Source organism: Streptomyces sp. NPDC028991, assembly GCF_055564775.1.
Genome location: NZ_JBVHVP010000001.1, coordinates 1 through 115,343, shown reverse-complemented (window position 1 = coordinate 115,343; position 115,343 = coordinate 1). Strand labels below are relative to the sequence as shown.

Sequence of the window (115,343 nt, the reverse complement as noted above, 5' to 3'; positions counted from 1 at the left end):
GACGGTTGCCGTGCTGGGACGCGGCCGGGGCCCCCTCGACCGGGTCCTCGTCGAAGAAGTGCGGGCCGGTCTCCTCGACGGAGGGCCGCGCACCGGGCGGCGGCGCGAGCGACTCGCCGTCCTTGGGGGCGGGGCGGCTGGTGCCCGGCACCCAGGAGGCACCGTTCCAGTACCGGACGTATCCAGGAATGGACGGGTCCGGGTAATACCCTTCGCGGGGCCTGTCGTCGCCGGGGGCCGGGGTTGGGGCGCTCATGTCCGTCGTCCCGTATCTGCTCGGGGGTTGATATGGGGGCTCAACATCTATCAGACGGGCGCAATCCGCACCGCCGGTCCCGCCGGACCCACCCCTTTCCGGGCAACCTCGTGCATGGACCTTCACACCCGGGACAAGCGGAGGGAAAAAAGTTCCGCGAACCCGCGTAACGCTCGCGGCCCCCGCCGCTCTCACCCGTGCGGGCCCGTTCCAGGCGGCCCGCGCGGATTCGTGCGAGAGAGGACAACCCCGCCATGCACCCCAACCCCGCCGTCGTGGAACGTGAACTGGAGCTGAGGCTCATCCTGTCGCCCGAGCACGGCGTCCCGGTACCGGCCCTGCTCGGCTACCACACCGACGACCCGTACGCCGTCCACATCACCTTCCACATCGACTCCGGCCGCCCGGTGCACTGGACGTTCGCCCGCGAGCTGCTGGTGGAGGGGGTGTTCCGGCCGTGCGGGCACGGGGACGTGCGGGTGTGGCCGTCGAAGGCGGAGGGCCGCAGCGTCGTGCTGATGGCGCTGAGCAGCCCGGACGGGGACGCCCTCCTGGAGGCGCCGTCGGCGCAGGTGTCGGCCTGGCTGGAGCGGACCCTGCGGGCGGTGCCGCCGGGCACCGAGGGCGGGCAGCTGGGCATCGACGACGGGCTGGCCGAGCTGCTCGCCCGGTGAGGGGGCCCAAGCGTCAGAAGAGCTTGCCCGGATTCAGGAGGCCCAGCGGGTCGAACGCCTGCTTGATCGCCCGCTGCATCTCCAGGCCCACCGGACCGATCTCCCGCGCCAGCCACTCCTTCTTCAGCACGCCCACGCCGTGCTCGCCGGTGATGGTGCCGCCGAGTTCCAGGCCGAGGGCCATGATCTCGTCGAAGGACTCGCGGGCGCGCCGGGACTCGTCGGGGTCCTGGGCGTCGAAGCAGACCGTGGGGTGGGTGTTGCCGTCGCCCGCGTGGGCGCAGACCCCGATGGTGAGGCCGTACTTCGCCGCGACGCGCTCGATGCCCTCCAGCATGTCGCCGAGCCGGGACCGGGGCACGCACACGTCGTCGATCATCGTCGTGCCCTTGACGGCCTCCAGGGCGGTGAGGGACAGGCGGCGGGCCTGGAGGAGCAGTTCCGACTCGGCCGCGTCGTCGGCCGGGACCACCTGCGTGGCGCCCGCGGCCTCGCACAGCGCGCCCACGGCGGCGAGGTCGGCGGCCGGGTCGGCGGTGTCGAAGGCGGCGAGGAGAAGGGCCTCCGTGGACTCCGGCAGCCCCATGTGGGCGAGGTCGTTGACCGCCTTGACGGTCGTACGGTCCATCAGTTCGAGGAGGGACGGTACGTGCCCGCCCTCCATGATCCGGCAGATCGCGTCGCAGGCGGCGGTCGCGGAGGCGAACTCGGCGGCCAGCACCAACTGCTCGGGCGGCTTGGGGCGCAGGGCGAGGACGGCTCGTACGACGATGCCGAGGGACCCCTCGGAGCCGACGAAGAGCCGGGTGAGGTCGTACCCGGCGACGCCCTTGGCGGTGCGGCGGCCGGTGGACATCAGGCGGCCGTCGGCGAGGACGACGTCCAGGCCGAGGACGTACTCGGCGGTCACCCCGTACTTGACGCAGCACAGGCCGCCGGAGGCGGTGCCGATGTTGCCGCCGATGGTGCACATCTCCCAGCTGGAGGGGTCGGGCGGGTAGTACAGGCCGTGTTCGTTCACGGCGCGGGAGAGCGTGGCGTTGACGACGCCCGGTTCGACGACGGCGACGCGGTCGACCGGGTTGATCTCCAGGACGCGGTCCATCCTGGTCAGGGACAGCACGACGCAGCCGTCGGTGGCGTTGGCCGCGCCGGACAGGCCGGTGCGGGCGCCCTGCGGGACGACGGGAACGCGCAGCTCGGTGGCGGTGCGCATGACGTGCTGGACGTGCTCCACGGTGCGCGGCAGGACGACCACCGCGGGGGCGCCGGCCGGGCAGAAGCTCGCCATGTCGTTGGCGTAGGAGGCCGTGACGTCGGGATCGGTGAGGACGGACCCGGCGGGCAGGCCGGCCAGCAGCCGGTCGACGAGGGGGCCGGTGCCCGCCGTGGCCGAGTCGACGGCGGCGGCTGCGTCGTCTTCGTCGCGAGGCGCTTCGATACGGCTCATGATCACAGGTTCGCACCCGGGGCCATCGGTGTGAACCCCGTCGACGGCACCCGGCGCAAGCCCGGGTGTGCTCGTCATATTGGCGCACAGTGAGCGCCATGGAGGTCATGAAGAGGGAGACCGAGAACGGGTGGCGCTTCCCCCGCGGGCGCCGGGTGCTGATCGCCTCCGTCGCCGGGGCCGTCGTACTCGGCGGTGTCCTGGTGCTGCTGCCCTGGGACGGGGGTGACGCTCCCCCGCCCGCGCCGGGACCGGCGGCGCTGGCCCGTGGCGCCGTCACCACGGGCGTGCCGGCCGCGCTCGGGGACCTGGCGGTGCTGATCGGCGACCGGGAGACCCATCTGCGGGCGCACCCCCTGGACGGGGTGTCGTGGGCGGTGCTGGGGACGGCGTACGTCGAGCAGGGCCGCCGGACGGCCGACGCCGCGAACTGGCCGAAGGCCGAGAAGGCGCTGCGCACCTCGCTGAAGGTCGGGGCGGAGCGCAATCCGCAGGCCCTGGAGGGACTGGCGGCGCTGGCGGTGGCGCGGCGGGACTTCCCCGCGGCCAGGAAGTGGGGCGAGAGCGCGGTGAAGGCGGCGCCGAAGCGGTGGACGGCGCACGCGGTGCTGATCGACGCGTACACCGGGCTCGGTGACCAGGAGGGGGTGGGGCGGGCCCTGGACAAGGTGATGGAGCTGCGCCCGGGCGCGCCGGCCGTGGGGGCGCGCGCGGCGGCCGTCTACCGGGACCGGGGGTGGCGGGAGGACGCCGCGGCCCGGATCTCCGACGCGGCGGCGGCCGCCGAGGCGCCGGCCGAGCGGGCGGCGTACCTGGAGCAGGCCGGGCGGCTGGCGTTCGAGCGCGGGGACCGGCAGGAGGCCCTGCGGTTCTTCCAGGAGGCGCTGCGCACCGATCCCGACCAGCGGGCCGCGCAGGCCGGGCAGGGGCGGGTGCTGGCGGCACTGGGGCGGACGACGGACGCGCTGTCCGCGTACCAGGCGGCGCTGGCCAAGCGGCCGAGCCCGGAGCACGCGCTCGAGCTGGGCGAGTTGTACGAGTCGCTGGGGCTCGGCCAGGCCGCGCGGGTGCAGTACGACCTGCTGCGGGAGCGGGTGCGGGACGCCGAGGCGGCCGGGGCCGACGAGCAGTTGCTGCTCGGGCGGTTCGAGGCGGACCACGGGGATCCGGCGTCGGCGGTGCGGCGGCTGCGGGCCGAGTGGGGGCGGCAGCCGGGGACCGCGGTGGCCGACGCGCTGGGCTGGGCGCTGCACCGCAGCGGTGAGCACGAGGAGGCGCTGGAGTTCGCGACCCTCGCGACGGACGGCGACAAGGGCGGCGGGGTGCGCAGCGCGCTGTACGTGTTCCACCGGGGCGTGATCGAGAAGGAGCTGGAGCGGTACGGGCCCGCGCGGCGGCATCTGCGGGAGGCGCTGATGATCAACCCGTACTTCTCCCCGCTGCGGGCGCCGCGGGCCGAGCGGGCGCTGGCGGAGCTGGGCGAGCCCTCGGTGGAGGACCCGCCCGGCTAGCGCGGCGGCCGTCAGAGGTTGCCGCGCTTCTCCTGCTCGCGCTCGATCGCCTCGAACAGGGCCTTGAAGTTGCCCTTGCCGAAGCCCATCGAGCCGTGCCGTTCGATCAGCTCGAAGAAGACGGTCGGGCGGTCCTGGACCGGCTTGGTGAAGATCTGCAGCAGGTAGCCGTCCTCGTCCCGGTCGACGAGGATCTTCAGCTCGCGCAGCGTCTCCACGGGCACCCGGGTCTCGCCCGCCCACTCGCCGAGCGTGTCGTAGTACGAGTCGGGCGTGCTCAGGAACTGGACACCGGCCGCCCTCATCGTGCGCACGGTCTGCACGATGTCGTTGGTGTTCAGCGCGATGTGCTGGACGCCGGCGCCGCCGTAGAACTCCAGGTACTCGTCGATCTGGGACTTCTTCTTGGCGACCGCGGGCTCGTTGATCGGGAACTTGACCTTGAGGGTGCCGTCGGCGACGACCTTCGACATCAGCGCGCTGTACTCGGTGGCGATGTCGTCGCCCACGAACTCCTTCATGTTCGTGAAGCCCATGACCTTGTTGTAGAAGCCGACCCACTCGTTCATGCGGCCGAGTTCCACGTTGCCGACGCAGTGGTCGACGGCCTGGAAGGTGCGCTGCGCGGGCGGCTCGACCATCGGCTCGGCCGCGGCGTAGCCGGGCAGGTAGGGGCCGTCGTAGCCGGTGCGCTCGACGAGGGTGTGGCGGGTCTCGCCGTAGGTGGCGATGGCGGCGAGGACGACGGTGCCGTGCTCGTCCTTGACCTCGTACGGCTCGGCGACCGAGCGGGCGCCGTGCTCGACGGCGTAGGCGTGGGCGGCGCGCGCGTCCGGGACCTCGATGGCGAGGTCGACGACGCCGTCGCCGTGCTCGGCCACGTGCCGGGCGAGGAAGCGGCCCCACTCGGTGGCGGGCTTGATCACCGAGGTGAGGACGAAACGGGCGGAGCCGTTCTCCAGGACGTAGCTCGCGGTCTCCCGGCTGCCGTTCTCCGGTCCGGAGTAGGCGACCAGCTTCATGCCGAAGGCGGTGGAGTAGTAGTGCGCCGCCTGTTTGGCGTTGCCCACGGCGAAGACGACCGCGTCCATTCCCTTGACCGGGAAGGGGTCGGCCTGCCGGGCGGTGTCGGGAGTGTGGTGTGTGGTCTGCGTCATAGCCGCAGGGTCCCCCGCGCCTGCAAGGTGCGCAATAGTTCGCCTATTCACTGGGCAACCTGACCAGTGGAACAGCGGTGCGGGCGGGCGATCTGTACAGGATGACCAGCCGGGAGGGCGCGGGTATGGCGATAGACCGACTGGACGGGCGGATCATCGGGCTGCTGGCCCGGGAGCCGCGGATCGGGGTGCTGGAGATGTCCCGGCGCCTCGGTGTGGCGCGCGGCACGGTGCAGGCGCGGCTGGACCGGCTTCAGTCGAACGGAGTCATCCGCGGCTTCGGCCCCGAGGTGGACCCGGCGGCGCTCGGCTATCCGGTCACGGCGTTCGCCACGCTCCAGATCCGGCAGGGCCAAGGCGCCGACGTGCGGGCGCACTTGGCGACCGTGCCGGAGGTTCTGGAGCTGCACACCACGACCGGCACCGGGGACATGCTGTGCCGGCTGGTGGCCCGCTCGAACGCCGATCTCCAGCGTGTGATCGACCTGGTTGTCGGTTTTGATGGCATCGTCCGGGCCTCCACGGCGATCGTCATGGAGAACCCCGTTCCGCTGCGGGTCATCCCGCTGGTGGAGCAGGCGGCCGAGGACAGCGGCAGACCCGACTGAGACCGGCTCCCCGGCCGGCCCGACCCCGGAGGTGAGCGGCGGTGAACTTCTGGGAGTTCCTGGGCAGCCGCCACCAGCAGTTGCTCACCGACGCCTACCAGCACGCGAGCGCGGTCTTCCAGTGCATGGTCGTGGCCACGCTGCTCGGGGTCCTGATCGGCGTCGTCACCTACCGCAGCGAATGGGCGGGGAACCTGGCGACGCTGACCACGTCGACCATCCTGACCATCCCCTCGCTGGCCATGATCGGTCTGCTCATCCCGATCGTGGGGCTGGGGGTGCCGCCGACGGTGACCGCCCTGGTCCTGTACGGGCTGCTGCCGATCGTGCGCAACGCGATCGTCGGCCTGCGCGGGGTGGACCCGGCGCTGGTGGACGCCGCGACGGGGATCGGGATGTCGCGCGTGGCCCGGCTGCTGCGAGTGGAGCTGCCGCTGGCCTGGCCGCCGATCCTCACCGGCATCCGGGTCTCGACGCAGATGCTGATGGGCATCGCCGCGATCGCCGCCTACGCCTCCGGGCCGGGCCTCGGCAACGAGATCTTCCGCGGGATCGCCTCGCTGGGCAGCAAGAACGCGCTCAACCAGGTCCTCGCGGGCACGCTCGGCATCATCATCCTGGCGCTGCTGTTCGACGCCGCGTACGTGCTGCTCGGACGGCTGACCATTCCGAGGGGGATCCGTGTCTGAGACCAACGGGACGACGGGGACGGCCGGGACCGCCGGGGCCGCCGGGACGGCCGGTCGAGGTGCCGCCACCACCGGGGCGACCATCGAGCTGGAGTCCCTCACCAAGCACTACCCCGGCACCCCGCAGCCGGCCGTCGAGAACGTGTCGATGGAGATCAGGGCGGGCGAGACGGTCATCTTCGTCGGCCCCTCGGGCTGCGGGAAGTCCACCACCCTGAAGATGATCAACCGGCTGATCGAGCCCAGCGGCGGACGCATCCGCATCAACGGCGAGGACGTCACCGACATCGACCCGGTGAAGCTGCGCCGCAAGGTCGGCTACGCGATCCAGTCCTCCGGCCTCTTCCCGCACATGACCGTCGCCCAGAACATCGCGCTGGTACCGAAGATGATCGGCTGGTCGAAGGCGCGGATCCGGTCGCGGGTGGAGGAGATGCTCGACCTGGTCGGGCTGGACGCCGGGGAGTTCCACGGCCGCTATCCGCGTCAGCTGTCCGGCGGTCAGCAGCAGCGGGTGGGCGTGGCGCGGGCGCTGGCGGCCGATCCGCCGGTGCTCCTGATGGACGAGCCCTTCGGCGCGGTCGACCCGATCACCCGGGACCACCTCCAGGACGAGCTGATCCGGCTCCAGCACGAGCTGCACAAGACCATCGTCTTCGTCACTCACGACTTCGACGAGGCGATCAAGCTGGGCGACCGCATCGCCGTGCTGCGCGAACGCTCCCACATCGCCCAGTTCGACACCCCGGAGGCCATCCTCACCAACCCGGCGGACGACTTCGTCTCCGGTTTCGTGGGCGCCGGGGCGGCCCTGAAGCGGCTGAACCTGACCCGCGTACGGGACGTGGGGATCACCGACTACCCGACGGTGACCGTGGAGGACCCGCTCCAGCACATCTTCAACCAGCTGCGGGCGGCCGGCACCAACGAGATCCTGCTCCTCGACCGGCGCGGCCGGCCGTACAAGTGGCTCAGGCGCGGCGACCTGATGCGGGCCAAGGGCTCGCTGGCGCGGGCCGGGACGCTGGTGCACGACACGGTGACCCGGGACGCGACGCTGCGGGACGCGCTGGAGGCAGTGCTCACCGACAACACGGGGCGGGTCGCGGTAACCGGGCGGCGCGGCGAGTACGAGGGCGTCGTCGACATGGAGACGCTGATGAACTCCGTGCACGACCTGCTGGAGGCCGACCGGCTGGACGCGCTGGAGCACCAGCACGACCTGGCGGAGGCCCAGGCCGACCAGACCCATGCCGAGCAGGAGGGCTTCGGAGGAAACGGGGCCAAGGCGTGAGCACCTCTTCTTCCGGGCCCTCCTCGTCCGGCTCGTCTTCGTCCGGTCCCTCCGCGTCCGGTTCCTCTGCGTCCGGTTCCTCTGCGTCCGGTTCCTCTGCGTCCGGTTTCTCTGCGTCCAGCTCCTCTTCGTCCTCTCCGTCCGGTTCCTCCCGCGGCTCCTCCTCCGGCCGGCGGCCCGAGGGCGAGCACGAGGTCAGGGGGATCGCCTACCGGGACGAGGGCGAGGCGGAGCACGAGCCGCACCCGCCGCGTCCGCCGTCCCCCGAGGCGACGAAGCGGCGGGTCGGCTGGCGGAAGCTGACCTTCCTGCCCGCGGTCCTGGTCGCCCTGCTGCTGGCGACCTGGCTGTGGTTCCGGCAGGCCGACCTGGACTCGCTGAGCGAGAACGCCCTGTCGGACGGCCAGGTCACCAAGGCGCTGTGGCAGCACGTCCAGCTGACCGTGATCTCCACCTTCTTCGTGCTGATCATCGCGATCCCGCTGGGCATCCTGCTCACCCGCGGCATGTTCCGGAAGGCCACGCCGGTGGCGATGGCGTTCGCCAACATGGGCCAGGCGACCCCGGCCATCGGCCTGCTGGCGCTGCTGGTGATCTGGCTGGGCATCGGCCGCCGGGCCGCCCTGATCGGCATCATCACCTACGCCGTCCTGCCGGTGCTGTCCAACACCATCGCCGGGCTGAAGGCGAACGACCCGACCCTGCTGGAGGCGGCCCGCGGCATCGGCATGTCCCCGCTGGGCGTGCTCACGCGCGTGGAGCTGCCGCTGGCCGTGCCGCTGATCCTGGCCGGTGTGCGCACGGCCCTCGTACTGAACGTCGGTACGGCGACCCTGGCGACCTTCGGCGGAGGCGGCGGCCTCGGCGTCCTGATCACCACCGGCATCACCAGCCAGCGGATGCCGGTGCTGGTGCTCGGCTCCATCCTCACCGTGGCCCTCGCGCTCCTGGTGGACTGGCTGGCCTCGCTCGCCGAACTGCTGCTGCGCCCGCGCGGTCTGGAGGCGGGGACATGAGACGGCGTACGTGCGTGACGCTGGCCGCCGCGGCCCTGGTCGCTGCCGCGGGCTGCGGCCTGACCAGCGGTTCCCCCATGGTCGACGACGTCGAGCCCGGCACCGTCGGACGGGGGCGGCCGCTGGAGGGCGCGGATCTCACCGTCACGTCCAAGGAGTTCACCGAGCAGCTGATCCTCGGCGCGATCATGGGCATCGCCTTCGAGGCGGCCGGCGCGGAGGTGCTCGACCGCACCGGCATCCAGGGCTCCGTCGGCACCCGCGCGGCGGTCGAGAACGGCGACGCCGACGCCACCTACGAGTACACGGGCACCGCCTGGATCACGTACCTCGGCAACAGCAAACCGATTCCCGACCCGCGGCAGCAGTGGGAGGCGGTACGCGACGCCGACCGCAGGAACGACATCACGTGGCTGCCCCCGGCACCGATGAACAACACCTACGCGCTGGCGATGAACCAGGCCAACTACAGGAAGTACGGCACGAACACGATGTCGGAGGTCGCCGAGCTGTCGAAGTCCGACCCCGGCGCCGTGACGCTGTGCGTCGAGGGCGAGTTCGCCAACCGCGCGGACGGGCTGCCGGGGCTGGAGCGGGCGTACGGGATGGACATCCCGGCACGGAACATCACGCAGATGGACACCGGCATCATCTACACCCAGACCGCGAAGGGCGCCTGCACCTACGGCGAGGTGTTCACCACCGACGGGCGGATCAAGTCGATGAACCTGGTGGTGATGGAGGACGACGAGAAGTTCTTCCCGAACTACAACGCGGCACCGATGGTCAGGACCGCCACCCTGGAGAAGTGGCCGGCGATCGCCTCCGTGCTCGCCCCGGTCACGAAGGCGCTGACCAACGACGTCGCGCGGACCCTGAACGCGAAGGTCGACGTCGACGGCGAGGACCCGCACCAGGTGGCGCTGGACTGGATGAAGGAGAGGGGCTTCGTCAAGGAGAGCTGAACGGGCCCCGCGGGTGGGGCGCTCAGCAGGCGGGGACCTCGCCCCGGCCCGTCTCCAGGGCCTCGAGCGAGTCGACCGCGCCCTTCAGGGTGGTGACCGGGATCAGCCTGAGGCCCTCCGGCAGCTCCGCCCGCGCGTCCGAGCACTCCGCCTTCGGCACCAGGAAGACGGTGGCCCCGTCCCGCCGGGCGGCCTGCGTCTTCAACGGCACACCGCCGACCGCGCCGACCTTGCCGCCGGTGGTGATCGTGCCGGTACCGGCGACGACCCGGCCGCCGGTGAGGTCGCCGGCGGCCAGCTTGTCGACGATGCCGAGGGAGAAGAGCAGCCCGGCGCTGGGGCCGCCGACGTCCTCCAGGCGCAGTTGGACGTCGACGTCCGCCTTGTCCAGGTCCAGGTAGTCCAGGGCGGCGGTGGTCGCCGCGTCCTGGGACTCCTTCATCTGCTCCTCGTTGTACTCCTCGATCTCCCTGACGTCGTCGCCGCTCGGGTAGACGGCGTCGCGGGGCATCACCGCCCGGTCGGTGTCGAACCAGCCACCGAGCACGTCACCGAGGTGCACGCTCGCGTCGGGACCGGTCGCCTCGATGGTCGTCATCCGCAGCTGCCCGCGCGTCTCGTGCGTCGGCGCCCCCTTGATGGTGATCACCGGAGCTCCCTGGTTCCGCCCGAGCACATCGGCCGTCAGCCCCGGCTGCGCCACGGAGAACGGCAGGGGCGCGAACACGGCGGTGGCGAGCAGCGCCACGACGGGCAGAGCACAGACGGCGAGCACCTGGGGGCGCGTGAGGCGAGAGAGCACGGAGCCAATCTAACGCGACGCGGCTGCGGGCAGCCGCGTCGCCCATCCCCCGCAAGCGCCCACGCCGGTCCACCGGCCGGAGCGGCTAGCGCAACGCCTCCGCCACCTCTCGCGCCGCCTCCATCACCCGCGACCCGACCCGCTCGGGCACCACGTCGGCCAGCATCACCACCCCGACACTGCCCTCCACTCCCGTCACCCCGAGCAACGGCGCGGCCGCCCCGCAGGCGCCCGCCTCCAGTTCGCCGTGGGTGAGGGCGTACCCGGGCCAGCTCTCCTCGTCGGCGGGCTGCCCCTGCTGCCGCGCGGACAGGATCGCCTTCCCCGCGGCCCCCCGCTCCAGCGGGTGCCGGAAGCCCGCCCGGTAGGCCACGTGGTAGTCCGTCCAGGTCGGCTCGACGACGGCCACGGCCAGCGCCTCCGCCCCGTCCACCAGCGTCAGATGGGCCGTCGCCCCGATGTCCTCGGCGAGCGAGCGCAGTGCCGGCATCGCCGCCTCGCGCACCAGCGGATGCACCTGGCGGCCGAGCCCCAGCACCCCGAGTCCGACCCGGGCGCGTCCGCCCAGGTCACGGCGTACGAGTGCGTGCTGTTCCAGCGTGGCGAGCAACCGGTACACAACGGTCCGGTTCACGCCCAGTTTGTGGGATAGCTCGGTGACGGTCAGCCCGTGGTCCGTATCGGCCAGCAGTTTGAGGACCCGCAGTCCCCGGTCGAGCGTCTGAGAGGTCTCCGCGGTCACGACGCCCACTCCTTAGTGGTGAGGTCGGCGGCCCTCCTCGCGGGATTGCGTCACCGAGTCCCGTCAGTGACGCGCTTCAGAGGCCGCCGGTCGGCTGACGGCCCGGCCTTGTGCCCGGGCCCAGTCGCTTCACGGCTGCGCTCCGCGGCGGCGCTGCCACGGGGCGTGTGCGTAGCGGGACAGTAGCGAGCCGGTTCGCTCAGCGGAAGGCTCCGTCCAGAATCCGGGCGGTGGCCGGTGCGGACTACCTGTGTTTGTCCGGATACGTACAGCGCGTGCGGCCGACGTCCGGGTACCGCCCGTCACTTCATGCGGGTGGCCCACTCCTGCACCTTGGCGATGCGCTGGCGCAGCTGCCCGCCGGTGGCCTCGGCGCTGGGCGGGCCGCCGCACACGCGGCGCAGTTCGGTGTGGACCACGCCGTGCGGCTTGCCGCTCTGGTGGACGTAGGCGCCGACCATGGTGTTGAGCTGCTTGCGCAGCTCCATCAGCTCCTTGTGCGAGACGACCGGGCGCCGTTCGGCGGGCAGTTCGAGCAGGTCGGCCTCGTCGTCGGGCTTCTTGCGGCTGTGCGCGATCTGCCGGGCCTGCCGCTTCTGGAGCAGCAGCTGCACCTGGTCGGGCTCCAGGAGCCCGGGGATGCCGAGGTAGTCCTGCTCCTCCTCGCTCCCCGGGTGGGCCTGCATGCCGAACTCGGCGCCGTTGTACATGACCCGGTCGAAGGTGGCCTCGGACTCCAGTGCCTCGAAGGAGAACTGCTCCTGTTCGCCGGTGTCCTCGTCCTGCTCCCGGTTCGCCTCGTCCATCTCCTTCTCGGACTCGGCGTACGGGTCCTCCTCGCCCCCCTTCTTGGGCTTGTCGAGGACGTGGTCGCGCTCACGCTCCATCTCGTTGGCGAAGGTGAGCAGGTCGGGGACGGTCGGCAGGAAGACGGAGGCGGTCTCGCCGCGCCGCCTGGACCGCACGAAACGGCCGACGGCCTGGGCGAAGAACAGCGGCGTGGAGATGGTGGTGGCGTACACGCCGACCGCGAGCCGGGGCACGTCGACGCCCTCGGACACCATGCGGACGGCGACCATCCACCGGTCGGTGCTGCCGCTGAAGTCGTCGATGTTCTTGGAGGCGCCGGTGTCGTCGGACAGGACGACGGTGGCCTTGCTGCCGGTGATCTCGCGGATCAGCTTGGCGTAGGCGCGGGCGGAGTCCTGGTCGGCGGCGATGACGAGGGCGCCGGCGTCCGGGATGGCCTTGCGGACCTCGGTGAGCCGCTGGTCGGCGGCGCGCAGCACGGCTGGCATCCACTCGCCGCGCGGATCGAGGGCGGTGCGCCAGGCCTGGCTGACGGCGTCCTTGGTCATGGGCTCGCCCAGCCGCGCGGCGATCTCGTCGCCCGCCTTCGTCCGCCAGCGCATGTTGCCGCTGTAGCTCATGAAGATGACCGGGCGCACGACGCCGTCGGCGAGCGCGGAGCCGTACCCGTAGGTGTAGTCGGCGGCGGAGCGCCGGATGCCGTCGTTGCCCTCCTCGTACGCCACGAAGGGGATCGGGTTGGTGTCCGACCGGAACGGCGTGCCGGTCAGCGCGAGCCGCCGCGTGGCCGGCTCGAACGCCTCCAGGCAGGCCTCGCCCCAGGACTTGGAGTCACCGGCGTGGTGGATCTCGTCGAGGATGACGAGGGTCTTGCGCTGCTCGACGCGGTTGCGGTGCAGCATGGGACGGACGCCGACGCCCGCGTAGGTGATGGCGATGCCCTGGTACTCGCGGCTGAGCGGCCCGGCGCTGTACTCGGGGTCGAGCTTGATCCCTATCCGCGCGGCCGCCTCCGCCCACTGCTTCTTCAGGTGCTCGGTCGGCGCGACGACGGTCACCTGCTGCACGACGTGGTGGTGCAGGAGCCAGGACGCGAGCGTCAGGGCGAAGGTGGTCTTGCCGGCGCCGGGCGTGGCGACCGCCAGGAAGTCCCGGGGCTGCTCCTGGAGGTACTTCTCCATCGCCCCCTCCTGCCAGGCCCGCAGCTTGCTGGCGGTGCCCCACGGGGCACGGCCGGGAAAGGCCGGGGACAGGTGGTGCGAGGTGCTGGAGCTGGCGGTGGTAGTCACGGTCTCCGAGGGGGGTAGAGCGGTCGGCCACGTATGACAACCGGGCCACCCTACCGGCGCGCCGGCGCGATCAACGCGCGTACCGGGGTGGGTCACCCGCGGGTGGGACGGACGTCACAACCGCCGCATCGGCCTCGCGACCGGTCCTCGGGGCCGGTCCTCGGGGCCGGTCCTCGCGACCGGCCTCGCGACCGGTCCTCCCCACCGCTCGCGATTCACCGCTCCCGCACCCGCGTGGCCACCCACGCCCCCACCAGCGCCACTCCTGCCATCGGCAGGAACACCGCCGCGAAGGCCGCCGGGTGGGAGCCGGTCGCCTCCGTGGCCGCGTGGCTGACCGTGCCGCCGCCGAGGGCGGCGAAGGCCGCTCCGCCGACCGACAGCAGGATGACGTTGGACAGGCCGTCGGAGATCTGGAGGGCCGCGGAGTTGGTGCCGGCCTCCTCGGGGGCGGAGAGCTTGAGCAGCAGCACGCTGGTGGAGGAGATCACCAGGCCCATCCCGAAACAGCCGAAGGCCCAGGCGACGGCGACCGTCCAGGCGGGCACGGCGTCGATCAGCACGCTCGGCGCCGTCGCGATGGCCGCCGCCACCAGGGACATGCCGAGGGCCATCAGGCGCTCGCGGTGGGGTTCCAGGCGCGGCCGGGACTGCAGCCAGGAGCCCGCCGCCCAGGTCGCGCCGCCCGCCGCCAGCGAGAGACCCGCCAGCGTGGGGCTGAGCCCGCGCTGTGTGACCAGCATCAGCGGTACGAAGGACTCGGCGGCGACGAAGGCCCCCGCGGCGACACCGCGCAGCAGGACGACGGAGGGCAGGCCGCGCACCGCCCGGCAGGTGCCGCGCGGCAGCAGCCCGAGGACGGCCGGGACGAGCAGCGCCACGCCCACCGCGCCGGGCAGCAGGGAGGCCGGGCGCAGATCCTGGGCGGCGTACTGGAGCAGGCCCGCGCCGAGCGAGATGGCGAGCGCGAGACGGATGCGGCGGCCGTCGAAGGAGGCCGGCGCCTCGTCCCCTCCCGTGACGGCGCCGGAGGCGCGGCTGCGTATCTGCGGCAGCGCGAGTGCCAGCGGGAACACGACCAGCACCGGGATACCGACGAACACCCAGCGCCAGCCGAGGTGTTCGGTCACCGCGCCGGAGGCCAGCGGGCCGACGATCGACGGGACGACCCACCCCGCCGCGAACGCCGCCATGATCGCGGGCCGCAGCCGCTCGGGGTAGGCACGCCCGACGACGACGTACAGCGCGACGATCACCAGCCCGCCGCCGAGCCCCTGCACGGCCCGTCCGAGGATGAACAGCCACATCGCCCCGGCCGTCCCGGACAGCACCAGCCCGGCCGCGAAGGCGGCGATCCCGCCGGTCAGCGGCGCGAGAGGCCCCCGACGGTCGGACCACTGACCGGAGAGGACCATCCCGAACAGGCTGGTCGTGAAGTACCCCGAGAACGCGAACGCGTACAACGACACCCCGTCCAGCTCCCGCGCCGCCACCGGCATCGCCGTCCCCACCGCCGTCGCCTCGAAGGCGATCAGTACGACGACGGAGACGATGCCGATGCTCAGCGCCCGGTAGGCACGGCTCAGCACGGTCTCGGCGGGGGCGGCGGAGGCGGCGGAGGCGGCGGCGGTCACAGCCGGGACGGCGACGTCGGTGTCGCGTGGTTCAGGGGCGGTCATGGTCGCCAGAGTAAGGGCCGCAGTGCCCTTTGACCCCTGTCGGGAGGAGGTACAGGACCGGGACCTTGGTCGTACGACCGCCGGTCCGGGTCCACCGGTCCGGGTCCGCCTCCCCGGCGGGCTCCGCTCGCGGTCGCGGGATTTACGCGGGGTCGACGCCGCCGACGGTCTTCGGCGGCGCCGCGCGGCGCAGTGCCCACAGGACGAGGGCGAGGGCGGAGACGTCCGACGTCAGGGGGTGGAGGATGCCGTCGGACGCCCTCCAGGTCAGGACGGCCCCCGTCGTGCCGTCGACGACCACGTGATCGCCGTCCTCCAGCCGGCCCAGGCGTATGAGGTGATCCGCGCGATCGGGGATGCGGTTCCCGGGGAACTCGTCGCACCACTCGGCCACCGTCGGCAGCACCAGCGGCATGTCGGCCGGGTCCAGCCGGAAGGGGTGGGCGTTTTCGGGCAGGCCCGTCTCGCATAGGAAGCGGCGGGTGGGCCCGTGCTCAAGGGTCCCCGGGAAATCGATGTCCTCGAAGCGCGTCACCCGGCCCCGGCCGAACTCCCGGTCCAGGAGCCGGGCCGGCAGCCCCGGGGGCGGTTCCGGCGTCGTACGGCGGCCCGCCGTCAGGAGCAGGCCGCCCAGCAGCTCGGACGTCTTCCACAGGGACGGCCTCTCACATGCCCCCCGCGGCCACCAGGAGGCGCCGCGCGTCCACGACGGGTCCTCCACCGACGTCGCGAGGCGGACCCGGGTCACCAGCGACGGCACCGCCCGGGCGGCCGTCCCCGCCGGACACGCCATGGTCGTCGTCCCGCTCGTGGCCACGTGCATCGTCTCCCCCGAGAGTGTGTATCCGCCCGTGCGGGCGACTGCCGTTCGCACTCCTGCGGAGACTACGCGCCGCCACTGACAACGCCTCTGCGAGCGGAACCCGTTCGCCCGGTAGGACGCGCCGCACCCCCTCGCCCGTTGCCCCACACGCGCGGGAAGGATCAGTTGCCGGTCACCACCGCGGCCTGCGGGCGGATCGGGAGGCGGTTGACCGGGCGTCCCGTGGCCGCGCGCACGGCGGAGGCGACGGCCGCCGGGGAGGCCACCACCGGCGCCGCGCTGACCGCCTTCGCGCCGAAGGGGGCGACCACGTCGCGTTCCTCGACGAGCTTCACGATCCGGATGTCCGGGGCGTCGAGCGCGGTCGGCAGGGCGTAGCCGGTCAGGTCGGGGTGCCGGATCAGACCGCGCGGAGTGCGCAGGTTCTCCGTCAGCGCGATGCCGACGCCCTGGGTCACGCCCGCCTCGATCCGGGCGGTCAGCTGGGTCGGGTTCAGGACCCGGCCCACGTCCTGCGCGACGGCCAGTTCCACGACCCGTACCGAGCCGATCTCGATGTCGACGTCCACCACCGCGCGGATCGCGCAGAAGGCCATGCCGACGAAGGCGTCGCCCTGGCCGGCCTCGTCCAGCGGCTCGGTCGGGTGCGGGCGGCACTGGGCGGTGGCCCACAGTTCCTTGCCCTCCAGTGCCTCGGCGACCGTGGTCGACAGCACGCCGTCGTACGAGGTGATCTTGCCGTCGGCGATCTGGAGCAGCTCGGTCGACATCCCGAACTGGTGCGCCAGGGGCTGGAGGAGCTGGGTACGGACCATCTTGGCCGCCCGCTCCACCGCGCCGCCCGACACCCACGTGTGGCGGCCGCGGCAGCCCGCGCCGGCCGGAGGCTGGTCGGTGTCGACCGGCGCCACCTGCACCTCGTCGACGCCCAGGGTGTCCTGGACGATCTGCCGGGCCAGGGTGGTGAAGCCCTGGCCGGTCTCGACGGCCGCGCACAGCACCGTCGCCACGCCGTCCTGGACCTTCACGGTGGCCGTGGAGACCTCGTCGGCGCCCTCGGCGCCCAGCATGTGCACCATGCCGATGCCGTAGCCCACGCCCCGGCGCACCGCGCCCGGTTCGCCCGCGCCCTCGGGGCCTCCGGGCAGCAGCCACTCGTACTCGGGCGTGTCCTTGGGCAGGGCGGGGAGGGGGAAGTCGCGTACCGCCTGGAGGAGTTCGGCCACCGGCGCCGGGCAGGTGACCGTCTGGCCGGTGGGGAGCACGTCGCCGGTGGCCAGTACGTTGCGCAGCCGCACCTCGGCGGGGTCCAGGCCGAGCTTCTTGGCGACCTTGTCCATCTGCGCCTCGTAGGCGGCGCACACCTGCATGGCGCCCTCGCCGCGCACATGGCCGGAGGGCGGGTTGTTGGTGCGTACGGCCCAGCCCTCGATGAAGGCGTTGGGCACGACGTACGGGCCGCAGGCGAACGCCACGGCGGCGGCCAGGGCGTCCGAGGAGGTGTCGGCGTAGGCACCGGCGTCGAGCAGGATCTGCGCCTCGACCTTCACCACCCGGCCCTCGGCGTCCGCGTGGTGGCGGTAGCGCAGGAGGGTGGGGTGCCGGTGGACGTGGCCGAGGAAGGACTCCTCGCGCGTGGCGGTCAGTTTGACGGGGCAGCCGGTCTTCAGGGCCAGCAGGCCCAGCGGCAGCTGGAAGCCCTGGTCCTCGCGGTCCGCGGTGGCGCCGGGCACCCCGGTGACGACGATCTTCACCTGTTCGGGTGTCAGGCCGTAGCAGGACGCGGCCGTGTCGCGGTCGGCGTGCGGGTCGGTGGAGGCCAGGTAGAGCTCCACGCCGCCGTCCGGGCGCGGTACCGCCAGGCCCGCCTCGGCTCCTATCGGCGCGGGGTCCTGGCGGCCGATGCGGTACAGGCCCTCGACGACGACCTCGCCGGCCGCGTCGGGGTCGCCGTGCCGCAGCGGGATGTGCCGGATCAGGTTGCCGTCGGGATGCAGCGGCTCGGCCTCGAAGGCCTGCTCCGGGTCGGTGACCGGATCGAGCGCCTCGTACTCGACGATGACGGCCGCGGCGGCCATCCGCGCGGTGTCCGGGTGGTCGGCGGCGACGGCCGCGATGGGCTCGCCGTGGTGGCGTACGACCTCGGAGGCGAAGACCGGGCGGTCGGCCCGGCCGCCGCGTCCGTGCGACGGGGCACCGGGCACGTCCTCGTGCGTGACGACCGCCCGTACGCCGGGCATCTCGCGCGCGTGGGTGGTGTCGATGGACACGATGCGCGCGTGCGGGTGCGGCGAGCGCAGGACGGCCGCCCACAGCAGGCCCTCGGCCCACAGGTCGGCCGCGTACGGGAAGGTGCCCTCCGTCTTGGCGCGGGCGTCGGCCGGCGGCAGGGACGCGCCGAGGCCGTGTGGGATCGGCTCGGGGACGGGTGCCGCCTCGGTGGTTCCCGCGGCCTCCGCAGTCGCGGCGTCGTTGCTCACGCGTGGCCTCCGTCCTGGCCGTGGGGCTGGTCACCGTAGGGCTGGTCACCGTACGGCTGGTAGGGCTGTTCGTGCGGTGCCTGCGCGTCCGGTGCACCGGGGGGTGGGCCGGGTGGTCCCTGGGACTCGAACGCCGACGGGTTGACGCCGCCCGCGCCCGGACCCGCCTGGTGCGGGATACGGGGCTCGTCGGCGTCCGTCTCGGCCGTGTCGGGGGCGGCGTGCGCCTGGCGCTCGGCGACGACCTCCTTGACCGCCTCGAGGACGCCCCGGTAGCCGGAGCAGCGGCACAGGTTGCCGCACAGGGCCTGCCGGGCCTCCAGTTCGGTCGGCGCCGGGTTGCCCTCCAGGAGGTTGTGCACGGTCATCGCCATGCCGGGCACGCAGAAGCCGCACTGCACCGCGCCGCGCCGGGCGAGCGCCCGCTGCACGTCCGACGGCCGCCCGTCGGCGGCCAGGCCCTCGACCGTACGCACCTCGCTGCCGGCACTGGTCACGGCCGGGACCAGGCAGGAGGCGACCAGGCGGCCGTCGACCTGCACGTTGCACGCGCCGCACTCGCCCTGCGAGCAGCCGTCCTTGGCACCCGCGAGGCCGAGCCGCTCGCGCAGCACGTACAGCAGCGACTCACCGATCCAGGCGTCGGTGACGGGCCGGTCGGCGCCGTTGACGCGCAGCACGTACGAGGCGAGGGGGTGCTCCTCGTGCGCACCGGCGGGAGCACCTTCCCGAGGGGTGGCCGGGCCGGCCTGCGCGGCAGCGGCCGGGCCGGTCTCGGTTCGGGGCTCGTCCCGGGTGCCGGGGTGGGGCTCCGCCTCCGTGTCCTGCTCGCGCTCCTGCCCCGGCTCGGGTCCGGGTTCCGGCTCCTGGCCGGATTCCGGCTCCTGGCCGGGTGCCGGCTCCTGCGAGGTGGCCCGCGACGGGCCCGTCGCGGGCGCCTCGGCGGCCTCCGGGCCGGGCCCGGCCGCCACGTCCTCGTCGGTGCCCCCTGGCACCTCCAGGGGCCCCTCAGGGGCCTCCTCGGACTCCAGGGGCTCGTGGGTCACCGCGTCGTCGGTCACCGCATCGCCGGCCGAAGGCACCGGGGCCCCCGTCTCGGCGGCGGGTTCCGGGGGCACTTCGGCGTACGGGCCGGCGGCCGGTTCGGGCGCCCCGGGTGCGGACGGGTCCTCGGCCGGCCGTTCCCCGCCGGAACCTTCGGCCTCCGCCGTACGGTCGCCCCACGGCTGTCCGGCCTGCTGGGTCGCCCAGGGGGCGGGAGCGCCGCCGGGCAGGGTGGCCGGTGCGGTGCCGCCCCACTGCTCGGCCAGGGTGGACTGGGTGAACTCGCCCGACTCGTCCGGCAGGTCGCCGTCGGCGACCGGGATGGACCACTGGCCGGTCACGTCCTGGCCGGTCACGTCCTGGCCCGTCATGCCCCGCCCGGTCGCGTTGCGGCCGGACGCGTCATCGGGTTCGGCCGGCGCTCCGTGCGCGGCAGCGGCGGCATCCGCCCCGGCCCCGGCCCCGGAGAAGTCCCACTGGCCGGTGGCCCCGGGCCGGTAGGCGAACCGGTCGCCCTGTCCGGCGTTCGCGTCGTAGGACGCGCTCGTGCCGTACGGCGTGTTCGCGTCGTACGGCGTGTTCGCGTCGTACGGCACGCTCCCGCCGTACGTGTCCTGCTGCGGGTACTCGGCGTGCCCCTGGTGGGCGGCGGGCTCCTGCCCCGCGTCCGGGACGTGCCACTGCGTGCCGTCCACGGGCGCGGACGGCATCGCCCAGGTGCCGGTGACCGCCGGGTCGGTGCCGGCGGTGGTCGCGGGCGTGACCGTGATCTGCGGCGGCACATAGCCGTGCCCGGGGGCGGCGAGCGGGCTGTCGGCGGAGGCCAGGAGCGCGTCCACACCGCCCTCGGGGAGTTTCACGAAGGCGGTGGCGCCGTCGTCGTAGTCGCCCTGGGGCAGCGGGTCCCAGCGTCCGCCGCTCGGGGGCGTGCCCTCTCCGTGCTCGTCGCCGTGCTGGTCGTCGGTCACGACAGCGCCCTCCCCAGTGCTCGTCGGGCCAGCGCGGCGACGGTGCGCCGCAGGTGCAGTACGGCCGGCGGGAGCTGCGGTACGGAGCCGTCCTCGGCCGGGGCCGCGTCGGGGATGCAGGCGGCGGCGACGTACTCGCCGAAGGCGCTCAGCGCCTCCGGGACGATCGCGCGGCCGTTGTCCCAGTCGATGAGCGAGGCCACCCACTGCTCGGCCTCCAGCGGGCGCAGCGGCATGGGCGCGATGGCGCCGACGGCGCACCGCACCCCGCGCCGGGCGGGGTCGAGGACCAGCGCGACGGAGGCCATCGCGCGGCCCGGGCCGGTCCGGCCGGTCGCCTTCAGGAAGACCTGCGGCGCGTGCAGCAGCGGCACGCGCACGTAGCCGATGAGTTCGCCCGCGCGGAGCATCTCCATGCCGGCCAGCAGGTGCGAGACCGGCATCTCCCGCCGGGCCCCGTCCGGGCCCGCGATGATCAGCGTCGACTCGAGCGCGGCCAGCACCGGCAGCGCGTCCCCGGTGGGGGCGGCCGAGGCGATGTTGCCGCCCAGGGTGCCCGCGTTGCGGATCTGCGGTGGTCCGGCGGCGCGCGCGGCGGCGGCGAGCGCGGGGATGAGCGCCGCGAAGTCGGGGCGGCCCATGCGGGCGTGGGTGAGTCCCGCGCCGAGCAGAGCGTGACCGTCCTGGTACTGCCAGCCGCGGATCTCGCTGATCCGGCCGAGGCCCACCAGCGCGGCGGGCCTGAGCTGGCCGGAGTTGACGGAGGTCATCAGGTCGGTGCCGCCCGCGACCGGAACGGCGGCGGGCATGGCGGCCAGTGCCGCCACGGCCTCGTCCAGTGTCGTGGGCAGCGTGACGGCCTGCGCCGCCTGCGGTGCGTGCGTGGTCAAACCGACTGCCCCTTCCCGCTGTCCCACCTGGTCCCGCCCATGTGGCCGTACGGTACGACCTGACAGGGCGGACGTGGCAACTCTGGCACATCTTCGCAGGGGCCGGACGCGGGGGCCCGCTAGGAGGCATTCGCCCATCTCCTAGGCGGGATGGTCCGTTTTCCCACACGTTCTCCGGTAATCCGCCGACAATCGGAGGTGCGTGCGATGAGCGAGAGTTGCCACTCTTCGGTGGCGTTTCGGGGCTTTCTCCTTACTTGTTCGGCGGCGGTCCGTCGATCGGGCGGCCGAGGACACCGGGCCGCCGCTGCCAGGGCAGCGGGCCGCCGGGCGGCCGGTAGGCGACACCGAGGGCGTCAAGCCGCCGGTAGTGGGCGGCCATCCGGCGCTCGAAGCCGGTGAAGTCCCGGTCGGCCGGGGCGGGCAGGACACTCCAGGCGACCTCGGCGAACGCGGCGAGCCTCGGGAACGTCTGGTAGTCCACGCGCGCCAGGTTCTCCATCACCTCGGTCCACACGTTCGCCTGCGTGCCGAGCACATGTCCGGATTCGTCGGGCGTCAGCTCCGCCGGAACCGGCTCGAACCGGTAGACGTCCTCCAGGGTGCGCACGAAGCCGATCGGCACCGGTTCGTCCTCGCCCGCGTGCTGCCGGTGGTCCAGGTACACCTGCTGCTCGGGGCACATGACGACGTCGTGGCCCGCGCGCGCGGCGGCGATCCCGCCCGCGTACCCGCGCCAGGAGGACACGGCGGCGCCCTTGGCCAGTCCGCCCTCCAGGATCTCGTCCCAGCCGATGAGCCGGCGCCCGCGTTCGGCGAGCCAGGTGTCGAAGTGCTGGATGAACCAGGCCTGGAGTTCGTCCTCGCCGGCGAGGGCGAGTTCCTCGATGCGCGCCTGCGCGGTGGCCGAGCGCCGCCACTGGTCCTTGGGGCATTCGTCGCCGCCGATGTGGACGAACTCCGAGGGGAACAGCTCCAGGAGTTCCTCGAACACGCCCTCGTAGAAACGCAGGGTGCCGTCGGTGGGGGCGAGGACGTTCGGAGAGATCCCCCAGGTGTCCCAGACGGAGAGCACCGTGGTGTCGATCACATCGGTGTTGCCGAGTTCCGGATACGCGGCGATGGCGGCCTGCGAGTGTCCGGGTACGTCGATTTCGGGGACGACGGTGATGTTCCGTTCGGCCGCGTAGGCGACGATCTCCCGGATGTCGTCCTGGGTGTAGTAACCGCCGTGGGGTTTGTCCTCCCAGAGCGGGGAGGCCCGGTGGCCGTATTTGGTGCGCGCCCGCCAGGACCCGGTCTCCGTGAGCTTCGGGTACCGCTTGATCTCGACGCGCCAGCCCTGGTCGTCCGTCAGGTGGAAGTGCAGGACGTTGAGTTTGTGGGCGGCCATCAGGTCCAGGTAACGCAGGACGCCTTCCTTGGGCATGAAGTGCCGGGCGACGTCCAGCATGAGGCCCCGCCAGGGGAAGCGGGGCGCGTCCTCGATCCGGACCGCGGGCAGCCGCCACCGGCCGCCGGGAAGCGGCGCGCGCCGGAAGGCGTCCGGGCCGAGCAGTTGGCGCAGCGTCTGGGCGCCCCAGAAGAGGCCGGCCGGATCGCCGCCCGCCAGGTGCACGCCCGTCGGTTCGGCGACGAGGCGGTAGCCCTCGGCGCCCAGTGCGCCGTCGAGGGACAGGCGGACGACGTCGGCGTCCCCCGTGCCGGGCACGAGCGGCAGGCCGGTCGCGGCGCCCAGCGTGGCGCGCAGCCAGCGCTCGGTGCGCTCCGTGCCGTCGCCCGCCACCACCTTGGTGTCCGGGCCGAGATCGAAGAATTCGCCCTCGTGGGACGTCACTTGCCGTGGCTGGGGAATCACGTCGGTCACCTCAGTCCTTCACCGCTCCGCCGAGGCCGGAGACGAGTCGTCGTTGCACGAGTACGAAGAAGACCAGCACCGGAATCGTCATCACCGTGGAGGCGGCCATCACGCCGCCCCAGTCGGGATCGTCCGGCTTGTAGAAGACCAGCAGCGCCATCGGCAGCGTCGACTGGGACGTGTCGCTGATGATGAACGACTTGGCGAACAGGAAGTCGTTCCAGGTCGAGATGAAGGAGAAGACGCTGGTGGCCACCAGCCCCGGGAAGACCAGCGGGAAAAGGATCTGCCACAGGAATCGCGCCCGGCTCGCCCCGTCGATGTAGGCGGCCTCCTCCAGGGCCTGAGGCACGGCTTTCACGAATCCCCGCAGCATCCAGATCGCGAACGGCAGCGAGAAGGCGATGTGGGGCAGGATCAGCGACCCCAGCGTGTTCAGCTGGCCGAAGTCCCGCATGAGGAAGAACAGCGGGATGGTGAGCGCCTCCACGGGCACCATCTGGGCCACCAGGAACATGATCAGCAAAGTGGTCCGGAAACGGAACCGGAAACGCGTCACCGCGGTCGCCGCGAGGAACGCGATCAGCGCCGAGGCGATCACGACGGTGCTCGCCACGAGCAGGCTGTTGAGAAAGTAACGACCGAATTCCTGCTGCCCGAACACCCGCCGGAAGGAGTCGAGCGACGGCGCCAGGGTCCACGGCCGCGGTTCGGCCGACTCGATCTCCCCGGCCGGTTTGAAGGCGCTCAGCACCATCCAGTACAGCGGGAAGGCCACCACGACCGAGATCAGCAGCGCCGAGGCCTCGGCCGCCAGCCGCCACGGACGGCGCACACGCACGCGCGGAAGATTCACAGCTCCTCCCCCTGGCGGCGCAGCAGCCGCAGGTAGACCAGCGTCACGGCGAGCAGGATCAGCAGCATCACGACGCCGATGGCCGAGCCGAGGCTGTACTGCGAGGACGCGAACGCCTTCTGGTAGGCGTAGACGTTCAGGACGAGGTTCTGGCCGGCGATGCCGCCGCCGTTCGTCATGACGTAGATCTGGGTGAAGACCTTGAAGTCCCAGATGACCGACTGGATGGTGACGACCACCAGGATCGGCCGGAGCATCGGGGCGAGCACCGAACGCCAGATGCGCCACTGCGAGGCTCCGTCCAGGGCGGCGGCCTCCAGGACCTCCGAGGGGACGGCCCTGATCCCCGCGTAGACGGTGACCATGACGAACGGGAAGGAACACCAGACCACTTCGAGCAGGACGAGGGCGAAGGCGCTGTAACGCCCGTACGTCCAGGAGTGGTCGCCGAGCCCGAGCATCCGGTTGACGGGACCGAAGTCCGGGTCGAACAGCAGCAGCCAGACCGTCGACCCGGTGACCGCGGGGGTCGCCCAGGCTCCGAGGGCGGCCAGCATCAGCGCGAGCCGCGGCACGGCACGCACCCGCGTGAGCAGCACGGCGAGCGCACAGCCGACGGCCAGCGTCGACACCACACAGGCCGCCGCGAACACGACGGTGGCGAGCAGCACCCGCCAGAACTGCGCGTCCCCGAAGAGTTCCGCGTAGTTGCCGAACCCCTGGAAGGTGGCCGGTTCCCCGCCGGAGACCTGCGCCTGGGTGTACTCCAGGAAGGAGATCAGCCCGAGCTGGTAGACCGGGTAGACGAGCAGCCCGCCGAGGACCACGAGGGCGGGCGCGAGATACAACCAAGGCGTACTGGAGCCGCCCCCGAAGGGGCGCGGGGCTGTGTTGGATCCGCGGCTACCGCCGCGTGGGCGCGACGAGCCACTGCGGACCCGCGGCCGCGAACGCACCGCGCCCCCCGAGCTAGTGGGCACCCCCGTCACCCGGCGGAGCCGAACGCGTCGTCCATCTTCCGAGCCGCGTCCCCGGCGGCGGCGCCCACGTCCTTCTTGCCGCTGACCACCTCCTGGAACATCGTCGGCAGCACCTGGGACGAGTCGATCGTCGCCCACGCGGGCGAGGCCGGCACGAACTTGGTGCCCGCGGCGAGGGTGTCGACGAACGGCTTCACGAAGGGCTCCTCGGCCGCGACCCGCTGCCGCACGTCCGTGAAGGTCGGCAGGAAGCCCATCGCGTCGAACAGCTCACCCTGCGCCTTCTTCGACGCGAGCCGCTTCATCAGGTCGACGGCGAGGGTGCGGTGCGAAGTGCTCTTCAGGACGCCGATGTTGTTGCCGCCCGCGAAGGCCGGGGCGATCGAGCCGGGCTTCACTCCCGGCAGCGGCACGACCGCGTACTTGCCCTTCGCCTCCCCCGCCTCCACGGCCTGGTGGCTGAAGTCGCCGCCGATCGCCATGGCCGCCTTGCCGGAGGCGAACGCGGTGACGGTGTCGTTGCCGCCCATGCCGGCGCACTTGGCGGCGGGGCAGTTGTCGTCGCCGAAGAGGGACGTGTACGCCTCGATGCCCTTCCGGGCGGCGGCGCTGTCGATCGCCGAGGCGTACGACCCGCCCTTGCCGGTGGCGAGCTCGCCGCCGGCCGCCCAGATGAAGGGCAGCGCGCCGTAGGTGTAGGCGCCGCCGACCGCGATGCCGTACAGGCCGGGCTTCGCGTCGCGGATCCGCTTCGCGGTGGACGCCAGTTCGTCCATCGACCGGGGGGCCTCGAGGCCGAGTTCGTCGAAGACGTCGGTCCGGTAGTACAGGGCGCGGACGCCGACGAAGTAGGGGGCGCCGTAGACCTTGCCGTCCACGGTGACGGACTGCCGGGCCGTGGGGTCGGCGTCGTCGGCCTCGTCCCAGGCCTCGAACTCCTCGGTGACGTCCAGGAGTCCGCCGTCCTTCACGTAGCCGGCGGTGTCGGTGTTGCCGTACTCGATGACGTCGGGGGCGCTGTCGGGGTCGTTGAAGGCGGCCTTGATGCGCTGGGCGCGGGTCTCGACGGGGATGTACTCGACGTCGACCTTCGCGCCCTCGTGCGCCTTCTCGAAGTCGGCCAGGGCCGCGTCGACGACCTTTTCCTTCGGCTTGGTGTCGACCTCCTGGAAGAGCCAGACCCGTAGCGTGCCGCTCTTCTCATCCTTGCCGGAGGAGGAGTTGTCGGACGTCTGGGGGGCGCAGGCGGTCGCGGTGACGACGGCGGCGGCCAGCAATACGGCCAGGCGGGGGGCGAGCTTCATGGAGTGTTCCTCCGGGCGTGCGTTGCAACATATGCAATGACGGTTTCGCTCTGCACAACACCCAGGAGGTTATGGAGTACATGAACATGTCCACAAGAGGTCTCAACCACTTCGTGACAACAGGAAGGCCCCCGGAGTGTGCGCGGGCACACTCCGGGGGCCTTCGAGAAGTCCGGCCGGGAAGGTCTGGAAGGGTCGGCTACTTCTTGTCGCCGCCCTTGCCGCCCTTGCCTTCGTCTCCGCCGCCGCTCATGGACTCGTAGATCTCCTTGCACATGGGGCAGACGGGATACTTCTTCGGGTCGCGGCCCGGTACCCAGACCTTGCCGCACAGCGCCACGACGGGGGTGCCGTCGAGGGCGCTCGCCATGATCTTGTCCTTCTGGACGTAATGGGCGAAGCGCTCGTGGTCACCGTCACCGTGGGAGGTCTGCGGCGTCGGCTCTACGAGGGTCCCCGTACCAGTCCCGCGCTCGGGCTCGAGAGTGCTCATGCCTGCCAGGGTACTGAAAGCCGGGGTATCGGAGCTCACACGGACCGGGGTGGGAGATCAGTTGAGCGACGGGTCGTCCGGATACGTCGCCACCATGGCCAGGTCGCCCCGCTGACGGCGCAGGACCTCGCGCCAGAGCCGCTCGGGCACCGGGCAGGACACGTCGCCGGGCTCGGACTCGACCACGTACCAGGCACCCTCCGCCAGCTCGTCCTCGAGCTGACCGGGCCCCCAGCCCGCGTACCCGGCGAAGATGCGCAGGGCTCCGACGGCGGGGGCCAGCAACTCAGGCGGCGCCTCGAGGTCGACCAGGCCGATCGCGCCGTGCACCCGGCGCCAGCCCAGCGGTGCCCTCTCGCCGGACGCCCCGCCGGGGACGACGGCCACGCCCAGGGCCGAGTCGAGCGACACCGGGCCGCCCTGGAAGACGACACCGGGTTCGCCGGTCAGATCCGCCCAGTCCGCCAGGATGTCGACCACGTCGACCGGCGTGGGACGGTTGAGGACGACGCCGAGGGAACCCTCCTCGTCGTGGTCGAGAAGGAGCACCACCGCGCGCTCGAAGTTCGGGTCCGCCAGGGCGGGCGTTGCCACGAGCAGCCGCCCCGTGAGCGAGGACACCTCGGTCATGCCTGACATGATCCCGCATGTTCCCCTCCCGTGGGGAGGCAATCGGGGGCACGGGGGTGAACGCGTGCGCCGTGGGCGCGCCGCCGTCGTGACCGCACGTGCCCGCCGGTGAACGGTTCGTGTTGTGACAAAGCCATGACGTTGCCGGACCGTGCACAGGCTTACTGAAGGGGGGTACAAGGCGATTACCCTTTCCCTTCTGGCCCCTGCCCAACCCCCACCACGGAACGCGAGATTCATGACCGTCAACGGCGCTGATGACGTACTGCTTGTCCACGGCGGAACCCCGCTGGAGGGCGAGCTCCGGGTCCGCGGTGCGAAGAACCTCGTGCCGAAGGCCATGGTGGCCGCCCTGCTGGGCAGTGCGCCGAGCCGGCTGCGCAATGTGCCGGACATCCGCGACGTGCGGGTCGTACGCGGACTGCTGCAGCTGCACGGGGTCACCGTCCGTCCGGGTGAGGAGCCCGGCGAGCTGGTGCTCGACCCCTCCCACGTGGAGAGCGCGAACGTCGCCGACATCGATGCCCACGCGGGCTCGTCGCGCATCCCGATCCTGTTCTGCGGCCCGCTGCTGCACCGCCTCGGGCACGCCTTCATCCCGGGTCTGGGCGGCTGCGACATCGGCGGCCGGCCCATCGACTTCCACTTCGAGGTGCTGCGGCAGTTCGGCGCGAAGATCGAGAAGCGGGCGGACGGCCAGTACCTGGAGGCCCCGCAGCGGCTGCGCGGTACGAAGATCAACCTGCCGTATCCGTCCGTCGGCGCGACCGAGCAGGTGCTGCTGACGGCCGTGCTGGCCGAGGGCGTCACGGAGCTGTCCAACGCCGCCGTGGAGCCGGAGATCGAGGACCTGATCTGCGTACTGCAGAAAATGGGCGCGATCATCGCGATGGACACCGACCGCACCATCCGCATCACCGGTGTGGACGAGCTCGGCGGCTACGCCCACCGTGCCCTCTCGGATCGCCTGGAGGCCGCCTCCTGGGCCTCGGCGGCGCTGGCGACCGAAGGGAACGTCTACGTCCGCGGCGCCCAGCAGCGCTCGATGATGACGTTCCTGAACACCTTCCGGAAGGTGGGCGGCGCCTTCGAGATCGACGACGAGGGCATCCGCTTCTGGCACCCGGGCGGCCAGCTCAAGTCCATCGCCCTGGAGACGGACGTGCACCCCGGCTTCCAGACGGACTGGCAGCAGCCCCTGGTGGTCGCCCTGACGCAGGCCACGGGCCTGTCCATCGTCCACGAGACGGTCTACGAGTCCCGTCTCGGCTTCACCTCCGCGCTCAACCAGATGGGTGCGCACATCCAGCTGTACCGCGAGTGCCTCGGCGGCTCCCACTGCCGCTTCGGACAGCGCAACTTCCTGCACTCGGCCGTCGTCTCGGGACCGACCAAGCTGGAGGGCGCCGACCTGGTCATCCCCGACCTGCGCGGCGGCTTCTCCTACCTGATCGCCGCTCTCGCGGCCCAGGGCACGTCCCGGGTCCACGGCATCGACCTGATCAACCGGGGCTACGAGAACTTCATGGAGAAGCTCGTGGAGCTGGGCGCGAAGGTGGAGCTGCCGGGCAAGGCCCTGGGCTGACGTACCACGCAACGCCGATGGGGCGGTCACCCGAGTCCGGGTGACCGCCCCATCGGCGTTGCGTGGTGCGCCCCGAAAGGGGCGCGGGGAACTGCGCGACCAGCCGCACACGGCCCGCAGCCGCGCACGGCCCGCAAGCTGAACGGACGGCCCGCGCAGCCCCCGGCGCTCAAAGCGGAGCGCTTACGCTTACTTGCCCTTGGCGGCTTCCTTGAGCTTCGAGCCCGCGGAGACCTTGACGCTGTAGCCGGCCGGGATCTGGATCGGCTCGCCGGTCTGCGGGTTGCGGGCGGTGCGAGCGGCACGGTGAGTGCGCTCGAAGGTCAGGAAGCCGGGGATGGTGACCTTCTCGTCGCCCTTGGAGACGATGTCGCCGACAACCTCGGCGAACGCGGCCAGCACGGCGTCGGCGTCCTTGCGGGTCACCTCGGCGCGGTCGGCCAGCGCGGCCACCAGCTCACTGCGGTTCATGTTGTTACTCCCGTGTTCTTCTTGCCGTTGAGGCGTGCCACGCGGCGGAGCCGCATGTTGGGCACAGCGATGCCGATGCTGCCAGGGTCTTCGGACACTCCCCGGAGCCGGGTCGGTCGTCAGACCCTCGCGCCCAGGGAGGCATCCTGCCTCCACCTGCGGCGGTAAAGCCAATCCGGCACCCCCAGGAGTCGTGAGAACACCCTTGGGAGTCACACGAAGAGAGGGCCTGAGCCTTGCGCAACCCTAGAGGGCGATCCCAGGCCCGACATCCCGCGACGCGCCGGTGGGGCGGCCGCCGTGATGATCCTCACCACCACGCCACGGACCGCCCACAATCCGTCCGGGTGCTACGCCACCACTCCGGCGGCCTTGGCCGCGTCCCGCACGGCGCCCGCGACGGCACCGGCGACCTTGTCGTTGAAGACGCTGGGGATGATGTAGTTCGGGTTGATCTCGTCCTCGGTCACCACGTCCGCGAGGGCGTGCGCGGCGGCCAGCATCATCTCGGTGTTGACCGTGCGGGACTGGGCGTCCAGCAGACCGCGGAACACGCCCGGGAAGACGAGCACGTTGTTGATCTGGTTGGGGAAGTCGGAGCGGCCGGTGGCGACGACCGCGGCGGTCTGGCGGGCGATCGCCGGGTCCACCTCGGGGTCGGGATTCGCGAGCGCGAACACGATCGCACCTTCCGCCATGGCGGCCACGTCCTCGCCGTCCAGGACGTTGGGGGCCGACACGCCGATGAAGACGTCGGCGCCGTGCACGGCCTCCTTGAGAGTGCCGGTCAGGCCCTCGGGGTTGGTGTTGTCGGCGATCCAGCGCAGCGCCGATCCGGGCGCGGCGTCGACCAGGTCGGCGCGGCCGGCGTGCACGATGCCGTGGATGTCGGCGACGACCGCGTTCTTCACGCCTGCGGCCAGCAGCAGCTTCAGGATGGCCGTACCGGCCGCACCGGCGCCGGACATGACGACCCGTACGTTCTCGATGGGCTTGTCGACGACGCGCAGGGCGTTGGTCAGGGCGGCGAGGACGACGATCGCGGTGCCGTGCTGGTCGTCGTGGAAGACGGGGATGTCGAGGGCCTCGCGCAGCCGGGCCTCGATCTCGAAGCAGCGGGGCGCGGAGATGTCCTCGAGGTTGATGCCCGCGAAGCCCGGGGCGATGGCCTTGACGATCTCCACGATCGCGTCGGTGTCCTGGGTGTCGAGGCAGAGCGGCCAGGCGTCGATACCGGCGAAGCGCTTGAACAGGGCGGCCTTGCCCTCCATGACCGGCAGGGCGGCCTTCGGGCCGATGTTGCCGAGGCCCAGCACCGCGGAGCCGTCCGTCACGACCGCAACGGAGTTGCGCTTGATGGTCAGGCGGCGGGCGTCCTCGGGGTTCTCGGCGATCGCCATGCAGACGCGGGCCACGCCCGGCGTGTAGATCATGGACAGGTCGTCGCGGTTGCGGATGGGGTGCTTCGACGCCATCTCGATCTTGCCGCCGAGGTGCATGAGGAAGGTACGGTCGGAGACCTTGCCCAGGCTGACGCCCTCGATGCCGCGCAGCTGCTCCACGATCTCGTCGGCGTGCGAGGTCGAGCCCGCGGCGATGGTGACGTCGATACGGAGCTTGTCGTGGCCGGAGGCCGTGACGTCGAGGCCGGTGACGGAGCCTCCGGCGGACTCCACCGCGGTGGTGAGCTGCGAGACCGCGGTTCCGCCCGCGGGCACCTCCAGTCGGACCGTCATCGAGTAGGAGACGCTGGGCGCCGTTGCCATGGCCGACTTCCTCTGCTTTCACCGTGTAGCTGCGTTGTGCCGTCCGATCGTCGCACCTACCACCGAGTACGTGGTAGCCACCCCGGATTGCGAACTTTGTGTTCGCGCGCCGTCCCCACCGGACGATGAGGCACTTTCGGAAAACGACTTCCACCATACGAGAAGCTGCGGGTCGACGGAAGAGGCGAGCCTGCCCGGGAAAGAACCCGCGGGACGGGAATTGTCTTGCGGGGATCGTTTGTTACCTTGGACGTGGCACCGGCTCGATCCAAGCCCCCGGGCCCAACCTTCGTCGCTTAGAGCGACCACTTGCCGCGAGGCGAGCATGGCGGGTCGGTGCCACCTAAGCGGAGAAGACGAGAGGCCCGCGCCGTTCCACGGCGCGGGCCTCTCGTACATCCCGCCTCTCGTACATCCCGCCTCTGCGCCTCCCGGCGCCTCAGTCGCGCAGGAGGTCCGGCACCCCTGCCGCGTCCGGCTCGTCCCGCTCGCAGGAGACGACCGTCAGCTGCCGGGTGGCCCGGGTCAGGGCGACGTACAGCACGCGCAGCCCGGCGGGCGACTCGTCGGCGATCTCGGCGGGCGAGACGACGGCCGTGGCGTCGTACTCGAGTCCCTTGGCCTCCAGGCTGCCGAGCGCCACCACGCGGTCGCCGAGCCCGGCCAGCCAGCGCCGGGCCTCCTCGCGGCGGTTCATGGCGACCACGACGCCGACGGTGCCGTCCACGAGGTCCAGCAGCCGGGCCGCCTCCGCCCGGACCGTCTGGGCGAGGGAGTCCCGTACCACCGCGAAGCGCGGCTCCACGCCCGTCGAGCGGACGGCCGCCGGGGACTCGGAGCCCGGCATGGCGAGGGCCAGCACCCTGGCCGCCAGCTCGGCGATCTCGGCCGGGTTGCGGTAGTTGACGGTCAGCTCGAAGCGGCGGCGCGGGCGGGAGCCCAGGGCCTCGTCGCGGGCCGCCGCCGCCTCGTCGGGGTCGGACCACGAGGACTGGGCCGGGTCACCGACGACCGTCCAGGTGGCGTGCCGGCCGCGGCGGCCCACCATCCGCCACTGCATGGGGGTGAGGTCCTGGGCCTCGTCCACGATGACGTGCGCGTACTCGGTGCGCTCCGCCGCCAGCCGCTCGGCGCGCTCCCACTGGGTCTCCTCACGCTGGGGCATCAGCTCGTCCAGGCCCGTGAGCTGGTCCAGCGGGTCCAGCTCACGCCGCCTGCGGGGGCGGGCCGGGGTGCCGACGATCGCCTGCAGTTCGTCGAGCAGGGCGATGTCGTGCACGGAGTGGCCCTCGCGGCGCAGCGAACGGGCCACCTTGCGGACCTCGCCGGGGTTGAGGACGCGCCGGGCCCAGCGGCCCAGCCTCCGCTCGTCCGCCATGGCCGCCAGCACCGCGCCGGGGGTCAGCTCCGGCCACCAGGCGTCGAGGAACGCGATGAAGGAGTCCTCGGAGCTGACGTCCTCGTCGAAGGAGGAACGCAGCTCGGCGGCCAGCTCGGGGTCGGTGTGCCGGGTGCCGGCGCCCGACTTGGCCCACAGCGCGTCCAGGAGCAGCCGCCGGGCGCGGGGGCGCAGCAGGTTGACGGGCGCGGTGCCGCCGAGAACGGTGCGGCGGATGTCCGCCAGCTCCGCCGCCTCCAGTTCGAGGCGGCGGCCGAAGGCGACGACGCGCAGCAGGGTCGGCGAGGCGTCCGGCTCCAGCGCCCCGCGCGCGGCCCTGCGCAGCACCCTGAGCATGCGGGAGGAGCCCTTGGCGCGGGCGGTGGCCGGGGAGTCGTACAGGGTGGCCTCGGCGCCGTCGACCAGCGAGCCGATGGCGCGGATGGCGACCTGGCCCTCCTCGCCGAGGGAGGGGAGCACGCCCTCGGTGTACGCCACCAGCAGCGGAGTCGGCGAGACGATGAGGATGCCGCCCGCGTACCGGCGCCGGTCCTGGTAGAGCAGGTACGCCGCCCGGTGCAGGGCGACGGCGGTCTTGCCGGTGCCGGGGCCGCCCTCCACGTACGTCACGGAGGCGGCGGGGGCGCGGATGACCAGGTCCTGCTCGGCCTGGATGGAGGCCACGATGTCCCGCATGGAGTGCGTGCGGGCCTGGCCCAGGGCGGCCATCAGGGCGCCGTCGCCGACCACGGCCAGCTCCTCGCCCTCCAGGCGGGCCCTGATCTCGGGCCGCATGAGGTCGTCCTCGACACCGAGGACGCGCCGCCCCTTGGAGCGGATCACCCGGCGGCGCACGACCCGGCCCGGATCGACCGGCGTGGACCGGTAGAAGGGCGCCGCGGCGGGCGCCCGCCAGTCGATGACCAGCGGGGCGTAGTCCTCGTCCAGGACGCCGATGCGGCCGATGTGCAGGGTCTCGGCGATGTCGGCGGTGCTGTCGGGCCGCAGGGCGCCCTCGGCGGGCTCGACGGCCGTGTACGCGCCGTCCGGGCCCTTCTTGCCGTCCTTGCCGAGGAGCAGGTCGATACGGCCGAAGAGGAAGTCCTCGAACTCGTTGTTCAGGCGGCTGAGGTGGATGCCGGCCCGGAAGACCTGCGCGTCGCGCTCGGCCAGCGCGCCGGGCGTGCCGACGTGGCCGCGCTGCGCGGCGTCGTGCATGAGGAACTCGGCCTCGTGGATCTTCTCCTCGAGGCGGCGGTACACCCGGTCCAGGTGTGCCTGTTCCACGCTGATCTCTCGGTCTCGTACGGAGTCCTCCCGTACGGAGTCGTGAACCGAGTCGACCGCTGAGTCCTGTTGCGCCTGTGCGGCCACCGGGCCCCCTTCTGACGTGCTGGGCAGCCGTCAAAGGTACGCGAAGGGGGGCCCGGAAGCCACGGCCCGCCCGGTGACGGGCCTACGCGTCCACCTCGACCAGCCGCTCGCCGTCGAAGGTCATGACCTCGAAGCGGTCGATCTGGTTGGGCTCGAAGGCGGCGCCGCCCTGCACGTAGAGCGGCTTCTTGCCCTTGTCGGTGGCGGCGCCCGGGAGGCCGTAGCCCCAGTCGGGGACCGACCAGGAGGTGACCGTCTCGCGTTCGCCGTTCTTGCCGACGGCGATCAGGGAGCACTTCTCGGGGCCCTTGACGTTCTTGAGCTCCAGGACCGCGTCGGTGCCCCAGGCCTTCTTCTGCAGGGCCACGGTCGCGCTGACCTCGGTGGCGGGGTCGGTCGCCGTGACCCGGTCGGGCATGGCGGCGAAGGCGGACTCGGCGGGGCTCGCGGCCTGCCGGGTGGCCTCGGTCTTCTTCCCGCCGCCGTCGTCACCGCCGCCGCCCGTCGTCGCCACGGCGGCGAACGGACCGCCGATGATCAGCGCGGCCGCGGTGCCCACCAGGTAGAAGTTGCGGCGGCGTTTGCTCGCACGGCGCTCGGCGACCTCGTCGACGAGCTTCTCCGACAGCCGCGGGCTCGGCTTCGCCGTCAGCGACTCGGCGATCGCCGGCGTACCGGTGCCCGGCAGGTCGGCGAGCGCGGCCATCATCGGCTCCATCCCGGCCAGCTCGTCGAGCTGCTGGGCGCACCATTCGCAGGTGGCGAGATGCGCCTCGAAGGCGGTCGCCTCCGCGTCGTCGAGGATGCCGAGCGCGTAGGCACCGACGGTCTCGTGCTCGTTCGGCGCCGGTGATCCCTGCATGGGGACAGAATTACCCGTATCCCCCGGGCCGAATCCCCCGCCGAAACCCTGAACTCCCCCGTACCCGCTCATCACGCCGTCACCCCCCGCTCCTCCAGTGCCAGCTTCATCGAACGCAGGGCGTAGAACACCCGGGAGCGAACGGTGCCGCTGGGTATGCCCAGTGTCTGCGCCGCCTCATTGACGGTACGCCCCTTGAAGTACGTCTCGACGAGGACCTCCCGGTGGGCCGGGGTCAGGTCGTCGAGCGCGTCCGACAGCGTCATCAGCCACAGCGCCTTGTCGATCTCGTCCTCCGCGGGAATGACCTCCAGCGGCGACGGATCGACCTCCTGCGGCCGGGCCTGCCGGCTGCGGTGGCCGTCGATGACGATGCGCCGGGCGACCGTCACCAGCCAGGGGCGTACCGATCCGGTCGCACGGTTGAGCTGACCGGCGTTCTTCCAGGCACGGATGAGCGTCTCCTGGACGACGTCCTCGGCGCGCTGCCGGTCACCCGCGACCAGCCGCAGCACGTACGCCAGCAAGGGGCCGGCGTGCTCCCGGTACAGGGCGCGCATCAGCTCCTCGTCGGGTTCCGAGGACGACTGGGACATGCGATGTCGGGCCCTCGCACCTCGATCATTGGCCACGACGGAATCCTTGCGCACGCCCACCTCCGATGTCCGGGGGTTCCCCCAGTCGGTCGCTCGCCCATCCGGTACGGACGCGAAGTGCGGCGTGTTCAAAGTGAGATGAGAGTTTTCTCGGGAGGGGCGCACCGAACGGGACGCAGCCGTACTTATCGGGCCATGGCCGCGCGGCGGCGGTGCCTGGCGACGCGCTCGCGGTTGCCGCAGATCTCACTGGAGCACCAGCGCCTGCGGCGTCCGCGGGAGGTGTCCACGTACACGATCGGGCAGTTGTCGCCCTCGCACTGCCTCAGGCTCGCCCGCGCGACGGGGTCGGTGAGCAGCTCCACGGTGTCCCGGGCGAGGGCGCCGAGCAGCGCCGCGCACTCGGGCGGCCCCGTCAACTCGCGGACCAGCACGCCGTCCTCGCCGCGGACCGCCCGCGGGGCCGGGGGCGCGGCGAAGGCGAGGTCGTTGACGCGGGCGAGCGCGAGGTCGTACGGGTGGGTGCCGGGCGCGGACCTGGCGCGGATCAGGCGGGCGGCGTGGCCGCGCAGTTCGCGGAAGCCGGCCGGCCAGGAGGCGTCGGCGTGGGACAGCGGGGTGCCGGGCGGGACGAGTCCGGAGCCGGTGATCCAGGCGCGCAGCACGTCGACGCGGTCGAGCCGTTCCATGGGATGGGTGGTGGCGATGAGGTCCAGACACATCCGCCCGGTGTCGAACCGCAGCTCGTACGGGTCGGTGGCCGTACCCAGTGCCATGTTCCTGTCACCGCCTAGGGGTTGCCCGGTGGGGCGGGCCGGGAAGGGGAGCAGGTGGACCGCTCCCTCTACAGTGCCTGCCCGATCCCGCGCCCGGAACCCCTCGCACCGGCTCCGCCCGGACATCCGCGTACGCGCCCGCGCGGCCGGGACGTGTCCGTCGCGTCGGGCGCCCGCCGGCCGGACGCGGGGCGGAGAAGGTCGCGATGTGTGCCGTGCCGTGCGCCGAGCCGTGCGCCCCGTGTCAGCCGCCGTCCGTGTACTTGGCGTCCGTGGCCGGGTCCAGGGCCAGGCGGTAGCCGCGTTTCACCACGGTCTGGATCACCTTCGGGGTGCCGAGGGACGTACGCAGGCGGGCCATCGCCGTTTCGACGGCGTGTTCGTCGCGCCCGGTGCCCGGCAGGGCGCGCAGGAGTTCCGCGCGGGGCACGACCCAGCCCGGCCGCCGGGACAGTGCCCGCAGCAGGGACATGCCGGCCGGCGGCACGGTCCTGAGCTCCCCGTCGATCAGCACCGCGTGCCCCCGGATCTCCAGTCGGTACCCGGCGACCGGCAGGGCACGCGCACGGGCCGGCAGCTCCTGGCACAGCAGTTGGACGAGGGGGCCGAGCCGGAAGCGCTCCGGCTGGACCGTGTCGACGCCGTGCGCCTGGAGCGGCACCGCGGTGACCGGTCCGACGCAGGCCGACAGCACGTCGTGACCGAGGACGGCGAGCAGTTGGGGCAGCAGGCCGCGCTCCTCGGCGCGGGAGAGGAGGGACGCGGCGGCCGGCGCGCTGGTGAACGTCACGGCGTCCAGGCCCCGGGAGACGGCGGCGTCCAGCAGCCGGTCGACGGGCCCGAGGTCCTCCGGCGGCAGCCACCGGTACACGGGCACCCCGACGACCTCGGCGCCGCCCGCCCGCAGCGACTCCACGAACCCCGGCAGCGGCTCACCGTGCAGCTGTACGGCGATCCGGCGGCCGTCCACGCCCTCCTCCAGCAGCCGGTCCAGTACCTCGGCCATGGACTCGGAGGCCGGCGACCACTCCTCCGTCAGCCCGGCGGCCCGGACGGCGCCCTTCACCTTGGGGCCGCGCGCGAGCAGTTCCACCGCGCGCAGCCGCTCCAGCAGGGCCTCGCCGAGCCCCCAGCCGTCGGCGGCCTCGACCCAGCCCCGGAAGCCGATGGCGGTGGTGGCCACGACGACGTCCGGCGCCTGGTCGAGGAGCTGTTTGGTCGCGGCCAGCAGCTCGCTGTCGTCGGCGAGCGGCACGATGCGCAGCGCCGGGGCGTGCAGGACGGCGGCACCGCGCCGCTGGAGCAGCGCGCCCAGCTCGTCGGCCCGGCGGGCGGCGGTCACGCCCACGGTGAATCCGGCCAGGGGGCCGTGGTCAGGTCGCTGCTGTTCGTCGTCCATGGCTCGCCGCGCTCCGATCGTTCACACCCACTCTCACACCCACGTGCGTCCTCACGTGCCGACCGAGCCTGTCAATGTCGCGTGACGGGCTCGGTTCGGCTTGATGTCACCAGTGTTACGTCACACCTGGGCGTAGCTGAGCTGGGCCTTCGTCTCCGCCGGGCCCTCGGGGCCGTCCGGCGTCCGCACGGCCGGGCGGCGAAGGTATACCGCCCACGTGACGGCGAAGCAGACGGCGTAGAAGGCGAGGAAGGCCACGAAGGCGCCGGTGCCCGAGCCGACCGAGAGGAAGGACTGCCGGAAGGCGAGGTTGATGGCGACGCCGCCGAGCGCGCCCACCGCGCCGATCAGCCCCATGGAGGCTCCGGAGATCCGCCGCCCGTACGCCACGGCCTCCTCCCCCCTCAGCCCCTCGGCGAGGGCCTTGTTCTGGAAGATGCCGGGGATCATCTTGAACGTCGAGCCGTTGCCGAGCCCGCTGAGCACGAACAGCACCACGAACACGGCGACGAACAGCCCGAGCGACTTCGCCATGCTGGCCGCGACGAGTACGGCGGTGGCGGCGGCCATGGCGACGAAGTTCCAGAGGGTGATCCGCGCGCCGCCGTACCGGTCGGCGAGCCTGCCGCCCACCGGCCGGATCAGGGAGCCGAGCAGCGGGCCGATGAAGGTCAGGTACGCCGCCTGGAGCGGGGTCCGCCCGAACTGGGTCGTCAGCACCTGCCCGAAGGCGAAGCTGTAGCCGATGAACGAGCCGAACGTGCCGACGTAGAGCAGCGACATGATCCAGGTGTGCGGCTGCCGCGCGGCGTCCTTGGCGGCCCCGGTGTCGTTCTTCACGGTGGCGAGGTTGTCCATGAAGCAGGCGGCGAGGACGGCGGCCACCACGATCAGCGGGATGTAGATGCCGAGCAGCACCCGCGGCCCGCCGCTCGCCCCGATGATCGCGAGCGCGGCCAGCTGGATGACCGGCACGCCGATGTTCCCGCCCCCGGCGTTGAGGCCGAGCGCCCAGCCCTTCCTCCGCAGCGGGAAGAAGGCGTTGATGTTGGTCATGGAGGAGGCGAAGTTGCCGCCTCCGATGCCGGCCAGCAGCCCGACGAGGAGGAAGGTGGAGAAGGACGTCCCCGGCTCCATGACCAGGAACGCGGCCACGGTCGGCACGAGCAGCAGCCCGGCGGAGATGATCGTCCAGTTCCGCCCGCCGAAGATCGCGACGGCAAAGGTGTACGGCACCCGCACGACGGCCCCGACCAGCGTCACCACGGACGTCAGCAGGAACTTGTCGGCCGGGGTGAGCCCGTACTCCGGCCCCATGAAGAGCACCAGGACGGACCACAGCGTCCAGACCGAGAACCCGATGTGCTCGGAGAGGACGGAGAAGAACAGGTTCCGCCGGGCGACCCGCTCCCCCGTCTCCTTCCAGAAGGTCTCGTCCTCCGGATCCCAGTGCTGGATCCAGCGGCTGCCAGGGACTGTCATGACGCCTCCACGGTGCTCCACATCTCGGTCGCTCGGTCGCACCGAAGGTAGGGAGGACGCGTTTCGGGCCGGTGGGGCTGTGGATGACCGGAAGGGAACGTTGCTCTCACCCGGCACCGGGGCGGGATGAGAGGTCGCCGCGGGCCGCCGTCAGCCCTGCGGGGACTGTGGCTGCCGGTGAGGCTGCTGCGGCGGGTAGGGCTGCGGCTGGTGAGCCTGCTGTGGCTGCTGGGGGTACTGCGGCGGCTGGGGCTGCTGGGGCTGGCCATAGGCCGCCTGAGCCGGGTACGGCTGCGACTGCGGCTGCGGCTGCGGCTGCGGCTGCGGCTGCGGCTGCGGCTGGGCGTACGGGCCGGGGGCGGGCTGCCCGTAGCCACCGGGCGCGGGCGCGGCATGACCACCGGACGCACCGGGGGCGGCGTAACCACCGGGGACGGCAGGCGCACCGGGGGACGGATAGCCGTACGGCGGCGCACCGGGGGCCGCGGGGCCGCCGCCCCCGAACGGGTTCCCGTGTCCGGGAAGTCGCGCCCCGGGCGTCAGGTACCGCACCCGGCCCGTCTCGTCGGCCACGGGCATGAACCCGGCGGCCCGCAGCCGGTCCGCGAACTTGGCGTTGCGCTTGCGGGTGACGAGGAAGCCGACGCCCAGGAGCGCCAGGACGAGCAGCCAGACGACCGCGGCCACGACGAAGTGCTCGGGCGCGCCGCCCATGCGGTAGGCGAGGACGGCGCAGCCGACGGTGGCGCCGAGCGCGGCGTACCCCATCCGCTTCTCGGCGCTCTTGCCGGTGAGGTCGAAGTTGATCCGGGCCTTGAGGAGTTCGAAGGCGTCCGGCACGAGCGGCGGCACCGAGACCCCGTCGGCGGCGTTCGGGTACTGCGCCCAGTTCTGCGCGGCCCGGCTCCGGGCCTGCGGGCCGGGGTCGGGGACGAGCAGCATCGTGAGCGAGCTGTTGGTCCCACCGCCCTGCCGCACGTCGGCGTACTCGTAGCCGAACTGCTGGGCGACGAAGGCGAGCTTGGCCAGCTTCTTCACGGACGCCATCGGGCTGGTGAGTTCGACCGGCTCCCCGCTCGCCATCAACCGCAGCATCTTCCGGGTCTGACGTCTGCTCATCCCGCCCGCTCCCCCTGACCGGCTCACGCCGCCCTGTTCACTTCCGCAACCGGGGCAGTCTCGCACGGGACGCGTCGGCACGGTACCCGTGCCCGTCCGGCGTCAGCCCCGATGGGCCGCCCGCGTCCTGGACCGGTCCCCGGTGGAACGTTTCGTGCCGTTCGGCCACAGGCGCGGTCTCCGCTTCGCCGCGAGGTCCTCGACCCAGCCGACCGCGAGGACCATCAGCCCGATGAGCGGCCAGACGAGGGCGAACATCCAGATGGTGTAGGCACCGTCGAGGGCCGCGACCGCGCGCTCACTCTGCATGAACGGCAGTTGGTAGGCCAGGTCGATGACCGGGACCGTCGCCATGATCAGCAGGTTGTGCCACAGGTAGATGGTGACCGCGCGGTTGTTGGAAAGGGTCACCAGCCTGTCCCACCTGGCCAGCCGGCCCGGGAGCTCCTGCCACGACGGGGAGTACTGGAGCAGGATCACGACGAACCCGAACGACCAGGTGGCCTGGGCCAGCGGGATGTCGTTGAGGTCCCAGCCGTCGGGGCCCAGATGGTTCGACGCCCACCACAGGCCGAAGGCCATGATCAGGGACGCGCAGGAGACGGAGACGTACCGCGGGATCTGCTTCAGCAGGCCCTCGTGGTGGGCGAAACCCAGGACCCAGCAGCCGCCGTAGACCGCGAAGTCGGTGACCGCGTTGCCCGTCTCGCCGGGGATGGTCACCACTCCCGTGCCGACGATCGCCGTCAGGCCGAGCGGTGCGAGCAGCGTCGGCCAGGGTGCCCGGCGGAACAGCCAGAGCAGCAGCGGGGAGGCGATGACGAACCACAGGTAGGCGCGCAGGTACCACAGCGGCCCGGCGGCCTGTACCGCCCAGGTGTCCTCCAGCAGGCCGGACTGGGAACCGATGTGCCAGGGGTAGGGCGGGGCGCCGATCGGGACGATGTAGTTGAAGAGCTCGATCAGCCCCCAGGCGCCCTCGCGGGCCGGGTCCTTCGTGGGGTTCCAGCCGTTCAGGAACATCATGGTCAGTACGACCGCGGCGAACACCCACATCGGCGGCAGGAGGCGGCGCACGCGACCGCGGATCACGCCCATCGCCGGACGCTTGAGCGAACGCGCCATCAGCGAGCCCGCCAGCGCGAACATCACGCCCATCGACGGGAACAGCACCGACAGCCAGGCCCAGCCGAAGAGGTGGTACACCACGACGCGGACCAGGGCGATGGAGCGCAGCAGGTCCAGGTAGCGGTCCCGGCCCGGCTTCCTGGCGGACGGGGCGGAAGCAGGCTCGGTCACGGGCTCGGTCACGGGCTCGGGCTCCGTCGCGCGCTGCCGCGGGACGGCGTACGGCATCCCCGCGGCCCCGTCCGGACCCCCCGCGTACGGGGTGGTGCCGTACGGGGTGGTGCCGTACGGGGTGGTGCCGTACGGGCCGGCCGGCTCCGGGTTCGTCCCCGTACCGGTCGTGTGTCCGTGGGTCATGCCACGGGCCTCCGATCATCGCCGCTTCGCGAACCCTGGCGCGGCACCGAGCCGCCGGGCGCCCCGACCACGCCGGTGCGCCGGAGCTTCTGCCAGCGCAGGCGGCCGCCGGTGAGCGCGGTGATCCAGGACTGGAGCAGCACTACGTACATGAGCTGGCGGTAGAGGATCTGCTGCAGCGGCAGCGAGATCAGGTGGGTCATGCGTTCGCGGTCGAGGCGGAAGGCGTACGCCGCGCAGACCGCCTGGATGGCCAGGACGCCCAGCCACGCCACGATCGTCTTCTGGGTCGGGCCGAAGACGATGCCGTAGAGCAGGAAGACGTCGATCAGCGGGGCCAGCAGCGGGGCCAGGACCATGAACAGGGAGACGAAGGGCAGGCCCACGCGGCCGAAGCGGCCCGAGGGCCCCTTCTCGATCACCGCGCGGCGGTGCTTCCAGATGGCCTGCATGGTGCCGTACGACCAGCGGTAGCGCTGGGACCACAGCTGCTGGACGGTCTCCGGGGCCTCGGTCCAGGCGCGGGCGTTCTCGGCGTAGACCACGCGCCAGCCGGCCCGGTGCAGCGCCATGGTGACGTCGGTGTCCTCGGCGAGCGTGTCGTCGCTCATGCCGCCGATCGGTGCCAGCGCCGAGCGCCGGAAGGCGCCCACCGCGCCGGGGATGGTCGGCATGCAGCCGAGGATGTCGTACATCCGGCGGTCCAGGTTGAAGCCCATCACGTACTCGATGTGCTGCCAGGCGCCGATGAGGCTGTCCTTGTTGCCGACCTTCGCGTTGCCCGCCACGGCGCCGACCTTCGGGTCGCCGAAGGGCTGGACGAGTTCGCGGACGGTGCACGGTTCGAAGACCGTGTCGCCGTCCATCATCACGACGATGTCGTGACTGGCGTTCGCCAGACCTCGGTTGAGCGCGGCCGGCTTGCCCGCGTTGAGCTGGCGGATCACCCGGACGCCCGGCAGGCCCATCGCCTCGACGATCCGGGCCGTGCCGTCGCTGGAGCCGTCGTCGATGACGATGACCTCTACGGGGTGGTCGCTGGCCATCAGGGAGAGGACGGTGTTCTCGATGCACTTGGCCTCGTTGTACGCCGGCACCAGCACCGTCACCGCTTCGGTCACCGGCGGCCCCCAGCGGAAGCCCTTGCGGCGGACCCGGCGGGCGTGGACGCCGGAGAGGAGCAGCATCAGCACGAAGCGGCCGATGACCAGCGTCCCGATGATCGCCAGGCCCACCACCAGGCCGTCGGTGATCTTCTCCGAGGCCTGGACGAGGAAGACCCAGGCCTTGCCCTTCCACAGTTCGGCGCCGGTCACCGGGCTCATCGCGCTGGGCGCGTCGAGGGCCTCGGTGAGGTTGTCGAACTCGTAGCCCTTCTTCTGCAAGTCGGGCAGGAACCTGTCCAGCGCCGCGACGGTCTGGCTGCGGTCACCGCCCGAGTCGTGCATCAGGACGATGGCGCCCTCGCCGTCCTTGGGCGTGGCGCGGCGGATGATCTCGTCGACACCGGGCCGCTGCCAGTCCTCACTGTCGGTGTTGTTGACGACGGTGATGTAGCCGCGGCCGCCGATGTACTCGGTGACCGGCCAGGACTTGTTGTCCATGGCGTCGGAGAAGGAGGAGTACGGCGGGCGGAAGAGCGAGGTGCGGATGCCCGCCGCGCCGGTGATCGCCAACTGGTTCTGCGACAGCTCCCAGTCGATGCGCTTCTTGGACTGGAAGGAGAGGTCGGGGTGGTTGAAGGTGTGCAGGCCGACCTCGTGGCCCTCGTCGACCATGCGCTCGACGAGGTCGGGGTAGCGGGAGGCCATGGTGCCGGTGACGAAGAAGACCGCGTGCGCGTCGTGCTTCTTCAGCACGTCCAGCACCCTCGGCGTCCAGGTCGGGTCCGGGCCGTCATCGAAGGTGAGGACCAGGCGGTGGTCGGGCACGCTCAGGCTCTCGGTGCGGCCGCCGCGGGCGTCGATGACCGGGCCGCCCTCGAGGATCTTCTCCGGGACCTGGTCGGTGGCGGCGGGCGGCTGGACGCGGTGGTCGGCGAGGATCTCGCTGTGCACGTATCCGCGCAGCATGAGCATCGCCGACAGGGCGACCAGGACGAGCAGCGGAAGCAGCAGACGCAGGGGCAGGCGGCGACGCCGGACGCCCTCACGGGCGCTGCGCGCGGCCCCGTGACGGCGGGTGCGGGATGCCATCAGAGGGTGTTCTCCGGGGACAGGGAAGGGGACGTGAGGGTGTTGTCCGGGCCGGCGACGATGACGGAGCCGTCATCGGGCCCGTCGGCAGGTCCGTCGGCGGGTCCGTCGGCGGGCCCGTCGGCGGAGAGCGGCCCGCTCGCGCCGTCGACGGTCGTGTCGCCGCCCGGGTCGGTGCCCGTGGTGGGGTCGCCGGTGGGCACGGTCGGGTCGACCGTGGGATCACCGCCGCCCGCCGGGGTGGACGGGTCCGTGGTGACGGGGGGCGGTACCTGCGTCGACTGCGTGGGGTCCGGGTCGGGCGCGCCGCCGCCCGGCTGCGTGCCGGCCCCGGTCTCCGAGGGCTCGGGGTCGGCGCCGCTGGTGCCGGGCTGCCCCGCGGTACCGGACGTACCGGGCACGGGGGCATCGGCACCCGGCGCCGTGGTCACGCCGGTGCCGGCCGAGGGGCTGGTCCGCGGGACGGCGCTGCCGGTGCCGGACGGCTGCGCCGACTGGGAGGGCACCGGAGTGGTGTCGACCTGGCCGGCCGGCTTGCCCTCCTGCTGGCCCTCCACGGGCAGCCACGGCGCGTTGGAGTTGCCGGACAGCAGCGTGGAGACGATGACGACGGCGTAGATCGCGCAGGCGACGCCGACGGCGATGCCGAGACGGCGGTACAGGCGGCTGCGGCGCCCCGACGCGTCGACGAAGACCGGCCCGTCCGAGCTCTCCGGGCCGCTCTTGCGGTGCCCGCTGTCGACCCGGCGAAGGACGCCGTCGCCGAGCTGGACGGCGTCAAGCTGGACCGTCACCTCGTGCGGGTCGTGGGTGTGGTCGCCGGTGTCCGCGTCGACGGCGGAGCGGGCGTCCGCTGCCGCGTCGGCGTCCGGGGTGTCCTGCCAGGGGTCGCGAAGCGCGCCGGTGGCGGGGCCGGGCGCGGCCGTGGAGAAGCCGGGCGCGGTCGGGAAGACACGGGTCGAGGCCGAAGGAGCCGAAGGAGCCGAAGGAGCCGAAGGAGCCGAAGGAGCCGAAGGAGCCGAAGGAGCCGAAGGGAGGATGGCCGTCCTGTCGGCGTCCGGGCCGGTGCCGTTCCGGTCGGTTCCGGTCGGCGGGGTGCCCTTGGGACCCGCGCCGGAGGGGCTCGTACCCGCCGGGCCCCTGCCTGCCGGGCTCGTCCTGGCCGGGGCCGGGGTGCGCTCGTTCGGGGCCGCCCCGGCCCGGCCGGTCCCGCCCCAGGTTATCCGCCCGTTTCCGAAGGGATCAGCGACCGCCCCCCGGTCCGTACGGTCTCCGCCCACCGGGCTTCCGCCCACCGGGCTTCCGCCCACGGGGCTTCCGCCCACCTGACCCCCACTTATTCGGTCCCTCCCTATTCGGGAACCGAGGATCTCCGTCTCGTCGGCACCGGCACCGCCCCAGGGGCCGGGGAATCCGGTCCCCGCGGCTTCCGGCGCAGGCTCGGCGGCGTTGCGCGGAGCCTGCGCTCCGGCACCGGCGCCCGCAGGACCGGAGGCACCGAACCATCCCGTGCCGGCCCCGGCGGACCCGGCGGCCCCGGCGGCCCCGGACTCGTCGGACGCGGCGGGCCCCCCGGACCGGGCGGACTCGTCGAACCGCCCGGGCTGGGCGAACGGCGCTCCGGCCGTCGGGAACTCCCCGGTCACCGGGAAGGCCCGGGTCGCCGGGAACAGCTCGGTGGCGTCGGCATCCTGTTTCGCTTCCGGGAGATCACGCGCCACGGACGCGGCCTGGGGCCGCTCCGGATGGGCGTCTTTTTGCCATTTCTTCACGCGCACGCACTTCCCCCCGAGGGACAGTTCCGGGTGCGCGTACGACTCCGAGCACCCGTCGGCCGAACCGGCCCCCACCAGGTTCGAGCGCCCCCTGTACCACACCGTGCTCAGGCCAAGAATGTAGCGCACGCGGAGGATGTGTGGTTGCCACGTGTCAGTTGTGGGCGGACATCACAGCGGCGTCGGCGGCGGGAATCCATCCTCCGGCGGGCCTGCGGAGCCAGCCCTCCTCGGCCGCGACCTGGGCGGCCGCCCGGCGCAGCGCTTCATACGCGGGGTGCGCCAGCCCCTTCCGCCAGACCAGTGACACCGGCGACAGCGGCACGCGGTCGACGAGCGGGCGCACCACGGTCGACGCCATGGCCGGAAAGCTCACCACGGCGAGGATCGGAATGCGCGTCTTGTCCATGATCCGCTGGAACTCCTCCTCACCGACGGCCAGCGGGACGGGTGCGGCCACCGCGATGCCGCGCCCCTCGAACAGTCGGTGCGCGAGATCCGTCCACTCCGACGTCCTCGGGTTTCCGGCCCCGGCGTACACGGTCTCGCCGGCGAGCTCGGCGAGCGGCACCTCTGGCAGCCGGGCCAACCGGTGGTCCTCGGGCAGCACGACCGCCATGGGCTCGTAGCGGACGGGCTGGTGGCCGAGACCCGCCCGCAGCGCCGGGGCGAGGCCCGCGAACCGGCCGAAGGAGAGGTCGAGGCGGCCCGCGAGCAGTTCGCCGGCGGCGTAGGTCAGCCCGCTCTCGTAACGCGCCATCAGCTCCTCCCCCGGCGCGAGTTCGCGGGCGCGCTCCAGCACCAGGCGGCCGGTGACCAGTCCGGGGGAGTTGAGGTCGACCAGCAGCGGACGGGCCTGCCCGAAGGCGGCCAGGAGGTCCTCCTGTGCCTGGAGGACGCGGCGCGCGTACGGCAACAACCGCTCGCCGTCGGCCGTCAGGGTCACCTGCCGGGTGGTCCGGACGAACAACTCGGCACCGAGTTCCCGCTCCAGGCGCCGTACGTCCCTGCTGAGCGCCTGCTGGGCGACGTAGAGGCGGGCGGCGGCGCGGGTGAAGTGGAGGTCCTCGGCGACGGTGACGAAGGCGCGCAGGAGGCGGGGGTCGACATGGGCGGGTGCGGGCATCCGGCGAATTTACAACGGGAGTGCGTGAATCGGCACGGAGAAGGTGTTGGACCCTTCGATCACCCCCGGGCGACGGTATGCCCATGCCGCAACCGCCCCACGCACACCCGGCCCACGAACGACCGCCCCACGCACACCCGGCCCACGCACACCCGACCCACGAACGACCGGCCCACGCACACCCGGCCCACGAACGACCGACCCACGAACGACCGCCCCACGCACACCCGGCCCACGCACAGCCCTCCCCGAAGACCACCTTCCTCACCGTCACCGCCGACACCCTGGTCGCCGCCGACTTCCGCCCGCGCACCCGGCGCAGGCCGCCCGGCCCGTATCGGCGCCTCCTCGCCCTGCCCGGCGCCCGAGCCTTCACGATCGGGAATCTCATGGCGCGGCTGCCCATGGGCATGTTCACCGTGAGCGCGGTCGTGATGATCGCCGGCACCCGTGGTTCGTACGCCCTCGCCGGCGCCGTCACCGCGACGGGGCTGGCGGCGACGGCGCTGGTCGCCCCGTGGACGGCGCGGCTGGTGGACCGGCACGGCCAGGCGAGGGTGGCCGTGCCCGCGACCCTCGTCGCCGCCCTCGGCTCGCTCGCCCTGCTGCTGTGCGTCCGGTACGACGCGCCCGCCTGGACCCTGTTCGCCGCGTACGCCGCCACCGCGACGACGCCCAACACCGGCGGCATGGCCCGCGCCCGCTGGGCCCACCTGCTGAAGAACAGGAAGGGCGCCGCCGACGCCCTGCACACCGCGAACTCCTTCGAGCAGGCCGCGGACGAGCTGTGCTTCATGCTCGGGCCGGTCCTCGCCGCGTTCCTGTGCACGGCGCTGTTCCCGGAGGCGGGGACGCTCGTCGGTGTGGTGCTGCTGGTGTGCGGCATGCTGCTCTTCACCGCCCAGCGCTCGACCGAGCCGCCGGCCCGGCCGCGCCCGACGGCGAAGGCGCCCTTCCGCGTCCCGGGAATCCCGCCGCTGCTGGTCGTGTGCCTGGCGATGGGCGGGGTGTTCGGGGCCATGGAGGTCGTCACGATCGCGTTCGCGGACGCACAGGGTCATCGTGCGGCGGCCGGGGTGGTCCTCGCGCTGCAGGCGGCCGGTTCCTGCGCGGCGGGTCTGCTGTACGGCGCGATGAAGCCGGCCGGGCCCGCCGAGCACCGCCTGCCGTGGTGTGTCGCGGCGATGACCGCCCTGCTGACGCTGCCGCTGCTCGCCGCGTCCCTCACCGGCTCCCTGCCGCTGCTGGCGCTCACGCTGCTGGTCGCCGGGATGGCGACCGCCCCGACGATGGTCACCACCATGACGCTGGTCCAGCACCGCACCCCGGAGGGCCGCCTGAACGAGGGTATGACCCTCGCGGTGACCGGTCTGCTCGGCGGCATCGCCTGCGGCAGCGCGGCGGGCGGCTGGGCGGTGGAGCACGTCTCCCCCACGGCCGCCTACGGCGTACCGGTCACGGCGGCCGCGGTGGCCCTGCTCCTCGCCCTGGCACCGGCGCGGCGCCCGGCGCCTCGGGCTCGGGCATGACGAAGGCCCCGCCGCGCTGGAGCGGCGGGGCCTTCGCCCACATGGGAACTGTGGAGATGGCGGGAATCGAACCCGCGTCCAACGGTGCGGAACCAGGGCTTCTCCGTGTGCAGTCCGCTTCGCTTTTCTCAGCCCCGGAGATCACGCGGACAAGTCTCCGACGGGCTCAGTCACTGTTTGGTTTCCCTCTTCACCCCGTGACCGGGATCAAGGTTTAGTCCCCTAGCTGATGCCAGGATCCGGGTCGGGAACAGCCCCGGGCTGACACTCCCTTAGTAGGAGGCTCGCTTCGCTACCTGAGATCAGGCAGCGAGGGCGAAGGCCTGCTGGGAGGAATCGCGCTTGGTGTTGGCGATTATTTTTTTCGGCCTGTGGTTTACGAGATCATGGCCGCTTCCTCGACACGCTTCCCCTGCTTCGACATCCGCTGTCGAAACCGATCATCCCCATGTTGATTTTTCAATCGACGCACCCGCCTGGGGTGCTCTCACCATCGTACGTGACCAACGCACGCGGGTGCCAGCCTATTCCCCGGGGGGTCAGGCCCGCTGCTTGCGCCGGATCGCCGAGATCGTCCGCTCCGCCTCGCGGCGGTCCTGCTTCTCCCGCAGGGTCTGACGCTTGTCGTACTCCTTCTTGCCGCGCGCCAGCGCGATCTCCACCTTGGCCCGGCCGTCCTTGAAGTACAGCGCCAGGGGCACGATCGTGTGACCGGTCTCCTGGGACTTCGACTCCAGCTTGTCGATCTCCACTCGGTGCAGCAGCAGCTTCCGCTTGCGCCGGGCGCTGTGGTTGGTCCAGGTGCCCTGGCTGTACTCGGGCACGTGCACGTTGTGCAGCCACGCCTCGTGTCCGTCCAGTTGCACGAAGCCGTCGGCCAGCGAGGCCCGTCCCTGGCGCAGCGACTTCACCTCGGTCCCGGACAGGACAAGGCCGGCCTCGTAGGTGTCGAGGATCTGGTAGTCGTGCCGCGCCTTCTTGTTCTGCGCGATCAGCTTGCGCCCTTTTTCCTTAGCCATAGTGCCGACCATTTTCGCACTACGGAGGGGGTCCGCGGGAAGCCGATTTACGCAGGGGCCCCTACCGGCCCAGCCCGCTCAGCACCGTCCGGGCCCGTTCCAGGCCCGCCGGGTCCGCCGGGTCGATCTCCAGGTCGGGCGTGATGCCGGTGCCGTCGACGCCGCGGCCCGAAGGGGTGCGGTAGTGCCCCACGGTCAGCTCGGCCACCGAGCCGTCGGGCAGCCGGCTCGGCATCTGCACCGAGCCCTTGCCGAAGGTGGGCGAGCCCAGGACGACCGACCGTCCGCGGTCCTGCAGGGCTCCGGTGAGGAGTTCGGCCGCGCTCATCGTGCCGCCGTCGACGAGTGCGACCAGGGGTCTGGTGGTGTCGCCGCCGGGCTCGGCGTGCAGGGCCCGCTGGTCACCGTCGACGTCGTACGTGGCGACCAGGCCGCCGTCCAGGAAGGCGGAGGCGGCGGTGACCGCCTCGGCGACCAGGCCGCCGGAGTTGCCGCGCAGGTCGAGGACGACACCGGCGCCGGACGGCAGCCGCTCCACTGCATCACGCACCTGCTCGCCGACGCCCTTGGAGAAGGAGAGGACCCTGACGACCGTGACACCGTCGGCGAGCGTGCGCACGGTCACGGGGTCCGTGGAGAGGCGGGCCCGGCGTACGGTCTGCGTCCACGCGCGCGTGCCGCGTTCCAGGCCGAGCCGGACGGCGGTGCCCGCGGGCTCCCGCTCGGCGTCGCCGCGCAGTATGGAGACGACCTCGGTGACGGGGCGCCCGTCGACCCGCTCGCCGTCGACGCTGCGCAGCCGGTCGCCCTCGCGGATCCCCGCGTCCTCGGCGGGCGAGCCGGAGCGCACCTTGGTGACCTCGATGCGGCCGTCGCGCTCGCGGCGGGCGGAGATCCCGACGCCGGTGTACCGGCCGTCGAGGGCGTCCTCCAACTCCTCGTACTCGCCCCGGGAGTAGACGGCGCCCCAGCGGTCCCCGCTGCGGCTGACGGCGCGCTCGGCGGCCTCCACGGGGGACTTGCCGTCGGCCATCGCCTCGGCGGCCGCCCGTGCGACGTCGGCGTGTTGACCGTGCTGACCGGCCGGGGCGGCCGGACGCACCGTGTCGGGCACGGCCTTCCGGTCGGCCTCGGGGAACGAGCCGGTGGCCGCGCCCGCGACGAGCACGCTCGCGAACACCAAGGTCAGGGCGGCCCCGTGGCGTACGCGACGGGGCTGACAGAACAGGTCACGACCTGACATGCCGGTGAGTCTAGGACAACGCGAGAGGGCCGCACGATCGCTTGACCGTGCGACCCCCTTGGGATGTGTCACACCTTCAGGTACTTGCGCAGCGCGAAGAACGCGGCCAACGCGGGCATCAGCAGGCTGGTGGCAAGGATGAGCGGCAGCTTCGTCAGCAGGGCGTCCCAGCCGATGAAGTCGATCAGCGCCAGTTTGTCGGCCAGGGCGAGCCCGTGGTCGATGATGAAGTACCGCGCGGCCACCAGGAAGCCGCAGGCGACCGCGCCGCCGATCAGCCCGGCGACCGCCGCCTCCATGATGAACGGCGCCTGGATGTAGAAGCCCGAGGCGCCGACCAGCCGCATGATGCCGGTCTCGCGCCGCCGGCTGAACGCCGAGACGCGCACCGTGTTGACGATCAGCATGAGCGCGACGACCAGCATGAGCGCCATCACTGCGCGCGCCGCCCAGTTCATGCCGTTGAGCAGCTCGAAGAGGTTGTCCAGGGTCGCGCGCTGGTCCGCCACGGACTGCACGCCGTCCCGGCCGTCGAAGGCGGTCGCGATGACCTGGTACTTCTCCGGGTCCTTCAGCTTGATCCGGTACGACTCCTGCATCTGGTCCGGCGTGAGCGAGCTGGCCAGCGGCGAGTCGCCGAACTGGTCCTGGTAGTGCTTGTACGCCTCGTCCTGCGACTCGTACGTCACCTTGTCCACGACCGACAGCTCTTCGAGGTCGGCGAGGATCTGCTTCTTCTGGTCCTCGGTCACCGCGCCCTTGGCGCACGCGGGGTCGGACTTCGCGTCACTCTTGTTGCACAGGTAGACGGTGACGTTGACCTTGTCGTACCAGTAGCCCTTCATGGTGTTGACCTGGTCGCTCATCAGCAGCGAACCGCCGAACAGGGCCAGGGACAGGGCGACGGAGACGATGACGGCGAAGGTCATCGTCAGATTGCGGCGAAGACCGACACCGATCTCCGAGAGCACGAACTGGGCGCGCATGGCGTCTCGTTAAGCCTTTCCGTTCCTCGTCAGTGCTGGTAGCCGTAGACGCCGCGCGCCTGGTCGCGGACGAGACGGCCCTTCTCCAGCTCGATGACGCGCTTGCGCATCTGGTCCACGATGTTCTGGTCGTGGGTGGCCATGATCACGGTGGTGCCCGTCCGGTTGATGCGGTCGAGCAGCTTCATGATGCCGACGGAGGTCTGCGGGTCGAGGTTGCCGGTGGGCTCGTCGGCGATCAGCAGCTTCGGCCGGTTGACGAAGGCGCGCGCGATGGCGACGCGCTGCTGCTCACCTCCGGACAGCTCACCGGGCCTGCGGTCCTCCTTGCCGCCGAGCCCGACGAGGTCGAGCACCTGCGGCACGGACTTACGGATCTCACCGCGGGACTTGCCGATGACCTCCTGGGCGAAGGCCACGTTCTCGCCGACCGTCTTGTTCGGCAGCAGGCGGAAGTCCTGGAACACCGTCCCGAGCTGGCGCCGCATCTGCGGCACCTTCCAGTTGGACAGGCGGGCGAGGTCCTTGCCCAGAACGTGCACCTGTCCGTGGCTGCACCGCTCCTCGCGGAGGACCAGCCGCAGGAAGGTGGACTTTCCGGAGCCGGAGGACCCCACGAGGAAGACGAATTCGCCCTTCTCGACCTCCAGGGAGACATCCCTGAGGGCTGGGTGGTTCTGTTTGGGGTAGACCTTGGAGACGTTGTCGAATCGGATCACGGATGCACCACGGGTCGCCGGGGGTAGATGTGCGTGACCATACGCGAACCGGGGAGCGGACCGCAGTCACCGGTCGGGGTTGCGTATCAGTTGCGCGTTTTGTCCGTGGAGGGAGGGCGCGCGGGGTCTCCCGGAACCTGGCACAGTGGAAGGGGGAACGTTCGCGTCGGTGCGGGCGTTGTTCTGACGGAGCCGGTGGCAAGGAGGGCGAGCGCATGACGTACGACCGGTTGGTGTGCGCGAACTGCGCGGCGCCCGTGAACGAGGGCAGGTGCCCGGTGTGCCGGGCGAACCGCGAGCGGCTGCAGCAGGGGAACTTCTTCGCGGGGCTGAATCCGATGACGCTGGTCGCACTGCTGGCGGTGCTGATCGCGGCGGTGGCCCTGCTGGCCCACCAGACCGTCTGAGGCCCACGGAGGGCCCTGGAGGCCCCCGGGACGCGGACACAGAAGGGGCCCGGAGCGCGATGTGCGCTCCGGGCCCCTTCGCATGCGTACGGGTGTGTACGCGGTGCGTGCGCGTACGGCTACCGTCAGGCAGCCGCGCCGCGGCCGTCCATCAGTCGCGGCAGGAGGCGGAAGCCGATGCCGCCGGCGATCATCGTGGCGGCGCCGACCAGCAGGAACGTGGTCTCCGCGGCGCCGGTCTCGGCGAGCTCCTCACCGTTGCCCTGGGCGGCGGTGTCGGAAGCCTGGGCCTCTTCGCCGGTGTCGGTCAGGGCGGAGGAACCCTCCTCCTGGGCGACGTTGTCGTTGCCGCCGCCGTCGGGGGTGGTGTTGTCGCCGCCACCGGTTCCGCCGGTGGTGTCCGAGCCGCCGCTGCCGCCGGTGGAGCCCCCGTCACCGCCGGTGGAGCCACCGCTGTCGCCGCCGGTGGAGCCCCCGTCACCGCCGGTGCTGCCGCCGGAGTTGCCGCCAGTGGTGGTGTCACCCGTCGTGCCACCGGTAGTGGTGTCACCCGTCGTGCCGCCGGTGGTCGTGTCACCGCCGGTGCCACCGGTAGTGGTGTCGCCCGTCGTCCCGCCGGTGGTCGTGTCACCGCCGGTGCCACCGGTCGTGGTGTCGCCCGTCGTCCCACCGGTCGTGGTGTCACCGGTCGTCCCGCCGGTGGTGGTGTCACCCGTCGTCCCACCGGTCGTGGTGTCGCCCGTCGTCCCGCCGGTGGTCGTGTCACCGCCGGTGCCACCGGTCGTGGTGTCACCCGTCGTCCCACCAGCAGTGGTGTCGTCGTCGCAGCTCGGGTCGACGACAATGTCGCAGGGGTCGCCGTCTTCGTCGCCCAGCCCGACCTTCAGGCCGACGTTGGTGTCGCCGACACCCGCGCTCACGCCGATGTCGAGCGCCGAGGCGGCACCCGCGGCGGTCAGCGAGGCGCCGGCCGCGATCACTGCGCCGGCCGCTATGCGCGCGACACGGATGCGCGTCTTCTTCGTCATGTAGTTGCTACCCCCAGTAGCCGATTCAGTCAGTGAGGCCGCACTCGGGGGCCGTGATCGACGGAGGTGGCTGCGCTCTTCCCCCCGGTTCACATGCGCCCCAGAAATACGCATGCCGCGCCTCACCCTTGCGAATGTTCAAAGCAACGTCAAGGCCGTTGCGTACGCGATGTCCAGGTACGGGACGTATGCCGGACACAAAGGGTGTGAGTGTGATGTAAAACCCAGACATCACCGGCGAACAAGAGGCCAGACAAAAGGCAACCGCCGCCGGAAGGGCGGCAGTTGCCTTGTCGACAAAGCGGCGTCTCCGCTTCGCGCTACTTCTCCTGCTGCTTGCGCCAGCGAATGCCGGCCTCCAGGAAACCGTCGATCTCACCGTTGAACACGGCCTCGGGGTTGCCCACTTCGTGCTCGGTGCGCAGGTCCTTGACCATCTGGTACGGGTGCAGCACGTACGAACGCATCTGGTTGCCCCAGGAGTTGCCCCCGTCGCCCTTGAGGGCGTCCATCTTGGCCTGCTCCTCCTGGCGGCGCCGCTCCAGGAGCTTGGCCTGGAGGACGTTCATGGCGGTGGCCTTGTTCTGGATCTGGGAGCGCTCGTTCTGGCAGGAGACCACGATGCCGGTGGGGAGGTGGGTGAGCCGCACCGCGGAGTCGGTGGTGTTCACGCCCTGGCCGCCGGGACCGGACGAGCGGTACACGTCCACCCGCAGCTCGGACTCGTCGATCTCGATGTGGTCGGTCTGCTCGACCACGGGAAGGATCTCGACACCGGCGAAGGAGGTCTGGCGGCGTCCCTGGTTGTCGAAGGGCGAGATGCGCACCAGGCGGTGCGTGCCCTGCTCGACCGAAAGGGTCCCGTAGGCGTACGGCACCTGCACGGCGAAGGTCGTCGACTTGATGCCGGCCTCCTCCGCGTACGACGTCTCGTAGACCTCGGTCTTGTAGCCGCGCTGCTCGGCCCAGCGCAGGTACATGCGCTGGAGCTTCTCGGCGAAGTCGGCGGCGTCCACGCCACCGGCCTCGGCACGGATGTTGACGAGCGCCTCACGGGAGTCGTACTCGCCCGAGAGCAGCGTGCGGACCTCCATCTCGTCCAGCGCCTTCCGCACGGCCGTGAGCTCGGACTCGGCCTCGGCACGGGTGTCCGGGTCGTCCTCCTCCTCGGCCATCTCGAAGAGCACGCCGAGATCGTCGATCCGGCCGCGCAGGGCCTCGGCCTTGCGCACCTCGGCCTGGAGGTGCGAGAGCTTGCTGGTGATCTTCTGCGCCGCTTCCGGGTCGTCCCAGAGGGACGGCGCGGCCGCCTGCTCCTCGAGCACGGCGATGTCTGCCCTCATCCTGTCGAGGTCCAGGACGGCCTCGATCGACTCCATGGTCGAGGAGAGGGACTTCAGCTCTTCGGATACATCGACGACTGCCACGCATCCAGCGTAACGGCTCCGTCCACCGGTCTTCGCCGGGTCGTCACCGGCGGCGGTGGCGAGGCGCCTGCCGCCTCACGGAGCGGCCGGTGCGGAGTTCCGCGTGTCCTGGGGCCCCGCACCGCCCTCGTCACCGGCCGTGGCCAGCCACGTACCGACGCCGATCGCCGCGACCAGGGCGACGGCGCCCGCCCCCACCGCCAGCCGGCGGCGCCGCGCGGCGGCGCGGTTGCGGGCCGAGCCGGGGCGCGGGGCACCGGACGCGCGCGGGGCGCGGGCGGTGCCGCGGGCCCCGCCGGCCAGCTCGTCGGGGGCCGGCACCCGCATGGAGGTGTGCGTGTCGCGGTTGGAGTCGGCCGGCTTGGCCCCCGGCACCAGCGGCACCGCTCCCCGCCGGCGTACCGGCTCCCCGGCGGGCGCGGCCGACGCCGGGGGCTCCTCGGGGGCGTCCTCCTCCTGCTCCGCGTCGGGCTCGTCCACGTCCAGCGGGCCCATCCCCGCCAGCATGGGCAGCAGCTCGCGCAGCCGGGCGCCCAGCTCGGAGGCGCGCAGCCGGGACGCCGGCGCCTTGGCCAGGCACTGGACGAGCAGCTGCCACAGCTCGTCCGGGATGCCGGGCAGCGGGACGACCCGCTCGGTCACATGGCGGCGCAGCACCGCGCCGGGGTGGCCGCCGCCGAACGGCGTGAAGCCCGCCAGCAGCTCGTACAGGACCGTGGCCAGCGCGTAGATGTCCACCGCCGCGCGCGGGGGCAGGCCCTCGACGATCTCCGGCGCCAGGTAGTCCGGCGTACCGATGATCTTCGTGGCGCGGGTGCGCCGCGGGGTGTCGATGAGCTTGGCCACCCCGAAGTCCGTCAGGAGGGCCGGGTGCGAGCCGCCGGGGCCGAGCGGACCCCGCATGTCGAGCAGCACGTTCTCCGGCTTGACGTCGCGGTGCACGACCCCGGCGGCGTGCGCGGCGGCCAGGCCGTCGGCGACGTCGGCGACGACGGCCACCGCGGCCTCGGGCGCCAGGCGCCGCTCCCGGTCGAGGCGGGTGCGCAGATCCGTACCGCGGACCAGGTCCATGACCAGCGCGAGGTCGTTGCCGTCGACCACCAGGTCGCGCACGGAGACGACGTGGGGGTGCTCCAGGCCGAGCAGGGCGGTGCGCTCCCGCACGAAGCGTGAGACGAGCTCCTGGTCGGACGCCAGGTCCTCGCGCAGCAGCTTGATCGCGACGGGTCCCTCGGGACCCTCGCCCAGCCACACCGTGCCGGCACTGCCCCGACCGAGGATCTGGTGGGCGGTGTACCGGCTGCCGATCTTCCGTGCCAAGGCTGCTCCTACCGACGCGTGTTGCGCTTAAAAGTACGCGTCCGGGGAGCCAACCTTCACAGCGGAGACGGAAATCACCCGCTGGATGTCGACAAATCTCCAGGCTCGTCGTCGGATTCGGCGAGAGCGCGCCCGCCGACGGCTCAGCCGCCGGTCGGACCGGTCGCCGGTCGTCGGGCGTCGGGGGTCGGGCGTCGGGCGTCGGGCGTCGACTCAGGCGAGGCCGAGGTCGAGGTCCCGCGTCAGCCGCCGGTCGGCGTACCGCCGCCCGAGCCGCTGTCGCCGCCCAGGTCGCCGATCCAGTCGGACGCGGTGGTGAACCAGTCGCCGAGCTGCTCCCAGTAGCCCTTGCCCGTGCCGATCCAGCCCTGCAGCGGACTCAGCTCCCAGATCAGCCAGCCGGCCACGAACAGGATGACGAGTGTGAACAGGCATCCCTTGAGGCAGCCGAGCCCGGGGATCCGCATGGGATTGGCACCGCGCTGCCGCGGCGGCCTGGGCTCGCGCCGGGGCGGCTGGGGCTCCGGCGCGGGCGGCGGGGCGTACCGCTGGGGCTGAGGCCGGGGCGGCTGCTGGGGCTGCTGGGGCTGCGGGGTGGCGTACCGCTGCGGCTGTTGCCGCTGCGGATAGCCGTAGCCGGGCTGCTGGGGCGGCGGGCCCTGCGGGGCCTGGCGGGGCGGCTGCTGCGGGCGGGAGACCTGCCGCTGGGGGCGGCGGCGCAGCGGGTCCTCGTTCGGGTCGAGGTACTGGACCTGCGTCTGCTCGTTGCGGTCGCGGGCGGCGCGCAGCTGGTTCTGCCACGGGTGCGGGTCGTCGGGCCCGCCGGGCTGCCCGCCCTGGCCCTGCCCCGGTGCGCCCGGCTGTCCCGGCGGCACCGGCGGCATGACGGCGGTCGGGTCGGCCGCGCCGCGGTTCGGGAGTACGGCGGTGGGGTCGGCGGCGCCCGGGGCGCTGCCGGTGTGCGGCAGGACGCTGGTCGCGCCGTTCGGGTCGTAGGCGCCGTCCGGGTTCTGGGGCAGGACCTGCGTCGGGTCCGCGGCGCCGGGGGCGCCCGGTACCTGTGCGGGCGCCGGGTCGGGGGCGAGGAGCACGCCGACGTTCTCGGCGGCGCCGATCTGCGCGCTGCTCGAGTGCACGCCGATGCCCTCGGCGACGACGCGCAGGCTGCGGGCGAGGTTCTCGGCGCTGGGGCGTTCGCCGGGGTTCTTGCGCAGGCAGCGCTCGATGACCGTCCACAGCGGGTCGGGGACGGTGGAGGGGCGGCGCGGCTCCGCGCTCAGGTGCTGGTGCAGGACCTCCAGGGCGGAGCCCCCGCCGAACGGGGGCCGGCCGGTGACCAGCTCGTACAGCAGGATGCCGGCGCCGTACACGTCGACGGCGGAGGTCTGCGGGCGGCCCTCGGCGGACTCCGGCGCCACGTACGCGGGCGTGCCGACGAACTCGTGGGTGCGGGTGAGCCCGGGGGAGTCGGCGAGGCGGGCGATGCCGAAGTCCGTGAGCATCGGGTGCATCTCGCCGTCGGTCTGCTTCAGCAGGACGTTGGCCGGCTTCAGGTCGCGGTGCACGACGCCGTCCGCGTGGCTGGCGGCGAGGGCGTCCGCGACCTGGGCGGTGAGCAGGGCCGCGGCGACCGGGGTGAAGGGCCCGTTCTCGCGCAGGTAGCGATGCAGGTCGGGACCGTCGACGAGGTCCATGACGAGCGCCAGCAGCTCGCCCTCGACCACCAGGTCGCGGACGCGGACGATGTTGGGGTGGGTCAGCCGGAGCAGGACGGAGCGCTCCCGCAGGAAGCGCATCACGATGTCGGGATCGCTCGCGAGCTCTTCCTTGAGGACCTTGATCGCGACGGTCTCGCCGGGCTGTCCGGCCACGGCCGCCTCGGCACCCGCGGTCTCCCGCTGGCGGGCCCGCCAGACGGTGCCCGTCGCGCCGCGGCCGAGGGGCTCCTCGAGGAGGTACTTGCTGCCTACCGGCCGCACGTCATGCGCTCCCTGTTGCTTGCTGGCTGTTCCGACCCACTGTAGTGCCGCGGTCCCGGCACCGGGCTGTCGTCGTCCTGTGGTTCCCATTGGTCCGCCGGTGCGTCTTACGTGCCGCTCCCGGCGCATGTTCGAAGGAAAGACGCTCGACCCGGTCCCTTGGTTGCCGGACCCAAACGTGACCGATCTCAAGCAGACGTCATTCGATCATCGGCACGCCACTTGTCAGGCACTTTTGCGGGCAGAGCCGACCAATCAAGATCATTTGGCGGCGAGCGGCGGGCGCGTTGTCAGTGGCAGGTGCGAGGATGCGTGCAGTACTGGCCGACGTGCTCGTGTGGCGGTGGGGGAAGTCCGCGGTGGGGGACCGTGGTAGACGGCTTCTGTTCCCCGGCGCGCGGGCGCCCGTGCGAAGGGACCGCTGACGGCGATGCAGATCCGGCTGACCGTCGTAGACCCGCTGGGCCCGCGTGCTTCGGTGGGGGGCCGCGCCGCGAGCTGCGACGTGCTGGTCACCGCACCGGCCGGCACGGCCCTGGCCGCGGTCGCCTCCGCGCTGGCCGCGGCGCTCCCCGGCGGCGAGGGCCCGGGCTCCGGCCAGGTGGTGCTCTACGCCGGCGCGCAGCGGCTCGACGCCCAGCGCAGCACCCTGGGCGAGCCTCCCCTGATCGACGGCGCCGTGCTCTGCCTGGGCGCCCCGGGCGAGCCCGATCCGCACGCCGAGCCGGCCGAGGTCCCGGTCCAGCTCCACGTGATCGCCGGCCCCGACGCGGGCGGCGTCCACCTGTTGCACGGCGGCCAGATCCAGCTCGGCCGCTCCGCCGACGCCGACGTCGCGCTCGACGACCCGGACGTCTCCCGGATGCACTGCGCCGTCACCGTCGCCCCCGACGGCCACGTCTCGGTCGCCGACCTCGGCTCCACCAACGGCACCACGCTGGACGGCACCCGCGTGGGCCCCCGCCCGGTCCGCTTCACGCCCGGGGCGCTGCTGCGGATCGGCGAGTCGGCCCTGCGACTCGTGCCGGTCCCGCGGGATACGCGGACCCGGGTGGCGACGACCCCGGACGGCGAGGGGCACGTACGGCTGTCCGGCGCACCGACGCTCGCGCCGGCCGCCGGCACCGGCGACGGGGACGAGGTGTCCCACGCGCGCGTGGCCGACGGGGCGCAGGGACACGTGCCCGCGGGGGGCGGCGGCACGGCGGACGGCCCGGCGCGTACGGCTCGCTTGCCGGACGGTCCCCCGTACCCGGCCGGTGCGACGGACCGCCCCGCACGCACGACCGGGGCCGCCGACGGCCCGGCACGCACGACCGGCACGCCGGACGGCCCCCCGCACACGCCGGGCAGGGCGAGCACGCACCCACGCGGTGCGGATCCGCGCGCGGCGGACGGACCCCCGCACGGCGCGGGCACGCCGGACGGCTCCGCGAGCGGGACGGGGCCCGACGGGTGGGACGGCCCCGCCGGACGGACCCACCACGCCTTGGGCTCGGCGGAGTACGGCACCCGTGCGGCGCCGGACGACTCTCCCCAGGTGCCCGGTCAGGGCGGCGCACCGCGCATCGAGAGCCACGGCACCGGCCCCGTCGCGGGCACGCCCCGCCCGGTCCCCGCCGGAGGCGACACGCACGGTGGTGCGTACGGGACGGGAGCCTTTGGAGAGAGCGCCCGTGCGACAGGCGCGTACGGAGCAGCCGCACCCCGCGCCGACGCCCCCGGCGCCGGCGCTTCCGGAACCGCCCCCTTCGGCGGGGCTCCCGGTATCGACGGCCCCGCCCCCGACGGCGGCACCCGTCGCAAGGGAACACCCCTGCGGGGCACCGACGTACCCCAAGGCGTACGCAGGCGCGGCGGGCTCGGCGCGTGGGCGCGGCGGCTGGCCGGCGGACGCGGCGGCACCCGGGACGCCGCCGAGACCGGCACGTACGCGTACGACGAGGTACCGGCCGGACCGGCTCCCACGGCTCCCGCCGGCACCTCCCGCGCGCCGGAGACCTGGCCGGACCCCGCCTCGCTGCTGCTGGCGGCGCTCGGACCGGGGCCGCGCCTGTGGGAGCGCGGTCCGGGGCACCCGGAGGCGCTCACCGTGCGGCTCGGCACGGCCGCCCGGGTCGCGCCCGGCGGCGACGCGCCGCTGCCCGCGGTTCCGGTGACCGCCGGGCTGCGCGAGGTCGGGGCGCTCGGACTGGCCGGCCCGCGCGCGCGGCTCGCCGGGCTGGCCCGCGCGGTGCTGGCCCAGCTCGCCGCGCTGCACTCCGCCGACGTCCTGGAGATCGTCCTGATCAGCGCGGACCGCTCCCGTCCGCTCGCGGACCGGGCCGCCGAGTGGTCCTGGCTGGGCTGGCTGCCGCAGCTGCGCCCGGGGCACGGCCAGGACTGCCGCCTGCTGCTCGCCTACGACCGCGAACAGGCCACGGCCCGCGCCCACGAACTCCTCCGCCGTCTGGAGGACCACCTGACGGACACCCGGACCGGAGCACGGCCGCCCGCTTCCGCCGGCACGGTCCCGGCCCCGCCCGCGGCCCCCTCGCAGGACCCACGGCAGCCCGCGGCCGCGGTTTCCGCCCGGCAGCCCTCCTGGGCGCGGCCCGACGACGGCACCGACGACGGCACCGGCCCGGCCGGCGGCTTCGCCGGGCCGTACACGGTGGTCGTCGTGGACGGGGACCCCGGCGGTGCCGACGTGCGCGAGGCGGTGGCGCGGCTGGCCCTGGACGGCCCGCGGGCCGGCATCCACGTCGTGTGCCTCGCCGAGACGGCCGCCGCCTCTCCGACCTCTCCGGTGACGGAGACCTACGAGGCGGCCTGCGCGGTGTCGCCGGTGTTCCGCCAGTGCGGTGCCGTGGCGCTGCTCAGCGGCGACGTGGCGACGGCCCTGCGGCTGCTGCGCATCGCGCGCACGGGCGCTTCCCAGGGGACATCAGGCACATCGGGCACATCAGGCACGTCGGCCGCTCCGGGCACTGCGGGCACTCCGGGCGCCCCCGCCGGTCCCGTCGGTCCCGTCGGGCACGGCACCCTCGGCACGGTCGACGCCGTCTCCCTCGCGTGGGCCGAGCGGTTCGCGCGCGCCCTGGCACCGCTGCGCACCGACGGCGCGTCCGGCGAACGCCACACGCGCGTGTCCGCACCGCTGCCCCAGGCGGCCCGACTCCTCGACGAGCTGGGCCTCGCCCGGGCCACCCCGGCCTCCCTGATGGCGCGGTGGGCTGCCGCGGCCGACGACACCGAGTCCCTCGGCGGACGCGCGCAGGCCGTCCTGGGGGCCGGGCCGCGCGGCCCGGTCACGGTCGACCTCGCGGCCGAGGGCCCGCACCTGCTGATCGAGGGCCCGCCCGGCAGCGGCCGCACCGAGCTGCTGCGGGCACTGGTCGCCTCGCTCGCCTCCGCCGAACGCCCCGACCGCCTCGGCATCGTCCTCATCGACGGCCGGGACAGCGTGGGTTCGGGCGGCGGGCACGGGGAAGGGCTGCGCGTCTGTACGGACGTACCGCACGTCACCACCCACCTCACCGCCAACGATCCCGTCCGCATGCGGGAGTTCGCCCAGTCCCTGAGCGCGGAGCTGAAGCGGCGCGCCGAGCTGCTCGGGCGGTCGGACTTCGCCGAGTGGCACACCGGGCGCGAGGTGTCGGGCCGGATGGTCACCCAGCGCACGGCGGCGGGCGCGGCCGGCCCCGGGGCGATATCGGATGCCGGGGACGTCGAGTCCCCGCCCAGCTCCACCCTGCGGCTGCGTCCCGGTGCCGCCCGGCGCCGGGCCGGGGCCGTGCCACCACTGCCCCGGCTGGTCGTGGTCGTGGACGACCTCGACGCGCTCGTCACTCCCCCGCTCGGCTCCCCCGGGCGGCCCGCGGCGGGGTCGGTGATGCGGGCGCTGGAGGCCGTCGCGCGGGAGGGCGAGCGGCTCGGAGTGCACCTGGTGTCCGCCGCCGGGCCCGGCGGCCGTACCGAACAGACGGAGCCGGCCCGCCGGGCCACGCTGCGGGTCACCCTGGACGCACCGGGGCCGGGGCCGGACGAACCGGCGCCGGGGCGCGGGCGGTTGGCGTCCGCGGAGGGGCGGTCCCTGGTGTTCCAGGGCGGCCGGGTCACGGGGCGCATCCCGCGGACGGCGACCCTGCGGCCCACCGTGGTCCCCCTGGAATGGCACCGCATGGGCGACCCGCCCACCCGGCGCCCCGTACGCGAGCTGGGCAACGGCCCGACGGACCTGGCGTTGCTGGCCAGCGCGTTGGAGCGGACCGCCCGGCAGGTGTCGGCGGCGGAGGTGCCGTCGCTGCTGTGACGCCGGGCGGAACACCGCCCCTTCGGCGCGCCCCGCCCGGCATAGCCCGCCTGGTCACGACGCGGTCACGATCCCCGGCTTGACAGCGGACGCGCTCTTGCCGCCCTCACCCCCCTGGCGTACACCAGAGCGCACGGGACAGCGCCGAACGTTCGACGAGGAACGAAGAACGGGGCAGTGATGCGCACGAGCAGCACCATGCGGACACGCAGGACCGTCAAGAAGGCCACGAGCAGGGCCGGGAGCAAGGCCGCGAAGCGGACCACCCGGGCCGCCGCCACCCTCGCCGCGGGAGCGCTGGCGCTCTCGCTCACCGCGTGCGGCGGCGACGACGACAACGGCAGCGGTGACAAGGACAGCCAGGGAAGCGGCGACAAGGAGACGGCCGCCACCGTCACCCTCCCCGAGCTGGACGGCGAGAGCCTGGAGGTCGCCGCCGTCTGGACCGGCGCCGAGCAGCAGAACTTCAAGAAGGTCCTCGCCGAGTTCGAGAAGCGCACCGGCGCCAAGGTGACCTTCGTGCCCGCCCAGGACCCGATCATCAACTTCCTCGGCTCGAAGATCGCGGGCGGCGCCCCGCCGGACGTGGCGATGCTCCCGCAGCCCGGCGCCATCAAGCAGGCCGTCGACAAGGGCTGGGCCAAGCCGCTGGGCGCGGAGGCCACCAAGGAGCTGACGGAGAACTACTCGCCGGGCTGGCAGGAGATCGGCAAGGTGGGCGGCAAGCAGTACGGCGTCTACTACAAGGCCGCCAACAAGTCCCTGATCTGGTACAACGCCCAGGTGTTCGAGAACGCGGGCGCCTCCGAGCCCAAGACCTGGGACGAGTTGCTCACCACGGCCCAGACGGTCTACGACTCGGGCGTCACGCCGTTCTCCGTCGGCGGCGCGGACGGCTGGACCCTGACCGACTGGTTCGAGAACGTCTACCTCTCGCAGGCGGGCCCGGAGAAGTACGACCAGCTGGCCAAGCACGAGATCAAGTGGACGGACCCGTCCGTCAAGGAGGCGCTGACCACCCTCGCCGAAATCTGGGGCGAGAAGGACTATGTCGCGGGCGGCGCGTCCGGCGCCCTGCAGACCGAGTTCCCGGCCTCGGTGACGCAGACCTTCACCGGCGGCGACCAGCCGAAGGCGGGCATGGTCTACGAGGGCGACTTCGTACAGGTCAACATCGCCGAGACGGACGCCGAGATCGGCACGGACGCGAAGGTCTTCCCGTTCCCGGCCGTCGGCGGCACCGCGCCGGTGGTCTCCGGCGGCGACGCGGCCGTGATCCTGGAGGACTCGAAGGCGGCGCAGGCGCTGGCCACCTGGCTGGCCTCGCCGGACGCGGCGGCGGTCCACGCGAAGCTCGGCGGCTACCTCTCGCCGAACAAGAACGTCGACATGTCGGCGTACCCGAACGAGGTGCAGAGGAAGATCGCCGAGGCGCTCGTCGCGGCCGGCGACGACTTCCGCTTCGACATGTCGGACCAGGCCCCGCAGGCCTTCGGCGGCACGCCCGGCAAGGGCGAGTGGAAGGCGCTCCAGGACTTCCTGAAGAACCCGAAGGACATCGCGGGCACGCAGCAGCGGCTGGAGGCGGACGCGGCCGCCGCCTACGGAGGCTGACGCGATGACGTCGGCCACGGCGGCAGGAGCCTCACGGGGCCCTGCCGCCCCCAAGTCGCGCAAGAGCGTGACCGGTACCCGCAGGACCGTGGCGGCCCTGTTCCTGCTGCCCGCCCTGGTGCTGCTCGGCGCGCTCGTGGTCTACCCGATCGGGTACTCGCTGATCCGCAGCTTCTACGACCAGTCCGGCGACTCCTTCGCCGGGTTCGACAACTACCAGGCGCTGTTCACCGACGACGGCATCCGCACGGCCCTCAAGAACAACATCATCTGGGTGGTGTTCGCGCCGACGGTCGCCACCGCGCTCGGTCTGATCTTCGCGGTGCTGACCGAACGGGTGCGCTGGGGCACGGCGTTCAAGCTGGTCGTCTTCATGCCGATGGCGATCTCGATGCTGGCGGCCGGCATCATCTTCCGCCTGGTGTACGACCAGGACCCGGACAAGGGCGTCGCGAACGCGGTGTGGGTCGGAGTGCACGACACGTTCGCCGAGTCGTCCGCGTTCCCGAAGGCGCACCCGGGCCGTGAGTCGCCGCTGGAGCCGGCCGGCGGCGGTGCGTTCATCACGAAGCAGCCGGTGAGCGCGGGCCAGACCGTCGTCCTCCCCCTCGTCGGCGTCGCCCCCGACCTGATGCCCGAGGGAGCGGAGAAGGCCGTACCCGCCCGGCCCGAGGACGGGAAGATCACCGGCACCACCTGGCAGGACTTCACCCGGGGCAAGGGCGTCGGAACACTCAACGGCGTCGACGCCGCCGAGCTGGGCTATGCCGGGATGAAGATCGAGGCGGTCAAGGACGGCGAGGTCGTCGCGTCGGCCACGGCGGCCGGCGACGGCACCTTCACGCTGCCCGCGGCGGCCGACGGGGCGCAGCTCAGACTCCCCGCCGACAACTTCAAGGAGCCCTACAACGGCCTGAACTGGCTCGGCCCCTCGCTCGTCACCCCGGCCATCATCGGGTCGTACGTGTGGATGTGGGCGGGGTTCGCGATGGTGCTGATCGCGGCGGGGCTGGCCGGTGTCCCGCGTGAGCTGCTCGAAGCGGCCCGGGTCGACGGCGCCAACGAGTGGCAGGTCTTCAGACGGGTCACCGTCCCGCTCCTGGCACCGGTCCTCGCGGTCGTCGCCGTCACCCTGATGATCAACGTCCTGAAAGTCTTCGACCTGGTCTTCATCATCGCCCCCGGCTCCTCCCAGGACGACGCGAACGTGCTCGCCCTGGAGCTGTACCGCAAGGGCTTCGCCTCGGACCAGCCGGGCATCGCCAGCGCCATCGCGGTGTTCCTGCTGCTCCTGGTGATTCCGGTGATGTGGTTCAACGTACGGCGGCTCAGGCGGGAGGTGCGGCGATGACCACGGACGCGGGCTCCCTCACGAAGACGGCGCCGACGCCACCCGGGGCGGCGGTCAAGGCCAGGCGGTCGCTGGGGGCGCGCCTCGCCGAGGGCGTCAGCGGCGGGCTGGTCCAGGTGTTCCTGATCGTCGTGGGCCTGTTCTGGCTGGTTCCGACGATCGGCCTGCTGCTCTCCTCACTGCGCACCTCCCGGGACATGGCGGCGAGCGGCTGGTGGGAGGTCTTCACCAAGCCGTCCCAGCTCACCTTCCAGAGCTACGAGGAGCTGCTGAAGAACGGCGACATCACCTCCTCCCTCCTCAACACCGTGATGATCACGGTCCCGGCGACGGTCCTGGTCGTGGTCATCGGGTCGCTGGCGGGCTACGCCTTCGCGTGGATGGACTTCCCGGGCCGCGACTGGTGGTTCCTGGCCGTGGTCGGGCTGCTGGTGGTCCCCGTGCAGGTGGCGCTGATCCCGATCGCCGAACTCTTCGGCAAGGTCGGCCTGTTCGGGTCGGTCGTCGGCGTGATCCTGTTCCACGTCGGCTTCGGCCTGCCCTTCGCCGTCTTCCTGTTGCGGAACTTCTTCGCGGAGATCCCCAGGGAACTGCTGGAGGCGGCCCGGCTCGACGGCGCGGGGGAACTGCGGCTGTTCCTCCGGGTCGTGATGCCGCTCGGCGGGCCCGCGATCGCGAGCCTCGGCATCTTCCAGTTCCTGTGGGTGTGGAACGACATGCTGGTCGCGCTGATCTTCTCGGACTCCGGGAACCAGCCGATCACGGTCGCCCTGCAGACGCAGGTACGGCAGTTCGGCAACAACATCGACGTACTGGCGCCGGGAGCGTTCATCTCCATGGTGATCCCGCTGGCCGTGTTCTTCGCGTTCCAGCGGCAGTTCGTGTCCGGCGTCATGGCGGGCGCCGTCAAGTAGGCGTCGCCACATCACCCTTGAGGGGGGCGGGCCGGACACCGGCCCGCCCCCTCCTTCGTACGAGGGCACGTGCGCGCACGGGGTCCCCCGAATGCCGCAGGAACCGTAACCAAGTCACTCCATTGGCCGTTCCCGGGCCGAACGCCCGCGCCGACCCCGCCGACCGATGGATGTCCCCGTGCCCAGGTTCAGTGTCATCGTCCCCGCGTACCAGGTTCAGGCGTATCTGCACGCGTGTCTGGAGTCGGTGCTGTCCCAGTCGTATCCGGACCTCGAACTGATCGTGGTCGACGACGGCTCGCCGGACGCCTGCGGCGCGATCGCCGACGAGTTCGCGGCCCGCGACCCGCGCGTGCGCGCCGTGCACCTGCCCGGGAACCAGGGCCTCGGCCCCGCCCGCAACGCCGGGATGGAGCGGGCGAGCGGCGACTACCTGGTCTTCCTGGACGGCGACGACACCCTCGCCCCGGACGCGCTGCGGGCCATCGCCGACCGGGTGAAGGAGACCGGGGAGCCGGACGTCCTGGTCTACGACTACGCGCGCACGCACTGGTCGGGGGAGGCGGTCCGCAACCAGGCCGCCCGGCACCTCACCGAGCGGGGCCCGGCGCCGTTCCGGCTCACCGACCGGCCGGGGCTGCTGAAGCTGCTGATGGTGGCGTGGAACAAGACGGTGCGGCGGGAGTTCGCCGAGCACCAGGGCTTCACCTTCCCGCCCGGGTACTACGAGGACACGCCGTGGACGTACCCGGTCCTGATGTCGGCCCAGTCCATCGCCACCCTGGACCGGGTCTGCGTCCACTACCGGCAGCGCCGGCGGGGCAGCATCCTGGGCACCCCGAGCGAGCGCCACCTCGACGTCTTCGCCCAGTACGACCGCGTCTTCGCGTTCCTGGAGTCGCACCCGGAGCCGGCCCGCTGGCGGCCGGTGCTCTACCGCCGCATGGCCGACCACCTGACGACGGTGTTCACCCGCCCCGACCGCCTCCCGCGCGCCCTGCGCGCCGAGTTCCTGCGCCGTGCCCGCGTCCACTGCCGCCGCTACCGGGTCCCCGGCGCCCCCGCCCCGCTGCCGGTGCGCCTGCGCCACGCCCTGCTCCGGCTCGGCCTGCGCCGCACCTACGAGGCCCTGCGGCTGGCGTCGGCCCTGCGCCGCCGGACGGTGAAGGGCGCCACCAAGCTGCTGCGCACCGCGCGCACCGTCGCCCTGCGCCTGCACTACCGCGTCCAGCGCCGCCTCCCCCTGCGTGCCGACCGCGCCGTCTTCGCCGCCGACGGGGACCGGGGGCACGGCTGCAACCCGGGCGCGCTGGAGGAGGCGTTCCGCGACCTCGCGCCACACGTGCGCACGGCGTGGGCCGCCGACCCCGCGCACCACCACACCATCCCGACCGGCACGCGCCGCCTGACGCCCGGCACGGCCGCCTACTGGACGGCGCTGGCCCGCTCCCGCTACCTGGTGCACAACACCGCCTTCGACGCCGGCCTGGTCAAGCGGAAAGGGCAGATCCTGATCCAGACGCAGGCCGGGACCCCCCTCAAGCACATGGGCCTGGACCTCCAGGAGCGCCCGGCCGCCGCCGGCGGCACCGACTTCGCCCGGCTGCTGCGCGACGTCGACTCCTGGGACTACGTCGTCTCCGCCAACCGCCACTCCACCCTGACCTGGGAACGCGTCCACCCCGGCGGCTACACCACCCTGGAGTACGGCCAGCCCCGCACCGACGTCCTCCAGCGGGCGACACCCGCGGACGTGACCCGGCTGCGCGAGACGCTCGGCATCCCCGAGGGCACGGTCGCGATCCTGTACGCGCCCACCCACCGCGACTACCGCCGCACCCAGCGCGCCGCCCTCGACCTGGAGCGCGTCCTCACCCGCCTCGGCCCCCGCTTCATGGTGCTGGCCCGCGCCCACCCCCGGCACGGCGGCCCGCTCGCCGAGTCCGGGGGCCGGATCCTCGACGTCAGCGACCACCCGAGCGTGGAGACGCTGTGCCTGGCCTCGGACGCCCTCGTCACCGACTACTCGGCACTGATGTTCGACTACGCGGGCCTGGACCGGCCGATCGTGATCCACGCCGACGAGCCGGAGGCGTACGAGGCGGCCCGCGGCACCTACTTCGACCTGCCTGCCCTGCCGCCGGGCGCGATCGCCCGGGACGAGGACGAGCTGATCGACATCTTCGCCGGCGGCCACTGGCGCGGCTCCCGGTCCGCCCAGCTCAGGGCCGCTTTCCGCGAGCGTTTCTGCCCGCACGACGACGGCCGTGCCGCCGAACGCGTGGTACGCCGCGTGGTGCTGGGCGAGAGGGACCTCCCGCCGGTCGTGCCGCTCGCCGAACGGCACCCCGCGCCCTCGGCCGCCTCGGCCCTCGCCCGCCCCCCGCTGGCCACGGTGCCGCAACCCGCCGGCCCCCGCACCGTCACCGACAGCCTCTGATCGCCGTTTGCCCACCGGGAGTTCGCATGCCCCGCAGCTCGTCGCGGCCCACTCCGACCCGGCCGCCCACCTGGCGGCCGACGGGACGGCCGACGGGACGGCCGGGCCACCGGGCGGCACGAGCGGCGGGAGGTGGCTCCCGCCGGACCAGGAGAACGAGAGAAAGAGCAGCATGCCCCGCTTCAGCATCATCGTCCCGTCCCATGGGGTCGCGGGGCGGCTGTCCCAGTCGCTGGACTCGGTCCTCACCCAGTCCTTCGGCGACTTCGAGCTGATCCCGGTCCACGACGCCCCGGACCGCGTCGCGGCGGACGTCGTCGAGGAGCGCGCCGAGCGGGACTCCCGGGTGGCGCCCGTGCACTCACCGCCGTCGGCCGGGCTGGCGGGTGCGCGCAACGCCGGCATGCGGGCGGCGACCGGCGCGTACCTGCTGTTCCTCGACGGCGACGACGTGCTCGCGCCGGGCGCGCTGGCGGCGCTGGACGGGCGGCTGGCGGACACCGGCGGCGTCGACGTGCTGTACTTCGAGCACGAGCGGGTGCCCTGGTGGGAGGGCGAGCCGACCAACCCGGCCGCTCCACTGCTGGCGAAGGCCCCGGACGGCGCCTTCGCCCCCGACCGCGCCCCGCACCTCACCGGCGTACGGCTGCCCGCCTGGAGCGCGGTCTACCGCCGTACCTTCCTCACCGAGCGGCGACTGGTCTTCCCCGACGGGCACTTCACCGACGTCGGCTTCGGCGCGCTGGTCGCGGCGCGCGCCGAGCGCGTGTCGGTACTGCGCTCGGTCGTCGTCCGGCATGCGGTGCGGCGGCAGGGCAACCGGCTGAACCTGCCCGGCGAGCACCATGCGGAACTGCTGGACCAGGCGGAGCTGGCGCTCACGCACGCGGCCGAGCGGGGGCTGCCGGCCGAGCGGTGCGGGCCGCTCTTCGAGCAGCTCTTCGCCGCGATCCTGAAGACGGCCACGCATCCGCGGCGTCTGACGCGCCGGGAGCGCCGCACCTTCTTCCGCCGGGCGAGCCGCCTCTACCGGCGCCACCGTCCCGCCGGTTTCCGGCCCCCGGGCGGCCGGCTCGGCGTGCAGCACCGGCTGCTGGCGTCCGGGTCGTACGCGGGCTTCCGCGCCCTGCGCGCCGCCAACCGGCTCGCGACCGGCGTCCTTGGGCGCCTGCCCCGCCCGCAGGGACTGGTCACCCGTCTGCGCTACCGGCGGGCGCTGCGCCGCCCGCTGGACCCGGGCCTGGTCGTGTACTGCGCGTACTGGGGCCGCGGCTACGCCTGCAACCCGGCCGCGATCCACGCCAAGGCCCGCGAACTCGCCCCGCACCTGCGCTCGGTGTTCCTGGTCGAGCCCGGCCAGGAACACACGGTCCCGGAGGACGTGGACCACGCCGTCATCGGCAGCCGGCGCTACTGGGACGTGCTGGCCCGTGCCAAGTACCTGGTCAACAACGCCAACTTCGCCGAGGGCGTGGTCAAGCGCCCCGGCAGCGTGCACCTCCAGACCCAGCACGGCACCCCCCTGAAGACCATGGGCGTCGACCAGTCGACGTACCCGGTGGTGGCCGCGGCGAGCGGCAGCTTCACCAAGCTGCTGGGCCGCGTGGACCGCTGGGACCACAACATCTCGTCCAACCGGCACTCCACCCAGATGTGGGAGCGCGCCTTCCCCGGCTCCTACGAGCACCTGGAGTACGGCTATCCGCGCAACGACGTCTACTGCACGGCGACCGCCGACGACGTCGCGCGCGTCCGGCGCGAACTGGGCGTCCCGGAGGGGAAGACGGCCGTCCTGTACGCGCCCACGCACCGGGATCACGAGACCGGCTTCGACGCGGGCGGCCTGGATCTCGAGGCGTTCTGCGAGGCCGCCGGCGAGGACGTGGTCGTGCTGCTGCGCGCCCACTACTTCTACGACCGGGGCGGCAGGCGGGGCAGCGGCCGGGTCATCGACGTGACCTCGCACCGCTCCTCCGAGGACGTGTGCCTGGCCGCCGACGCGCTGGTCACCGACTACTCGTCGATCATGTTCGACTACGCCAACCTGGACCGGCCGATCGTGGTGTACGCCGACGACTGGGACGTCTACCGGGAGACCCGCGGCGTCTACTTCGACCTGATGGCCGCCCCGCCGGGCCCGGTGGCGCGGACCCCGGAGGAGCTGGCCCGGGTCTTCCGCGACGGCTCGTACGCGGGTCCGGAGTCGGCGGCGCTGCGGGCGGCCTTCCGGGAGCGGTTCTGCGAGTTCGACGACGGCCGGGCCGCCGAGCGCGTCGTGCGCCGGGTGCTGCTCGGCGAGCCGCCCGAGGCGCTGCCGCCCGTGATCCCGCTCGCCGAGCGCGTCCCGGCCCCCGCCGCCGCCACCCTCGTAAGGAGCTGACCCCGCCGTGCCCCGCTTCAGCGTCATCATCCCCTGCTTCAAGGTGCAGGGCTTCCTGCGCGAGTGCCTCGACTCGGTCCTGGACCAGTCCTACCGGGACATCGAGGTGATCGGAGTGAACGACTGCTCGCCGGACGGCTGCGGCGCGATCCTCGACGAGTACGCCGCCCGCGACGAGCGGGTGCGGGTGCTGCACCTGGAGGAGAACGTGGGCCTCGGCCGGGCCCGCAACGCCGGGCTGCCGCACGCCACCGGCGACTACCTCTTCTTCCTCGACAGCGACGACACCCTCACCCCGGGCGCCCTGCGCGCGATGGCCGACCGGCTCGCGGAGACGTCCGACCCGGACGGCCCGGACGTCTTGGTATTCGACTACGCGCGCACCTACTGGTGGGGCGGCACCCGGCGCAACGTCCTGGCCGGTGTGCTGGCGGAGGCCGGGGCGGGCACCGGCGACGGGACCTTCACGGCCGCCGAGCACCCCGAGATCCTCGACCTGCTGATGGTGGTCTGGAACAAGGTCTACCGGCGCGACTTCGTCGAGCGCGAGGGCTTCACCTTCCCGCCGGGCTACTACGAGGACACGCCCTGGACCTTCCCGGTGATGTTCAGCGCCGGGCGGATCGCCACGCTGGACCGCATCTGCCTGAACTACCGGCAGCGCCGCCAGGGCAACATCCTGTCCACCACCAGCCGCAAGCACTTCGACGTGCACGCGCAGTACGAGCGGGTCTTCGCCTTCCTCGACGACCGCCCGGAGCTGGCCCGCTGGCGGCCGTTCCTGCACGCCAAGATGGGCGAGCACTGCCTGGACATCCTGTCCAAGCCGGACCGGCTGCCGCCGTCCGACAAGGCCGAGTTCTTCCGCCGCACCGCCGAGATGTTCCGCGCGTACCGGCCACAGGGCACCGAGGTCCCGGCCGGGCTGCGGGTGCTGGAGGGCGGCTACGCCGCCTACCGGCTGCGGCGGCAGTCCGGACGGGCCGGCCGGGAGCTGGAGCGGCGGGCACGGCAGACGCGCGACGTGGTCGCCGGACGTGTGGGGCGGGTCAGGACGGCGGTGAACAAGCGCCGCCCGCTGGACACGGACCTCGTCGTGTACTCGGCGTTCTCCCACCGCGGCGTGCTGGGCGACCCGGCGGCGGTCTACCGCAAGGCCCGCGAGATCGCCCCGCACCTGCGCGGGGTGTGGGTGGTGCGCGACGAGGAGTGCGCGGCGGACCCGGCCGCGCTGCCGCCGGGCACGGAGTACGTGCTCCTCGGCAGCGCGGCCTACCGCCGGGTGACCGAGCGGGCCGCGTTCCTCGTCAACAACGTCAACTGGCCCGGTGCGGTGGCCAAGCGCCCCGGCAGCGTCCACATCCACACCCACCAGGGCACCCCGCTCAAGTACATGGGCGCCGACCTGCTGGGCCGGCCCGGCGCCCGGCACGGCGTCGACGTGCCGCAGATGCTGCGCCGGGCCGACCGCTGGGACTACAGCCTGGTCGCGGGCCGGTACGCGGAGCGGGTGTGGGAGCGGGCGTACCCGTGCCACTTCACGTCCGTGCGCACCGGCAGTCCGCGCAACGACGTGCTGGCGGGCGCCGGTCCGGAGGACGGCCGGCGGGTCCGCGAGCGGCTCGGTGTCCCCGACGGGCACACCGTCGTGCTGTACGCGCCGACCCGCCGCGAGTACCGGCGGGGCGGGCACGTGGAGCGGATCGACCCGGCCCGGCTCGCCGCCGACCTCGGCGACGGCCACACCCTGGTGGTCCGCCTGCACCCGTCCCTGGCCACCGGACCGGCGCGCGGCATGGGCCTCGCCGAGCTGCACCGGCGGGGCGTCCTGATCGACGCGACGGACGAGCCGCACGTGGAGGACCTGATGCTCGCCTCCGACCTCCTGATCACCGACTACTCCGCCCTGATGTTCGACTACGCCGTCCTGGACCGGCCGATCGTGATCCACGCCGACGACTGGGGCGCCTACACGGCCAGCCGCGGCGCCTACTTCGACATCACCGCCGAGGCGCCGGGCCATGTGTCGCGCTCCTACCGGGAGCTGGCGTGGCTGCTGGCGTCGGGGGCGTGGCGGGACGAGGAGGCGGCGCGGCTGCGGTCCGCGTTCCGGGCCCGGTACTGCGAGTACGACGACGGTCTGGCCGCCGAGCGTGTCGTGCGGACGCTGCTGCTGGGCGAGCCGATGCCCGAGCCGGAGCCGCCGGTCGTCCCGGGTGCCCGGGCCGTCCCGTCCGGCCACGATCTGCTGACCTCGCCGTGAGGGCGCGCACCTGGGTGCTGCTCCTGGCCGCGGTGTTCGCCCTGCTCCAGCTCGCGAACGTCACCGGCCGGGACACCCCCGACACCAAGAACTACCTGTCGTACGCCCTGAGCCTCGCCGGCGGGAGCAAGCGCGGGGTGGCGGCGGCCACCATCGACTACGTGTGCGCGAGCCAGGCCTCGACGGCCCGGCGGAACCAGAGCGTGCACGTGGTCCGCTTCCACCGCCCCGACCCCACCGACCGGGTCACGGCCGAGTGCCGGGAGCGGGAGTGGGGGCACGTGGAGCCGCGGCTGGCGGCCGGGCAGACCGGCGGGCACACCGTGCCGTACATGGAGGAACGCTTCATGCGGATCTTCGAGGCGCGGCCCGGCTATCCGGTGTTCCTGGTGCCGTTCGTCACGGCCTTCGGGACGACGTGGGGGCTGTGGGCGGCGAGTGTCGTCATCGCGTGCGCGGGCGGCGTCCTCGCCTTCCTGATCCTGCGCACGCTGTCCGTGCCGGTGCCGCTCGCACTGGCCGGGCAGGCGCTGTACTACGTGCTGCCGTGCGGGACGACCGCCATGCGTCCGATGACCGAGGGGCTGCTGATGGCGCTGACCCTGGCGGCGGTGTGGGGCTGTGCGCTGGTGCTGCGGGCGGGGCGGGAGCGGGCAGGGCTCGCCCTGGTCGCCGGGTCGCTGCTCGCCCTGTTCACGGTCAAGCACTCCCAGGCGCTGTTCCTCGGGGTGTGCCTGGCGGCGGCGGGCGCGCTGATCGCCCTGCGGCGGCACCGGCGGGGCCGGCCGCCCGGCCGGGACGTGCTCGCGCTCGCGGCGGTGGGGCTGGCCGGCGCCGTCCTCACCGTGGCGCTGGCACGGCTGCTGGACTACCCGTCCGTGTCCGACAGCCTCCAGGACCTGCTCACCGGACACTTCGCCCGGCCCGACCGAGCGGATCCGTGGCCGGAGTTCTGGCAGTTGCAGGGCAACTTCTGGACGGAGTGGCTGCGCCGGCAGGCGTGGGAGCCACTGTTCGTCGCGGCTCTGGCGGCCGGGGCGTGGGGCGCGCTGCGGCGCGGCGGCGCGGTCGGCGTCTTCGTGGTCGCGGCGGCGTTCACCGGGATCCTCACCCAGGCCGGACATCCGGACATCGACATCTGGGGCGGGCGGCTGATCGTCCTGGCGTGGCTGCTGCCGGTGGTGGGGGTGCCGCTGCTGCTGGAGCCGGTGGTGCGGGGGCGGGTGGCGCTGCCGGCCCAGGGCCACACGGACCGGGCGCGCGCGACCAGGTGAGCGTCACGCGCCGGCGCGGCCGGCCGACCGTCACTCGATGAGGTGACGTGAGGTCGTGTCGCTGACCTCGGCCGGATCATCGGGAACATACGCCAAATGTCCCGGATGTCCCATCCTTCGCCTGTCCCGTGAGCGCCGGCGTCCTCGTCCGGCGGTCCGTGCGCGGCGCGACGGCACTGCGCGGCGGCCGCACCTGGCGCCCCACCCCGTACCAGACCGTCGGCTTCCTCTTCTTCCTCCTGATGACGCTGGCGTACTGGGCGGTGCCGCTGTGCTGTGACGCCGGCCAGCACGCGGCCGTCGTCGAGCGCCTGAAGGCCGACCTCCTCCACCCCCGCCACCCGATGGCCGACCTGCCGGGTGCGGGGAGCGCGTACTACTCGCCGTACGCGGTGGCCCAGGGCCTGTTCGCCCGGCTGACCGGGCTGGGCGGCTGGGAGGTGGTGCGGCTCGCCGGGCCGCTGAACCTGCTGGTCCTGCTGACCGGCATCGGCCGTTTCGTACGCGTCCTGACCCCGCGGCCGTGGGCGCCGGTGCTGGCACTGGGCGCGATGACGCTGCTGTGGGGCACCGAGCGGGCCTGGTGGAGCGGTTACCTCGGGCTGATGTCGATGACGGGCAACCTCGGCTACCCGTCGGCGTTCGCGATCGGGCTCGCCTTCTGGGCCTGGGCGCTGACGGGCGCGCGGGCGCGGGACGGGTGCCGGGTCCGGTACGTCGGCCCGAGCGGCCTGCGCGGCCTGCCCGGATACGCCGGACTCGGCTTCCTCTACGGCCTGATCCTCCTCGTCCACCCGATCACGGCGGTGGCGGCGGCACTGGGCGCGGTGGCGCTGGTGGCCGGATGGCAGCGCGGGTGGCGCGGGGCGGTCACCGGACGGTGGGCGCTGGCGGGCGGCGTCGCGGCGGCGTCGGCGGCGGTGTGGCCGTACTTCGACGTGTTCGGGCTGGCCGGGGACGACAGCGTGGACGGCATGCACCGGGTCCTGTACCTGGACCTGCCCGGGGAGTTCTGGCTGGCCCTGCTCGGACTGCCCGCGCTCTGGCTGCGCGGGCGCCGGTCGGCGCGGGACCCGCTGGTGCTGATGTTCGCGCTGGACTGCGCGGTGGTGGCCTACGGCTGGTTCAGCGGTCACTACACCTACGGCCGGATCCTCGGGCTCACGCTGGTGCCGCCGCAGTTCGCCCTGGCGGTGGAGCTGGCGGCGCCCCGGCCCTGGGGGAGGTGGCGCAGAACACTGGGCCGGACCGCGACCGCGGGGGCCCTGCTGGGATTCCTCACCGTCCACGCCGGTGCGGTGGTACCGCGCCCGCTGGACCCGGTCGGCTTCGAGCAGCCGCCGAACTGGCCGGCGTACGAGTGGGCGGCCCGGCACATCGGCCCCGGCGAGGTCGTGATCACCGACGGCTACTACGCCGGGCACGCCATCGCCGGGTACGGACCGAACCTCGCGGCACCCGCCTGGCCGGACCCGTCGCTGGACGAGCGGGAGCGCGGGCGGCGGGCGGCCGACGTCGAGGCCTACCTGGCGCCCGGATCGACCCGCGCGGAGCGCGCCGCCGTCGTCCGCCGCTACCACGTCCGCTGGCTGCTGCTGACCCGCTGGCAGCCGGTGCCCGAGGAGGCGGTGGTGGTGGCGTGGAGCGAGCGGACGGGCGAGGTGCTGGCGCGGGTCGGCTGAGCGGCTCCCGGGCGGCCGCCACCGGGAGGCTCCCCGGCGGCGACTACTCGATGACGAGGTCGACCGGGATGTTGCCGCGGGTGGCGTTGGAGTAGGGGCAGACCTGGTGGGCCTGCTCGACCAGCTTGCGGCCGGTCTCCTCGTCCACGCCCTCGGGCAGCTCGACCCGGAGGGTGACGGCGAGCGCGAAGCCCTCGCCCTGCTTGCCGATGCCGACCTCGGCGGTCACCGCGGCGTCGCTGACGTCGACCTTCGCCTGCCGTCCGACGAGGCCGAGGGCGCTGCCGAAACAGGCGGCGTACCCGGCGGCGAACAGCTGCTCGGGGTTGGTGCCCTGTCCGTTCCCGCCCATCTCGACGGGGATGCCGAGCGCGAGGTCGAGCGTGCCGTCGGAGCTGACGGTGCGGCCGTCGCGGCCGTGGGTGGCGGTGGCGGCGGCGGTGTAGAGCGCGTCCATGGGAAACCGTCCCTCTCTGAGGATCTGCGGGAGTGTCGCGGTGATGTCGTGGCGAGGTCGTGGTGACTTCCGACGACGACCAGTAGAGCACGCAATTCAATTGCGCACAACTAAATTGCACGCAAAGCCAGTCGGCTACCCTGGGACCATGACCACGCCCGCAACGGACTGGCTCCGCCTGGACCAGCAGATCTGCTTCTCCCTGAACGCCGCCTCGCGCGCCTTCAACGGCGTCTACCGCGTGGTCCTCAAGGACCTCGGCCTCACCTACCCGCAGTACCTGGTGATGCTGGTGCTGTGGGAGCACGGGGAGTTGCCGGTCAAGAAGCTCGGCGAGCACCTGCGCCTCGACTCCGGCACGCTCTCACCGCTGCTCAAGCGGCTGGAGGCGGCCGGTCTGGTCCGGCGGGAACGCAGCGCGCGCGACGAGCGGTCCGTGGAGGTACGGCTGACCGGGGAGGGCGTGGCGCTGCGCGAGCGGGCCGTCGAGGTGCCGCGCCGGATCGCCGCGGCGACCGGCCTGGACCTGGCGGAGGTCCAGGACCTGCGCGCCCGCCTCGACCGGCTCACGGCCGCCATCGACGCGTACGGCACCGAGCCGGCCTCCGCGCCGTCCTGAGGGGTGCGGTGCCCGCCGGGCGCCGGGATGACGGATCATGACCACCGAGGACCACTGACGAGGGGACGGCCGCACATGACCTGGCTGATCACCGGCGGCGCCGGATACATCGGGGCGCACGTCGTACGGGCGATGACCGAGGCGGGCGAGAAGGCGGTCGTATACGACGACCTGTCCACCGGCATCGCCGAGCGCGTGCCCGACGGCGTCCCCCTGGTGATCGGCTCGGTCCTGGACGGCGAACGGATCGCACGCGCCCTGACCGACCACGCCGTCACCGGTGTGGTGCACCTGGCCGCCAAGAAGCAGGTCGGCGAGTCGGTGGACCTGCCGCTGCACTACTACCGGGAGAACGTCGAGGGCCTGCGCGTCCTGCTGGAGGCGGTCACCGCGGCGGGCGTCGGGTCCTTCGTCTTCTCCTCCTCCGCGGCCGTCTACGGCATGCCCGACGTCGACCTGGTGACGGAGGAGACGCCGTGCGCGCCCATGTCGCCGTACGGCGAGACCAAGCTGGCCGGCGAGTGGCTGGTCCGGGCGGCCGGCCGCGCCTCGGGCCTGTCCACGGCCTCCCTCCGCTACTTCAACGTGGCGGGCGCGGCGAGCCCGGAGCTGGCGGACACCGGCGTCCACAACCTCGTCCCGATGGTCTTCGAGAAGCTGACGGAGGGCGCCGCCCCGCGCGTCTTCGGCGACGACTACGCGACGCCTGACGGCACCTGCGTCCGCGACTACATCCACGTCGTCGACCTGGCCGAGGCCCACGTCGCCGCGGCCCGCGCCCTGACCGCCTCCCCCGGGCGCACCCTCACCCTCAACATCGGCCGGGGCGAGGGCGTCTCCGTCCGCGAGATGATCGACCGCATCAACGCCCTCACCGGCTACGACCACCCCCCGACGGTCACTCCCCGCCGCCCCGGCGACCCGGCCCGCGTGGTCGCCTCGGCCGACCGCGCCGCCGTGGAACTGGACTGGAAGGCCAAGTACGACGTCGAGGACATGATCACGTCGGCGTGGGCCGGCTGGGTACGGCTGCGTCCGGGGGCGGCGCGGGACTAGGGCCCGTCCGGCGCAAGCGGCGGAGCACGTCCGGGCACGGCCCGCCGACGGGCCCCGGCCCGCGTCAGAGCGCCTTGAGCCCCTCCGCCGTGGCCCGCGCCAGCGCCCCCAGGTAGCCCTTCGGGGGCCTGGGGCCGCGGATGACCACCGAGCGCCAGTACAGCGGGCCCGAGATCAGGTCGAGGGCCAGGTCGGTGTCGAGGCCGGCGGCGAGTTCGCCGCGTTCCGCCGCCGCCGCGAGGATCTTGCTGGCGACGCCGTCCTGGCCCTCCCGCAGGGTCTTCTGCATGGCCTCGGCGATGTCGGGGTTGCGGGCCGCCTCCGCCTGGAGGTCGGGGATGATCTGCGAGGCCACCGGGTGGCGCAGGGCGCGGGACGTCACCTCGTACAGCAGCCGCAGGTCACCCTCCAGGGACCCGGTGTCGGGCGCGGGCAGGCCCTGCACGGCGAGCGCGGAGACGACGTCGAGCACCAGGTGCAGCTTGGAGCGCCAGCGCCGGTAGACGGCCGTCTTGCCGACCCCCGCGCGGCGCGCGATCCCCTCGATGGACATCCGCGCGTAGCCGACCGCCGCGAGCTCCTCGAAGACCGCCGCCCGGATGGCCTCCGTCACGTCCTCGCGGAGCACGGCCGCCCCGGCGGGGGCCCGGCGGCGCGGGCGCGGCTGCGGCTCGTCGGCGTTGGTCGTCATGCGAGCCAAGCATAGGGGCGTTACGACGAAACGGTTGCGTTCCGACGCGGCCAAGCCCTACGCTCACGTCACGACGATACGGTCCCGTCCCGACGTAAGTGAACGCGCAAGGTCACTCAGGTGAACGACGGGCGCCCCCCCTCCCCCGAGCGAAAGCAGCGGATGTGAGTCAGGTCCTCCACACACCGCCCCCGACCCCGGCCCCGGCCGCTCCCACCCCCGCCGACCACGACCTCGCGGCCCTCGCCGCCCGCCACGGCCTGTCCGTCAGCGGCGCCCGCCCCTCCCTGCCCGAGTACGTCCGCCAGCTGTGGGCGCGCCGGCACTTCATCACCGCCTTCTCCACCGCCAAGCTCACCGCCCAGTACAGCCAGGCCAAGCTGGGCCAGGTCTGGCAGGTGATGACGCCGCTGCTCAACGCGGCCGTGTACTACTTCATCTTCGGCATGCTGATGAACACCAGCCGCGGCGTGGAGGACTTCGTCCCGTTCCTGGTCACCGGCGTGTTCGTGTGGACCTTCACGCAGAGCTCGATCATGGCGGGCACCAAGGCCGTCTCCGGCAACCTCGGCCTCGTACGCGCCCTGCACTTCCCGCGGGCCGCGCTGCCGGTCTCCTTCTGCCTCCAGCAGTTGCAGCAGCTGATGTTCTCGATGGCCGCCCTGGTCGTGATCCTGCTCGCCTTCGGCGTTCCGCCCGGCGCCTCCTGGGTGCTGGCGGTCCCGGCGCTGGTGCTGCAGTTCGTGTTCAACGCGGGCGTGGCACTGGTCATGGCCCGGGTGGGCTCCAAGATCCCCGACATGGCGCAGCTGATGCCGTTCCTGCTGCGGACCTGGATGTACGGCTCGGGCGTCATGTTCAGCATCCATCACATGACCGGCCCGGACAGCGGCCTGCCCTCGTGGGTCGGCCCCCTCCTCCAGGTCAACCCGGCCGTCATCTACATCGACCTGATGCGCTTCGCCCTGATCGACAGCTTCGGCGGCGGCATGCTGCCGGACCACGTGTGGGCGATGGCCGTGGGCTGGGCCCTGGTCGCCGGGATCGGCGGCTTCATCTACTTCTGGAAGGCCGAGGAGACGTACGGACGTGGCTGACCACAACGGCATGAACAAGCAGGCGGACGAGCGGGTCCCCACCGTCGTCGCCGACGGCGTCGACATCGTCTACCGGGTCAACGGCACCGGCGGCGGCCGCGGCTCCGCGACCGCCGCCCTGAACCGCATCCTGCGCGGCAAGAAGGCCGAGAAGGCGGCGGGCGTGCGCCGGGTGCACGCCGTGAAGAACGTGTCCTTCGTGGCGTACCGGGGCGAGGCGATCGGCCTGATCGGCACCAACGGTTCCGGCAAGTCGACGCTGCTCAAGGCGGTCGCCGGCCTGCTCCCGGTGGAGAACGGACGCATCTACACGGACGGCCAGCCGTCCCTCCTCGGCGTCAACGCGGCCCTGATGAGCGACCTCACCGGTGAGCGCAACGTCCACCTCGGCGGCCTGGCGATGGGCATGTCCCGCGCGCAGATCAAGGAGCGCTACCAGGAGATCGTCGACTTCTCCGGCATCAACGACAAGGGCGACTTCATCACGCTGCCGATGCGCACGTACTCCTCCGGCATGGCGGCCCGGCTGCGCTTCTCCATCGCCGCCGCCAAGGACCACGACGTCCTCCTCGTCGACGAGGCCCTGGCCACCGGGGACCGCTCGTTCCAGAAGCGCTCCGAGGAACGCATCCGGGAGCTGCGGAGGCACGCCGGCACGGTGTTCCTGGTCAGCCACAGCAACAAGTCCATCCGCGACACCTGCGACCGGGTGCTGTGGCTCGAACGCGGCGAGCTGCGCATGGACGGGCCGACGGAGGAGGTACTGAAGGAGTACGAGAAGTTCACCGGCGGCCCGGACAAGGCGGCGAAGCCCAAGCCCGCATCCAAGCCCGCACCCGGGGCCGCATCCAAGCCCGCACCCGGGGCCGCGTCCGAGGCCGCGCCCAAGGCGGCACCCAAGGCCGGAACGGCCGCCTGAGGAGCCGCCCCTGCCGAGCGCCTTCCCCCGGGAGGCGTACGCACGGTTAACCCTTTTGCCCGATTAATGCCACTATGGCCGAACGAACGAACAGGAGTGATCCGGGAGCGACCGAGGCGAAGGAGTCCCCGCGATGGCCGAGACCCTGTCCGAGACGCCCGAACTCAGCGTCGTCGTCCACGGCCCCAACGTCCAGGACCACCTGCCCGCTCTCCTCGACTCCCTGGCCGCCCACCCCCTCACCGGCATCGAGGTCATCGTGGCCGCCGTCGGGGACTGGGCGCGGGAGACCGCCGAGCCGCACACCCCCGCGTTCACCGTGCTGTCCCTGCCGGACGGGGCCGGCGACGCCGCGGCCCGCGCGGCGGGGGCGGCGCGGGCGTCGGGCCGGTGGCTGCACTTCGTCCACGCCAAGGACGGGCTGCCCCCGGGCGCACCGCGCACGGTCGCCGAGCACACCGCGAGCCTCCCCGACTCGGTGGACGTCCTGCTCTTCGACCACGTCCACAGCACCTGGCGAGCCTCCGGCCTGCCCTCCCCGGACGGCCCCCGCCTCGCCCGCGCCGGCCGCGCCGGCCGCGCCGGCCTCGCCCTCGACGACCGCCCGGCACTGCTCGGACTGACCCCGCTGCTCGGCAACCGCGCCGTGCGGGCCGGCTTCTGGCAGGCCCACGAGCGCCTCCTCACCACCGAGGACGAGCCCTTCGCCGCGTACACCGCCCTGCTGCTCGCCGACCGCGTCGCCTGCCTGCCCCACCCGGCGTACGAGGAGCGCCGACTGCGCCCCCAGAGCCTGCCGCCGGTCACGCCGAAGCAGCGCCACGCCCTGGTCGAGCGCTACGAGACACTCCTCGACCTGGCCGCCGGCCGCGCGGCCGTCCATCGCGTCCTGTACGACCTGATGGTCCGCGACTGCCTGCGCACCTTCGCCCGCGCCGGGATGCCGGACGACGTCGCGCGGGCGTTCTTCCACCGGGCGTCCCTGGCCGCCCGGCGCCACCGCCCCGACGGCCACCGGCACCCGGCCGGCCTCGAAGGCGTACGCCGGTCGCTGCTGGAGAAGGACGATTGCGCCGAGTACCGCGCCCTCCAAGCCGCCAACCGCGCGCGCCGCAGGATGCGGTCGGCGGTGCGCACCGGCAGGCACCGGGCCGGGACGCGGCTGCGCACCCTCCAGTACCGTCGGGCACTCGCCGAACCGGTCGACCCGCACCTGGCCGTCTTCTCGGCGTACTGGGCCCGCGGCGTCGCCTGCAACCCGGCCGCCATCGCCGCCAAGCTCGCCGAACTCGCGCCGAGCGTCCACCCGGTGTGGGTGGTCACCGCTCCGGGCGCGGCCCTGCTGCCGCCCGGCACCGACCACGTCGTCCCCGGCACCCGCCGCTACTGGGAGGTGCTGGCGCGCGCCAAGTACCTCGTCAACAACGTCAACTTCCCGGACGCGATCGTCAAACGCCCCGGCACCGTCCACCTCCAGACCCACCACGGCACCCCGCTCAAGCGCATGGGCCTGGACCAGATGCCGTACCCCGCCGCCGCCCGGGGCCTGGACTTCCAGGCCCTGCTGGAGCGCGTCGACAAGTGGGACTACAGCGTCTCGGCCAACAGCCACTCCACCCGCATGTGGCAGCGGGCGTACCCGTCCCGCCACGTCTCCCTCGACCACGGCTATCCGCGCAACGACGTCTACTACACCGCGGGCGCCGCCGAGGTCCGCGCGGTCCGCGATCGCCTCGGCATCGCGCCCGGCCGCCGGGCGATCCTGTACGCCCCCACGCACCGCGACTACGAGGCCGGCTGGACCCCGCGCCTCGACCTCGCCGCCCTCGCCGACCAACTCGGCGAGGAAACGGTCCTGCTGGTGCGCGCCCACTACTTCTACGAGACCGCCGCCTCCCCGTCCTCCCCGCTGACCGGCCTGCGCCGCACCGGCCGGATCATCGACGTCTCCTCCTACGACCCCGTCGAGGAGCTGTGCCTGGCCGCCGACGCGCTGGTCACGGACTACTCGTCGATCATGTTCGACTACGCCAACCTCGACCGCCCGATCGTGATCCACGCCGACGACTGGGAGACGTACCGCACCACCCGGGGCGTCTACTTCGACCTGCCGGCCGAGGCTCCCGGCCCGGTCGCCCGCGACCAGCGGGAGCTGACGGAGATCCTCGGCACGGACGCCTGGCGCGACGAACGCGCGGCGAAGGCGCGGGCCGCCTTCCGGCGCCGGTTCTGCGGGTACGACGACGGCCGCGCCGCCGAACGCGTCGTGCGCCGGGTCTTCCTCGGCGAGGACGAACGAACGCTGCCGCCCGTACTGCCGGTCGAGGAGCGCACCCCGGCCCCGACCCCCGAGGAGGCGACCGCGCCATGGGCCTCATGACCGCGACGAGCACCCCCGACGTCACCGTCACCGTCATCGTCTACAACGACGCCGAACGCCTCCCCCGCGCGGTCGCGTCCGTCCTGCGCCAGACCCACGCGAACATCGAGATCGTCATCAGCGACGACCACTCGACGGACGCGACCGAGGACGTGGCCCGCGGACTCGCGGCCCACGACCCCCGTGTCGTGTACCTCCGCCTGCCCGAGAACAGCGGCGGCTGCAGCGCCCCGCGCAACCGCGCCCTGGAGATCGCCCGGGCGCCGTACCTGATGTTCCTGGACAGCGACGACGAACTCCCCGAACGCGCCGTCGAGGTCCTGCTCGCCGCCCACCGCGAACGCGACATCGACTTCGCGATGGGCGCGGTGCACCGGATACGCGTGGACGGCGGACGCCGTACGACGTGGATGCCGCACCTGGTCGCCGAGCGCCGCACCCTCGACGGCATCGAGGCCGACCCGCGGCTGCTCTTCGAGCACCTGTCGACCAGCAAGATGTACGCCCGCGCCTTCCTCGACCGGCACGACCTGCGTTTCCCCGAGGGCATCCACTACGAGGACCAGCTCTTCTCGGCGCAGGCGTACTGCCTGGCCAAGACGTTCACCGTCGTCCCGGAGCCGGTCTACCGCTGGTACGTCGCCCCGTACGCCGCCTCCGAGGCGGCCTCCATATCCAACCAGCGGCACAAGCTGACCAACGTCCGCGACCGCGTCCACGTGCAGCGTCTCATCGACGCGTTCCTGGCCGAGAGCGGGCACGTGTCGCTGCGGGAGGACAAGGACTTCAAGTTCCTCAAGCACGACTTCCGCATGTACGCCGGTGACCTCCCGTACCGGGACGACGCGTGGCTCGCGTCCTTCGCGGACATCGTGACCCCGTACCTCGACACGCTGACCCCCGGCGCCTACGCCCGCCTCCCCCGCGCCGAACGGGTCGTCCTCCAACTGGTCCGCGACCGCCGCCTGTCCGACATACGCCTCGCGGCCCGCGGCCTCGGCCACGACGTGGCCCCGCGCCGGACCACGCCGGACCCGGCGGACGGCCGCACCTACTGGGGCGAGGGGGTCCCGCACTCCGGACAGGCCCGCCGCGAACTGGACCTGACGGACCTGGACCTGGACACCCGCCCCTTCTTCACCGCCCAGCTCCGCCACGAGATCACGGAGATCGAACGAGGCCCCGGCGCGTCGATCGGCCTCACCGTCCGCACCTACGACCCCGCCCTGCGCCTGCCGGTCGGCCCTCAGCGCGCCACCCTCCACCTCTCCCCCGGCCGCCGCCGCCTCACGGTCCCCTTCCGCCTCTGCCCCGTCCGCCCCGGCGTCTTCGAGGGCCACGTACGCCTGGACCTGGCGTCGGCCCGCCTCCCCCTCCAGGGCTTCGAAGGCATCCGTCACCCCGTACTCCGCATCCGCCACCAGGGCCAGGCCCACACGGGCCTCCTCCTGGCCCCTCTGTCCTTCCCACCCCTGACCGCCCGCGTCCCCTACTACGCCGGCGCCCTCCCCCACCGGGTCACGGCGGAACCGGAGGGCCACAACCCCGGCCGCCTCCAGATCCGCTGGCAGCCGGTGGGCAGCACGGCGACACTGATCCGCCCGGCGGCGCGCCGCCTGGCCACACCCCGGGTGAAACGCACGGCCCGCCTGGCAGCGAGCCTCCTACGCTGACGTGCTCGGGGTACCACCCCCCTCCGGGGAGGCCGAGGCCTCCCGCCACGCCGGGCCGCGCACCCACCGCCGCCGCGCCCCGACGCCGGGCGACCACGAAACCCACCCTCGGCACACTCCCGCTCACGACACCACCGCATACAACACCTCACCGCCCGGCCCCCGAGCCACCACCCTCAATCCCTCAACCCCCCGAAGCCGATCCCCCCGGTCCACCACCCACCGCACCCCGTACTCCCGCACGGTCCCCCACCGCACACTCCGCGCCGCCCCCTGCGCGAAGAACGCCCGCACCGCCGCCACCCGATCCTCCTCGTCCGGCAGAAAGAAGTCGGGATACCCGGGAGCCACGGTGTACGCCCCGTACGCCGGAATCTGCCGCGCCGGAAACTTCCTCGCCATGACCACGTCCCCGTACCGCACCCACGGGGTGATCCAGTGGTACCCGTCCCACGGCTCCCGGTACGTCTCCTCGACCACCCCCGGCAACACCCCCCGTTCGACCACGTACCCGAGCGTCCCCGCCTGCCCCCACGCCCCCACCACCAGCGCCGCGCCCAGTACGCACCCCCATCCGGCCCGGACCGTCCGCCGCCCGGCCTCCACCGCCTCCAGCGCCACCGCGAGCTGCGCCGGAATCAGCGCGGCGGGCAGCACCCGCCCCCACGACCAGTGCCCGCTCACCCCACCCGCCAGGAAAACCGCCGCACCGAGCAGGAAGAACAACACCAGTACGTCCCGCCGGTCGCGCCACCACCGCACGCCCAGCGCCGCCACACCCACCAGCACCAGCCAGTACCGCCCGAACAGGTCCCGGTACAGCGACCGGTGCACCGCGTCCATCCCGTCCCCCGCTCCGAGCAGCGCGAAGAAGTCGTAGTACGGCCAGGCCCACAGCACCACCGCCCCGAGCGCCAGCCCCGCCCCCAGCCGCGCCCACACCCCCCACCCGGCCCGCGCCGCGCACACGACGGCGAGCGCGCCCAACGACGCGACGACGCCCGAGAACTGATGGACGAGCAGGATCACCGCCCACAGCAGCCCGCACCCGAGCCAGACCCCCCACCCGGTCGGCCGCGACAGCCACGCCCACAGATGGAACGCGAGCCCGAGCGCGCACACGCTCGGATACGCCACCGTCAGCGCGAGCGAGTGGAGCCCGAGAAAGCCGCTCCAGCCGAACTGCTCCGTGCCCCACAGCAGCGTCAGGCACAGCAGCGCGAGCGGAGGCGCCGCCGGGCGCGCGCTCAGCACCCGCACGTACCGCCACACCCCCGTCGCCAGCACCCCGAGCGCCGCCAGCGCGCCGAGCCGCAGCACGACGAAGGTGGAGAACCCGGTCGCCTTGGCCACGCAGCCGAGCAGCACCGTCCACGGCGAGTAGTACGGGCTCGGCGTGTCCGCATCGACCAGCGGGTTGCCGGGGTCGAGGAGGCTGTGCCGCAGGCGTTCGACGGTGGCCGCGTGTATGCCCAGGTCACCGGCCCAGGGCAGCCGGACGACGACCAGGAGCAGCAGCAGGAGGAGGACGAGCGCGGCGACGCGTGTCGTCCAGAGACGCCCAGTCACGCGGTCACCCTATACGGGACATTCGGGCAACCCGGACATAAAGGCGCCCCGGGCTTTCGCAGCCCGGGGCACCTCACACGGCCACACCGTCAGGGCGACACGGCGACACGGCGTCACGCCGTCAGGGCGACACGGCGTCACGGCGTCACGGCGTCACTCGGTCGCTCCGGCACTCGGTCACGCCGTCACGAATGCAAGCGCAGCAGCGTCCGCATCGTCCGCATCGCCACCGACAGGTTGGACAGGTCGAAGGCCTCCGAGTTGTGGATCTCCTCCAGCGTGGTGCGGGCCCGGCCGAGGATCGCCGCGTTCTTCTGCTCCCACGCCTTGAAGCGCTGCTCGGGCGTCGACGTGCCGTTGCCCGCCGCCAGGACGTCGGCGGTGAGCGAGGCGTGCGCCGCGTACAGGTCCTCGCGGATCGCCGCGCGGGCCATGGACTGCCAGCGGTCGGTGCGGGGCAGGTCGCTGATCCGGTCCATGAGCTGGGTGACGCTCAACCGGTCGGCGAGGTCGTAGTACACCTCGGCGACGTCCAGCGGCTCCTTGCCCATGCGGTCGGCCACCAGCACGATGTCCAGCGTCGGGAAGGCCGAGGAGAACCCGGCCACCCGCGTGGCCGGCTCGTCCGGGACACCGGCGGCGGTCAGCTCGTCGTAGATGTGCTGGTACCACTCCGCGTCCGCGCCGCGCAGCAGCTTCGGCAGCTGCGACCAGACCTGCTCGACGCGCTCGGCGAAGAACTCCACCGTCTCGGCGAGCTCCAGCGGCTGCGGCCGGTTGTTGAGCAGCCAGCGCGTGCCGCGCTCGACCAGGCGGCGCGAGTGCAGCCGGATGCGGGTCTGCACGGCGGCCTCGACCCTGGTGTCCAGAGCCTCCACCGCGTCCCACACCCGGGAGGAGCCGAAGATCGCCCGGGCCGCGGTCTGCGCCCGCACGATCTCCTCCAGCGACGCACCGGTCTCCTCGCGCATCCGGTGCAGATACGTCGTACCGCCCGTGTTGACCGTGTCGTTGACCAGGACGGTCGTCGTGATCTCGCGGCGCAGCGGGTGGCCGTCGATCCGGTCGGGGAACTGCTCGCGCAGCGCCGTCGGGAAGTACGCGTGCAGCAGGCCCCTGAGGTACGGGTCGTCGGGCAGCGAGGTGTGCAGCAGCTCCTCGGCGACCGTGATCTTCGTGTACGCCATGAGCACGGCCGTCTCCGGACCGGTCAGGCCCTGTCCGGTGCCGAGACGCTCGCGGATCTGGCGGTCGGTGGGCAGGAACTCCAGGGCTCGGTTGAGGTGTCCCTCCCTGACCAGGTGGCGCATGAAGCGCTGCTGGGCGTGGAGCATGTCCTTGGACTGGGCCAGTGCGTTGGCGATCGCCGTGTTCTGCGCGTAGTTGTTGCGCAGGACCAGCGCGCCGACCTCGTCCGTCATCTCGGCGAGCAGCTTGTTGCGCTGCTTGACGGTCATGTCGCCGTCCTTGACGAGACCGTTGAGCAGGATCTTGATGTTCACCTCGTGGTCGGAGGTGTCCACGCCCGCGCTGTTGTCGATGGCGTCGGTGTTGATCCGGCCGCCGTGCAGCGCGAACTCGATCCGGCCGAGCTGGGTCAGGCCCAGGTTGCCGCCCTCGCCGACGACCTGCACCCGCAGGTCCTTGCCGTCGACGCGGATGGCGTCGTTGGCCTTGTCGCCGACGTCGCCGTTGGACTCGGTGGACGCCTTGACGTACGTACCGATGCCGCCGTTCCACAGCAGGTCCACCGGCGCCGCGAGGATCGCCTTCATCAGCTCGGCCGGCGTCATCTTGGTGATGCCGGACTCGATGCCGAGTGCCTCGCGGATGTGCGCGTTGACCGGGATGGACTTGGCCGTGCGCGGGAAGACGCCGCCGCCGGCCGAGATCAGCTCGGTGTCGTACTCCTCCCACGACGAGCGCGGCAGCTCGAACAGGCGCCGGCGCTCGGCGTACGAGGTGGCCGCGTCCGGGGCCGGGTCGAGGAAGATGTGCCGGTGGTCGAAGGCGGCGACCAGGCGGATGTGCTCGCTGAGCAGCATGCCGTTGCCGAACACGTCGCCGGACATGTCGCCGACGCCGACGACGGTGAAGTCCTGGGTCTGGGTGTCCACGCCCAGCTCCCGGAAGTGCCGCTTGACGGATTCCCAGGCGCCGCGGGCGGTGATTCCCATGCCCTTGTGGTCGTAGCCCGCCGAGCCGCCGGAGGCGAAGGCGTCGCCGAGCCAGAAGTTGTAGGACTCGGCGACCTCGTTGGCGATGTCCGAGAACTTCGCGGTGCCCTTGTCGGCGGCGACGACGAGGTAGGTGTCGTCCTCGTCGTGCCGGACGACGTCCGCCGGGTGCACGACCTCGCCGGCCACCATGTTGTCGGTGATGTCGAGCAGCGCCGAGATGAAGGTCCGGTAGCTGGCGATGCCCTCGGCCATCCAGGCGTCGCGGTCGACGCCCGGGTCGGGCAGCTGCTTGGCGACGAAGCCGCCCTTGGCGCCGACCGGCACGATGACGGTGTTCTTCACCATCTGCGCCTTGACCAGGCCGAGGATCTCGGTGCGGAAGTCCTCCCGGCGGTCCGACCAGCGCAGACCACCGCGCGCGACCTTGCCGAAGCGCAGGTGCACACCCTCGACGCGCGGCGAGTACACCCAGATCTCGAAAGCCGGGCGCGGGGCGGGCAGGTCGGGGATGGCCTGCGGGTCGAACTTCATGGAGACGTAGTCGTGCGGCTTGCCGTCGCTCGTCTTCTGGAAGAAGTTCGTCCGCAGCGTCGCCTTGATCACGGTGAGGAAGGACCGCAGGATGCGGTCCTCGTCGAGGCTCGCGACCTGGTCGAGGGCCGCGTCGACTTCCTCGAGCAGGGCGTCGACGATCTCCCGCCCGGCGCGCTGGCGCTCGGGGGCCATCCGCGCCTCGAACAGCGAGACGAGCAGCCGCGTGGTGTGGACGTTGTTGCGGAGGGTGTCCTCCATGTAGTCCTGGCTGAACGTCGAGCCGGCCTGCCGCAGGTACTTCGCGTACGCGCGCAGCACCATCGCCTGCCGCCAGGTCAGCCCGGCGCTGAGCACGAGGGCGTTGAAGCCGTCGTTCTCCGCCTGGCCGGTCCAGGTGGCGGCGAAGGCGTCCTGGACGCGCTCGCGCGCGTCGTCGCCGAGGTAGTCGGCGCCGCCCGCCACCGACTTGGGCATGCGCAGCCCGAAGTCGTAGATCCAGGCGGCCGTGCGGTCGGAGCAGCGCAGTTCGTACGGGCGCTCGTCGGTGACCTCGACGCCGAGGCGGCTGAGCACCGGCAGGACGGCCGACAGGGAGACCTGGCCGCCCTTCTGGTAGATCTTGAAGCGCCGCTCCTCGGGCGCGGCGCCGACCGGCTCGTACAGGCTCAGCGCGAACGTCCGGTCCTCGTCGAGCCGTTCCAGGTGACCGAGGTCGGCGACCGCGGAGCGCGGTCCGTGGTCGGCCTTGTAGCCCTCGGGGAAGGCACTGCCGTAGCGGCGCATCAGCTCCGCGGACCGCTCCTCGCCGACCTCGGCGGTCAGCGCCTCGGCGAACCCGTCGGCCCAGGAACGGGCGGCCTCGACGAGGCGGGCCTCGATGCGATCCTTGTCGGCGTCGGACAGCTGCGGCAGTTCGGTGCCCTGCGGGACGCGGACCACGAAGTGCAGCCGGGACAGGATCGACTCGGTGTTCCAGGCCGTGAAGTCGACGCTGGTGCCGCCGAGCTCCTCCTTGAGGATGTCGATGATCCGCAGCCGGACACCGGTGGTGTAGCGGTCCCGGGGGAGGTAGACGAGGGCCGAGTAGTAGCGCCCGTACTCGTCCTGCCGCAGGTAGAGCCGGAGACGGCGCCGCTCCTGGAGGTAGAGCACGGAGGTGACGATGGCCTGCAGCTCGTCCGGCGGGGTCTGGAACAGCTCGTCGCGCGGGTACGTCTCCAGGATCTGCAGCAGGTCCCGCCCGTCGTGGCTGTGGGGCGAGAAACCGGCCCGCTCCAGCACCTCCTCCACCTTGCGCCGGATGACCGGGACCCGGCGGACGGACTCGGTGTAGGCGGCGGAGGAGAACAGGCCGAGGAAGCGGCGCTCGCCGACCACGTTGCCGTTCTCGTCGAACTTCTTGACGCCGATGTAGTCCAGGTACGACGGCCGGTGCACGGTGGCCCGGCTGTTGGCCTTGGTCAGCACCAGCAGCCGGTGCTCGCGGGCCTTGGCCCGGGCGTCGGCGGGCAGCCGCTCGAAGGACGGGCTGACGGGGTGGCTCTCGTCGGCCGCGTGGTGCGGGTCGGAGCGCAGGATGCCGAGGCCGGTGCCGGCGACGGCGGCGAGGGAGTCGTCACCGCGCAGCTCGTACTCGCGGTAGCCGAGGAAGGTGAAGTGGTCGTCGGCCAGCCAGCGCAGCAGCTCGCGGGCCTCCTCCAGCTCCCGCGGGGGAAGGTCGTCGGGGGCGGGCTCCGCGGGCAGCCGCTCGGCGATGCGGACGGCGGCGTCCCGCATCTTGCCCCAGTCCTCGACGGTCTCACGGACGTCGTTCAGGACCCGCAGCAGGTCGGCGGTGATCTGCTTCAGGTCGCCGCGGTCGGTCTCGCGGTCGATCTCGACGTGGATCCAGGACTCGATGTGCGCGTCGTGCGGCAGGTCGTCGGAGGGGCCGCCGGTGAGCACCTCGACGAGCTTCCCGGTGACGTCGCGCCGCACCACGATCAGCGGGTGGACGACGACGTGGATGCCGCGGCCCTGCCGGGTCAGTTCGTTGGTGACGGAGTCGACGAGGAAGGGCATGTCGTCCGTGACCACCTCGACGACGGAGTGGCTGCACGTCCAGCCGTTCTCCTCGACCGTCGGGGTGTGCACCCGCACGTTCGCCGTGCCCTGCGGGCGGTTCTCGGCCAGCCGGTAGTGCGAGACGGCGGCTCCGAAGACGTCGACCGGGTCGCGGTCGGCCAGGTCCTCCGGGGCGGTGTGCCGGTAGTAGCGCCGGAGAAACGCGAACACGGACGCGTGGTCCGGGGTGCCCGGCGCGCCCTCGTCCGTCGTCCCAGTCGGTAGGTGCCCCCCGACCGGGCTGTTCTCAGCTACCCGCGCAGCCCTTTCGAGCAGCTCGGCCTTGGCTTCGTCCAGCTTGGTCTGCATTGTCCTCTGACTCCTGTCGCGCGCCGTTGCGTGACGTAGAAGGAAGTACGGTCTCCTGCCTTCCGGCATGACGTCGAGACGCGGGGTGTCCGGTCTGTTCCGACGCTATGCCGCAAGGTGAGAGGAGCGGGGGCATATCAGCCAATGTCGCCGCGCTCGCCGGGTGTGACGTCGCTCTCGCTGTCACCGTCCGGGGAGTGTGCGGCGTCGTACCGGGGGCCTTCGATGCCCCGTCCCGCCCGCGAAGACCAGCGACCGCCGCCCGGACACGGATGTCGTCCGTGCGTACCGGGCGCAGAGCGGGGGCGCCGGTGCCCCCGCGAGCTATCGCGCTGATCACGCCACAAGGCTATCGCTCCTTGCGGGGCCCCCGTCACGAGCCGCATGTGTACAAAACCAAGGCCCGAACTTGGACGTTCTGCACAGCTGCGGCTCAGTGTGCGAGCAGCGGTCGTCCGCCGCCCGGCGCCGGGCACCACGCAGCGTCCACCGCGGCCACCGGCTCGACCGGCGGCACCCGCACCGCTCACGCGGCCAACCGCTCCGCCTCCGCCACGGCCTCCCCCAACGTGTCCACCACCGGCACTCCGGCCCCCTCCAGACTGGCCCGGCTGTGCGATCCCCCGGTGTACAGCACCGCTCCGGCCCCCACGTGCCGTGCGGCCACCGCGTCATCCGCCGCGTCCCCGATGACCACCGTACGAGCGGGCTCCACCCCGGCCAGCACCAGCTCCGCGAGATGCCGCACCATGTGCTCGGCCTTACTGCCCCCGGAGGGACCGGTCCGCCCGTCGACGCGTATGAAGTGCGTCTCGATCCCGAACCCCTTGACCAGCGGAACCAGCTCGTCATGGCCGTACATGCTCAGAATCGACTGACTGCGCCCCGCCGACCGCCAGCCGGTGAGCAGCTCCGCCACGCCCTCGGTGAGCCCGCACCGCACCCGGTGCTCGGTGTAGTGGCGGTGGAAGGTCGCGTCCATGACCTCCCACTCGGTGTCGGTGGGCAGCCGGCCCATCAGCCGCTCGTAGAACTTCGGCACCGGCACGCAGTACAGCGCCCGGTACTGCTCCAGCGTGATCGAGGCCAGTCCCAGCTCGGCGAACGCGGCGTTCGTCGCCCCGATGATCGCGTCGTTGTCGTGGAACAGCGTCCCGTTCCAGTCCCAGACGATGTGCGCCCCTGTCTGCATCCCCATGCCCAAAAACGTACCCGCCGCCACTGACAATCAAGACGGGGCCACGACGGCCGGCCGGCGGAGCGTCAGCGGCCGGGCTCCACCAGGCTCGGGATCTCCTGGGTCGCGTACCACAGCAGTTCGTGGTCCTCGGCCCCGTCCACGACGAACCGGGCGTCGTCGTCCCCGCCGTCCGCCGCCGCGAGGGCCTCGGCCGCGGCGGCCACGTCCGCCTCCGCGTCGGCGGAGTCGACGTGCACCGCGGCGGCCTTGGCGAGCCGCAGGGGCCCGGCGAGCCGGACCTCGCCCGGCGCAGCAGGAACGAGCCCCCGGTCCGGGTCGGCCGAGGCCGCTCCGTCGGCCACGTCGGCGGCGACCACGACCCGGCGCCGCGTCGCACCGGCGTCGGCCGCCAGCAGCCGCAGCGAGGCCAGCGCGGCCCGGTTCAGGGCCGCGTACTCGAGCTCCTCGATGTCGTCCGAGACGTACCACTCGCGCAGCGCCGGTGTGACGGCGTAGGCGACGAGCGGTCCGGTCCCCAGTTCTCCCGTGCTGTGCGCCTCGGCGAGGCCCGAGAGGGTCAGGGGGACGTAGACGCGCATGAGACTGCCGCTTTCGTGGTCGGGAGCGCCACCGAAGGCCCGAGACGGCCGGGGATGGTCCGGAGAGCCTTCAGGATACGTGCGGGGGTCCCCTTTCGGGTCCCCGCCCATGACGCCCGTCGCGTCCACCCCCGGCCCGGAATTCACCCGGTGCAGCCGCTCCGGCCCGGGCCTTCCGACCACCCTGGTCACTCTGATGGGTGGACCTTCCGACCCCCTCGGCCCGGCCGCCGTCCTCCTTGCCGTGCCGCCTCGCCACCCCGTACCAAGATCCTCGACCGCGAAGTTACTGCCCGGTATCACCCGGGCCGCCGAACGGGGAGCCCCCAATGCGCAAGGTCATGACCCGGACCCAGGTCCGCCCGAGCGACACGCCCCTCCGCACGCCGGAAGGCTCGCTCACCCCCGCTCCGTCCCGTGGGCCCGGTGGCGATCCCTCGCCCCGGCCGCCCGGCGCAGCGCCTCTGCACACCCCCGCCGACGCCCCGGCCCACGCGGCCGGCGGCGTGCCGCCCCGCAGGCCCGGTGGAAGCGCCGTGCGGGCCGCGGCGTCCGGTGGCCGCCCGCCGGGCTCTCCGGGCAGCAGGTCCCCGCGAGCCCGCACCAGGCCGGCGGACACCCGCCCGCCCACCGCAGGACCGGGCAGGGCCACCAGGACGCCCCCGCGCCCGACAGCGGGCGTTCCCCTCACCGGTCCCGTCGCCCCGGCCGTACCCGAGGCCGTCGCCCCCGCCGTACCCGGTCCCGTCGCCCCCGCAGCGCCCGGGGCCGTCCCGGCCCCGGCAGCGCCTCCCGTCCCCGCCCAGACCCCTCGCCGCCCCGTCCCGCAGCTCCGCCCGACCGACCGCTTCGCCGAGCTCCTCCTCAACGTGCTCAGCGGTCGGCGCCCCGTCCACTCGATGCTCCGCCACACCGTCGGCCGCGCCTACGACGAACTGACCCACCTCGCCGAACGCGGCCCCCTGCGCACGCGCGGCACCTCCCCCGTCATCCGCGACATCGGCTACTTCGAGCCCCGGCCGGGTGCCCTGGAGGTCTTCGCCCGGATCGGCGCAGGTGACCAGCTGCGGGCCATGGCCTTCCGGCTGGAGCAGGGCCGCGACCTGCGCTGGCGCTGCACGGCGGTGGAGCTGGGCGGCCGCCGCCGGCCGCACACGGACGACGACTGAAACCGCCGCCGCCGACGGAGACTGGCACCGGCGACGACCGGCGACGACCACCGGGGGTGCGGGGACAGCGAGGACAGCGGGGACAGCGAGGACAGCGGGGACAGCGGGGACAGCCGAAGGGCCGGGCACCCGGAGGTGGCCGGCCCTTCCCGCCGATACGGCGCCCGCAGGCACCGCACCGTCACGCCCGCGCTGTCACTTCTTACGGCGCCGTCCGCCCTTGGCCTGCTTGCGGCGCTCCGCGCGCGTGAGCCCGTCGGACTGGGGCTGCGCGGGCTCGTCGTCGGTGGTGAAGTCGCCCTCGACGACGCCGCCCTCGCCGTCCACGGTCGGCGCGGAGAAGTGCAGACCCCGGCGCTGCGGGGCGTCGAGCCCCTTGGCGCGGATCTCCGGACGGGCGCCGGCCTGGGCCGGGACCGCGTCCTGCGCGCCCTTCTCCAGCGACGGCGCCGTGTCCTCGACCGGAACCTCCTCGACCTGCTGCTCGACCTGGACCTCCAGGTTGAACAGGTAGCCGACGGACTCCTCCTTGATGCCCTCCATCATGGCCTGGAACATGTCGAAGCCCTCGCGCTGGTACTCGACCAGCGGGTCCTTCTGCGCCATCGCGCGCAGGCCGATGCCCTCCTGGAGGTAGTCCATCTCGTAGAGGTGCTCGCGCCACTTGCGGTCCAGGACCGAGAGCACGACCCGGCGCTCCAGCTCACGCATGATCTCGGAGCCGAGCTGCGTCTCACGCGCCTCGTACTGCTCCTGGATGTCGTCCTTGATGGACTCGCCGATGTAGTCGGCGGTGAGACCGGCCCGGTCACCGGCCGCCTCTTCCAGCTCCTCGACGGTGACCTTCACCGGGTAGAGCTGCTTGAAGGCACCCCAGAGGCGGTCGAGGTCCCAGTCCTCCGGGAAGCCCTCGGCGGTCTCGGCCTGCACGTACGCGTCGATCGTGTCGTTCATGAAGTGCTGGATCTGCTCCTGCAGGTCCTCGCCCTCCAGAACGCGGCGCCGCTCGCCGTAGATGACCTCGCGCTGCCGGTTGAGGACCTCGTCGTACTTCAGGACGTTCTTACGGGTCTCGAAGTTCTGCGTCTCGACCTGCGACTGGGCGGACGCGATCGCGCGCGTGACCATCTTGTTCTCGATCGGCACGTCGTCCGGGACGTTCGCCATCGACATCACGCGCTCGACCATCTGGGCCTTGAACAGCCGCATCAGGTCGTCGCCCAGGGAGAGGTAGAAACGGGACTCGCCGGGGTCGCCCTGACGGCCGGAACGACCACGCAGCTGGTTGTCGATACGCCGCGACTCGTGCCGCTCGGTGCCCAGCACGTAGAGGCCGCCGAGTTCCTTGACCTCCTCGAACTCCGCCTTGACCGCCTGCTCGGCACGCTCGAGGGCGGCGGGCAGGGCCGCGGCCCACTCCTCGATGTGCTCCTCGGGGTCGAGACCGCGCTGACGCAGCTCCGCCTCGGCGAGGTCCTCGGGGTTGCCGCCGAGCTTAATGTCCGTACCACGGCCGGCCATGTTCGTGGCGACCGTCACGGAGCCCTTGCGGCCCGCCTGGGCGACGATCGTCGCCTCACGGTCGTGCTGCTTGGCGTTCAGCACCTCGTGCTGGACGCCGCGCTTGCTGAGCTGCTGCGAGAGGTACTCGGACTTCTCGACCGAGGTGGTGCCGACGAGGATCGGCTGGCCCTTGCCGTGCTTCTCCTCGATGTCGTCGACGACCGCCTCGAACTTCGCTACCTCGGTGCGGTAGATCAGGTCCGACTGGTCCTTGCGGATCATCGGCCGGTTGGTCGGGATGGGCACCACGCCGAGCTTGTAGATCTGGTGGAACTCGGCGGCCTCGGTCATCGCCGTACCGGTCATTCCGGACAGGCCGGGCTGTTCCTTGCCGTTGTGGTCGTGGCGCTTGTAGAGGCGGAAGAAGTTCTGGAGGGTGATCGTGGCGAGGGTCTGGTTCTCATCCTTGATGTCCACCCCTTCCTTCGCCTCGATCGCCTGGTGCATGCCCTCGTTGTAACGGCGCCCGGCGAGGATACGGCCGGTGTGCTCGTCGACGATCATGACTTCGCCGTCGATGACGACGTAGTCCTTGTCCTTCTTGAAGAGTTCCTTGGCCTTGATGGCGTTGTTCAGGTAGCCGACCAGCGGGGTGTTCACCGACTCGTAGAGGTTGTCGATGCCCAGCCAGTCCTCGACCTTGGCGACACCCGACTCGTGGATGGCGACGGTGCGCTTCTTCTCGTCGACCTCGTAGTCGCCGGTCTCCTCGATGCCCTTGAGGGTGTTGCCGGCCTCGCCCTTCTTCAGGCGCGTGACCAGCTTGGCGAAATCGCCGTACCACTTGGTGGCCTGGTCGGCGGGGCCGGAGATGATCAGTGGCGTGCGGGCCTCGTCGACGAGGATGGAGTCGACCTCGTCGACGATGGCGAAGTTGTGTCCGCGCTGGACGAGTTCGTCCTTGGACCACGCCATGTTGTCGCGCAGGTAGTCGAAGCCGAACTCGTTGTTCGTGCCGTAGGTGATGTCGCAGCCGTACATCTCGCGGCGCTGGGCCGGCGTCTGGTTGGCGAGGATGCAGCCGACGCTCAGACCGAGGAACTTGTGGACGCGGCCCATCATCTCGGAGTCGCGCTCGGCCAGGTAGTCGTTGACCGTGACGATGTGCACGCCCTCGCCGGACAGGGCGTTGAGGTAGGCGGGCAGCGTGCCGACGAGGGTCTTGCCCTCGCCGGTCTTCATCTCCGCCACGTAGCCCATGTGCAGGGCCGCGCCGCCCATCATCTGCACGTCGTAGTGCCGCTGTCCCAGGACGCGCTTGGCGGCCTCCCGGACGGTGGCAAAGGCTTCGGGAAGCAGGTCGTCCAGGCTCTCACCATCGGCGTAGCGCTGCTTGTACTCATCGGTGAGGGCCCGCAGCTCGGCGTCGGAGAGGTCGACGAAGTCCTCTTCGATGGAGTTGACCTGGTCCGCGATGCGGTGCAGCTTGCGCAGGATCTTGCCTTCGCCTGCACGCATGATCTTCGAGAGGACGGACACGGGGGTTGGTCTCCTTGCCGGTCGGGCCTGGGACGGTCGTTTTCCTGTGACGTACTGAGCAACGGCCATCGTATGCGAGGACCCCGCCGCCCCGGGAGCCCGCTGTAACGGGGACCGTGTGCTCCTTCATCCAGCTTCCGGTCACCCGGTTTCCGATCCGCTGTCATCGGGTTCAACGTCCGGGCACCGCGGATGGTGCCGTACCCGTCGGCGAATTGCGCGAAAAGTGACCGTCTGTTCACGCACGGCAAAAAGATGGCGTCCGCCGCGGCCCGCCGCGCAGAATCGGGCGATGGAACCCGTCACGCTCACCACCGACCGTCTCGTCCTGCGCGCGGTCGGACCCCAGGACACCGAGGCCGTGTACGCCGCCGCACGGGATCCCGACATCCAGCGCTGGACCACGATCCCCTCGCCCTACCTCCACGAGCACGCGCGGAGCTTCACGGAGCAGACGGTCCCCGACGGGTGGGCGAACGCCTCGATGTTCACCTTCGGCCTCTTCCTCCCCACCGGGGACCTGGTGGGGATGCTCGGCATCACGATGATCTCCCTGGGCGTCGGCGAGATCGGCTTCTGGGGCGCCAAGGAACACCGCGGCCACGGCTACGTCACCGAGGCCGCCCTCGCCGCGTCCCGCTGGGCCTTCACCGACCGGGCGATCGACCGCCTGGAATGGCGCGCCGAGGTCGGCAACACGGCCTCCCGCGCGGTGGCCCAGCGCGCGGGTTTCACCATGGAGGGCACGTTGCGCTCCGCGATCAACAACAAGGGCGTACGCCGCGACTCCTGGATCGGCTCCCTCCTCCCCTCGGACCTCTCCCTCCCGTCGACGTCCCCGTACTTGCCGACGCCGTAGCCACGCCCACACGGCTGCAAGCAGTCACCCGGCACAGCTACAGGCCGCCGTGCCGCACCCCCGCACACCGCACACCGCGACAACCCCACCCCCGCTGTCAGACCCACCCCCTATCGTGCGGATGTATGACGACCCTCCCGCCCCCCACCACGGAACTGTCCGCGCACGAGGCCCGTCGCCTCGCCCTCCGCGCACAGGGATTCCTCGGCGCCCCCGACCGCCGCGCAGGCGTCCGCGGTGTCCTCCGTCACCTGGGCGCGGTACAGCTCGACACCATCTCGGTCCTCGCCCGCTCCCACGAACTCATCCCGTACGCACGCCTGGGCCCGGTGGGCCGCAAGACGGTCGAGACCGCGTACTGGCAGGACACGCACGCCTTCGAGTACTGGTCCCACGCCGCCTGCATCCTCCCCATCGAGGAGTGGCCGCACTTCGCCTTCCGCCGCCGCGCCTACCGCGACCGCCCGCACTGGCACCACCACCTCCCCGACGGCGCCTACGACCAGGTCGTCAAGCAGCTCCGTACCGAGGGTCCGCTCACCGCGACGGACCTGGGGGGCGCGAAGAGGACCAGCGAGTGGTGGGACTGGTCGGGCACGAAGGTCGCGGTGGAGCGTGCGCTGATGTACGGCGAGGTGGTGTGCGTCGAGCGCCGCGGCTGGAAGCGGGTGTACGACCTGGCCGAGCGCGCGGTCCCGGCCGCGCTGCTGCACGACGAGCTGGACGACGCCGAGTGCCTGCGCCGCCTGGTCCGCCTGGCCGGTCAGTCCCTGGGTGTCGGCACGCGGGCGGACATCGCGGACTACCACCGTCTCAAGGGTGAGCAGGTCGACGCCGTGATCGCCGACTCGGGCCTGGTCCCGGTCACCGTGGAGGGCTGGGGCAGGCAGGCCTGGGCGGACCCCGCGGCCCTGGAGAGGCCTCCGCGCGGCCGCCACCGCACGACGCTGCTCTCGCCCTTCGACTCCTTGATCTGGGACCGCGCGCGCACGGAACGGATCTTCGGCTTCACCCACCGCCTGGAGGCGTACGTGCCCAAGCAGAAGAGGGTGCACGGCTACTTCGCGATGCCCGTCCTGGCCGGCGGCCGGCTCGTCGGCCGCGTGGACCCCGCGCGCGAGGGACGCACTCTGGTCGCCCGACAGGTCACGCTGGACGGTCCCAAGGCCGCCCCGGCAGTCGCCCAGGCCCTGGTCGAGGCGGCGGGCTGGGTGGACTGCACGGATGTACGCGTGGAGCGGGTCGAGTCGCCGGACCTGCGCGAGCACCTCACGAGAGAGCTGGCCCGCCTGCTCGCCTGACCCGCGTCAGCCGTCCGCCGTCGGACATCGGCCGTCAGACATCGGCCGTCGGACATCGGCCGTCAGCGGATCTCGAGAATCTTCTCCCGCATCGCGTACACCACGGCCTCCATCCTGGAGTGCAGCTGCAGTTTCTCCAGGATGTTGCGCACGTGGTTCTTCACGGTGTTCTCGGAAATGAACAGTTCCTTGGCGATGTCCCGGTTGTTCATTCCCGTGGCGACCAGCTTGAGGACCTCGAGTTCTCGGTCCGTGAGCCGCGGCGCGGGAACGAGACGGCGCTCGTCGGTCCGCTGGATCATCGACTTGAACTCGGTGAGCAGTTTCGACGCCATGGACGGACTGATCTGCGACTGCCCGTCCGCGACCGCGCGAATGGCGGTGGCCACCTCGTCCGTCGAGATCTCCTTGAGGAGGTAACCGGTCGCGCCCGCCTTGATCGCGTCGTAGAGGTCGGCTTCCTCGTCGCTGATCGTCAGCATGATGATCTTGGCGCTGGGGGCCACCTCCTTGATGGAGGTGCAGGCCTCGATCCCGCCCCGCTTGGGCATCCGCACGTCCATGAGGACGATGTCGGGCAGCAGGTCGGCGGCCTTCTCCACGGCCTCGGCACCGTCACCGGCCTCCCCGACGACCTGGATGTCCTCCTCGGCCGCGAGCACGATCTCCAGACCGCGGCGGAACAGGGCGTGGTCGTCCACGACCAGGACCCTGATCGGCTCCGCGCGCGCAGAGCCCGCGTCCGGGCCCATGCCGGCGACTCCGTCGTCGATCCCGTCGTCGACGGCCTCGCCCCGCATCGGTCCGAAAGTGTCCGCCATCGTTCCTCCCCCTGAAGGCTGTGGCCCGTCGTCCTGAGCCATCGCCAACCCAGAGCAACGACCCACCGGTTGGGCCGTTGCCGCCATGATTCCATGCCCGGCCGACACCGGGGTGGCCGAGCGGGCCACGAAGGGGTCGCACACCCTCGCGCACCGTCGCACACCGGTGCCCCTGGGGGCGCACACGCGCTCCAGGGGCACCATTTCCGCTGTCACCGGGCGTTGTCAGCCGCCGAGCGCGTCCCCCGCCTCGGTGGGGTGCGCCTGGGTGACCATCGTGTCCGTCGTGAGGTGGATCACGCCGTAGTCGTAGGCGTGCCGCCGGTAGACGACGCTGGGCTCCTTGGTCTCCGAGTCGACGAACAGGTAGAAGTCGTGCCCGACCAGCTCCATCTCGTAGAGCGCCTGGTCGAGGGACATGGGTGCGGCCACGTGGGTCTTCTCGCGGACGACGAGCGGACCGTCGCCCTGGACCTCCAGCGAGCCGATCTTCTTGGTGGGTACGCCGTCCTGCTTCTCCTGCGGGACGACCTCGCCGTTCCCGTTGAGTGTGGCCGCGCCGGGGACGTGGTCGGCGACCTCGGCCGCCGAGATCCGGCGCGCACCGCGGCGCGAGAAGCGCTTGTCGTGCTGCTTGCGCAGCCGGGCACCGAGCTTCTCCGCCGCCAGGTCGAGCGCCGCGTACGGGTCGCTCGCCGCTGCCTCCGCCCGGATCACCGGACCGCGGGAGCGGAGCGTGATCTCCACTCGGTCACAGCGGTCGGCCTGCCGGGGGTTCGGCTCCTTGGACACCTCGACGTCTAGGCTGATCACCTTGCCATCGAGCTTCTGGATCTTCTCCAGCTTCAGCTTCTCGGCCACGTGCTTCCGGAACCGCTCGGGCACCTCGGTCTTGCGGCCCTTGACGACGATGTCCACGCAGAACTCCGTTCCCGGATCGCCCCGCTTCGATGGCGGAGCATCTCCCTTTTGCACCAGGTTCCGGTCTACCCCGGAACCTCGGACTCGGTGACTTCCACCTCCTCCCCCGCGGGCGGGATCTCCACTCCACCGGTGCGGGCGATGACGGTGAAACCCGCAGCACGGCATTCGGATTTGAGAGGTGTGGCCTGCGGCTTTGCCTCACAACCGAACATATCTCGCCCGGACGGATGTCGTCACCCTCTACCGCGGCGTACCTCCGTTCCAGTGAATTGACCCTCTCATTACCTGCAACGAGGCAAGTTTCCGGTCAGTTCCGGTTTATTTCGAAAGAATCTGGTGAGGCCGCGACCACTGCCGCGTAGATCGCTTCACGGACCACGCCACCGCCTTCGTTCGGACCCGCCATTCGGGGCCCGGCCTTCCGTTCCTCTCTGCCTTCCCCTGCCGCCGACGGATACACAGCCGATTTCCCTTCGGCCGGCACGGCGCGCAGGGCACGCGCCGCCTCCGTCAGGGACGCTCCCGTCGTCATGAGGTCGTCGACGAGGACGACCGTCCCGCCGCCGCACAGCAGCCGGCCACCGCCAGGAGCCACCGCCAGCGCGCCGGCGAGATTGCGCAGCCGCTGCCGGGCGCCGAGCCCCGACTGGTCGGCCACCGCTTGCCGTTGCCGCAACACGGCCAGCACCCGGGCGGACGTGCCGGTCCGCCGCAGCTCCCCCGCGGCCGCGAGGGCGATCCGCCGCGCCGGGTCGTGCCCGCGCGTGCGCACCGCCCGGGGCGCGGACGGCACGGGCACGAGCAGCACCGGCCCCCGCTCGCACCAGGCGTCCCTCGCACCGGCGCCCCACCGTGCCTCCCGGAGCCCGGCCCGCACCGCCCCCGCCAGCGCCGCGCCGAGCGGTGCCGCAAGCGCCAGCACGCCCCGCTCCTTGTGGGCCAGCAGGGCGGCACGTACCTCGTCCGCGTACCGGGCGGCCGCGTGCACCACCGGCAGTCCCGGCGGCTCCGGCACCGGCCGCACCCGGCGCGGTGCGGCGCCGCTCAGGGCGGCACGGCACCGAGGGCACAGCACCGTGCGAGCCCGGCCGCAGCCTCCGCACTCGGCCGGCAGCACCAAGTCGGTGAGGTCCCGCCACCATTCCCGCAATCCCCGCATGGCCACACTGTGCCAACGCACGCGGGGATCGACCAGGCCTGTGGAAATCGCTGGAGAGCTCCTTGTGGAGAACTCCGGACACCGGCGGCCACGCATGCCCCACACGAGTGAACGCCCGCGTCGCAACAGCCGGAGCCCTCACCCAGGACAGTCGGAGGCTTCCCTCAGGACACAGTCGGAGGCTTCCCCCAGGAGAGCCGGATACCTCACCCCGGGTAGACCGGCGCCGTCCCCTCCGTCACCTTCTGCCACTGCAGCCCGGACGGCAGCCGCACGATCACGTCCTCCGAGTACGCCACCAGCGGCAGCCGCTCGTCCTCCGTCGCGGCGATCTCCTTCACGCCGGTCAGCGCGGCGGGCACCGACGCCTCCGGCGTGGAGCCGTCGACCTGTACGTAACCGATCTGCTGGACGCCTCCGCGCTCACGCCCGACCACCACGAGCCGGCTGTCACCGGCCCAGGACATCGCCGTGACCTCCTCCAGCTCGGGGGTCGCGGAGCGCAGTTCGAGGACGGTGACCGCGGGCGGCTGGCCGGCCTTCCCGTCCCGTTCGATCCGTCCGATGAGCAGCGACCGCTTGCCGTCCTTCTCCACGACGAGCGCGATCCGCACACCGTCGGCCGCCACCCGCACGGCCTGGACCCGCCCGTCCAGCCCCGGCGTCCGCACCTCCACCGGCTCGCCCTTGCCCTCCTTGAGCAGCAGCAGTCGGGGATCGGCCGGATCGCGGTCGGCGATCCACAGGTCGCCCTGCGCGTCCCAGCTGGGCGGCGTCAGCCGGTTCCCCTCCGTCTTCCCCTTGCTGACCAGCACGGGGTCGCCGAGCGAACCGCCCGACACCAGCGAGCCGACGTACAGCGACTTGTTGTCGAGTCCGATGCCGGCCGCGCTGTGCTCGTCCCGCGACACCGCCACCGACCGCAGTGCCGCCACGCCCTCGCCCAGCGCCCCGGGGACCGGTTCCGGCCGGGTTCCGCTGCTTCCCGCCGCGATGCGCACCAGGCGGTCCTCGTCGTCGATGAAGTACAGGTAGTCCGGCCGCTGGGCCGAGCCGCGCGTCGCGACCGCCTCGGCCCGGTCCTCGGTGAGCGAGCACAGTCGCTCACCACCCGAGCGCAGCTCGACCTCGTCCACCACCGGGGTGAGGTTCCGCACCGTGAAGAGGAGCTGGGCCGCCATCTCGTCGCACTTGTCGGCGCCCACCCCGGCCGCCCGGTCGTTCAGCCGGACCGTCAGCCTGTTGTGGTCGTCGGGCGTCAGCGAGTCGACGTTCTCGGCCAGCGCCGTACCGGTCGGGAAGCTCGACCTGACCACGGGCCCGAGCAGCCTCGTCGGCCCGCTGATCAGGGAACGCACCACCTGGGTCATGGGGTCCACGAGCCGGCGCACGTAGACGGGATCGGCGACGGCAGCCGGCTGCGCGCTCGTACCGGCCTGGGTGACGGGAGCGGTGTTCGAGGCGAAGTAGTACTTGTTGACGGACATGTAGGTGCGCTGGAAGTCCGACTTGCCCATGATGACGCCCTGCGGCAGCACGTCGATGCGCCACTGCCCGCTCTTGTGGTCCCGGGTGAGGTGCACCGGTTCGCGGTACTCGCCGTCCGCCGGCGCGTACGACTGCTGCGCGTCCACCGTGGCGACCCTGGTGCCGGTCAGCGTGACCGAGTAGTCGTTGGCGTCGTCGCGGCTTCCCGAGTGGTCGGACTCGGTACCCGGCCCGCCCGTGAGCACCGTCGTGGACCGCTCCGGCCGCCAGGTCCGCGCGGCCTCGCCCGTCAGGTACTTGCGTGCCGTCTCGTACTCCGGCTCGTTGCTGGTCAGCGCCTCCAGGAAGCCCTGCACGATCTCCGTGGGCGAGTCGTCCTCCCGTGGCGGCATCGCGAACACCCGCACCTGCGGGTCCTGGCGCGGCGTGGACTCCACGCCCCGCAGATCCCCGCTGTCGGGCATGGACGCGCACCCTCCCAGCAGTACGACGCCGCAGACGGCGTACGCCACCACGCGTGCCGGCCCCCGCCGACCGCTCCTCTCACGGTCAGCGCCCACGAGATGCCTCCCCTTGCCTGCTCGAGTCCTCCGGCTCTTGCGACCTCGCGTCCGGGCGGTTCGCCGCCTCCGTCGCGGGCCCGCCGTCCTGTCTCCGGGCGCCCGACACGGGTCGCGGCACCACACGCGCGCCGTTGCCGGGCAGTGCCGTCGGATCGGCCGTGGGTGTCACCGTGGCCGACCGCGGCGGGATCGGGCCCCGGGCGGGCGCCGAGGACGCCTGTCCGAGCGATGCCTGCGCCGGAACGGTGGCCGTCTTCCCCGTGCCGTGCGACGCGCCGGAGTCACTGAGGCCGGCGTCGTCCAGCCCGCGATTGCGCCGCGAGTCCGCGGGCTCCAGCGGTATCGGTGAGCCCCGCAGCGGCTCGTCCGCGGTCCTGGGCAACGTGAGCCGGAACTGCGATCCACCCCCGGGCTCGCCCCACGCCTGCAGCCAGCCTCCGTGCAGCCGCGCGTCCTCCAAGGCGATGGAGAGCCCCAGCCCCGTGCCGCCGGTGGTACGCGCGCGTGCCGGGTCGGCCCGCCAGAAGCGGCTGAAGACCCGGGTCGCCTCGCCCGGCTTGAGACCCACACCGTAGTCGCGCACCGCGACGGCCACCGCGCCGCCGGCCGCGGCGAGCTTCACGACGACGTCGTTGCCCTCGCCGTGCTCGACCGCGTTGACGACGAGGTTGCGCAGTACGCGCTCCACGCGCCGGGCGTCGGCCTCGGCGACGACGGGCTGCTGGTCGCCCGCCACGCGTATCCGTGTGCCCTTGCGCTCGGCGAGCGGCTCGGCACCGCCGACGACCCGCCGTACGACCTCCCTGAGGTCTATCGGCTCCGCCTCCAGCGCCGCCGCGCCCGCGTCGAAGCGGCTGATCTCCAGGAGGTCCGCGAGCAGCGTCTCGAACCGGTCCAGCTGGTCGGCGAGCAGCTCGGCGGAGCGCGCGGTCACCGGATCGAAGTCCACGCGCGCGTCGTGGATGACGTCGGCGGCCATGCGCACGGTCGTCAGCGGCGTCCGCAGCTCGTGCGACACGTCGGAGACAAACCGCCGCTGCATCCGCGACAGGTCCTCCAGCTGGCTGATCTTCAACTGAAGGTTCTGCGCCATCTTGTTGAAGGCCTCGCCGAGCCGCGCGATGTCGTCCTCGCCGGTGACCTTCATCCGTTCCTGCAGCCGCCCCGCGGACAGCCGCTCGGCGATGCTCGCCGCCATCCGCACCGGCGTGACGACCTGGCGCACCACGAGCCAGGCGATGGCGCCGAGGAGGACCACGACGAAGAGCCCGGCCGTCGCCAGCGTTCCTCTGACCAGGTTGAGCGACTCCTCCTCCTGCGTGAGCGGGAAGAGGTAGTACAGCTGGTACGGCTCGCCGTTCGGGTCGTTGACCTGCTTGCCGATGACCAGCCCCGGCTGCGCGGCCTCGTCGGAGTCGTAGACGATGCGGGTGTAGCTCTGCGCCGCCGCGGTGCTGCCGTCGATCCGCTCCCGCAGATCCTCGGGCACGCTGGCCGACCAGTTGACGAAGCCGGAGGCGCGCGGGCCGCGCCCGCTGCCGCTGTCCCCGCCCATGGGGAGCGTGACCACGTCGAAGGCGCCCTGGCCGCCGCTGGAGAGCGACTTCACCAGTTCGCTCATCCACTGGATGACGTTCTGCGGGGCACGGCCGTCGACCGGCGTGCCGCCCCCGGGCACGCCGTCGTCCCCGGTCACGCTGGCCGACTCCTCGGCCTTCTGCTTGGCGACCGCGAACCCGCCGGTGGCCTGGCTCTGCGACGCCTTCACCTTGGCGTCCAGCAGCCCGTTGCGGACCTGGCCGATCACCACGAAGCCGAGCAGCAGCACCACGCCCAGCGACATCAACAGCGTGGTGACGACGACCTTGAGCTGGATGTTGCGCCGCCACAGCCGCATGACGGGCAGCAGCGGACGGCGCACCCAGCGCATGAACAGACGGAGCACCGGGCTGCCCTGCACCCCGCCGTGCAGCAGCCCGCCCTCCAGCAGACGGCTCCAGCGGGAGCCGGCGGGCGGGTGGCCGACAGGCCGTCCGGCGCGGGCCCCGGACCGGCCGGGCGCCGAAGCGGCACTGTCCCTGCTCATGTCAGCTCGGTCCCGCCTTGTAACCGACGCCACGGACGGTCACCACGATCTCCGGCTTCTCCGGGTCCTTCTCGACCTTGGAGCGCAGCCGCTGCACATGCACGTTGACCAGCCGGGTGTCGGCCGCGTGCCGGTAGCCCCAGACCTGTTCGAGGAGCACCTCGCGCGTGAACACCTGCCACGGCTTGCGGGCCAGCGCCACCAGCAGGTCGAACTCCAGCGGCGTCAGCGCGATCGACTGGCCCTCCCGCTTCACGGAGTGACCGGCCACGTCGATGACCAGGTCGCCTATGGCGAGCTGCTCCGGCGTCGGTTCCTCGGACCTCCTCAGTCGCGCCCTGATACGGGCCACCAGCTCCTTCGGCTTGAACGGCTTCACGATGTAGTCGTCGGCACCCGACTCCAGACCCACCACGACGTCGACGGTGTCACTCTTCGCCGTCAGCATCACGATCGGCACACCCGACTCCGCCCTGATCAGGCGGCACACCTCGATGCCGTCCCGACCGGGCAGCATCAGGTCGAGCAGTACCAGGTCAGGCTTGGTCTCCCGGAAGGCGGCCAGCGCCTTGTCGCCGTCGGCTACGAAAGATGGCTCAAAACCCTCACCACGCAGCACAATGCCGAGCATCTCGGCCAGTGCGGTGTCGTCGTCGACGACAAGGACTCGTCCCTTCATAAACGACATCATCCCATTAGCTAATCGTTACCTGGCGTGACCTGGCACACAGCTCCGCGAGCGCCTCGGCCGTCACGGGCGAAACCGCGCCCTCCTCGGTGACGATCGCCGTCACCAGTTCGGGCGGAGTCACGTCGAACGCCGGGTTGTACGCCTGGGTTCCCAGGGGTGCCACCGGAATCCCGCCTCCCGCTCCGGTCACCGGCACCTGAGGTGCTGTGACCTCGGTCACTTCGTATCCGGGACGCTGTTCCACCTCGATGGACGCCCCGTCCGGCGTGTCCGGGTCCACCGTCGTGACCGGTGCCACCACGATGAACGGCACATGGTGGTACCTCGCGAGCACGGCGAGCGGATAGCTCCCCACCTTGTTCGCCACCGAACCGTCGGCCGCGATGCGGTCCGCGCCGATGAGCACCGCGTCCACCTCACCCGCCGCGAACAGCGAACCGGCCGCGTTGTCGGTGAGCAAGGTGTACGCCATGTCGTTGCGGGCCGCCTCGTATGCCGTCAGGCGAGCACCTTGCAGCAACGGACGCGTTTCGTCCACCCACAGCCGCCGCAACCGCCCCGACCGGTGCGCCGCGAGCGCCACCGCGAAGGCCGTTCCTTCACCGCCCGACACCAGCGAGCCGCTGTTGCAGTGCGTGAGAACCCGGTGCCCGCCGGCGGGCAGCAGCTCGTCCAGCAGCGCCAGCCCGTGCGCGGCCATCCGGGCGCTGGCCTCGGCGTCCTCCCGGTGCAGCGCCCGCGCCGCGGCCAGCGCGGCCGAGGCGGCCTGCCGGGTGTCGCCGGTCCTGGCGAGCGCCTTCTGGTGGGCGGTCTGAGCGCGCCGCACGCCGACGGCGAGGTTCACCGCGGTGGGGCGGGCACCCGCCAGCGCGGCCGCGGCCTCCTCCACCTCGAAGCCGCGGACGGCGGCGAGCGCGACGCCGTAGGCACCGGCGATGCCGAGCAGTGGCGCCCCGCGCACGGCGAGCGAGCGGATCGCCTCCACGAGCGCGGACGCGTCCGTGCAGACCAGCTCGACCTCCTCGGCCGGGAGCCTGGTCTGGTCCAGCAGGACCAGCACGGGCCCCTCGGGTGGTTCCTCCCAGCGCAGTGCCGGGATCTCGGTCGGCCGCTTGTCCTCGCCGCTTCGCGTGTCCTGATCAGCCATGCGGTCAGTCTGCCCCCTACCCGGCGGACAATTGAAGGTGCGCAGGCCATACCGTGCCCGGTCCGCACCCGACCACCCCGTGGCACGATGGCTGCCAACCTGCCGCCGCGACCGCGGACGGGCACCGTGAAGGAGCGACGATGAACGACACTCCGGGCTGGGCCTCGCCCGGATCCGCCCCGTCCGACGGGCGGGAGCCCGGCGCGTCCGGCCCCGCCGAGCCCGCCGGCCGTCCGGACGGCCCCGACCGGCCCGCGCAGCCCGCGGACCAGCCGGGCGCGGACCAGCCGGGCGCGGAACCGACGGGCCCCGGCACGAAGTGGTCCAAGGAGCAGCCGCCTCCCGGCCAGTGGTCCGCGCCCACCGGCCCGGGCCAGGCCCCGCCTCCCCCACCGCCCGGCCAGGGCTGGGGCGCCCCGCCTCCCGGCCCCCCCGGCGGCCAGGGCGGCTACGGAGGTCCCGGCGGCTACGGCGGCGGCTACGGCCCCCCTGGCGGGCACGGTGGCTGGGGAGGCGGCTGGGGAGGCCCCCCGCCCGCGGCCAAGCCAGGCGTGATCCCGCTCCGCCCGCTCGGCGTCGGCGAGATCCTCGACGGCGCGGTCTCCACCATGCGCACCTACTGGCGCACGGTCCTCGGCATCTCGCTGACCGTCGCGGTCTTCACGGAGATCATCGTGGTGCTGCTCCAGGGCCTCGTCCTGGACAACACCAGCACGGAGGCCCTCAACGACCCCGACGCCACCCTGAGCGAACTCGGCGACGCGCTGACCGACACCACGATCAACTCGGGCGTCATCTTCCTGATCTCCCTGATCGGCACCGTCCTGGCCACCGCCCTGCTGACGACCGTCACCAGCCGTGCCGTACTCGGCAGGCCCGTGACCATCGGCGAGGCCTGGCGGGACGCCCGCCCTCAGGTGGCGAAACTGTTCGGCCTGATCGTCCTGCTGCTGCTCATCGTCGCCGGCATCGTCACGGCCGGCATGGCGCCGGGTCTCCTCATCACCGCCACGACGGGCGGAGACGCCGGTGTCGCCCTGACGGTGCTCGGCTTCCTGGCGGCCGGCGTCGTCGCGGTGTGGCTCATGGTGCGCTTCTCGCTGGCGTCCCCCGCGCTGATGCTGGAGAAGCAGGGCATCAAGAAGGCGATGGGCCGCTCCATGAAGCTGGTGCGCGGCTCCTGGTGGCGGGTCTTCGGCATCCAGCTCCTGGCCACGATCATCGCGAACGTCGTCGCGTCGATCATCGTCATCCCCTTCGCCTTCCTCGCCGCGGCCCTCGGTGGCGACGGCGTAGGCGGCTTCCTGGAGGGCACCGGGGACCTCGGCTGGACTTTCCTCGTCGTCAGCGGCATCGGCTCGGTGATCGGCTCCATGATCACCTTCCCGATCACGGCAGGCGTCGCCGTTCTGCTCTACATCGACCAGCGCATCCGCCGCGAGGCCCTCGACCTCGAACTGGCCCGTGCCGTCGGCCTGCCGGGCACCGGCGCTCCCGGCACCACCCCGGGGAGCTGATGCGGTGAGCCCGGCGGGGGGAGTTCTCACAGAGGTGCTGTCACGCACCGCCGTACGGACGCTGCCGCGCTCCGGCGACGCCTCCGTGCTGTCGCTGTCGCGCTCCGGCGACGAACCGCCGGTGACGATCCCACGCGACCCCGCGCGGGAGGCCGCGCGCCGCGAGCTGTCCAAGCGGATGTACCACGAGGACGACCCCGGTTGGTTCCAGCGGGCCCTCAACGCCTTCTGGGACTGGATCGGCGAGCTGTTCAGCAGCGCGTCCACCGCGACCCCCGGCGGGACACTCGGCCTGATCGTCGTCATCGTGGCCGTGGTGGCCGCACTGGGCCTCCTCTGGTGGCGCCTGGGCACCCCCCGCCGCGGACCGGCCTCCGCCCCCGCCCTCTTCGACGACCGCCCCCGCAGCGCCGCCGACCACCGTGCCGCCGCCGAGGCACACGCCGCCCAGGGCCACTGGAACCAGGCCGTCCAGGAACGCATGCGGGCCGTCGTCCGCGCCCTGGAGGAACGCGCCCTCCTCGACATCCGCCCCGGCCGCACCGCCGACGAGGCGGCCACCGAAGCCGGCCGCGCCCTGCCCGCCCACGGCGGCCGGCTGCGCGCCGCGGCCCGTGACTTCGACGACGTCACGTACGGCGGCCGTCCTGGCACCGAGCAGTCGTACCGGCGCCTGACCGAACTCGACGGCGACCTGGAACGCAGCAAGCCACGGCCGGTGAGCAGCACGACCGCCGGTACGGCCGACGGCGCGGACCCGAACACCCGCCAGGGAGCCGCCGGATGACCACCGAGGCCACGCTCTCCACCACCTCGGCCTCGCCCACCGCCCGCCAGGTGTGGACACGTTCGCGGGGCATCGCGCTCGCGCTCGTCGTCCTGCTCGCCGGTGCGGTCGCGATCGCCGTCGTCCGCTCCGACGCCCGGCACGGCGAACTCGACCCGCGCTCCGCCGACCCCTATGGCAGCCGGGCCGTCGCCGAACTCCTCGCCGACCGGGGGGTGTCCACGCGCGTGGTCGACACCCTGGAGGACGCGCGCGCCGCGGCCGGCCCGGACACCACACTGCTGGTCGCCACCCCCGATCTGCTGACCGAACGCCAGCAGACACGGCTGCGCTCCGCGACCGAGGGCTCCGGCGGCCGTACCGTCCTCGTGGCCCCGGGCGGCCCCGCCGTCGAACGGCTCGCCCCCGGCGTCACCGCCGACCCCGCGCTCAGCTTCGACTCGACACTCGCCCCCGCCTGCGACCTGCCCGCCGCCCGGCGCGCGGGCACCGCGGACACGGGCGGCATCCGCTACAGCAGCGCCCACATCGATACCGACGCCTGCTACCCCAGTCGGCGCCTGGCCACCCTGCTCCGCATCCCCGAGACCTCCACAGAGGCGCATCAGGAAGGCACCCGGGGCGACACCGTCGTCCTCGGCGCCCCCGACATCTTCTACAACGACCACCTCGACGAGCACGGCAACGCCTCGCTCGCCCTGCAACTCCTCGGCTCCCGCGAACACCTGGTCTGGTACCTCCCCTCGCCCTCCGACGCCACCGCCCCGGAGGACGAGCGCAGTTTCTTCGACCTGCTCCCCTCCGGCTGGCTCTGGGGCACCCTGCAGCTCTTCGTCGCCGCAGCCCTCGCGGCCCTGTGGCGGGCACGCCGGCTCGGCCCCCTGGTACCCGAGAGACTCCCCGTCGCGATCCGCGCCTCCGAAACCGCCGAGGGCCGCGCCCGCCTCTACCGCAAGGCGAACGCCCGCGACCGCGCGGCCACCGCTCTCCGCTCCGCCACCCGCACCCGCCTCGCCCCCCTCGTAGGCGTCCCCGTCACCCAGGCGCACACGCCCGAGGCCCTGCTCCCCGCCCTGTCCGCCCACCTCCACGGCGAACACGGCGACGGACGGTCCGCGCACACCCTCCTCTTCGGCCCGCCGCCCGGCGACGACGCGGCCCTCATCGCCCTCGCCGACCAACTCGACGCCCTCGAAAGAGAGGTACGCCGTCCATGATGGACCCGACCACTGACAACGCCGGGCAGACCGGGGACCCGGGCAACGCCCGCGCCGCCCTCGAGGCCCTGCGCGCCGAGATCGCCAAGGCCGTGGTCGGCCAGGACGCCGCCGTCACCGGTCTCGTCGTGGCTCTGCTGTGCCGCGGCCACGTCCTCCTCGAAGGTGTCCCCGGAGTCGCCAAGACCCTCCTCGTCCGCGCCCTCGCCGCGGCCACCGAGCTCGAGACCAAGCGCGTCCAGTTCACCCCCGACCTGATGCCCAGTGACGTCACCGGCTCCCTGGTCTACGACGCCCGAACCGCCGAGTTCTCCTTCCAGCCCGGCCCCGCCTTCACCAACCTGCTCCTCGCCGACGAGATCAACCGCACGCCCCCGAAGACCCAGTCCTCCCTCCTCGAAGCCATGGAGGAACGCCAGGTCACGGTCGACGGCACGCCCCGCCCGCTCCCGGAGCCCTTCCTGGTCGCCGCGACCCAGAACCCGGTCGAGTACGAGGGCACCTACCCCCTCCCGGAAGCCCAGCTGGACCGCTTCCTCCTGAAGCTCACCGTCCCGCTGCCCTCCCGCCAGGACGAGATCGGCGTCCTCACCCGCCACGCCGCGGGCTTCAACCCGCGCGACCTGCACGCCGCCGGCGTACGCCCCGTGGCGAACGCCGCCGACCTGGAGGCGGCCCGCGCGGAGGTGGCCAAAACGACGATCTCCCCCGAGATCACGGCCTACGTCGTCGACGTCTGCCGGGCCACCCGCGAGTCGCCATCCCTCACCCTCGGCGTCTCCCCGCGCGGAGCCACGGCACTGCTCTCGACGGCCCGCGCGTGGGCCTGGCTGACGGGCCGTGACTACGTCACCCCGGACGACGTGAAGGCCCTGGCCCTCCCCACCCTCCGGCACCGCGTCCAGCTCCGTCCGGAGGCCGAGATGGAGGGCGTGACCACGGACTCCGTCATCAACGCGATCCTCGCCCACGTCCCCGTACCCCGCTGATGGCACTCACCGGACGCACCGCGCTCCTCGCGGCCCTCGGCTCCGTCCCCGTCGGCATCTGGGACCCCGGCTGGGCAGGCATCCTCGCGGTCAACGCACCGCTGGCCGTGGCCTGCGCCTGCGACTTCGCCCTGGCCGCCCCCGTACGACGCCTGCGGCTGACCCGCTCCGGCGACACCTCCACCCGCCTGGGTGACACCGCCGACGTCACTTTGACGGTCACCAACCCGTCCGACCGCCCACTCCGCGCCCATCTCCGCGACGCCTGGCCACCCAGCAGCTGGCAACCCGGCACGGAGACCGCGGCGTCCCGCCACCGCGTGACGGTGCCCGCCGGCGAACGCCGCCGCGTGACCACACGCCTACGGCCCATCCGCCGCGGCGACCGCCACACGGACCGCGTCACGATCCGCTCGTACGGCCCCCTGGGCCTCCTCGCCCGCCAGGGCACCCACCGGGTTCCCTGGACGGTACGCGTCCTGCCTCCGTTCAAGAGCCGCAAGCACCTGCCGTCGAAGCTGTCCCGCCTGCGCGAGCTCGACGGGCGCACCAGCGTGCTCACCCGTGGTGAGGGTACGGAGTTCGACAGCCTCCGCGAATACGTCCCCGGCGACGACACCCGTTCCATCGACTGGCGCGCGACAGCTCGCCAGTCCGCCGTCGCCGTGCGCACCTGGCGCCCCGAGCGTGACCGGCGCATCCTGCTCGTCCTCGACACCGGCCGCACCTCGGCCGGCCGAGTGGGCGACGCGCCCCGCCTCGACGCGTCCATGGACGCCGCCCTGCTTCTGGCCGCCCTGGCCTCCCGTGCCGGCGACCGCGTCGACCTCCTGGCGTACGACCGTCGAGTACGCGCCCTCGTACAGGGCCGCACGGCGGGCGCCGTGCTCCCTTCCCTGGTCAACACGATGGCGACGCTGGAACCGGAACTCGTCGAGACCGACGCCCGCGGACTCACCGCGACCGCCCTCCGGTCGGCCCCCCGCCGCTCCCTGATCGTGCTGCTCACGACACTCGACGCGACTCCGATCGAAGAGGGGCTGCTTCCCGTCCTGCCGCGACTGACTCAGCGCCACACGGTCGTCCTGGCATCAGTGGCGGACCCGCACATTTCCCGGATGGCCAAGGCCCGCGGAAACACGGATGCCGTTTACGAGGCCGCGGCGGCGGCACAGGCCCAGGCGGCACGCGACCGCACCGCCGCCCAGCTCCGTCGGCACGGCGTCACGGTCGTCGACGCGACGCCTGACGATCTGGCACCGGCGCTGGCCGACGCGTACCTGGAACTGAAGGCGGCGGGCCGCCTGTAACTGTGAGGGGGCGGGGCCGGCCGAAAGGGCTCCGCCGTCATCTCAACGCCCCCGAAACGCAGAAAACCCCGCACCGTTCCCGGTGCGGGGTTTCCTCGCAATGATTGTTCGGCGGCGTCCTACTCTCCCACAGGGTCCCCCCTGCAGTACCATCGGCGCTGTAAGGCTTAGCTTCCGGGTTCGAAATGTAACCGGGCGTTTCCCCTACGCTATGACCACCGAAACACTATGAAACAGACAACCAACCGGTGACCAACACGGTCTGATCGTTCGTGGTTTCAGAACCAACACAGTGGACGCGAGCAACTGAGGACAAGCCCTCGGCCTATTAGTACCGGTCACCTCCACACCTTGCGGTGCTTCCAGATCCGGCCTATCAAC

At 72.5% G+C, this 115,343-nt stretch carries 85 protein-coding genes, 1 rRNA gene and 1 other RNA gene (1 of these 87 running past the window's edge); 33 read left to right on the top strand and 54 right to left on the bottom strand.

The features are described 5' to 3' along the window. Positions 1-256, bottom strand: the 5' portion of a protein-coding gene (locus tag ACZ4V1_RS00435) for an RDD family protein (protein WP_468327588.1). 1,388 nt of this gene lie to the left of the window's left edge; only the first 256 of its 1,644 coding nucleotides appear in the window; the start codon lies at positions 254-256; the stop codon falls past the left edge of the window. Between the two features lie 254 nt (positions 257-510). Here ACZ4V1_RS00435 and ACZ4V1_RS00430 point away from each other — a divergent pair, with 254 nt between their 5' ends. Continuing rightward, a complete protein-coding gene (locus tag ACZ4V1_RS00430) occupies positions 511-930 on the top strand; it encodes an SsgA family sporulation/cell division regulator (RefSeq protein WP_468327586.1) in 420 nt (139 codons plus the stop codon). 13 nt (positions 931-943) lie between these two features. On the opposite strand, the gene ACZ4V1_RS00425 is transcribed toward ACZ4V1_RS00430, so the two are convergent. Then, positions 944-2,386: an FAD-binding oxidoreductase gene (locus ACZ4V1_RS00425; protein ID WP_468327584.1), complete on the bottom strand. Its 1,443-nt coding sequence runs from the start codon at positions 2,384-2,386 to the stop codon at positions 944-946. Between the two features lie 92 nt (positions 2,387-2,478). On the opposite strand from ACZ4V1_RS00425, the gene ACZ4V1_RS00420 reads away from it, so the two are divergent. Further along, the gene (locus tag ACZ4V1_RS00420; protein WP_468327582.1) at positions 2,479-3,891 is read left to right on the top strand and encodes a tetratricopeptide repeat protein; all 1,413 of its coding nucleotides are present in this window, start codon (positions 2,479-2,481) and stop codon (positions 3,889-3,891) included. 11 nt (positions 3,892-3,902) lie between these two features. Here ACZ4V1_RS00420 and hppD read toward each other — a convergent pair whose 3' ends face one another. Further along, the gene (gene hppD / locus ACZ4V1_RS00415) at positions 3,903-5,048 is read right to left on the bottom strand and encodes a 4-hydroxyphenylpyruvate dioxygenase (RefSeq protein ID WP_468327580.1); all 1,146 of its coding nucleotides are present in this window, start codon (positions 5,046-5,048) and stop codon (positions 3,903-3,905) included. A 125-nt stretch (positions 5,049-5,173) separates the two neighbouring features. On the opposite strand from hppD, the gene ACZ4V1_RS00410 reads away from it, so the two are divergent. The 5 genes from ACZ4V1_RS00410 to ACZ4V1_RS00390 all read left to right on the top strand — a co-directional run bounded on the left by ACZ4V1_RS00410 (position 5,174) and on the right by ACZ4V1_RS00390 (position 9,620). After that, positions 5,174-5,656 (top strand): Lrp/AsnC family transcriptional regulator, encoded by a 483-nt coding sequence (locus ACZ4V1_RS00410; protein ID WP_468327578.1) that lies wholly within the window; start codon positions 5,174-5,176, stop codon positions 5,654-5,656. 41 nt (positions 5,657-5,697) lie between these two features. Next, a complete protein-coding gene (locus tag ACZ4V1_RS00405) occupies positions 5,698-6,345 on the top strand; it encodes an ABC transporter permease (RefSeq protein WP_386310075.1) in 648 nt (215 codons plus the stop codon). Next, positions 6,338-7,639 (top strand): ABC transporter ATP-binding protein, encoded by a 1,302-nt coding sequence (locus tag ACZ4V1_RS00400; RefSeq protein WP_468327575.1) that lies wholly within the window; start codon positions 6,338-6,340, stop codon positions 7,637-7,639. Before ACZ4V1_RS00405 ends, ACZ4V1_RS00400 begins: the two co-directional genes overlap by 8 nt. A gap of 203 nt (positions 7,640-7,842) precedes the next feature. Further along, positions 7,843-8,655 carry an ABC transporter permease gene (locus tag ACZ4V1_RS00395; RefSeq protein ID WP_468328877.1) on the top strand — a complete coding sequence of 271 codons (813 nt, stop codon included), beginning with the start codon at positions 7,843-7,845 and terminating at the stop codon, positions 8,653-8,655. Continuing rightward, the gene (locus ACZ4V1_RS00390) at positions 8,652-9,620 is read left to right on the top strand and encodes a glycine betaine ABC transporter substrate-binding protein (protein WP_468327573.1); all 969 of its coding nucleotides are present in this window, start codon (positions 8,652-8,654) and stop codon (positions 9,618-9,620) included. Before ACZ4V1_RS00395 ends, ACZ4V1_RS00390 begins: the two co-directional genes overlap by 4 nt. 22 nt (positions 9,621-9,642) lie before the next feature. On the opposite strand, the gene ACZ4V1_RS00385 is transcribed toward ACZ4V1_RS00390, so the two are convergent. From ACZ4V1_RS00385 to ACZ4V1_RS00320, 14 genes are all read right to left on the bottom strand, one after another. Continuing rightward, positions 9,643-10,422, bottom strand: coding sequence for a S16 family serine protease (locus ACZ4V1_RS00385; protein WP_468327571.1), 780 nt, complete (start codon positions 10,420-10,422; stop codon positions 9,643-9,645). A gap of 85 nt (positions 10,423-10,507) precedes the next feature. Beyond that, complete coding sequence (locus tag ACZ4V1_RS00380) at positions 10,508-11,164, bottom strand: IclR family transcriptional regulator (protein WP_468327569.1); 657 nt, start codon at positions 11,162-11,164, stop codon at positions 10,508-10,510. 302 nt (positions 11,165-11,466) lie between these two features. Then, positions 11,467-13,263 (bottom strand): DEAD/DEAH box helicase, encoded by a 1,797-nt coding sequence (locus ACZ4V1_RS00375; protein WP_468327567.1) that lies wholly within the window; start codon positions 13,261-13,263, stop codon positions 11,467-11,469. A gap of 215 nt (positions 13,264-13,478) precedes the next feature. Continuing rightward, complete coding sequence (locus tag ACZ4V1_RS00370) at positions 13,479-14,942, bottom strand: MFS transporter (protein WP_468327565.1); 1,464 nt, start codon at positions 14,940-14,942, stop codon at positions 13,479-13,481. A 142-nt stretch (positions 14,943-15,084) separates the two neighbouring features. Beyond that, positions 15,085-15,765 (bottom strand): SUKH-4 family immunity protein, encoded by a 681-nt coding sequence (locus ACZ4V1_RS00365; RefSeq protein WP_468327563.1) that lies wholly within the window; start codon positions 15,763-15,765, stop codon positions 15,085-15,087. 161 nt (positions 15,766-15,926) lie between these two features. Next, the gene (locus ACZ4V1_RS00360; protein ID WP_468327561.1) at positions 15,927-18,245 is read right to left on the bottom strand and encodes a xanthine dehydrogenase family protein molybdopterin-binding subunit; all 2,319 of its coding nucleotides are present in this window, start codon (positions 18,243-18,245) and stop codon (positions 15,927-15,929) included. Beyond that, positions 18,242-20,257 (bottom strand): (2Fe-2S)-binding protein, encoded by a 2,016-nt coding sequence (locus ACZ4V1_RS00355; protein WP_468327559.1) that lies wholly within the window; start codon positions 20,255-20,257, stop codon positions 18,242-18,244. Before ACZ4V1_RS00355 ends, ACZ4V1_RS00360 begins: the two co-directional genes overlap by 4 nt. Then, positions 20,254-21,147, bottom strand: coding sequence for an FAD binding domain-containing protein (locus ACZ4V1_RS00350; protein WP_468327557.1), 894 nt, complete (start codon positions 21,145-21,147; stop codon positions 20,254-20,256). The genes ACZ4V1_RS00355 and ACZ4V1_RS00350 overlap by 4 nt, the downstream gene beginning before the upstream one ends. Positions 21,148-21,400: 253 nt before the next feature. After that, positions 21,401-23,014: a beta-N-acetylhexosaminidase gene (locus ACZ4V1_RS00345; protein WP_468327555.1), complete on the bottom strand. Its 1,614-nt coding sequence runs from the start codon at positions 23,012-23,014 to the stop codon at positions 21,401-21,403. Between the two features lies 1 nt (position 23,015). Next, complete coding sequence (locus ACZ4V1_RS00340) at positions 23,016-23,846, bottom strand: carbohydrate ABC transporter permease (RefSeq protein ID WP_468327553.1); 831 nt, start codon at positions 23,844-23,846, stop codon at positions 23,016-23,018. A gap of 11 nt (positions 23,847-23,857) precedes the next feature. After that, positions 23,858-24,817, bottom strand: a complete 960-nt coding sequence (locus tag ACZ4V1_RS00335) for a carbohydrate ABC transporter permease (RefSeq protein WP_468327551.1) — start codon at positions 24,815-24,817, stop codon at positions 23,858-23,860. 29 nt (positions 24,818-24,846) lie between these two features. Further along, positions 24,847-26,145, bottom strand: a complete 1,299-nt coding sequence (locus ACZ4V1_RS00330) for an extracellular solute-binding protein (protein WP_468327549.1) — start codon at positions 26,143-26,145, stop codon at positions 24,847-24,849. 199 nt (positions 26,146-26,344) lie between these two features. After that, positions 26,345-26,638, bottom strand: a complete 294-nt coding sequence (locus tag ACZ4V1_RS00325) for a DUF3039 domain-containing protein (RefSeq protein ID WP_055417189.1) — start codon at positions 26,636-26,638, stop codon at positions 26,345-26,347. Positions 26,639-26,695: 57 nt separating this feature from the next. Further along, positions 26,696-27,268 (bottom strand): YqgE/AlgH family protein, encoded by a 573-nt coding sequence (locus tag ACZ4V1_RS00320; protein WP_468327546.1) that lies wholly within the window; start codon positions 27,266-27,268, stop codon positions 26,696-26,698. Between the two features lie 238 nt (positions 27,269-27,506). Between ACZ4V1_RS00320 and murA the strand changes: the two genes are divergently transcribed. After that, positions 27,507-28,853, top strand: coding sequence for a UDP-N-acetylglucosamine 1-carboxyvinyltransferase (gene murA / locus ACZ4V1_RS00315; RefSeq protein WP_468327544.1), 1,347 nt, complete (start codon positions 27,507-27,509; stop codon positions 28,851-28,853). 189 nt (positions 28,854-29,042) lie between these two features. On the opposite strand, the gene ACZ4V1_RS00310 is transcribed toward murA, so the two are convergent. The 13 genes from ACZ4V1_RS00310 to ACZ4V1_RS00250 form a co-directional block, all read right to left on the bottom strand. Beyond that, entirely contained in the window at positions 29,043-29,324 is a 282-nt protein-coding gene (locus tag ACZ4V1_RS00310; RefSeq protein ID WP_003950507.1) for an HU family DNA-binding protein, read from the bottom strand. A gap of 350 nt (positions 29,325-29,674) precedes the next feature. Next, a complete protein-coding gene (locus ACZ4V1_RS00305) occupies positions 29,675-31,090 on the bottom strand; it encodes an NAD-dependent malic enzyme (protein ID WP_468327542.1) in 1,416 nt (471 codons plus the stop codon). A gap of 439 nt (positions 31,091-31,529) precedes the next feature. Then, complete coding sequence (locus ACZ4V1_RS00300; protein WP_468327540.1) at positions 31,530-33,842, bottom strand: HelD family protein; 2,313 nt, start codon at positions 33,840-33,842, stop codon at positions 31,530-31,532. An 82-nt stretch (positions 33,843-33,924) separates the two neighbouring features. Next, entirely contained in the window at positions 33,925-34,704 is a 780-nt protein-coding gene (locus tag ACZ4V1_RS00295; RefSeq protein WP_468327538.1) for a zf-HC2 domain-containing protein, read from the bottom strand. Between the two features lie 71 nt (positions 34,705-34,775). Continuing rightward, positions 34,776-35,300 carry a sigma-70 family RNA polymerase sigma factor gene (locus tag ACZ4V1_RS00290; RefSeq protein WP_007450155.1) on the bottom strand — a complete coding sequence of 175 codons (525 nt, stop codon included), beginning with the start codon at positions 35,298-35,300 and terminating at the stop codon, positions 34,776-34,778. A 185-nt stretch (positions 35,301-35,485) separates the two neighbouring features. Continuing rightward, entirely contained in the window at positions 35,486-36,076 is a 591-nt protein-coding gene (locus tag ACZ4V1_RS00285) for a CGNR zinc finger domain-containing protein (RefSeq protein ID WP_468327536.1), read from the bottom strand. A gap of 244 nt (positions 36,077-36,320) precedes the next feature. Further along, positions 36,321-37,475, bottom strand: coding sequence for a uroporphyrinogen-III synthase (locus tag ACZ4V1_RS00280; protein WP_468327534.1), 1,155 nt, complete (start codon positions 37,473-37,475; stop codon positions 36,321-36,323). Positions 37,476-37,595: 120 nt separating this feature from the next. Continuing rightward, on the bottom strand, positions 37,596-38,957 hold the full coding sequence (locus tag ACZ4V1_RS00275) for a nitrate/nitrite transporter (protein WP_468327532.1): 1,362 nt from the start codon (positions 38,955-38,957) through the stop codon (positions 37,596-37,598). A 150-nt stretch (positions 38,958-39,107) separates the two neighbouring features. Continuing rightward, positions 39,108-40,076, bottom strand: a complete 969-nt coding sequence (locus ACZ4V1_RS00270) for a hypothetical protein (RefSeq protein WP_468327530.1) — start codon at positions 40,074-40,076, stop codon at positions 39,108-39,110. A gap of 102 nt (positions 40,077-40,178) precedes the next feature. Then, positions 40,179-41,561: an acyltransferase family protein gene (locus tag ACZ4V1_RS00265; protein ID WP_468327528.1), complete on the bottom strand. Its 1,383-nt coding sequence runs from the start codon at positions 41,559-41,561 to the stop codon at positions 40,179-40,181. Beyond that, positions 41,558-43,756, bottom strand: a complete 2,199-nt coding sequence (locus ACZ4V1_RS00260; RefSeq protein ID WP_468327526.1) for a polysaccharide deacetylase family protein — start codon at positions 43,754-43,756, stop codon at positions 41,558-41,560. The genes ACZ4V1_RS00265 and ACZ4V1_RS00260 overlap by 4 nt, the downstream gene beginning before the upstream one ends. Continuing rightward, the gene (locus tag ACZ4V1_RS00255) at positions 43,756-45,528 is read right to left on the bottom strand and encodes a DNA polymerase III subunit gamma/tau domain-containing protein (RefSeq protein ID WP_468327524.1); all 1,773 of its coding nucleotides are present in this window, start codon (positions 45,526-45,528) and stop codon (positions 43,756-43,758) included. Before ACZ4V1_RS00255 ends, ACZ4V1_RS00260 begins: the two co-directional genes overlap by 1 nt. Positions 45,529-45,685: 157 nt before the next feature. Then, a complete protein-coding gene (locus tag ACZ4V1_RS00250; RefSeq protein WP_468327522.1) occupies positions 45,686-46,657 on the bottom strand; it encodes a LysR family transcriptional regulator in 972 nt (323 codons plus the stop codon). An 83-nt stretch (positions 46,658-46,740) separates the two neighbouring features. Here ACZ4V1_RS00250 and ACZ4V1_RS00245 point away from each other — a divergent pair, with 83 nt between their 5' ends. Further along, positions 46,741-48,186, top strand: a complete 1,446-nt coding sequence (locus ACZ4V1_RS00245) for an MFS transporter (RefSeq protein ID WP_468327520.1) — start codon at positions 46,741-46,743, stop codon at positions 48,184-48,186. Between the two features lie 48 nt (positions 48,187-48,234). Here the strand turns inward: ACZ4V1_RS00245 and ssrA are convergent. The 5 genes from ssrA to ftsE form a co-directional block, all read right to left on the bottom strand. After that, positions 48,235-48,634: a transfer-messenger RNA gene (gene ssrA / locus ACZ4V1_RS00240) on the bottom strand. A 91-nt stretch (positions 48,635-48,725) separates the two neighbouring features. Continuing rightward, complete coding sequence (smpB, locus tag ACZ4V1_RS00235; RefSeq protein ID WP_052841735.1) at positions 48,726-49,205, bottom strand: SsrA-binding protein SmpB; 480 nt, start codon at positions 49,203-49,205, stop codon at positions 48,726-48,728. A gap of 61 nt (positions 49,206-49,266) precedes the next feature. Then, positions 49,267-50,448, bottom strand: coding sequence for a S41 family peptidase (locus ACZ4V1_RS00230; RefSeq protein WP_468327518.1), 1,182 nt, complete (start codon positions 50,446-50,448; stop codon positions 49,267-49,269). Between the two features lie 68 nt (positions 50,449-50,516). Then, positions 50,517-51,434 carry a permease-like cell division protein FtsX gene (gene ftsX / locus ACZ4V1_RS00225; RefSeq protein WP_468327516.1) on the bottom strand — a complete coding sequence of 306 codons (918 nt, stop codon included), beginning with the start codon at positions 51,432-51,434 and terminating at the stop codon, positions 50,517-50,519. 29 nt (positions 51,435-51,463) lie between these two features. Continuing rightward, on the bottom strand, positions 51,464-52,153 hold the full coding sequence (ftsE, locus tag ACZ4V1_RS00220; RefSeq protein WP_053131878.1) for a cell division ATP-binding protein FtsE: 690 nt from the start codon (positions 52,151-52,153) through the stop codon (positions 51,464-51,466). A gap of 215 nt (positions 52,154-52,368) precedes the next feature. Here ftsE and ACZ4V1_RS00215 point away from each other — a divergent pair, with 215 nt between their 5' ends. Then, entirely contained in the window at positions 52,369-52,560 is a 192-nt protein-coding gene (locus tag ACZ4V1_RS00215) for a hypothetical protein (RefSeq protein WP_468327514.1), read from the top strand. Between the two features lie 125 nt (positions 52,561-52,685). Here the strand turns inward: ACZ4V1_RS00215 and ACZ4V1_RS00210 are convergent, their stop codons facing one another. From ACZ4V1_RS00210 to ACZ4V1_RS00195, 4 genes are all read right to left on the bottom strand, one after another. Beyond that, positions 52,686-53,588, bottom strand: a complete 903-nt coding sequence (locus ACZ4V1_RS00210; RefSeq protein ID WP_468327512.1) for a hypothetical protein — start codon at positions 53,586-53,588, stop codon at positions 52,686-52,688. A gap of 320 nt (positions 53,589-53,908) precedes the next feature. Further along, positions 53,909-55,015: a peptide chain release factor 2 gene (prfB, locus tag ACZ4V1_RS00205; RefSeq protein WP_468327510.1), complete on the bottom strand. Its 1,107-nt coding sequence runs from the start codon at positions 55,013-55,015 to the stop codon at positions 53,909-53,911. 75 nt (positions 55,016-55,090) lie between these two features. Continuing rightward, positions 55,091-56,335 (bottom strand): serine/threonine-protein kinase, encoded by a 1,245-nt coding sequence (locus ACZ4V1_RS00200; RefSeq protein WP_468327508.1) that lies wholly within the window; start codon positions 56,333-56,335, stop codon positions 55,091-55,093. A gap of 242 nt (positions 56,336-56,577) precedes the next feature. Next, positions 56,578-58,314, bottom strand: a complete 1,737-nt coding sequence (locus tag ACZ4V1_RS00195) for a serine/threonine-protein kinase (protein WP_468327506.1) — start codon at positions 58,312-58,314, stop codon at positions 56,578-56,580. A 430-nt stretch (positions 58,315-58,744) separates the two neighbouring features. On the opposite strand from ACZ4V1_RS00195, the gene ACZ4V1_RS00190 reads away from it, so the two are divergent. The 9 genes from ACZ4V1_RS00190 to ACZ4V1_RS00150 all read left to right on the top strand — a co-directional run bounded on the left by ACZ4V1_RS00190 (position 58,745) and on the right by ACZ4V1_RS00150 (position 76,526). After that, the gene (locus tag ACZ4V1_RS00190; RefSeq protein ID WP_468327504.1) at positions 58,745-62,608 is read left to right on the top strand and encodes an FHA domain-containing protein; all 3,864 of its coding nucleotides are present in this window, start codon (positions 58,745-58,747) and stop codon (positions 62,606-62,608) included. A 180-nt stretch (positions 62,609-62,788) separates the two neighbouring features. After that, positions 62,789-64,222 carry an ABC transporter substrate-binding protein gene (locus ACZ4V1_RS00185; protein ID WP_468327502.1) on the top strand — a complete coding sequence of 478 codons (1,434 nt, stop codon included), beginning with the start codon at positions 62,789-62,791 and terminating at the stop codon, positions 64,220-64,222. A gap of 4 nt (positions 64,223-64,226) precedes the next feature. Further along, positions 64,227-65,573: a carbohydrate ABC transporter permease gene (locus ACZ4V1_RS00180; RefSeq protein WP_468327500.1), complete on the top strand. Its 1,347-nt coding sequence runs from the start codon at positions 64,227-64,229 to the stop codon at positions 65,571-65,573. Beyond that, positions 65,570-66,487, top strand: a complete 918-nt coding sequence (locus tag ACZ4V1_RS00175; RefSeq protein ID WP_468327498.1) for a carbohydrate ABC transporter permease — start codon at positions 65,570-65,572, stop codon at positions 66,485-66,487. The genes ACZ4V1_RS00180 and ACZ4V1_RS00175 overlap by 4 nt, the downstream gene beginning before the upstream one ends. A 178-nt stretch (positions 66,488-66,665) precedes the next feature. Further along, on the top strand, positions 66,666-68,927 hold the full coding sequence (locus tag ACZ4V1_RS00170) for a bifunctional glycosyltransferase/CDP-glycerol:glycerophosphate glycerophosphotransferase (RefSeq protein WP_468327496.1): 2,262 nt from the start codon (positions 66,666-66,668) through the stop codon (positions 68,925-68,927). A gap of 172 nt (positions 68,928-69,099) precedes the next feature. Further along, a complete protein-coding gene (locus ACZ4V1_RS00165) occupies positions 69,100-71,307 on the top strand; it encodes a bifunctional glycosyltransferase/CDP-glycerol:glycerophosphate glycerophosphotransferase (RefSeq protein WP_468328874.1) in 2,208 nt (735 codons plus the stop codon). A gap of 7 nt (positions 71,308-71,314) precedes the next feature. Then, the gene (locus tag ACZ4V1_RS00160; protein ID WP_468327494.1) at positions 71,315-73,570 is read left to right on the top strand and encodes a bifunctional glycosyltransferase/CDP-glycerol:glycerophosphate glycerophosphotransferase; all 2,256 of its coding nucleotides are present in this window, start codon (positions 71,315-71,317) and stop codon (positions 73,568-73,570) included. Continuing rightward, positions 73,567-74,844 carry a hypothetical protein gene (locus tag ACZ4V1_RS00155; RefSeq protein WP_468327492.1) on the top strand — a complete coding sequence of 426 codons (1,278 nt, stop codon included), beginning with the start codon at positions 73,567-73,569 and terminating at the stop codon, positions 74,842-74,844. Before ACZ4V1_RS00160 ends, ACZ4V1_RS00155 begins: the two co-directional genes overlap by 4 nt. Positions 74,845-74,972: 128 nt before the next feature. Next, positions 74,973-76,526 carry a hypothetical protein gene (locus ACZ4V1_RS00150; protein ID WP_468327490.1) on the top strand — a complete coding sequence of 518 codons (1,554 nt, stop codon included), beginning with the start codon at positions 74,973-74,975 and terminating at the stop codon, positions 76,524-76,526. 43 nt (positions 76,527-76,569) lie between these two features. Here the strand turns inward: ACZ4V1_RS00150 and ACZ4V1_RS00145 are convergent, their stop codons facing one another. Continuing rightward, on the bottom strand, positions 76,570-76,983 hold the full coding sequence (locus ACZ4V1_RS00145; RefSeq protein ID WP_107478249.1) for an organic hydroperoxide resistance protein: 414 nt from the start codon (positions 76,981-76,983) through the stop codon (positions 76,570-76,572). A gap of 148 nt (positions 76,984-77,131) precedes the next feature. Here ACZ4V1_RS00145 and ACZ4V1_RS00140 point away from each other — a divergent pair, with 148 nt between their 5' ends. Next, on the top strand, positions 77,132-77,602 hold the full coding sequence (locus ACZ4V1_RS00140; RefSeq protein ID WP_468327488.1) for a MarR family winged helix-turn-helix transcriptional regulator: 471 nt from the start codon (positions 77,132-77,134) through the stop codon (positions 77,600-77,602). A gap of 75 nt (positions 77,603-77,677) precedes the next feature. Next, on the top strand, positions 77,678-78,658 hold the full coding sequence (galE, locus tag ACZ4V1_RS00135; RefSeq protein ID WP_468327486.1) for a UDP-glucose 4-epimerase GalE: 981 nt from the start codon (positions 77,678-77,680) through the stop codon (positions 78,656-78,658). 64 nt (positions 78,659-78,722) lie between these two features. On the opposite strand, the gene ACZ4V1_RS00130 is transcribed toward galE, so the two are convergent. Beyond that, a complete protein-coding gene (locus tag ACZ4V1_RS00130) occupies positions 78,723-79,349 on the bottom strand; it encodes a TetR/AcrR family transcriptional regulator (RefSeq protein ID WP_468327484.1) in 627 nt (208 codons plus the stop codon). Positions 79,350-79,513: 164 nt separating this feature from the next. On the opposite strand from ACZ4V1_RS00130, the gene ACZ4V1_RS00125 reads away from it, so the two are divergent. From ACZ4V1_RS00125 to ACZ4V1_RS00110, 4 genes are all read left to right on the top strand, one after another. Beyond that, on the top strand, positions 79,514-80,446 hold the full coding sequence (locus ACZ4V1_RS00125; RefSeq protein ID WP_468327482.1) for an ABC transporter permease: 933 nt from the start codon (positions 79,514-79,516) through the stop codon (positions 80,444-80,446). A 10-nt stretch (positions 80,447-80,456) separates the two neighbouring features. Beyond that, entirely contained in the window at positions 80,457-81,365 is a 909-nt protein-coding gene (locus tag ACZ4V1_RS00120; RefSeq protein ID WP_468328871.1) for an ABC transporter ATP-binding protein, read from the top strand. Positions 81,366-81,498: 133 nt separating this feature from the next. Continuing rightward, entirely contained in the window at positions 81,499-83,745 is a 2,247-nt protein-coding gene (locus ACZ4V1_RS00115; RefSeq protein WP_468327480.1) for a CDP-glycerol glycerophosphotransferase family protein, read from the top strand. Beyond that, positions 83,742-85,418, top strand: a complete 1,677-nt coding sequence (locus ACZ4V1_RS00110; protein WP_468328868.1) for a glycosyltransferase family 2 protein — start codon at positions 83,742-83,744, stop codon at positions 85,416-85,418. Before ACZ4V1_RS00115 ends, ACZ4V1_RS00110 begins: the two co-directional genes overlap by 4 nt. 123 nt (positions 85,419-85,541) lie before the next feature. Here the strand turns inward: ACZ4V1_RS00110 and ACZ4V1_RS00105 are convergent, their stop codons facing one another. The 4 genes from ACZ4V1_RS00105 to ACZ4V1_RS00090 all read right to left on the bottom strand — a co-directional run bounded on the left by ACZ4V1_RS00105 (position 85,542) and on the right by ACZ4V1_RS00090 (position 93,892). Then, positions 85,542-86,987 carry a hypothetical protein gene (locus ACZ4V1_RS00105; RefSeq protein WP_468327478.1) on the bottom strand — a complete coding sequence of 482 codons (1,446 nt, stop codon included), beginning with the start codon at positions 86,985-86,987 and terminating at the stop codon, positions 85,542-85,544. 185 nt (positions 86,988-87,172) lie between these two features. Then, on the bottom strand, positions 87,173-92,113 hold the full coding sequence (locus tag ACZ4V1_RS00100) for an NAD-glutamate dehydrogenase (RefSeq protein WP_468327476.1): 4,941 nt from the start codon (positions 92,111-92,113) through the stop codon (positions 87,173-87,175). Between the two features lie 526 nt (positions 92,114-92,639). Beyond that, positions 92,640-93,311 carry an HAD family hydrolase gene (locus ACZ4V1_RS00095; protein WP_468327474.1) on the bottom strand — a complete coding sequence of 224 codons (672 nt, stop codon included), beginning with the start codon at positions 93,309-93,311 and terminating at the stop codon, positions 92,640-92,642. 65 nt (positions 93,312-93,376) lie between these two features. Then, positions 93,377-93,892: a DUF6912 family protein gene (locus ACZ4V1_RS00090; RefSeq protein ID WP_468327472.1), complete on the bottom strand. Its 516-nt coding sequence runs from the start codon at positions 93,890-93,892 to the stop codon at positions 93,377-93,379. A 329-nt stretch (positions 93,893-94,221) separates the two neighbouring features. On the opposite strand from ACZ4V1_RS00090, the gene ACZ4V1_RS00085 reads away from it, so the two are divergent. Continuing rightward, positions 94,222-95,061: an Rv3235 family protein gene (locus tag ACZ4V1_RS00085; RefSeq protein ID WP_468327470.1), complete on the top strand. Its 840-nt coding sequence runs from the start codon at positions 94,222-94,224 to the stop codon at positions 95,059-95,061. Between the two features lie 195 nt (positions 95,062-95,256). Here ACZ4V1_RS00085 and secA read toward each other — a convergent pair whose 3' ends face one another. Further along, positions 95,257-98,103 carry a preprotein translocase subunit SecA gene (gene secA / locus ACZ4V1_RS00080; RefSeq protein WP_468327468.1) on the bottom strand — a complete coding sequence of 949 codons (2,847 nt, stop codon included), beginning with the start codon at positions 98,101-98,103 and terminating at the stop codon, positions 95,257-95,259. Between the two features lie 292 nt (positions 98,104-98,395). Between secA and ACZ4V1_RS00075 the strand changes: the two genes are divergently transcribed. Together ACZ4V1_RS00075 and ACZ4V1_RS00070 are read left to right on the top strand one after the other, a co-directional pair. Then, positions 98,396-98,962: a GNAT family N-acetyltransferase gene (locus tag ACZ4V1_RS00075; protein ID WP_468327466.1), complete on the top strand. Its 567-nt coding sequence runs from the start codon at positions 98,396-98,398 to the stop codon at positions 98,960-98,962. A 125-nt stretch (positions 98,963-99,087) separates the two neighbouring features. Further along, on the top strand, positions 99,088-100,263 hold the full coding sequence (locus ACZ4V1_RS00070; RefSeq protein ID WP_468327464.1) for a winged helix-turn-helix domain-containing protein: 1,176 nt from the start codon (positions 99,088-99,090) through the stop codon (positions 100,261-100,263). 62 nt (positions 100,264-100,325) lie between these two features. On the opposite strand, the gene ACZ4V1_RS00065 is transcribed toward ACZ4V1_RS00070, so the two are convergent. The 7 genes from ACZ4V1_RS00065 to mtnA all read right to left on the bottom strand — a co-directional run bounded on the left by ACZ4V1_RS00065 (position 100,326) and on the right by mtnA (position 109,142). Further along, positions 100,326-101,084: a response regulator gene (locus ACZ4V1_RS00065; protein ID WP_468327462.1), complete on the bottom strand. Its 759-nt coding sequence runs from the start codon at positions 101,082-101,084 to the stop codon at positions 100,326-100,328. A 225-nt stretch (positions 101,085-101,309) separates the two neighbouring features. Further along, on the bottom strand, positions 101,310-102,002 hold the full coding sequence (gene hpf / locus ACZ4V1_RS00060) for a ribosome hibernation-promoting factor, HPF/YfiA family (RefSeq protein ID WP_121747280.1): 693 nt from the start codon (positions 102,000-102,002) through the stop codon (positions 101,310-101,312). A gap of 313 nt (positions 102,003-102,315) precedes the next feature. After that, positions 102,316-103,167 (bottom strand): ComF family protein, encoded by an 852-nt coding sequence (locus ACZ4V1_RS00055; RefSeq protein WP_468327460.1) that lies wholly within the window; start codon positions 103,165-103,167, stop codon positions 102,316-102,318. Between the two features lie 206 nt (positions 103,168-103,373). Further along, positions 103,374-105,215 carry an LpqB family beta-propeller domain-containing protein gene (locus ACZ4V1_RS00050; RefSeq protein ID WP_468327458.1) on the bottom strand — a complete coding sequence of 614 codons (1,842 nt, stop codon included), beginning with the start codon at positions 105,213-105,215 and terminating at the stop codon, positions 103,374-103,376. After that, a complete protein-coding gene (gene mtrB, locus ACZ4V1_RS00045) occupies positions 105,205-107,304 on the bottom strand; it encodes an MtrAB system histidine kinase MtrB (protein ID WP_468327456.1) in 2,100 nt (699 codons plus the stop codon). The genes ACZ4V1_RS00050 and mtrB overlap by 11 nt, the downstream gene beginning before the upstream one ends. A gap of 1 nt (position 107,305) precedes the next feature. Beyond that, a complete protein-coding gene (gene mtrA / locus ACZ4V1_RS00040) occupies positions 107,306-107,995 on the bottom strand; it encodes a two-component system response regulator MtrA (RefSeq protein ID WP_468327454.1) in 690 nt (229 codons plus the stop codon). A gap of 4 nt (positions 107,996-107,999) precedes the next feature. After that, on the bottom strand, positions 108,000-109,142 hold the full coding sequence (gene mtnA / locus ACZ4V1_RS00035) for an S-methyl-5-thioribose-1-phosphate isomerase (RefSeq protein WP_468327452.1): 1,143 nt from the start codon (positions 109,140-109,142) through the stop codon (positions 108,000-108,002). Positions 109,143-109,282: 140 nt separating this feature from the next. Between mtnA and ACZ4V1_RS00030 the strand changes: the two genes are divergently transcribed. Genes ACZ4V1_RS00030 through ACZ4V1_RS00010 form a run of 5 tightly spaced genes read left to right on the top strand, consistent with a single transcriptional unit; the run spans position 109,283 to position 114,962 of the window. Beyond that, on the top strand, positions 109,283-110,659 hold the full coding sequence (locus tag ACZ4V1_RS00030; RefSeq protein ID WP_468327450.1) for a DUF7847 domain-containing protein: 1,377 nt from the start codon (positions 109,283-109,285) through the stop codon (positions 110,657-110,659). Positions 110,660-110,696: 37 nt separating this feature from the next. Next, positions 110,697-111,446 (top strand): DUF4129 domain-containing protein, encoded by a 750-nt coding sequence (locus tag ACZ4V1_RS00025; RefSeq protein WP_468328865.1) that lies wholly within the window; start codon positions 110,697-110,699, stop codon positions 111,444-111,446. Continuing rightward, complete coding sequence (locus tag ACZ4V1_RS00020) at positions 111,443-112,663, top strand: DUF4350 domain-containing protein (protein ID WP_468327448.1); 1,221 nt, start codon at positions 111,443-111,445, stop codon at positions 112,661-112,663. Before ACZ4V1_RS00025 ends, ACZ4V1_RS00020 begins: the two co-directional genes overlap by 4 nt. Continuing rightward, positions 112,663-113,652 (top strand): AAA family ATPase, encoded by a 990-nt coding sequence (locus ACZ4V1_RS00015; RefSeq protein WP_468327446.1) that lies wholly within the window; start codon positions 112,663-112,665, stop codon positions 113,650-113,652. Before ACZ4V1_RS00020 ends, ACZ4V1_RS00015 begins: the two co-directional genes overlap by 1 nt. Then, on the top strand, positions 113,652-114,962 hold the full coding sequence (locus ACZ4V1_RS00010) for a DUF58 domain-containing protein (protein WP_468327444.1): 1,311 nt from the start codon (positions 113,652-113,654) through the stop codon (positions 114,960-114,962). The genes ACZ4V1_RS00015 and ACZ4V1_RS00010 overlap by 1 nt, the downstream gene beginning before the upstream one ends. A 106-nt stretch (positions 114,963-115,068) precedes the next feature. On the opposite strand, the gene rrf is transcribed toward ACZ4V1_RS00010, so the two are convergent. Beyond that, a 5S ribosomal RNA gene (gene rrf, locus ACZ4V1_RS00005) occupies positions 115,069-115,185 on the bottom strand. Between the last annotated feature and the right edge of the window lie 158 nt (positions 115,186-115,343).

Coding starts and splice junctions, on each gene's coding strand:
- ACZ4V1_RS00430 (WP_468327586.1), top strand. CDS start 511: ATGCACCCCAACCCCGCCGTCGTGGAACGTGAACTGGAGCTGAGGCTC.
- ACZ4V1_RS00420 (WP_468327582.1), top strand. CDS start 2,479: ATGGAGGTCATGAAGAGGGAGACCGAGAACGGGTGGCGCTTCCCCCGC.
- hppD (WP_468327580.1), bottom strand. CDS start 5,048: ATGACGCAGACCACACACCACACTCCCGACACCGCCCGGCAGGCCGAC.
- ACZ4V1_RS00410 (WP_468327578.1), top strand. CDS start 5,174: ATGGCGATAGACCGACTGGACGGGCGGATCATCGGGCTGCTGGCCCGG.
- ACZ4V1_RS00390 (WP_468327573.1), top strand. CDS start 8,652: ATGAGACGGCGTACGTGCGTGACGCTGGCCGCCGCGGCCCTGGTCGCT.
- ACZ4V1_RS00370 (WP_468327565.1), bottom strand. CDS start 14,942: ATGACCGCCCCTGAACCACGCGACACCGACGTCGCCGTCCCGGCTGTG.
- ACZ4V1_RS00365 (WP_468327563.1), bottom strand. CDS start 15,765: ATGCACGTGGCCACGAGCGGGACGACGACCATGGCGTGTCCGGCGGGG.
- ACZ4V1_RS00330 (WP_468327549.1), bottom strand. CDS start 26,145: ATGAAGCTCGCCCCCCGCCTGGCCGTATTGCTGGCCGCCGCCGTCGTC.
- ACZ4V1_RS00325 (WP_055417189.1), bottom strand. CDS start 26,638: ATGAGCACTCTCGAGCCCGAGCGCGGGACTGGTACGGGGACCCTCGTA.
- ACZ4V1_RS00320 (WP_468327546.1), bottom strand. CDS start 27,268: ATGACCGAGGTGTCCTCGCTCACGGGGCGGCTGCTCGTGGCAACGCCC.
- murA (WP_468327544.1), top strand. CDS start 27,507: ATGACCGTCAACGGCGCTGATGACGTACTGCTTGTCCACGGCGGAACC.
- ACZ4V1_RS00310 (WP_003950507.1), bottom strand. CDS start 29,324: ATGAACCGCAGTGAGCTGGTGGCCGCGCTGGCCGACCGCGCCGAGGTG.
- ACZ4V1_RS00305 (WP_468327542.1), bottom strand. CDS start 31,090: ATGGCAACGGCGCCCAGCGTCTCCTACTCGATGACGGTCCGACTGGAG.
- ACZ4V1_RS00295 (WP_468327538.1), bottom strand. CDS start 34,704: ATGCAGGGATCACCGGCGCCGAACGAGCACGAGACCGTCGGTGCCTAC.
- ACZ4V1_RS00290 (WP_007450155.1), bottom strand. CDS start 35,300: ATGTCCCAGTCGTCCTCGGAACCCGACGAGGAGCTGATGCGCGCCCTG.
- ACZ4V1_RS00285 (WP_468327536.1), bottom strand. CDS start 36,076: ATGGCACTGGGTACGGCCACCGACCCGTACGAGCTGCGGTTCGACACC.
- ACZ4V1_RS00280 (WP_468327534.1), bottom strand. CDS start 37,475: ATGGACGACGAACAGCAGCGACCTGACCACGGCCCCCTGGCCGGATTC.
- ACZ4V1_RS00275 (WP_468327532.1), bottom strand. CDS start 38,957: ATGACAGTCCCTGGCAGCCGCTGGATCCAGCACTGGGATCCGGAGGAC.
- ACZ4V1_RS00270 (WP_468327530.1), bottom strand. CDS start 40,076: ATGAGCAGACGTCAGACCCGGAAGATGCTGCGGTTGATGGCGAGCGGG.
- ACZ4V1_RS00265 (WP_468327528.1), bottom strand. CDS start 41,561: ATGACCCACGGACACACGACCGGTACGGGGACGAACCCGGAGCCGGCC.
- ACZ4V1_RS00260 (WP_468327526.1), bottom strand. CDS start 43,756: ATGGCATCCCGCACCCGCCGTCACGGGGCCGCGCGCAGCGCCCGTGAG.
- ACZ4V1_RS00250 (WP_468327522.1), bottom strand. CDS start 46,657: ATGCCCGCACCCGCCCATGTCGACCCCCGCCTCCTGCGCGCCTTCGTC.
- ACZ4V1_RS00245 (WP_468327520.1), top strand. CDS start 46,741: ATGCCGCAACCGCCCCACGCACACCCGGCCCACGAACGACCGCCCCAC.
- smpB (WP_052841735.1), bottom strand. CDS start 49,205: ATGGCTAAGGAAAAAGGGCGCAAGCTGATCGCGCAGAACAAGAAGGCG.
- ACZ4V1_RS00230 (WP_468327518.1), bottom strand. CDS start 50,448: ATGTCAGGTCGTGACCTGTTCTGTCAGCCCCGTCGCGTACGCCACGGG.
- ftsX (WP_468327516.1), bottom strand. CDS start 51,434: ATGCGCGCCCAGTTCGTGCTCTCGGAGATCGGTGTCGGTCTTCGCCGC.
- ACZ4V1_RS00215 (WP_468327514.1), top strand. CDS start 52,369: ATGACGTACGACCGGTTGGTGTGCGCGAACTGCGCGGCGCCCGTGAAC.
- ACZ4V1_RS00210 (WP_468327512.1), bottom strand. CDS start 53,588: ATGACGAAGAAGACGCGCATCCGTGTCGCGCGCATAGCGGCCGGCGCA.
- ACZ4V1_RS00190 (WP_468327504.1), top strand. CDS start 58,745: ATGCAGATCCGGCTGACCGTCGTAGACCCGCTGGGCCCGCGTGCTTCG.
- ACZ4V1_RS00185 (WP_468327502.1), top strand. CDS start 62,789: ATGCGCACGAGCAGCACCATGCGGACACGCAGGACCGTCAAGAAGGCC.
- ACZ4V1_RS00180 (WP_468327500.1), top strand. CDS start 64,227: ATGACGTCGGCCACGGCGGCAGGAGCCTCACGGGGCCCTGCCGCCCCC.
- ACZ4V1_RS00175 (WP_468327498.1), top strand. CDS start 65,570: ATGACCACGGACGCGGGCTCCCTCACGAAGACGGCGCCGACGCCACCC.
- ACZ4V1_RS00165 (WP_468328874.1), top strand. CDS start 69,100: ATGCCCCGCTTCAGCATCATCGTCCCGTCCCATGGGGTCGCGGGGCGG.
- ACZ4V1_RS00145 (WP_107478249.1), bottom strand. CDS start 76,983: ATGGACGCGCTCTACACCGCCGCCGCCACCGCCACCCACGGCCGCGAC.
- ACZ4V1_RS00140 (WP_468327488.1), top strand. CDS start 77,132: ATGACCACGCCCGCAACGGACTGGCTCCGCCTGGACCAGCAGATCTGC.
- galE (WP_468327486.1), top strand. CDS start 77,678: ATGACCTGGCTGATCACCGGCGGCGCCGGATACATCGGGGCGCACGTC.
- ACZ4V1_RS00130 (WP_468327484.1), bottom strand. CDS start 79,349: ATGACGACCAACGCCGACGAGCCGCAGCCGCGCCCGCGCCGCCGGGCC.
- ACZ4V1_RS00120 (WP_468328871.1), top strand. CDS start 80,457: ATGAACAAGCAGGCGGACGAGCGGGTCCCCACCGTCGTCGCCGACGGC.
- ACZ4V1_RS00115 (WP_468327480.1), top strand. CDS start 81,499: ATGGCCGAGACCCTGTCCGAGACGCCCGAACTCAGCGTCGTCGTCCAC.
- ACZ4V1_RS00110 (WP_468328868.1), top strand. CDS start 83,742: ATGACCGCGACGAGCACCCCCGACGTCACCGTCACCGTCATCGTCTAC.
- ACZ4V1_RS00100 (WP_468327476.1), bottom strand. CDS start 92,113: ATGCAGACCAAGCTGGACGAAGCCAAGGCCGAGCTGCTCGAAAGGGCT.
- ACZ4V1_RS00095 (WP_468327474.1), bottom strand. CDS start 93,311: ATGGGGATGCAGACAGGGGCGCACATCGTCTGGGACTGGAACGGGACG.
- ACZ4V1_RS00090 (WP_468327472.1), bottom strand. CDS start 93,892: ATGCGCGTCTACGTCCCCCTGACCCTCTCGGGCCTCGCCGAGGCGCAC.
- ACZ4V1_RS00085 (WP_468327470.1), top strand. CDS start 94,222: ATGCGCAAGGTCATGACCCGGACCCAGGTCCGCCCGAGCGACACGCCC.
- ACZ4V1_RS00075 (WP_468327466.1), top strand. CDS start 98,396: ATGGAACCCGTCACGCTCACCACCGACCGTCTCGTCCTGCGCGCGGTC.
- ACZ4V1_RS00070 (WP_468327464.1), top strand. CDS start 99,088: ATGACGACCCTCCCGCCCCCCACCACGGAACTGTCCGCGCACGAGGCC.
- ACZ4V1_RS00065 (WP_468327462.1), bottom strand. CDS start 101,084: ATGGCGGACACTTTCGGACCGATGCGGGGCGAGGCCGTCGACGACGGG.
- ACZ4V1_RS00055 (WP_468327460.1), bottom strand. CDS start 103,167: ATGCGGGGATTGCGGGAATGGTGGCGGGACCTCACCGACTTGGTGCTG.
- mtrB (WP_468327456.1), bottom strand. CDS start 107,304: ATGAGCAGGGACAGTGCCGCTTCGGCGCCCGGCCGGTCCGGGGCCCGC.
- mtrA (WP_468327454.1), bottom strand. CDS start 107,995: ATGATGTCGTTTATGAAGGGACGAGTCCTTGTCGTCGACGACGACACC.
- mtnA (WP_468327452.1), bottom strand. CDS start 109,142: ATGGCTGATCAGGACACGCGAAGCGGCGAGGACAAGCGGCCGACCGAG.
- ACZ4V1_RS00030 (WP_468327450.1), top strand. CDS start 109,283: ATGAACGACACTCCGGGCTGGGCCTCGCCCGGATCCGCCCCGTCCGAC.
- ACZ4V1_RS00020 (WP_468327448.1), top strand. CDS start 111,443: ATGACCACCGAGGCCACGCTCTCCACCACCTCGGCCTCGCCCACCGCC.
- ACZ4V1_RS00015 (WP_468327446.1), top strand. CDS start 112,663: ATGGACCCGACCACTGACAACGCCGGGCAGACCGGGGACCCGGGCAAC.
- ACZ4V1_RS00010 (WP_468327444.1), top strand. CDS start 113,652: ATGGCACTCACCGGACGCACCGCGCTCCTCGCGGCCCTCGGCTCCGTC.